Origin of the sequence: Shimia fortis (assembly GCF_040225985.1) — a bacterium.
GTDB lineage: Bacteria > Pseudomonadota > Alphaproteobacteria > Rhodobacterales > Rhodobacteraceae > Shimia.
The window spans coordinates 1-94923 of record NZ_JBBPEU010000013.1 but is presented as its reverse complement, the minus strand read 5'-3'; the positions used below and the strand labels follow the sequence as shown (position 1 = coordinate 94923).

Annotated in this window: 88 protein-coding genes, 3 tRNA genes and 3 pseudogenes; 43 read left to right on the top strand and 51 right to left on the bottom strand. The window is 61.4% G+C overall.

Translation table 11 applies throughout. The features are described from left to right. On the bottom strand, positions 1-1379 hold a 1379-nt coding region (locus WNE31_RS16745; protein WP_463407441.1), incomplete at its 3' end, for a calcium-binding protein. Between the two features lie 171 nt (positions 1380-1550). Here WNE31_RS16745 and metG point away from each other — a divergent pair. From metG to WNE31_RS16675, 14 genes and pseudogenes are all read left to right on the top strand, one after another. Further along, on the top strand, positions 1551-3263 hold the full coding sequence (gene metG, locus WNE31_RS16740; protein ID WP_349981094.1) for a methionine--tRNA ligase: 1713 nt from the start codon (positions 1551-1553) through the stop codon (positions 3261-3263). 54 nt (positions 3264-3317) lie between these two features. Beyond that, positions 3318-4115 carry a lipopolysaccharide kinase InaA family protein gene (locus WNE31_RS16735; protein WP_349981093.1) on the top strand — a complete coding sequence of 266 codons (798 nt, stop codon included), beginning with the start codon at positions 3318-3320 and terminating at the stop codon, positions 4113-4115. A 235-nt stretch (positions 4116-4350) separates the two neighbouring features. After that, entirely contained in the window at positions 4351-5004 is a 654-nt protein-coding gene (locus WNE31_RS16730; protein WP_349981092.1) for an SDR family oxidoreductase, read from the top strand. Between the two features lie 217 nt (positions 5005-5221). After that, positions 5222-5335: pseudogene (locus WNE31_RS16725) on the top strand (2-deoxy-D-gluconate 3-dehydrogenase); the annotation flags it as partial. Between the two features lie 58 nt (positions 5336-5393). Continuing rightward, entirely contained in the window at positions 5394-5645 is a 252-nt protein-coding gene (locus WNE31_RS16720; protein ID WP_349981098.1) for a hypothetical protein, read from the top strand. Then, a complete protein-coding gene (locus tag WNE31_RS16715) occupies positions 5612-5779 on the top strand; it encodes a hypothetical protein (protein ID WP_349981091.1) in 168 nt (55 codons plus the stop codon). Before WNE31_RS16720 ends, WNE31_RS16715 begins: the two co-directional genes overlap by 34 nt. 11 nt (positions 5780-5790) lie before the next feature. Then, positions 5791-6045 carry a hypothetical protein gene (locus tag WNE31_RS16710; protein WP_349981090.1) on the top strand — a complete coding sequence of 85 codons (255 nt, stop codon included), beginning with the start codon at positions 5791-5793 and terminating at the stop codon, positions 6043-6045. Between the two features lie 262 nt (positions 6046-6307). Further along, positions 6308-6874, top strand: a complete 567-nt coding sequence (locus WNE31_RS16705; protein ID WP_349981089.1) for a hypothetical protein — start codon at positions 6308-6310, stop codon at positions 6872-6874. Between the two features lie 253 nt (positions 6875-7127). Continuing rightward, entirely contained in the window at positions 7128-9053 is a 1926-nt protein-coding gene (locus WNE31_RS16700) for an acyl CoA:acetate/3-ketoacid CoA transferase (RefSeq protein ID WP_349981088.1), read from the top strand. A 340-nt stretch (positions 9054-9393) separates the two neighbouring features. Beyond that, positions 9394-10032: a hypothetical protein gene (locus WNE31_RS16695; protein WP_349981087.1), complete on the top strand. Its 639-nt coding sequence runs from the start codon at positions 9394-9396 to the stop codon at positions 10030-10032. Next, positions 10033-10602: a calcium-binding protein gene (locus tag WNE31_RS16690; protein ID WP_349981097.1), complete on the top strand. Its 570-nt coding sequence runs from the start codon at positions 10033-10035 to the stop codon at positions 10600-10602. Positions 10603-10614: 12 nt separating this feature from the next. Continuing rightward, a pseudogene (locus tag WNE31_RS16685) lies at positions 10615-10743 on the top strand (calcium-binding protein); the annotation flags it as partial. Positions 10744-10887: 144 nt separating this feature from the next. Further along, positions 10888-12432, top strand: a complete 1545-nt coding sequence (locus WNE31_RS16680) for a calcium-binding protein (RefSeq protein ID WP_349981096.1) — start codon at positions 10888-10890, stop codon at positions 12430-12432. Beyond that, a complete protein-coding gene (locus WNE31_RS16675) occupies positions 12426-12551 on the top strand; it encodes a hypothetical protein (RefSeq protein WP_349981086.1) in 126 nt (41 codons plus the stop codon). Before WNE31_RS16680 ends, WNE31_RS16675 begins: the two co-directional genes overlap by 7 nt. Positions 12552-12629: 78 nt before the next feature. On the opposite strand, the gene WNE31_RS16670 is transcribed toward WNE31_RS16675, so the two are convergent. From WNE31_RS16670 to WNE31_RS16660, 3 genes are all read right to left on the bottom strand, one after another. Then, a tRNA-Leu gene (locus WNE31_RS16670) sits at positions 12630-12716 on the bottom strand. 192 nt (positions 12717-12908) lie between these two features. Further along, the gene (locus tag WNE31_RS16665; RefSeq protein WP_349981085.1) at positions 12909-13460 is read right to left on the bottom strand and encodes a tetratricopeptide repeat protein; all 552 of its coding nucleotides are present in this window, start codon (positions 13458-13460) and stop codon (positions 12909-12911) included. 31 nt (positions 13461-13491) lie between these two features. Beyond that, complete coding sequence (locus tag WNE31_RS16660; protein WP_349981084.1) at positions 13492-13968, bottom strand: Lrp/AsnC family transcriptional regulator; 477 nt, start codon at positions 13966-13968, stop codon at positions 13492-13494. Positions 13969-14075: 107 nt separating this feature from the next. Between WNE31_RS16660 and putA the strand changes: the two genes are divergently transcribed. Genes putA through WNE31_RS16645 form a run of 3 tightly spaced genes read left to right on the top strand, consistent with a single transcriptional unit; the run spans position 14076 to position 18625 of the window. Next, positions 14076-17486 (top strand): bifunctional proline dehydrogenase/L-glutamate gamma-semialdehyde dehydrogenase PutA, encoded by a 3411-nt coding sequence (putA, locus tag WNE31_RS16655; protein ID WP_349981083.1) that lies wholly within the window; start codon positions 14076-14078, stop codon positions 17484-17486. 30 nt (positions 17487-17516) lie between these two features. Beyond that, complete coding sequence (locus tag WNE31_RS16650; RefSeq protein ID WP_349981082.1) at positions 17517-18266, top strand: rhomboid family intramembrane serine protease; 750 nt, start codon at positions 17517-17519, stop codon at positions 18264-18266. After that, on the top strand, positions 18263-18625 hold the full coding sequence (locus tag WNE31_RS16645) for a GFA family protein (protein ID WP_349981081.1): 363 nt from the start codon (positions 18263-18265) through the stop codon (positions 18623-18625). The genes WNE31_RS16650 and WNE31_RS16645 overlap by 4 nt, the downstream gene beginning before the upstream one ends. 101 nt (positions 18626-18726) lie before the next feature. On the opposite strand, the gene WNE31_RS16640 is transcribed toward WNE31_RS16645, so the two are convergent. Continuing rightward, positions 18727-19518: an inositol monophosphatase family protein gene (locus tag WNE31_RS16640; RefSeq protein ID WP_349981080.1), complete on the bottom strand. Its 792-nt coding sequence runs from the start codon at positions 19516-19518 to the stop codon at positions 18727-18729. A gap of 161 nt (positions 19519-19679) precedes the next feature. On the opposite strand from WNE31_RS16640, the gene WNE31_RS16635 reads away from it, so the two are divergent. Beyond that, positions 19680-20717 carry an NADP-dependent oxidoreductase gene (locus WNE31_RS16635; RefSeq protein WP_349981079.1) on the top strand — a complete coding sequence of 346 codons (1038 nt, stop codon included), beginning with the start codon at positions 19680-19682 and terminating at the stop codon, positions 20715-20717. A gap of 27 nt (positions 20718-20744) precedes the next feature. Here the strand turns inward: WNE31_RS16635 and WNE31_RS16630 are convergent, their stop codons facing one another. Continuing rightward, the gene (locus tag WNE31_RS16630; RefSeq protein ID WP_349981095.1) at positions 20745-21650 is read right to left on the bottom strand and encodes a LysR family transcriptional regulator; all 906 of its coding nucleotides are present in this window, start codon (positions 21648-21650) and stop codon (positions 20745-20747) included. Positions 21651-21747: 97 nt separating this feature from the next. Between WNE31_RS16630 and metF the strand changes: the two genes are divergently transcribed. The 5 genes from metF (at position 21748) to WNE31_RS16605 (ending at position 26141) form a co-directional block, all read left to right on the top strand. Continuing rightward, on the top strand, positions 21748-22614 hold the full coding sequence (metF, locus tag WNE31_RS16625) for a methylenetetrahydrofolate reductase [NAD(P)H] (RefSeq protein WP_349981078.1): 867 nt from the start codon (positions 21748-21750) through the stop codon (positions 22612-22614). Between the two features lie 72 nt (positions 22615-22686). Next, positions 22687-23181 (top strand): PaaI family thioesterase, encoded by a 495-nt coding sequence (locus tag WNE31_RS16620; RefSeq protein ID WP_349981077.1) that lies wholly within the window; start codon positions 22687-22689, stop codon positions 23179-23181. Positions 23182-23256: 75 nt separating this feature from the next. Further along, entirely contained in the window at positions 23257-24165 is a 909-nt protein-coding gene (locus tag WNE31_RS16615; protein WP_349981076.1) for a carbohydrate kinase family protein, read from the top strand. Continuing rightward, on the top strand, positions 24162-24599 hold the full coding sequence (dtd, locus tag WNE31_RS16610; RefSeq protein ID WP_349981075.1) for a D-aminoacyl-tRNA deacylase: 438 nt from the start codon (positions 24162-24164) through the stop codon (positions 24597-24599). Before WNE31_RS16615 ends, dtd begins: the two co-directional genes overlap by 4 nt. Before the next feature lie 111 nt (positions 24600-24710). Continuing rightward, positions 24711-26141, top strand: coding sequence for an aldehyde dehydrogenase family protein (locus WNE31_RS16605; protein ID WP_349981074.1), 1431 nt, complete (start codon positions 24711-24713; stop codon positions 26139-26141). A 12-nt stretch (positions 26142-26153) separates the two neighbouring features. Here WNE31_RS16605 and WNE31_RS16600 read toward each other — a convergent pair whose 3' ends face one another. After that, on the bottom strand, positions 26154-26672 hold the full coding sequence (locus WNE31_RS16600; protein WP_349981073.1) for an alkylphosphonate utilization protein: 519 nt from the start codon (positions 26670-26672) through the stop codon (positions 26154-26156). 118 nt (positions 26673-26790) lie between these two features. On the opposite strand from WNE31_RS16600, the gene WNE31_RS16595 reads away from it, so the two are divergent. Then, a complete protein-coding gene (locus WNE31_RS16595; protein WP_349981072.1) occupies positions 26791-27909 on the top strand; it encodes a glycerate kinase type-2 family protein in 1119 nt (372 codons plus the stop codon). Positions 27910-27924: 15 nt separating this feature from the next. Here the strand turns inward: WNE31_RS16595 and glpK are convergent, their stop codons facing one another. The 5 genes from glpK to WNE31_RS16570 all read right to left on the bottom strand — a co-directional run bounded on the left by glpK (position 27925) and on the right by WNE31_RS16570 (position 35455). Beyond that, entirely contained in the window at positions 27925-29409 is a 1485-nt protein-coding gene (glpK, locus tag WNE31_RS16590; protein ID WP_349981071.1) for a glycerol kinase GlpK, read from the bottom strand. Between the two features lie 60 nt (positions 29410-29469). Beyond that, positions 29470-31020 (bottom strand): glycerol-3-phosphate dehydrogenase, encoded by a 1551-nt coding sequence (gene glpD, locus WNE31_RS16585; protein WP_349981070.1) that lies wholly within the window; start codon positions 31018-31020, stop codon positions 29470-29472. A gap of 126 nt (positions 31021-31146) precedes the next feature. After that, the gene (locus tag WNE31_RS16580) at positions 31147-33033 is read right to left on the bottom strand and encodes an acyl-CoA synthetase (protein WP_349981069.1); all 1887 of its coding nucleotides are present in this window, start codon (positions 33031-33033) and stop codon (positions 31147-31149) included. 193 nt (positions 33034-33226) lie between these two features. Then, positions 33227-35026: an ABC transporter transmembrane domain-containing protein gene (locus tag WNE31_RS16575; RefSeq protein ID WP_349981068.1), complete on the bottom strand. Its 1800-nt coding sequence runs from the start codon at positions 35024-35026 to the stop codon at positions 33227-33229. Positions 35027-35381: 355 nt separating this feature from the next. After that, a tRNA-Gly gene (locus WNE31_RS16570) sits at positions 35382-35455 on the bottom strand. Between the two features lie 484 nt (positions 35456-35939). Here WNE31_RS16570 and WNE31_RS16565 point away from each other — a divergent pair. Beyond that, positions 35940-37679 (top strand): sugar phosphorylase, encoded by a 1740-nt coding sequence (locus WNE31_RS16565; RefSeq protein WP_349981067.1) that lies wholly within the window; start codon positions 35940-35942, stop codon positions 37677-37679. A 16-nt stretch (positions 37680-37695) separates the two neighbouring features. Here the strand turns inward: WNE31_RS16565 and WNE31_RS16560 are convergent, their stop codons facing one another. The 4 genes from WNE31_RS16560 to WNE31_RS16545 form a co-directional block, all read right to left on the bottom strand. After that, positions 37696-38916 carry a glycosyltransferase family protein gene (locus tag WNE31_RS16560; protein ID WP_349981066.1) on the bottom strand — a complete coding sequence of 407 codons (1221 nt, stop codon included), beginning with the start codon at positions 38914-38916 and terminating at the stop codon, positions 37696-37698. After that, entirely contained in the window at positions 38909-39706 is a 798-nt protein-coding gene (locus WNE31_RS16555) for an HAD-IIB family hydrolase (protein WP_349981065.1), read from the bottom strand. The genes WNE31_RS16560 and WNE31_RS16555 overlap by 8 nt, the downstream gene beginning before the upstream one ends. Positions 39707-40731: 1025 nt before the next feature. Continuing rightward, positions 40732-41622, bottom strand: coding sequence for a hypothetical protein (locus WNE31_RS16550; RefSeq protein WP_349981064.1), 891 nt, complete (start codon positions 41620-41622; stop codon positions 40732-40734). Continuing rightward, positions 41615-41989, bottom strand: a complete 375-nt coding sequence (locus WNE31_RS16545) for a winged helix-turn-helix transcriptional regulator (RefSeq protein ID WP_349981063.1) — start codon at positions 41987-41989, stop codon at positions 41615-41617. Before WNE31_RS16545 ends, WNE31_RS16550 begins: the two co-directional genes overlap by 8 nt. Before the next feature lie 131 nt (positions 41990-42120). Here WNE31_RS16545 and WNE31_RS16540 point away from each other — a divergent pair, with 131 nt between their 5' ends. After that, entirely contained in the window at positions 42121-42729 is a 609-nt protein-coding gene (locus tag WNE31_RS16540; protein WP_349981062.1) for an NAD(P)H-dependent oxidoreductase, read from the top strand. Further along, entirely contained in the window at positions 42716-43435 is a 720-nt protein-coding gene (locus WNE31_RS16535) for a glutathione S-transferase family protein (protein WP_349981061.1), read from the top strand. Before WNE31_RS16540 ends, WNE31_RS16535 begins: the two co-directional genes overlap by 14 nt. A 111-nt stretch (positions 43436-43546) precedes the next feature. On the opposite strand, the gene WNE31_RS16530 is transcribed toward WNE31_RS16535, so the two are convergent. Beyond that, positions 43547-45955, bottom strand: coding sequence for a YbcC family protein (locus WNE31_RS16530; protein ID WP_349981060.1), 2409 nt, complete (start codon positions 45953-45955; stop codon positions 43547-43549). Positions 45956-45968: 13 nt separating this feature from the next. Further along, entirely contained in the window at positions 45969-47519 is a 1551-nt protein-coding gene (locus WNE31_RS16525) for a proton-conducting transporter transmembrane domain-containing protein (RefSeq protein WP_349981059.1), read from the bottom strand. A gap of 112 nt (positions 47520-47631) precedes the next feature. On the opposite strand from WNE31_RS16525, the gene WNE31_RS16520 reads away from it, so the two are divergent. From WNE31_RS16520 to WNE31_RS16510, 3 genes are all read left to right on the top strand, one after another. Then, a complete protein-coding gene (locus WNE31_RS16520) occupies positions 47632-48522 on the top strand; it encodes a LysR family transcriptional regulator (RefSeq protein ID WP_349981058.1) in 891 nt (296 codons plus the stop codon). Between the two features lie 108 nt (positions 48523-48630). Continuing rightward, a complete protein-coding gene (locus WNE31_RS16515) occupies positions 48631-51273 on the top strand; it encodes an AsmA family protein (RefSeq protein WP_349981057.1) in 2643 nt (880 codons plus the stop codon). A 69-nt stretch (positions 51274-51342) separates the two neighbouring features. Next, positions 51343-52572, top strand: coding sequence for a lytic murein transglycosylase (locus tag WNE31_RS16510; protein WP_349981056.1), 1230 nt, complete (start codon positions 51343-51345; stop codon positions 52570-52572). Here WNE31_RS16510 and WNE31_RS16505 read toward each other — a convergent pair. The 6 genes from WNE31_RS16505 to WNE31_RS16480 form a co-directional block, all read right to left on the bottom strand. Then, complete coding sequence (locus tag WNE31_RS16505) at positions 52569-53609, bottom strand: diguanylate cyclase (protein ID WP_349981055.1); 1041 nt, start codon at positions 53607-53609, stop codon at positions 52569-52571. The two genes, WNE31_RS16510 and WNE31_RS16505, sit on opposite strands and share 4 nt — an antisense overlap. Before the next feature lie 3 nt (positions 53610-53612). After that, positions 53613-54206 carry a heme NO-binding domain-containing protein gene (locus WNE31_RS16500; RefSeq protein ID WP_349981054.1) on the bottom strand — a complete coding sequence of 198 codons (594 nt, stop codon included), beginning with the start codon at positions 54204-54206 and terminating at the stop codon, positions 53613-53615. A gap of 71 nt (positions 54207-54277) precedes the next feature. Continuing rightward, positions 54278-56032: a hypothetical protein gene (locus tag WNE31_RS16495; RefSeq protein ID WP_349981053.1), complete on the bottom strand. Its 1755-nt coding sequence runs from the start codon at positions 56030-56032 to the stop codon at positions 54278-54280. A 165-nt stretch (positions 56033-56197) separates the two neighbouring features. Then, a complete protein-coding gene (locus tag WNE31_RS16490; protein WP_349981052.1) occupies positions 56198-57760 on the bottom strand; it encodes a trimethylamine methyltransferase family protein in 1563 nt (520 codons plus the stop codon). Positions 57761-58012: 252 nt separating this feature from the next. Continuing rightward, on the bottom strand, positions 58013-58705 hold the full coding sequence (locus WNE31_RS16485) for an HAD family hydrolase (RefSeq protein WP_349981051.1): 693 nt from the start codon (positions 58703-58705) through the stop codon (positions 58013-58015). A gap of 82 nt (positions 58706-58787) precedes the next feature. Next, entirely contained in the window at positions 58788-59072 is a 285-nt protein-coding gene (locus tag WNE31_RS16480) for a DUF3572 domain-containing protein (RefSeq protein WP_349981050.1), read from the bottom strand. Positions 59073-59151: 79 nt separating this feature from the next. Between WNE31_RS16480 and WNE31_RS16475 the strand changes: the two genes are divergently transcribed. Beyond that, the gene (locus WNE31_RS16475; RefSeq protein WP_349981049.1) at positions 59152-60582 is read left to right on the top strand and encodes a diguanylate cyclase domain-containing protein; all 1431 of its coding nucleotides are present in this window, start codon (positions 59152-59154) and stop codon (positions 60580-60582) included. Positions 60583-60591: 9 nt separating this feature from the next. Here WNE31_RS16475 and WNE31_RS16470 read toward each other — a convergent pair. From WNE31_RS16470 to WNE31_RS16450, 5 genes and pseudogenes are all read right to left on the bottom strand, one after another. Further along, positions 60592-61350, bottom strand: a pseudogene (locus tag WNE31_RS16470) (IS5 family transposase). Positions 61351-61458: 108 nt separating this feature from the next. After that, on the bottom strand, positions 61459-61953 hold the full coding sequence (locus tag WNE31_RS16465; RefSeq protein WP_349981048.1) for a periplasmic heavy metal sensor: 495 nt from the start codon (positions 61951-61953) through the stop codon (positions 61459-61461). Position 61954: 1 nt separating this feature from the next. Continuing rightward, positions 61955-62332, bottom strand: coding sequence for a hypothetical protein (locus tag WNE31_RS16460; RefSeq protein WP_349981047.1), 378 nt, complete (start codon positions 62330-62332; stop codon positions 61955-61957). Further along, entirely contained in the window at positions 62325-62909 is a 585-nt protein-coding gene (locus tag WNE31_RS16455) for an RNA polymerase sigma factor (protein ID WP_349981046.1), read from the bottom strand. The genes WNE31_RS16460 and WNE31_RS16455 overlap by 8 nt, the downstream gene beginning before the upstream one ends. A gap of 68 nt (positions 62910-62977) precedes the next feature. Beyond that, positions 62978-63508, bottom strand: a complete 531-nt coding sequence (locus WNE31_RS16450) for an EF-hand domain-containing protein (RefSeq protein WP_349981045.1) — start codon at positions 63506-63508, stop codon at positions 62978-62980. Positions 63509-63752: 244 nt separating this feature from the next. On the opposite strand from WNE31_RS16450, the gene WNE31_RS16445 reads away from it, so the two are divergent. Together WNE31_RS16445 and WNE31_RS16440 are read left to right on the top strand one after the other, a co-directional pair. Continuing rightward, positions 63753-64133, top strand: coding sequence for a DUF983 domain-containing protein (locus tag WNE31_RS16445; protein WP_463407442.1), 381 nt, complete (start codon positions 63753-63755; stop codon positions 64131-64133). A 21-nt stretch (positions 64134-64154) separates the two neighbouring features. Next, entirely contained in the window at positions 64155-64871 is a 717-nt protein-coding gene (locus WNE31_RS16440; RefSeq protein ID WP_349981043.1) for an NUDIX hydrolase, read from the top strand. 94 nt (positions 64872-64965) lie between these two features. Here the strand turns inward: WNE31_RS16440 and WNE31_RS16435 are convergent, their stop codons facing one another. Continuing rightward, entirely contained in the window at positions 64966-65766 is an 801-nt protein-coding gene (locus WNE31_RS16435) for an ABC transporter permease (protein WP_349981042.1), read from the bottom strand. A 126-nt stretch (positions 65767-65892) separates the two neighbouring features. On the opposite strand from WNE31_RS16435, the gene WNE31_RS16430 reads away from it, so the two are divergent. Beyond that, on the top strand, positions 65893-66474 hold the full coding sequence (locus WNE31_RS16430) for a GcrA family cell cycle regulator (protein ID WP_349981041.1): 582 nt from the start codon (positions 65893-65895) through the stop codon (positions 66472-66474). A 115-nt stretch (positions 66475-66589) separates the two neighbouring features. Here WNE31_RS16430 and WNE31_RS16425 read toward each other — a convergent pair whose 3' ends face one another. From WNE31_RS16425 to WNE31_RS16410, 4 genes are all read right to left on the bottom strand, one after another. Then, positions 66590-67336 carry a prephenate dehydrogenase gene (locus WNE31_RS16425; protein ID WP_349981040.1) on the bottom strand — a complete coding sequence of 249 codons (747 nt, stop codon included), beginning with the start codon at positions 67334-67336 and terminating at the stop codon, positions 66590-66592. Between the two features lie 189 nt (positions 67337-67525). Next, positions 67526-68725 (bottom strand): multidrug effflux MFS transporter, encoded by a 1200-nt coding sequence (locus tag WNE31_RS16420; protein ID WP_349981039.1) that lies wholly within the window; start codon positions 68723-68725, stop codon positions 67526-67528. A gap of 22 nt (positions 68726-68747) precedes the next feature. After that, positions 68748-70679 (bottom strand): AsmA family protein, encoded by a 1932-nt coding sequence (locus WNE31_RS16415; protein ID WP_349981038.1) that lies wholly within the window; start codon positions 70677-70679, stop codon positions 68748-68750. A gap of 67 nt (positions 70680-70746) precedes the next feature. Further along, a complete protein-coding gene (locus WNE31_RS16410) occupies positions 70747-72174 on the bottom strand; it encodes a pentapeptide repeat-containing protein (protein ID WP_349981037.1) in 1428 nt (475 codons plus the stop codon). 95 nt (positions 72175-72269) lie between these two features. Between WNE31_RS16410 and rimO the strand changes: the two genes are divergently transcribed. Then, complete coding sequence (gene rimO / locus WNE31_RS16405; protein ID WP_349981036.1) at positions 72270-73673, top strand: 30S ribosomal protein S12 methylthiotransferase RimO; 1404 nt, start codon at positions 72270-72272, stop codon at positions 73671-73673. Positions 73674-73816: 143 nt separating this feature from the next. Then, positions 73817-74062 carry a CDGSH iron-sulfur domain-containing protein gene (locus WNE31_RS16400; protein ID WP_349981035.1) on the top strand — a complete coding sequence of 82 codons (246 nt, stop codon included), beginning with the start codon at positions 73817-73819 and terminating at the stop codon, positions 74060-74062. Positions 74063-74065: 3 nt separating this feature from the next. Here WNE31_RS16400 and WNE31_RS16395 read toward each other — a convergent pair whose 3' ends face one another. The 7 genes from WNE31_RS16395 to WNE31_RS16365 form a co-directional block, all read right to left on the bottom strand. After that, positions 74066-74422 carry a diacylglycerol kinase gene (locus WNE31_RS16395; RefSeq protein WP_349981034.1) on the bottom strand — a complete coding sequence of 119 codons (357 nt, stop codon included), beginning with the start codon at positions 74420-74422 and terminating at the stop codon, positions 74066-74068. Between the two features lie 71 nt (positions 74423-74493). After that, positions 74494-74748, bottom strand: coding sequence for a DUF6455 family protein (locus WNE31_RS16390; RefSeq protein ID WP_349981033.1), 255 nt, complete (start codon positions 74746-74748; stop codon positions 74494-74496). A gap of 22 nt (positions 74749-74770) precedes the next feature. Beyond that, positions 74771-75049, bottom strand: coding sequence for a DUF6455 family protein (locus WNE31_RS16385; protein ID WP_349981032.1), 279 nt, complete (start codon positions 75047-75049; stop codon positions 74771-74773). Beyond that, positions 75046-75321: a DUF6455 family protein gene (locus WNE31_RS16380; protein WP_349981031.1), complete on the bottom strand. Its 276-nt coding sequence runs from the start codon at positions 75319-75321 to the stop codon at positions 75046-75048. The genes WNE31_RS16385 and WNE31_RS16380 overlap by 4 nt, the downstream gene beginning before the upstream one ends. Beyond that, positions 75318-75581: a DUF6455 family protein gene (locus WNE31_RS16375; RefSeq protein ID WP_349981030.1), complete on the bottom strand. Its 264-nt coding sequence runs from the start codon at positions 75579-75581 to the stop codon at positions 75318-75320. Before WNE31_RS16375 ends, WNE31_RS16380 begins: the two co-directional genes overlap by 4 nt. Positions 75582-75689: 108 nt before the next feature. Then, on the bottom strand, positions 75690-76046 hold the full coding sequence (locus WNE31_RS16370) for a YigZ family protein (protein WP_349981029.1): 357 nt from the start codon (positions 76044-76046) through the stop codon (positions 75690-75692). Positions 76047-76054: 8 nt separating this feature from the next. Continuing rightward, positions 76055-76762, bottom strand: a complete 708-nt coding sequence (locus tag WNE31_RS16365; protein ID WP_349981028.1) for a M48 family metalloprotease — start codon at positions 76760-76762, stop codon at positions 76055-76057. Between the two features lie 108 nt (positions 76763-76870). Between WNE31_RS16365 and WNE31_RS16360 the strand changes: the two genes are divergently transcribed. After that, entirely contained in the window at positions 76871-77116 is a 246-nt protein-coding gene (locus WNE31_RS16360) for a hypothetical protein (protein ID WP_349981027.1), read from the top strand. On the opposite strand, the gene WNE31_RS16355 is transcribed toward WNE31_RS16360, so the two are convergent. Next, on the bottom strand, positions 77113-77364 hold the full coding sequence (locus WNE31_RS16355; RefSeq protein ID WP_349981026.1) for a DUF167 domain-containing protein: 252 nt from the start codon (positions 77362-77364) through the stop codon (positions 77113-77115). The genes WNE31_RS16360 and WNE31_RS16355 overlap by 4 nt on opposite strands. Positions 77365-77446: 82 nt before the next feature. On the opposite strand from WNE31_RS16355, the gene WNE31_RS16350 reads away from it, so the two are divergent. From WNE31_RS16350 to WNE31_RS16340, 3 genes are read left to right on the top strand one after another with little or no spacing between them, the layout of a single operon-like run. Then, positions 77447-78568 (top strand): class II histone deacetylase, encoded by a 1122-nt coding sequence (locus WNE31_RS16350; RefSeq protein ID WP_349981025.1) that lies wholly within the window; start codon positions 77447-77449, stop codon positions 78566-78568. Positions 78569-78621: 53 nt separating this feature from the next. After that, positions 78622-79200, top strand: coding sequence for a nitroreductase family protein (locus WNE31_RS16345; protein WP_349981024.1), 579 nt, complete (start codon positions 78622-78624; stop codon positions 79198-79200). Further along, entirely contained in the window at positions 79185-79898 is a 714-nt protein-coding gene (locus WNE31_RS16340; protein WP_349981023.1) for an EI24 domain-containing protein, read from the top strand. The genes WNE31_RS16345 and WNE31_RS16340 overlap by 16 nt, the downstream gene beginning before the upstream one ends. Here WNE31_RS16340 and WNE31_RS16335 read toward each other — a convergent pair. Together WNE31_RS16335 and mce are read right to left on the bottom strand one after the other, a co-directional pair. Continuing rightward, positions 79852-80148: a DUF1467 family protein gene (locus WNE31_RS16335; protein ID WP_349981022.1), complete on the bottom strand. Its 297-nt coding sequence runs from the start codon at positions 80146-80148 to the stop codon at positions 79852-79854. The two genes, WNE31_RS16340 and WNE31_RS16335, sit on opposite strands and share 47 nt — an antisense overlap. 73 nt (positions 80149-80221) lie before the next feature. Then, positions 80222-80626, bottom strand: coding sequence for a methylmalonyl-CoA epimerase (mce, locus tag WNE31_RS16330; RefSeq protein WP_010441821.1), 405 nt, complete (start codon positions 80624-80626; stop codon positions 80222-80224). Positions 80627-80803: 177 nt separating this feature from the next. Here mce and WNE31_RS16325 point away from each other — a divergent pair, with 177 nt between their 5' ends. Next, positions 80804-81511, top strand: coding sequence for a response regulator (locus WNE31_RS16325; RefSeq protein ID WP_349981021.1), 708 nt, complete (start codon positions 80804-80806; stop codon positions 81509-81511). A 7-nt stretch (positions 81512-81518) separates the two neighbouring features. Here the strand turns inward: WNE31_RS16325 and WNE31_RS16320 are convergent, their stop codons facing one another. From WNE31_RS16320 to WNE31_RS16295, 6 genes are all read right to left on the bottom strand, one after another. Then, a complete protein-coding gene (locus tag WNE31_RS16320; RefSeq protein ID WP_349981020.1) occupies positions 81519-82235 on the bottom strand; it encodes a GNAT family N-acetyltransferase in 717 nt (238 codons plus the stop codon). Positions 82236-82299: 64 nt separating this feature from the next. Further along, complete coding sequence (locus WNE31_RS16315; protein WP_349981019.1) at positions 82300-83529, bottom strand: DUF1501 domain-containing protein; 1230 nt, start codon at positions 83527-83529, stop codon at positions 82300-82302. 10 nt (positions 83530-83539) lie between these two features. Next, a complete protein-coding gene (locus WNE31_RS16310; protein WP_349981018.1) occupies positions 83540-84925 on the bottom strand; it encodes a DUF1800 domain-containing protein in 1386 nt (461 codons plus the stop codon). A gap of 164 nt (positions 84926-85089) precedes the next feature. Further along, positions 85090-86940 (bottom strand): aspartate--tRNA ligase, encoded by a 1851-nt coding sequence (aspS, locus tag WNE31_RS16305; RefSeq protein ID WP_349981017.1) that lies wholly within the window; start codon positions 86938-86940, stop codon positions 85090-85092. A 183-nt stretch (positions 86941-87123) separates the two neighbouring features. Then, a complete protein-coding gene (locus tag WNE31_RS16300) occupies positions 87124-87798 on the bottom strand; it encodes an aminotransferase class IV family protein (RefSeq protein WP_349981016.1) in 675 nt (224 codons plus the stop codon). Continuing rightward, the gene (locus WNE31_RS16295) at positions 87753-88877 is read right to left on the bottom strand and encodes an aminodeoxychorismate synthase component I (RefSeq protein WP_349981015.1); all 1125 of its coding nucleotides are present in this window, start codon (positions 88875-88877) and stop codon (positions 87753-87755) included. The genes WNE31_RS16300 and WNE31_RS16295 overlap by 46 nt, the downstream gene beginning before the upstream one ends. Positions 88878-89070: 193 nt before the next feature. Here WNE31_RS16295 and carB point away from each other — a divergent pair, with 193 nt between their 5' ends. After that, positions 89071-92403 (top strand): carbamoyl-phosphate synthase large subunit, encoded by a 3333-nt coding sequence (gene carB / locus WNE31_RS16290; protein WP_349981014.1) that lies wholly within the window; start codon positions 89071-89073, stop codon positions 92401-92403. Positions 92404-92753: 350 nt separating this feature from the next. On the opposite strand, the gene WNE31_RS16285 is transcribed toward carB, so the two are convergent. Beyond that, on the bottom strand, positions 92754-93983 hold the full coding sequence (locus WNE31_RS16285; protein WP_349981013.1) for an acyl-CoA dehydrogenase family protein: 1230 nt from the start codon (positions 93981-93983) through the stop codon (positions 92754-92756). 213 nt (positions 93984-94196) lie between these two features. Here WNE31_RS16285 and WNE31_RS16280 point away from each other — a divergent pair. After that, positions 94197-94271: transfer RNA gene (locus WNE31_RS16280), tRNA-Gln, on the top strand. Positions 94272-94923: the final 652 nt, after the last annotated feature.

The following is a 94923-nucleotide window of genomic DNA, read 5'->3' as shown; positions in this document are numbered from 1 at the left end:
TCGCCCGCGGCACCGGTCATGGTATCGACGCCGGTCCCGCCGATCAGCATATCATTCCCGGCCCCGCCATCCAGCGTGTCGCCAGAGGTGCCGGCTTCGAGCCGGTCATCCCCGCTGCGGCCATAGAAGGCCACCGAGTGTTGACCCGAGTTTACGAAATGGTTGTTGCCGATATTCCCATAGGCGGTTGATGGCCCCTGCAGGACGGATACACCAACGTCCAAAGCGCCGCGCGCATAGACAACCTCGACAGCATCGACAAAGACATCGTCATAAGCGTAGACATAATCGTCATCCGCACCGCCCGAGATCACGACACCATGCTGATCGACATAGGCCGTATCAAATCCCGAACCCAGATATACGGTGCCCGACGCAGTGCCGCCAAGGCCGTAATACTTGTCTGATGCCCCGCCCAGTGTCACCGATCCCTCGATGTGACCGGTATTGCGCACGACGACGGTGTACATCGACGTCGACCCCATATCGACATTGCCGTCGATACCGCCCCAGTTGATCAAGAGGTCACCGCCAGGCCCCATATAGATATCGCCCTGGATGGTGCCCGCGTTGAAAACATAGTCGCTGCCATTGTCCAGACGGACATCGCCAACGATGTCGCCATGGTTGAGAACCCGGTCGTTGCCGCTGTCCAGTTCGACCACTCCGACGATCATGCCGCGATTGATCACTTCATCATGGCCAAACCCGCCATAGACCACCTCAACCGCATCTGTTGTCTGGATCAGGCCAAGGTTGTTCAGGGACAGTGCAGGCTGCACCCCTTGTACGGCCGCCCGGATCATCACAACGGCGCGATCCTCGGACACCATCGTTCCTGTATTGACCACGTCCATGTTTTCATAGCGGCCCGACACAACGTTGCTGCCACCTTCCATGTGCCCGTGGTTCGTGACAAAGAACGTGTCGATGGTGGCGTCCAGTGCGTCGCCGAGGAACGAGAACGCATCATCATAGGCCGTGATGGTGCCCCGATTGACCAGAGACCCGGTATCCACACCAGAATAGAACAATATCGCAGAGGCCTCTGCCGCGGTGATCTCGCCGTTGTTTTCGAAGTCGACACCATTCCGTTGAATGGCAACAGTGTAGAAATTGTAGAACGAACGAATAATCCCGGTGTCTGCGACAATGATATTACTGGTGTAGCTTGCCGTATCATCGCCGTTGATGAGAAGCGGCGCCCAAGTTGCGTAAACAGATCCTTCGATATGGATACCGAAAGGGTCCGAATGAGGCACCGAAATGCCGTGACCGATATCCACGGCGATTACACCATCCCGGGTCACGATCAGCTCATCACCGGACGCAAGTGTGCGCGTGGTGCCTACAACAGAATTGACAACATTCAGGGCCATGGGATCCTCCTCAAATCCAAAACATTCAATGTAATAAATATAACAAAAATTTGATATCTCCTCAACGGAATTTGATTTTGACCCTACGTAAATCAGGATTCGCAAACTCTGCTGGAACAGCGGTGCCGGATGGTCTAGACGAGGCGCAACAGCAGACCAGAGGAACACATGATGGCGCGTCACCTGATCACTTCGGCCATTCCGTATATCAACGGCATCAAACACCTGGGCAATCTTGTCGGCTCGCAATTGCCCGCCGACCTGTTCGCGCGCTATCAGCGGGGGCGCGGCAACGAGGTTCTTTTCCTGTGTTCCACAGATGAACATGGTACACCTGCCGAGCTGGCTGCGGCCAAGGCGGGTCAGCCGGTTGCCGAATATTGCGCCGAAATGCACGAGGTTCAGGCCCGCATTGCCGAAGGGTTCCGCCTGTCCTTTGACCATTTCGGCCGGTCGTCCAGCCCGCAGAACCACAAGCTGACCCAGCATTTCGCGGGCAAACTGGCCGAGGCCGGGCTGATCCGCGAAGTCAGCGAAACCCAGATGTATTCCAAGGCGGATGGACGGTTTCTGCCCGATCGCTATATCGAAGGCACCTGCCCCAATTGTGGCTATGAAAGCGCGCGTGGCGACCAGTGTGACAACTGCACCAAACAGTTGGACCCGACCGACCTGATCAATCCCTATTCGACCATTTCCGGCTCGACCGATCTTGAGGAACGCGAGACCAAGCACCTCTATCTGTGCCAATCGCAGATGAAGGATCAATTGGATGCGTGGATCGACTCCAAGACCGACTGGCCGATCCTGACCACCTCGATTGCCAAGAAATGGCTGCATGACGGCGACGGGTTGCAGGACCGCGGCATCACCCGCGATCTGGACTGGGGCATTCCGGTCAAGAAGGGGGACGAGGACTGGCCCGGCATGGAAGGCAAGGTCTTCTATGTCTGGTTCGACGCCCCGATCGAATATATCGCCTGCGCGCAGGAATGGGTCGATGCGGGCAAGGGCGACGACTGGGAACGCTGGTGGCGCACCGACAAGGGCGCCGATGATGTGCGCTATACCCAGTTCATGGGCAAGGACAACGTGCCCTTCCACACCCTGTCTTTCCCGGCCACGATCCTGGGCTCGGGCGAACCGTGGAAGCTGGTCGATCACCTGAAATCCTTCAACTACCTGAACTATGACGGCGGCCAGTTCTCGACCTCGCGTGGACGTGGCGTGTTCATGGATCAGGCGCTGGAACTCCTGCCCGCCGATTACTGGCGTTGGTGGCTTCTGAGCCATGCCCCCGAAAGCAGCGATTCCGAATTCACCTGGGAAAACTTCCAGCAATCCGTGAACAAGGATCTGGCCGACGTGCTGGGCAATTTTGTCAGCCGCGTCACCAAGTTCTGCCGTTCGAAATTCGGCGAAGAGGTACCAGCAGGCGGCGCATTTGGCGCACAGGAACAGGCCCTGGTCGAGGAACTGGCCACGCGCATCCGCGCCTATGAAAGCCATATGGAGGCGATGGAGGTCCGTAAATCCGCGCAAGAGCTGCGCGCGATCTGGGTGGCAGGCAATGAATATCTGCAAAGCGCCGCGCCCTGGTCAACCTTCAAAGAAGACCCCGAGCAGGCCGCCGCCCAGATCCGTCTGGCGCTGAACCTGATCCGGCTTTACGCGGTGCTGTCGGCCCCGTTCATCCCAGACGCCAGCGCCACCCTTCTGGCTGCGATGCAAACCGGAGATGACAACTGGCCCGAGGACGTGCCCGCCGCGCTGGAAACCCTGAAAGAGGGCCACGCCTTTACCGTGCCTGACGTGACCTTCCGCAAGGTTTCGGACGACGAGCGCGAGGACTGGCAAAGCCGTTTCGCGGGCACGCGGGACTAAGCCGTCCCTGACCGCTGCCCAAGGTCCCCGGCGCCCAAAAAAAGCAGCTACGGAATGTTTACAATTCCCGTCAGGGCGCGCATTTTGCACGCTATGTCTGCGCCCGATACCCCCACGCCTTCCGACACCGAAGCCCAGCTTTTGCGCCTTGCCCAATCCGGGACTAAACGCATCGAAAAACTGAGTGTTGAGAACAGAACCTATTGGGTCAAGCGGCGCGAACAACTTTCGCTCAGCCTGCGCCTGCGCAAGGGGAACGCGGACCGCGCTTTTGAACGCGAACGCGCGGCGCTGAAAACCCTGTCGGCGGCGGGCCTTCCGGTGGCGGGCATTGTGGCGGAGGGGCCGGATTTCTTCGTGACGCCGGACAGCGGTGTACCCTTGTCCCGACTGCTTGCGCAAGGGACCCTTTCCGAAGACGCGCGCCAACGCATCATCGTCGAGGCTGCGCGCGGGCTGGCACAGTTCCACACCAAGGGTGTCAGCCACGGCCACCCTCGCATCAAGGACGTGTGCTGGAACGCCGCCGAGGATGCCGTCTGCTTTATCGACCTTGAACGGTTTGATGCCCACACCAACACCCCCAAGGGCCACGCCCGCGATATTGTCGTGTTCTTCTATAGCCTGATCCATGCCGGCGTTGCCCCGGCAAAGCTCGATGCCGCGAAACAGGCCTATCTCGCGCAGGACACTGCTGAAAACTGGGAGTTGGCCAAACGCTATTGCCGCAAACTAGTCCCGCTGGAATGGCTGACCCGCCCGCTGCAACATCTGCCCAAGGGCAAGGGGCGCGAGTTCAAGACAATCCCGCGCGTGATGGCGTTTTTTCTGGATCAGGCAGCGGGCGTTTGAACCCCTAAAAGGGCCGTTAAGCTGGTTCCTGCGTTTTGCTCTGCGAAACAATTTATCGCGTCTGCATTTTTTGTGGCTCGGCACCGAACCAAACCAAGTTCGTTCCTTCGTCAGAAAGTCAGGGAACGCTTATGTGGGATCAATCTCAGTTTCGCCTTGATGGCAAAACCGCCCTTGTGACGGGCGGGGGCGCCGGAATCGGGCGCCTTTTGTTGCGGGCGCGGGCGCGTCAGTCGTGGTCAGCGATCTAAACGCGAAAACGGCGCAGGCCGTGGCACAGGATATCGTGGATCACGGCGGCAAGGCCGTGTGTCTGGCCTGTGACGTCACTATGAAAGCCGACCTTGCAGCCGCCGTAGATCTGGAGCTGAGCACGTTTCGAAGCCTGTCCATTCTGGTCAACAATGCGGGCGATGGCGGCCCGAAGCCGTTTGATATGCCCACGGATGATTTCCGCTGGGCCTATGAGTTGAACATGTTCTCGCTGTTCCGGCTGACACAGCTTGCCGCGCCGCACATGGAAAAGGCGGGCGGCAGTGCCGTGCTCAATATCTCGTCCATGGCCGGGGAAAACAAGAACAAGCGCATGTCATCTTACGGGGCGTCCAAGGCGGCAGTGAACCACCTGACACGCAACGTGGCGTTTGATCTCGGGGCGATAGGCATCCGTGCCAACGCGATTGCGCCCGGCGCAATCAAGACCGACGCGCTCGCCTCGGTCCTGAATGACGGCATCGAAAAGGCGATGCTGAAACACACGCCCTTCGGGTGCTTGGGCGATCCCGAAGATATTGCCTATGCCACCCTGTTCCTGTGCAGCCCAGCCTCGGCCTGGATCAGCGGTGAGGTGCTGACCGTGTCGGGTGGCGGCGTGCAGGAACCCGACTGACGGCATTTTTTCATGGACAGAACACGACAATGAGCTTTGATGCATTTTCTGTATTCCGCATGGACAACGAACAGGTGCTGATCACGGGCAGTGCCCAGAATATCGGCGCCGGCATTGCCAGGAGGCCATCAGGCGCAGGGACCAAGGTGATGATTGCCAATCTGAACGGGGACATGGCTGCCGTAGCTTGGCCTGTGACGTGGCCGACAACGCGCAGATGGGAGCGGTGGTGGCAACCACGGCCGAGGCATTTGTCGGCATCTCGACGCTGGTCAACAACGTGGGCCGGGGCGGGCGCCAACCCGGTCCGGCGGCGATCCCCAAGGAAGAGTTTATCAATTCCGACAAGCTAAACACCATCAGCGCCTATCGCATGAGCATGGCCTGCCATGGCTGGAGAAGGCCGAGAATGGCTCGATCACCGATTCCGGCTCGTTTTCGTCGGCGGTACCTGCCATCACATCCTGCCCTATGGAACGGCCAAGGCAGCGCTGAACCAGGTGATAGTGTCGCTCGCGCATATGCTGAACAAACGCCTGCGGGTGACCTCGGTTCTGATCGGCACAGTGATGACGGGGGGTAATGGCGATGCGGCATCTCGCCCGAGATGCAGGAAAAACTGGCGCATCCCGACAACCTGACCGGTAGCCCCGACTGGCTGCAGGACATTGCCAACGCGATGCTGCTCCTCAGTTCGCCCGCGGCAAGCTGGGTCTGCGGCCAGACCTTCAACGTACATGGCGACGGCGGCATCGTTCGCCTGTTCGGCAGTTGAGAGCGTCGGGCATGACCTTTCTGGCAAGATCCGTTCGCGGGGCGGCCGCAACGACCACGCTGCCCCTTATGGCCTGTTTTGCCTCGGCCGAGCAACTCCCTGCCCCTGCATCTGCGCAGATGGTCACAACCGATCAGCTGTTCATGATGATATTCGCCGATCAGGGGGGCGCGGTCGGCTTTCAAAGAATCATGATGGCGATCCACTTGAAAACCGTGAAATCACAACTTGACCGCGACGCGGGCATTCTTGAACGCAACTTCTAACTTTACGAGCGCAACGCGATCTCGGAACTGGACCTGCAGGTTTCGCAACTGAAAGATGCGTGGAACAGGCTGTCGCTGGTTGTCGCGGAAAAGAACCTTGCCATGGCGGCGGCTAAGGTATCGGCCCTTGCCATGATCGGCGACCATTTCGCGGGCAAACTCGTGCCACTGGAAGATCTCTATGCCGCCTGTTGCCGGGGCTGGGATGCCGGATGTGACAAGGGCCCGTCGGAAGCAAGAGCAAACGCGGCATGGATGGCCTATGCGGAAAAAGACGTTGGAACGGGTACAAGCCTTGAATGCGCGCGGCAGCGCACTTCTTGCCAAGGTGCTTGAACGCGAGGCCGAACTGCGCATCGCCCGCGCAAATTACGAGAACCGTGCAATGAGGCTTGACCGGCGCCGAGAAGTGTTCTTCCCAAGCCTTGAAGACGTCGCTGCCGGCGGCGCCCCGTTTCGGCGTAAATGCCATGACCGCAGACACCGCCCCACCCCTGACATCGAACGCGACCCTGAAAGGGTCCCGGATCTCGGGCACAATCAGGCCACGTTGCCGCGAACGCTCGACTCGATCAGTAGGGGCCGCCACTTAGTTCCCGGGGCATCCGTTCTGTTGGCGGTGGCGCTGGCCATGATCCTGACCGCCGTCGTCCACAGCACGTTGAAAGGCCCGAAAACGCCGTTTTACCCGACCACCTTCTTGCTGATGCTGCGGCACGGTTTGATGGCCTTCGGGCGGATCGTCGCCTTTGCGGGCGCGGTGGCGGCTGCGGTCAACTATCTGACGATCATGGATATCACCGAAGGCGTAGATACCTCGCGACCATGACCCTAGCGCCACCCCAGCATGAGGCCGTGCGCGATCACGCTCAGCGTCGGCGCATAGAAGGCCAGCGCGGTAAAGATCAGATCGAATCCCATGCCTGTATCCTTTGCTGGTGGGGAACGCGCACTCCTACCCCTTGCAGCAATGGCATTCTTGGGCCCGGCGCTGCGGTTTTTTGCAATTCCCGACAAATGCAACCGCCCCACCCGTATTCCTGCTGGTTGACGGGTGCCGTTCTTGGCGGGAACATGGCCACATGAAAAGAAAAGTTGTCACGCCGCAAGACGCCGCTGCCCTGATACAGGATGGCGATACGCTCACCACTTCGGGATTTGTGGGCATCGGGGTACCGGATGAACTGCTGCGCGCGGTCGAAACCCGGTTTCTGGAAACCGGCCACCCGCGCGACCTGTCGCTGGTCTTTGCCGCTGGTCAGGGAGATGGCAGGGACCGGGGTCTCAACCGTCTTGGGCACGAGGGACTGTTGCAGCAGGTCATTGGCGGCCACTGGGGGTTGATCCCGCGCGTTGCCAAACTGGCCGTGGAAGGCAAGATCAAGGGCTGGAACCTGCCGCAGGGCTGTATCAGCCAGCTTTATCGCGACATCGCGGCGGGCAAGCCGGGCATGCTCAGCAAGGTCGGGCTGGAAACCTTTGTCGATCCGCGCAACGGCGGTGGCGCCATCAACGACCAGAGCACCGAGGCACAGGTTCAACTGATGGAGATTGGCGGCGAAGAGGTACTTTACTACCCTGCCCCCAAACTGACCGTCGCCCTGTTGCGCGGCACCACGGCGGACGAGGCCGGAAATATTACCATGGAACGCGAGGCGCTGGTGCTTGATAATCTGGCGCAGGCGATGGCGGTCAAAAATTCGGGCGGTGTCGTGATCGTGCAGGTCGAACGCCTTGCCCGTGCGCATACTCTGCCCGCGCGCGAGGTACAGATCCCAGGCATTCTTGTGGATGCGGTGGTCGTGTCGCGACCGGAAAACCATGTGCAAACCTATGCCACCCCGTTCAGCCATGGTTTTACCAACCGCATCCGTTCGCCCGAGGGGGAAATCCCGCCCATGCCGCTGGATCCGCGCAAGATCATCGCGCGGCGCTGTGCCTTTGAACTGCCCGTGAATGGCGTGGTGAATCTCGGGATAGGGATGCCCGAAGGTGTTGCGAATGTCGCCGCCGAAGAGGGCCTGCTGAGCCATGTCACCCTGACCGCCGAACCGGGCGTTGTGGGCGGGCAACCGGCCTCGGGGCTTGATTTCGGCGCAGCCATCAACACCGACGCTGTGATCCCGCAGAACAACCAGTTCGATTTCTACGATGGCGGTGGGCTGGACATGGCCTGTCTCGGGCTGGCGCAGGCCGATGCGGCGGGCAATGTGAACGTGTCCCGCTTTGGCCCCCGCCTTGCCGGGGCGGGCGGGTTCATAAACATCTCGCAGAATGCGACGCGGGTGGTGTTTGCGGGCACTTTCACGGCCAAGGGCCTCGACGTCGCCATTACGGACGGTCAGCTGCAGATCAAGCGCGAGGGCAGTTCGCAAAAGTTCCTGCCAGAGGTAGAACAGATCACCTTTTCCGGTGCCCGCGCCGCGCGGCTGGGCCAGCCGGTGCTTTATGTGACCGAACGCTGCGTGTTTGAACTGACCGACAAGGGGGTGGCCCTTGTCGAGATCGCGCCGGGCATCGACTTGCAACGCGACATTCTGGACCAGATGGAACAGCCCCCGATCATCAACGATTTGCACCTGATGGACGCCCGCATCTTTGCCCCCGGCGAAATGGGTCTGCGACGCGATCTGTTGCACCTCGACCTGCCCGAACGGATCGCCGTCGACGCCGACGAGCGCAGGCTCTACCTCAACTTCGAGAAAATGCGCGTCCGCAACCAGAGCGAAATCGACCGCGTGGCCCAGTTGGTCACCGAGGCCTGCACGCCCTTACCCGGCCCTGTGGATGTGATCGTGAACTATGACGGGTTCTTTATCGACGAAGCACTTGAGAAAAGCTGGGCCAACATGGTCGCAGACATGCATGCCCGGTTCTACCGCACCGTCTCGCGCTATTCCGGCTCGGCCTTCATGCGGATGAAACTGCAAGAGGTCTTTCCCGACGCCCGCACCCACATTTTCGAGACCAGCGAACAGGCGCGCAGCTTTCTGGATTCAAAGGCATGAAGTCTGGCCGGGTATCAGCGCATCTTGGGCTTGCGAAAAGCACTTCAGCAAACAGACACACCCGGTTATCGCGGCGGATTTCCGACGAGACAAAACCATTCGCACTGAAACCAAGTATGGCGCAAACGCATTTGTGCTTTGACAAAATCTGCCAGCACGTCCCACGATTGTCCGGAGCTAATTAATCGGGTCTGACATTTCCCGAAACTTGTTCTGGAGTGATCCACAGACTGTGCCGCTCAGGGACATTTAAGGGCCTCCTGTGGACACGACCCCGCAGGATGGCAACACCGAACGCGCGCAGAGCAGTGCATGTGGTACTGCCAGAAGGGGACAGACAATGGTAATCTTCGTAGGTTTCACACAGTCTTTCTTGGACTCTGCCGGTGATGATATCCTCGGCGCCCGAGAGTACGGCCCCGCTACGCCGGACACAATTACCGCAAGCGCCGGCAATGACCTGCTTTTCGGGGATGTCTTGGCTGGATATTTGTTCCGACACACCAATTACAATGGCTTCCTGAATGCCTTGGCGCTTGACTCAGGCCAGTCATGGTCGACCGGCCCCGAACCCGATGTTGGCGATGACACCGTTCCCCATACCCGCGTATTTTCGACCGGGCTCGACGACGATCAGTATTTTACTGTGACAGTGGGTGCCGGAGAGACAATCACTATCGACATCGACCATGCCTATTCTCCGATTGGTGGGGGATCTTTTGACAGCCGGGTCCACCTTTATGACGCCACGCAAACAGAAGTGGCCACCAACAATGACGCTCTGGCCACGTTGGGTGGGCTCGGATCCGAAGAGGTAAGCAACGGTCTCTCGCGTGATTCATACCTGACATACACCAACACCGGCGCAACGCAGCTTTTCTATGTCCGGGTCACAGATGTGACAGGATCCGGTGTCGCGTCGGGTGACACATATGTGATGAGCGTATCGGTCACCGGCCACGAGGCCTTGGCGACCTAAATTTCCGACGATGATTCCATTACTGGTGGGACGGGCACAGACTCGACCTATGGATGGGCCGGCAACGATACCCTGTGCGGCGAAGCTGGGGATGACACCCTGCTTGGCGGGCCCGGAGATGATTCGATTGATGCTGGTGCAGGCACGGATTTGATCTTTGGCGGCGCCGGGAATGACCTTGTGGTTATCGCGGCCCAAAACGACAATATAGGCGCCATCCTGGACGGTGGGGCCGATAGCGATTCTTTGCTGCTCGACATGGCTTCTGAATTTGGGAACCCAATCCGCACGAACGATCTTCGAACCCTGACCTTTACGAATTTCGAAACACTGGGCGCCATCGCCCCATACCAAGTGATACAGATGAACGCCGATCAGGTGACGTTCACATCGATGTTCGTTTCTCAAGACCTCTGGCGGAATGCCTTCGAGATCTTCATGGACACATCCCTTTCTTTCAGCCTTGCTGGCATGGGGTTTGGCGGATTCTCGGGTTTACAATTGCTGACCATCATCGGTGACGATGACGCCGAAAACATCGAGGCCGCCACTTACGGCACACGCATCTAAGGCAACGGCGGTGATGACACGCTGACCGGAGGGGCGGCCAACGACACCCTTTTGGGCGGGGCCGGCAATGACAGTCTGGCGGGCGGCGTGGGCGCGGATTCCATAGATGGCGGGGCCAACGATGACACCGTGCACCTCGTAGCCGGACATAACAATGCCAATGCCGTGTTGGACGGCGGGGCGGATACCGACACTCTGGCAATCGCCGCAGATGGCGCCAACACCACCTACGATCTGCGCACCCTAGCGCTTTCAAATTTCGAAACGCTTTATACCGGTTCGGCGATGGCTCTGGTGCAATTATTTGCCGACCAGGCCAGTTTAGATGCGTTGCATGTCGACGTGGCAAGCTCGACCGACTTCGAGCTTTTCATGGACACCGCCTTTGCCCTCGACCTGAGCGCGATGACCTTCGACAACTGGTCGTGCAGAAACGATATCACGATCGTTGGCGACGGGGATGGAGAGCATATCATTGCGGGCAATGTGGCCACGCGGATCGAAGGCAATGGCGGCGATGACACGCTGACCGGCGGGACGTCCAGCGACACGTTGCTGGGCGGGGACGGCAATGATGTTCTGACTGGAGGCGCTGGATTTGACTCGGTCGATAGCGGTGCGCACGACGACATCGTAACTCTTACAGCCGGCAACGAAAACAGCGATGCCATGCTGGATGGCGGGGCCGATACCGACATTCTGGCAATCGCAGCAAACGGAGCCCACACCACCTACGATCTGCGCAGCGTGACAATTGCCAATTTCGAAACGCTTTATGCTGGTACGGCAATCACGCAGGTTCAGTTATATGCCGACCAGTTGGAGTTTGATACGTTCCGTGTTGATGGGGCCAGCGGAACCGCGTTTCAGGTGTTCATGAGTACTTTCGCCACCCTCGACATGAGCAGCCTCGGCTTTGAAAACTGGTCGGCCACGAACGGGTTCACGATTGCAGGCGATTGGGATGCCGAGAACATCATGGCAGGTAATGTCGCCACCCGGATGGAAGGGCACGGAGGCAACGACACCCTAACCGGCGGAAACGGTGCTGACACGCTGATCGGGGGCGATGGCGATGACGACATGAACGGTGGCGCAGGGATTGATACCGTTCTGTTTGAAGGCGCCAACAATGTGGATGCTCGACTGGGCCACATGTACGCGACCTCTACGGCATTCGGGACCGACACGCTAGGCGATATCGAAAACGCGCAGACCGGTTCAGGCAATGACACCGTGATCGGCAGTGGCATCGAAAACCTGCTTGTGGCGGGTGATGGCAATGACCGCCTCTCTGGTTGGGGCGGTGACGATACCTTGCTCGGCGGGCTGGGACAGGACACGCTGATCGGGGGCGTCGGCGATGACAATCTTGACGGTGGCGACGGCATTGACGAGGTGTTTTTCACCGGAAGTTCCGATGTCAACGTTCAGCTCGGCACCGGCCTGGCGATGTCGGTCGTGTTCGGCAATGATACCCTGACCGATATCGAGAACGCCCGGACCAGAGGCGGCAACGACACTCTGACCGGCAGCACGGACAACAACGTTCTTCAGGCCGGGGCCGGAGACGATTTCCTGTCTGGATGGGGCGGCGCCGACTTCCTGTTGGGAGAACGGGGCAACGATACCCTGATGGGCGGCGGCGGGTCAGACACGCTGGCGGGTGGCACCGGCGCGGACAGTTTGATCGGCGGTACAGGCCGGGACGCCTTCGTGTTCCATGCAGGTGGCGGCGCGGACACGGTGGCGGATTTCGCAAACGATGTGGATAGGCTGCGGCTGGATCAGGATCTTTGGGGGGCGGGCTGTCGATTGCCGACTTGCTGACCACCTATGGCAGCGTGACCGGAGGGGTGGCCACACTCGACTTTGGCGGCGGCAATATCGTCACGGTCCACAACGTCACCGCCCTCACGGATCTGGAAAACGATATCGGATTGTTCTGATACTCAACAGCAACAAATTTTGGGAAAGAGTCCCTTACTTGGGTCGTTTCCTCACATTGCAACAAAGCCATGTTCCTCTGGTACCCGCGGCCGGATTCGAACCGGCACGGCCTGTTCGGCCTAGAGATTTTAAGTCTCCTGTGTCTACCATTCCACCACGCGGGCACGCTGGGATGTGACCTTGCGGTCAGGGCCGGGACAATAGCGTCTTTGAAAGGGGTGTAAAGGGTTCAAATCGCGCGCGTTCGAGGGGCGAAAGACGTGGGCCGGACCCTGACCGTGACCAGACCAGATGCAAGGTTTCCTTGTATTTTCAGCCCCCTACCCCTCACAGAGCCCAACAAGCAGCCGATGCCCTTAAAGATCATCCCCTTCCGGTTCCTGCACAGTTGGCGGCCGGTAGAGATCGCGTTCCGGTAGCCACGGGTTCAACTCCAGCGCGCGCGCCAGCATGTCCTGTGCTTCGGCGTCACGGCCCAAGCCGATAAACACAAGCGCCTTGCCCGAAAGCGCTCCGATATGGCGCGGCGACAGGGCCAGCGTCCGATCAAGATCAGGCAGAGCACCGGCATAGTCCTGATTCAGGAAACTCACGAAGGCGCGCTGGTTGTACCCCTCGGCATAGTCCGGGCAATAGGCGATCAGGGTGTTGAAATCCTCAAGCGCGCCCAACAGATTCCAGCCCGCCCGTTTGCGCATTCCGCGATCCAGAATTTCCTGCGCAACCTCATCCGGCGCATCGGCCCACAACTCCCACAGTTGGTTTGACAGGTCCTGTGCGGTGGCCGGATCGGGGGCAACCTGCACCTGCGCAATCAGAGCATCCTGCGCCTCGGCATGATCGGGCGGCGGGGGGCATTGCGACGCAACGACCGGCGTCGCAAACAATACAAAGGCAAGGTATTTCATGGCACCGATGGTGACACGCCCCGCCCTGCGATCAAGTCACATCCCCGAGAGCAGGTTCCTTGACCGCCTGCATCGCCACATAGGTCGAGGTGCTGGACACATAGGGCATGGTCGAGATTTTTTCCGCAAGAACAGAGCGATATGCGGCCATATTGCGTGTACGAACCTTGAGAAGATAGTCAAAATGCGAGGCAATCATATGGGCCTGCTCAATCTCGCCCACCAACACCACCGCCTCATTAAAGGCGCGCAGGGCCGCCTCTCGGGTGTCTGACAGCTTGACCTCGACAAAGGCCACGTGATCCAGACCAAGCCGGATTGGATCCACCAACGCGTGGTATCCGGCGATAACTCCCTCGGCCTCAAGCCGGCGCAACCGGGCCTGTGTCGGCGACTTTGACAGACCGATCCGTTTGGCAAGGTCGGTGATCGAGATGCGCCCGTCCGATCCCAGCACATTCAGAATCGCGTGGTCGAACCGATCCAGATCCACCTGATCACTTTGCATATCACTTTCCTCATTCAGCAATACAAATGGCAACTCTTTGGGCCAAAATCAGGAAAATTGACCTATGTCTGACTGATATACTGCGTGAAACAACCGGAGTCACCCTCATGTCTGCACGTTCGTTGATCGACACCACCACCTATGCCAACGAAGCCGCGCTTGTGGCCGCACTCAAGGACCAGACCGGCCTTGGCCCCGAAGACCGCGCGCGCATCGTGGAACAGGCCGCCGATCTGGTGCGCGCCATCCGCGAAGATACGCAGCCCGGCATGATGGAGGTCTTTCTGGCCGAATACGGGCTGTCGACGGATGAAGGCATCGCGCTGATGTGTCTGGCCGAGGCGCTGTTGCGGGTGCCCGACGCCGAAACCATCGACGCGCTGATCGAGGACAAGATCGCGCCGTCCGACTGGGGCCGCCATCTGGGCCGGTCGACCTCGTCGCTGGTCAATGCCTCGACCTGGGCACTATTGCTGACAGGCAAGGTGCTGGACGATCATGAACCGGGTCTGATCGGCACGCTGCGCGGTGCGGTGAAACGACTGGGGGAACCGGTGATCCGCACGGCAGTGGGTCGCGCCATGAAGGAAATGGGTCGCCAGTTCGTTCTGGGAGAGACCATCACCAACGCCATGAAACGCGCCGCCGACATGGAAAAGCGTGGCTATACCTACTCCTATGACATGCTGGGCGAAGCGGCCAAGACCGATGCCGACGCCATGCGCTATCACCTGGCCTATAGCCGCGCGATCACAGCGATTGCCGCCGCCTGCACCCATGACGACATTCGCAAGAATCCCGGCATCTCGGTCAAGCTGTCGGCGCTGCATCCGCGTTACGAGGTGGCCCAGCGCGCACGCGTGATGGATGAACTGGTGCCGCGCCTGCGCTCGCTTGCACTGCTGGCGAAATCTGCAGGCATGGGGCTCAATATCGATGCGGAAGAGGCCGACCGCCTGTCCCTGTCGATGGACGTGATCGAAACCGTTTTGGCCGAACCGGCGCTGGCGGGTTGGGACGGGTTCGGCGTGGTTGTGCAGGCCTATGGAAAACGCGCCGGCCCAACGCTGGATTTTCTCTATAACCTTGCTACGCGACTGGACCGCAGGCTGATGGTGCGGCTGGTCAAGGGCGCCTACTGGGATACCGAAATCAAAAACGCACAGGTTTTGGGCGTGGATGGCTTTCCCGTTTTCACCACCAAGCCTGCCACCGACATTTCTTACCTTGCCAATGCGCGCAAGCTTTTGGGGATGACCGACCGGATCTATCCGCAATTCGCCACGCATAACGCCCATACGGTTGCGGCCATTCTCGACATGGCAGACAACCCCGAAACTTACGAATTCCAGCGCCTGCATGGCATGGGCGAGGCCCTGCATGACATCGTGCTCAAGGCGCAGGGCACGCGCTGCCGCATCTACGCGCCGGTGGGCGCGCATCGCGACCTGTTGGCCTATCTGGTGCGTCGTCTTCTGGAAAACGGGGCGAATTCGTCTTTCGTGAACCAGATCGTCGACGAAGACGTGCCCGCCGCCGAGGTCGCGCGCGATCCGTTCGAGGCCTATGAAGACAGCCATGCGCCCCTGACCGCCGGCCCCGACCTGTTCGCGCCAGAGCGGCCCAACTCCAAGGGGTTCGACCTACGCGACCAGCCAACACTGGACGCGATCGAAAGTGCCCGTACGCCCTATTTGACCCATCACTGGGAGGCCACGCCGCTTTTGGCCGGACCCGCCGCGCCCAACACGCCCGAACAGGTTCAGAACCCCGCCCTGCCGCTGGACCAGCCCGGCACCGTTGCCACGGCCAGCGCGGCGGATGTTGATACGGCCCTGCGCGCCGCCACCCCGTGGCAGGCCAGCGCAGCAGAGCGTGGCGCCACCCTGGCAAGGGCCGCAGATCTTTACGAGGAAAACTTCGGGATGCTTTTTGCCCTGCTCGCGCGCGAAGCCGGCAAAACCCTTCTTGATGCAGTGGCCGAACTGCGCGAGGCCGTGGATTTCCTGCGCTACTATGGCGCCAACGCCCCGTCTGACCCGCCCGCGGGCCTGTTCACCTGTATCAGCCCGTGGAACTTCCCGCTGGCCATCTTTTCGGGTCAGGTGGCCGCCGCCCTTGCTGCGGGCAACGCGGTTCTGGCCAAACCTGCCGAACAGACGCCGCTGATCGCGTACGAGGCCGTGAAACTGCTGCATCAGGCAGGCGTGCCCCGCAGCGCGCTACAGCTTTTGCCGGGTGCGGGGGATGTGGGCACACTGCTGACGTCGGATGTCCGGGTGAATGGTGTCGCTTTTACCGGCTCGACCGAAACCGCGCTGAAAATCCGCGCCGCCATGGCTGAGAACCTTGCCCCCGGCGCACCGCTGATCGCGGAAACGGGCGGCCTGAACGCCATGATCGTGGATTCCACCGCCCTGCCCGAACAAGCCGTGACCGCCATCATCGAAAGTGCCTTCCAGTCGGCGGGCCAGCGCTGTTCGGCGCTGCGCTGCCTCTACGTGCAGGAAGACATCGCCGAGGGCCTACTGGAGATGCTGACCGGAGCGATGAAGGAACTGCATGTCGGCAACCCGTGGGAGTTGCGCACCGACAGCGGACCTGTCATCGATGTCGAGGCACAGGCCGGGATCGCCGCACATATTGCACAGGCCGGGGCCGAGGGACGTATCCTTTATCAACGCGACGTGCCCCAGACCGGCACCTTCATCGCGCCGACCCTGATCCGCGTGAACGGGATTTCCGATCTGGAACGCGAAGTGTTCGGCCCCGTCCTGCATGTTGCCACCTTCAAAGCCGACGCGCTGGACGCCGTAATTGCCGAGATCAACGCCACCGGATACGGGCTGACCTTCGGCTTGCAGACACGGATCGACGACCGTGTGCAGCATGTCAGCGACAGCGTGCATGCCGGCAACATTTATGTGAACCGGAACCAGATCGGCGCGATCGTCGGGTCGCAACCTTTTGGCGGCGAAGGCCTCTCGGGCACCGGCCCCAAGGCGGGCGGCCCCCACTACCTGGCCCGCTTTGCCGCACCCGTTGCGCAGGACGCAGGCACATGGGACGCCCCGATACCGATAGATGTGCTGCAACACCTAATCGACGCGGCCCCGGCCCGGATCGACACCCATTCCGTGTCGCTGCCCGGTCCGACCGGAGAGTCGAACCGCCTCACCACCTTTGCCCGCCCGCCGGTGCTGTGCCTCGGGCCAGGCAAGGAAACCGCCGCTACACAGGCCGACATCGTCGAAACGCTGGGCGGGCGCGCGGTCGAAGCAACAGGACTGGTCGCGCCAGCCGATCTCGAAATCCTGCGCGGGATGTCGGGCGTGCTCTGGTGGGGCGATCAGGACACGGCCCGTGCGATGGAACAGGCGCTGGCCCGGCGCAGCGGGCCCATCCTCTCCCTGATCACCGGCCTTCCCGACCGGGCCCGCGTGGTAGGAGAGCGGCACGTCTGTGTCGACACCACCGCAGCAGGCGGCAATGCCGCCCTTCTTGGCGGGGCGGCTTGACGCCCCCGTCATTTGCCGCACATTGGGCGCATGTTCCCGATCCGAGACCATAACCCCTCGGGGCGCGTGCCCTATGTCGTCTACGCACTGCTTGCGCTGAATATCGGGATTTTCCTGAGCTATGTGCCGATCCTGCACGATCCGTATAAAACCCAGCTGTTTTTCCTGTCTTGGGCGCTGATTCCCCAAGAGGTCACGCAGGGCGGCGGTCATGAACACCTCGTGACGTCGATGTTCCTGCATGGGGGCTGGTTGCACCTTGCGGGCAACATGCTGTTTTTGTGGATTTTCGGCGACAATCTCGAAGACACGCTGGGGCATCTGGGCTTTGCCATTTTCTATCTTCTGTGCGGGCTGGCCGCTGGCATGGTACAGGTGGTGTCGGCCCCCTATTCACAGGTGCCGGTGGTCGGGGCCTCTGGTGCGATTGCGGGCATTATGGGCGGATATCTTTTGCTGTTTCCCAAGGCCCGCGTCGATGTGATCCTGATTATCGTGATCCTGATCAAGATCCTGCCAATCCCCGCCTGGGCCGTGCTGGGCGCATGGTTCACGCTTCAGGTCATTGCCGGCATCATGACCGATGCGGCCAGCAGCGGCGTCGCCCACTGGGCCCATGCGGGGGGCTTCATTGCCGGGGCGGTCCTGATCGCGCCGGTCTGGCTGCTGAGGGGCGGCCCCGCCTTCTGGCGGCGCAACGAAGGGGTGCCCCCCTACCCCGAGGCGCGCTATGCTTTCAGCCAAAGCACCATTCCCGTAATCCGGAGGCGTCGCAAATGACCCTGACAACCTCGTGCCATTGCGGCGCGGTCGAACTGCGCATTGATCCGCCCAAAGGCATCACAACGGCGGCGCGTTGTGACTGCTCTTTTTGCCGGCGTCGCGGGGCGGCTGCGGTGACGGTGCCGCTGGACCGCCTGGAGATCGTGAAGGGCGCGGAGAACCTGACGCTTTATCAATGGAACACGAACACCGCGAAACACTATTTCTGCAAGACCTGCGGCATCTACACCCACCACCAGCGCCGTTCGAACCCGAATGAGTACGGCGTGAACCTTGGCACCATCAAGGGCGTGAACCCCCGCGATCTTGGCGAGATTGCTTGGGTCGACGGCGTGAACCACCCTTCCGACCGATAACAAAAAAGGGCGCCGCGGGGCGCCCTGTCTTCACCTTTCCGGAAATACTCTGGGGTGAATTGGCCCATCCGGGCCAAGAGGGGCAACGCCCCTTAGCCCCGTTACCGGTTGCGGATCACCTTGGCGAACTGGTCAAAGATCGGCTCGTTGGCGCAGATCACTTCACCATCCTCCAGGATATGCCCTTCCGGATTCAGCGGCTGGACGAACCCGCCCGCCTCTTTCACGATGACGATCCCGGCGGCCATGTCCCATGCGTTCAGACGACGCTCCCAGAAGCCTTCGTAACGTCCGGCAGCCACGTAAGCCATATCCAGTGCAGCCGACCCCATGCGCCGCACACCGGCGGTCGCGGGCAACAGGCGGCCCAAGTCTTTCAGGGTTGCCGGCAGGTCCGAACGCCCGCCAAAGGGCAGACCCGTGGCAAAGATCGATTCAATCATGCGGCCCCGACCCGACACGCGCAGACGTTTGCTGTCGTTCAGCCACGCGCCTTCGCCTTTTTCGGCCCAGAACAGTTCGTCCTTGGCTGCGTCATAGATCACGCCCGAGACGATCTCGCCCTTGTGTTCCAGCGCGATCGAAATCGCCCAGTGCGGCAGTCCATGCAGAAAGTTGGTGGTGCCATCCAGCGGATCGACGATCCAGCGGCGGGTCGGATCCTTGCCCGGCTCTTCACCGCCCTCTTCGGCCAGCCAGCCATAGGTGGGGCGCGCTTCCATCAACTCGGTCTTGAGGATTTCTTCCGCCCGCAGGTCGGCGCGGCTCACGAAGTCGCCCGCACCTTTCATCGAAACCTGCAGGTTCTCGACTTCCTGGAAGTCCTTGACCAAAGACCGGCCCGCCTTGCGCGCGGCCTTGATCATGATGTTCAGATTTGCGCTGCCCGGCATGGCATGGCTCCTTGCATATGTCAGGCCGCGCGTATACGCCGCAAAACCCCGTTTGCCAAGGCCCCAAGACCCGCCCCAACGTCACAAGCAGGGAAAGGGTGCAGGTTCTTGCCAAATGACCGGCTTTGACCGCAGGCTAACGGCAACCGAGGGAGGAACTCATGACAACACTGAAACGGATCGTACTGGCCAGCCGTCCGGACGGCACGCCCACCGAAGACAATTTTCGGCTGGAAGAGGTGGCAATGCCTGCACCCGCCGAGGGTGAGGTTCTGGTCAGGGTCGAATACATGTCGCTTGACCCCTACATGCGCGGGCGGATGGACGATACGAAATCCTATGCCGCGCCGGTGCCGGTCGGGGGCACCATGGAAGGTGGCGGCGTGGGCGAGGTGATTGCCAGCAATAGCGATATTCTGGCCGTCGGCGACAAGGTGTTCGGCATGCTGGGCTGGGCCAGCCACGCGATCCAACCCGCCAAGATGCTGCGCAAGCTTGACCCGTCCCATGGCCCCCTGACCGCCGCTCTGGGCGTACTGGGGATGCCGGGTTTCACCGGCTGGTACGGATTGACGGAACTGGGCCGTCCCAAGGCGGGAGAAACCCTTGTGGTGGCTGCGGCCACGGGGCCCGTGGGATCGATGGTCGGACAGCTTGCCAAACAGGCGGGGCTGCGCACTGTCGGCATCGCAGGCGGGCCGGAAAAATGCGCCATGGCCACCGAAACCTTCGGATTTGACGCCTGCCTCGATCACCGCGCCTATGACAGCGCCCGCAACCTGCGCGCCGCGTTGAAAGAGGTCTGCCCTGACGGGATCGACATCTATTACGAAAATGTCGGCGGCAAGGTGCTGGAAGCCGTGATGCCCCTGATGAACCCGCACGGCCGCATCCCGGTCTGCGGCATGATCAGCTGGTACAATGCCGGGGGCCTTGGCGCCGGGGCCACCAGCGAAACCCTGACCGCGCCTGCCCTCTGGCGCAATATTCTCGTGAAATTCCTGTCGGTAAACGGCTTCATTATCTCGAACCATTTCGACCGATATCCGGAGTTCCTGACCAACGTGGCGCCCCTGGTTGCCAAAGGCGAGATCGCCTTTGTTGAAGATATCGCCGAAGGACTGGAAAACGCACCGGCGGCGTTCCTGTCGATGCTGCGCGGGGGCAACAAGGGCAAGCAGATCGTCAAGGTCAGTTAAACCCTGCCGCGCATCTCTCGCACGCCGTCAGTTGTCCTGCAGGCGGCGTGCCTCTTCCCCTGCAAGGCGGATCAGGTCGCGCATATAGGGTTTTTCAAGATCTTCTTCGCGGGTCGCCGCGAACAATTGGCGTGTGATGCCGTCCTCTGTCAGCGGGCGGGTCACATAGTCAGACGAATACTTGACCTCGCGCACCACCCAATCCGGCAGAACCGAAATCCCCCTGTTCGATGCCACCAACAGAAGGATCACGGCGGTCAGTTCCGCCTGCCGCACGGCGGCGGGTTCGACCTTGGCCGGTGTCAGAAGTTGCGAGAAAATATCCAGCCGCGCCCGATCCACCGGATAGGTGATCAGGGTTTCACCCCGAAAATCCTCGGCGTCGACAAACGGTTTCTGCGCCAGCGGATGCTGCGACGAGGCCACGAAAACGGGAGCGTAATCAAACAGGTGGGAAAAGGCGACGCCGGGAAGGTTCTCGGGGTCCGAGGACACCACCAGATCGACCTCTTCCTTCTGCAATGCGGGCATCGCGTCAAATGCCAACCCGGGGCGGATATCGACATCCACATCGGGCCAGAGCTTGCGGAACTTTTCAAGCACGGGGAATAGCCATTCGAAACAGGCGTGACATTCAATTGCGATATGCAACCGCCCCGAACTGCCATCGCGCAGCCCGTTGAACTCGGCCTCCAGCGCCTCGATCTCGGGCAGAACTTTGTTGGCCAGCCGCAACAGGCGCATCCCCGCCGCCGACAGTTTCATCGGTTTCGAGCGGCGCACGAACAATTCCACCCCGGCCTGTTCTTCCAGACCCTTGATCTGATGGCTCAGCGCCGACTGGGTGATGTTCAATTGTTCGGCGGCCCGTGCCAGCCCGCCCGCTTCGTGAATGGCCCGCACAGTGCGCAGGTGGCGGAACTCGATATGCATCTTCATGTCAAACTCATGTTGATCTTGAGGATTATGAATTTGCCTTCAAATGCCATGGCTGTAAGTTGAGTGCAACCTCAAGATAGGACCCGAGAACATGACTGCGCCTACAATTTCTTTCGAATTCTTCCCGCCGCAAAATCTCGAAGCGTCGTTCCGCCTCTGGGACACGGTTCAGACGCTTGCGCCGATGGATCCGCGCTTTGTCTCGGTAACCTACGGGGCCGGCGGCACCACCCGTGACCTGACGCGCGATGCCGTGGCCACCCTGCACAAATCCAGTGGCCTGAACGTCGCCGCACACCTGACCTGCGTCGACGCGACCAAATCCGAAACGCTGGCCATCGCCGAGGATTTCGCCCGCGCCGGCGTGACCGAAATCGTCGCCCTGCGCGGGGATCCGCCCAAAGGCACGGACGGGTTCGCTCCCCACCCGGACGGGTTTGCAAACTCGGTCGAACTGATCGAGGCGCTGGCGGCAACGGGCAAATTCACCATTCGTGTCGGAGCCTATCCCGACAAGCACCCCGAAGCGGCGAACGCCCGGGCCGATATCGACTGGCTCAAGCGCAAGATCGACGCGGGCGCGTCCGAGGCGATCACCCAGTTCTTCTTCGAGGCCGAAACCTTCCTGCGCTTCCGCGACAACTGTGCCAAGGCGGGGATCGACGCGCCCATCATTCCCGGCATTCTGCCGATCGAGAACTGGAAAGGCGCGCGCAACTTTGCCAAACGCTGCGGCACCGAGATCCCGGCGTGGCTGGATGATGCCTTCGCCAAGGCCGAACGCGACGACCGGACCGATCTTCTGGCCACCGCGATCTGCACCGAGCTGTGCTCGGATCTGATGGACGAAGGCGTGGACGCGCTGCATTTCTATACGCTGAACCGCCCCGAACTGACCCGCGATGTGTGCCATGCCCTCGGGATCACGCCGCGCGTCGCGCTCGAGAACGTGGCGTAATTTGTTCGCACGGTTGCAAGACCGTGCGCCATGCGGCCTCTTGTAGAGGAGGAGAACAGGAGGCCGCCCCCGATGCAACGCAGATTCTTTGCCCAATCCCCGTCCGAGTTGCCACAACTGCCCGACGTCCTGAAGATGACGGGTCTCGAACTGATGCAGGGCATCGTGAACGGCGACATTGCCGGTCCGCCCATCGGCGAAACGCTGGGCTTCTGGCCGGTCGAGGCGGTGGATGGCAAGGTCGTTTTCGAGGGCACGCCGGAATTCAAAACCCTGAACCCGCTCGGGACGGTGCATGGCGGCTGGTACGGCACCGTTCTGGACAGTTGCATGGCCTGTGCCGTGCAGACCAAGCTCAAGGCAGGGCAGATTTACACCACGCTGGAATTCAAGGTGAACATCATCCGCCCGATACCGATTGGCACCACGGTGCACGCCGTCGGCACGGTGCATCATGCGGGCCGTTCCACCGGGATTGCCGATGGCGAGATCATCGGCGTTGAAGACGGACGCCTTTACGCCACCGGATCGACCACCTGCATCATCATGAACGGGCCGAAAGCCTGACCCAATGCCCCCCGCAGGAATGCCGGTTGTCATTTCGCGACAGGTCGCGCAGTGTCACCGGACGGGAACCAAGGGGTGAAACGGACCATGATCCTCTGCTGCGGCGAAGCGGTAATCGACCTTATTGAAAACGAGGCCGGACAGGTCACGCCGGTCACCGGCGGGGCAGCCGTGAACACCGCCATTGCGCTCGCTCGGCTGGGCCAGAGCGCAGGGTTTTTCGGGGGCCTCTCCTTGGACGCTTATGGTCAGAAAATTCGCACCGCACTGGATGCTGAAGGCGTTGATGTTTCGCACGCCCCCACATTCGACGCGCCGACCACGCAGGCGCTGGTGCATCTTAAGGACGGTGCGCCCCAGTTCGAATTTCGCGACGAAAACAGCGCAGGCCGCGCACTTTCGGTTCTGAACCTGCCGCCGCTTGACGGGGTTACGGCCCTTGTGCTCGGCGGACTCAGCCTGATCCACCGCCCGGCGGCAGGCGTGTTCGAAACGCTGATGCAGATGGCGGCCGAAACGCGGCTGACCCTGCTGGATGCCAATATCCGTCCCGCCCTGATCGGCGCGGAAGGGGACAGTTACCGCCAGCGCCTCGACCGCATGATGCGCATCGCTGATATCCTCAAATTCTCGGACGAGGACATCGCGTGGCTGCGTCCCGACCCGCCCGAGCAATACCTGATGGGCCGGGCGTCACTGGTCATCCACACCCACGGGGCCGATGGCGCCACGATCCACAGCCGCCACGGCGCCCAACACCTGCCCACCGCCCCCGTCAAGCCCCGCGATACGGTTGGCGCGGGCGATACGTTCAACGCGGGCCTGCTTGCCGATCTGGCCGATCAGAACCTTCTCGCCCCCGCCGCCCTTGCCCGTGCCGACCATGGCGCGCTGTTGCGGGCCGCGGCTTATGGCCTGCGCGCGGCCACCTATTCCGTCACCCGCACCGGCGCCAATCCCCCCACAAAAAAGGACCTGCAATGAAAGCTATTTTGCAACGTGTCACAGAAGCCAGCGTCACTGTCGACGGCAAGATCGTCGGTGAAATCGGCGCGGGCCTTCTTGTCCTTGTCTGTGCCATGCAGGGCGATACAGAGGCACAGGCCGACAAGCTTGCCGCGAAGGTCGCCAAGATGCGCATCTTTCAGGACGACGCGGGAAAGATGAACCGCTCGGTCGTCGATATCGGGGGCAGCGTTCTGGTGGTTTCGCAATTCACGCTGGCCGCCGACACGCGCAGCGGCAACCGCCCCGGCTTTTCCACGGCGGCACCGCCGGCCGACGGCGAACGCCTCTACACCTATTTTGCCGATCAACTGGCCGGCCTGGGCCTGCCGGTCGCGCGGGGCCGGTTCGGGGCGGATATGAAGGTCCGGCTGTTGAACGACGGCCCTGTCACCATCCCGATCGAGGTCTGACCCCCCGCCGACCTACCCATTGGCCACACAGTTTTGCTTGCGCCGACTCATCCCTTTGCGGCTAGGATGGCCGCACCCGCGAGACCCTGACACTTTGAAAAGGTGCACACGATGACCTATGCCCACACCGACGTATTTTACATTAACGGCGCATGGGTGGCCCCGCAGGCCCCGGCCAGCATCGACGTGATCAACCCCGCCACCGAACAACCCTTTGCCACACTCGCCATGGGCAGTGCATCGGACGTAGACACCGCAGTCGCCGCAGCCAAGGCCGCCCTTCCCGCGTGGTCGCAAACTTCGCGCGAAGACCGGCTTGCCCTGATCACGCGCATTCTCGAAATCTACAAACGCCGTTACGAAGAGTTCGCCCTTGCCATCTCGACCGAGATGGGCGCCCCGATCTGTTTTTCCCGCGACGAACAGGCAGCTGTCGGGGTGAGCCATCTCGAGGCCGTTGCGGACGCGCTGAAAGAGATCAGGTTCGAGGAGACACTGTCCAACGGAGACACGCTGATGCGCGGGCCGGTGGGCGTCTGCGGTCTGATCACGCCGTGGAACTGGCCGATCAACCAAATCGTGCTCAAGGTCATTCCCGCGCTCGCGGCGGGCTGCACTATGGTGTTGAAACCCTCGGAACTGACCCCCCTCTCGGCGATCCTCTATACCGAGGTGCTGGACGAGGCCGGGGTGCCGCCCGGTGTGTTTAACATGGTCCATGGTGAAGGCCCCATTGTCGGCGCCGCCCTGTCGCGCCACCCGGATGTTGCGATGATGTCCTTTACCGGCTCGACACGGGGCGGTGTCGCCGTGACACAGGACAGCGCACCCTTCGTGAAAAAGATCGCGCTGGAACTCGGGGGCAAATCCCCCAACCTGATCTTTGCCGATGCCGATCTTGAAACCGCCGTGACCGGCGGCGTGCAGTTCTGCATGGGCAATACCGGCCAGAGCTGCGATGCCCCGACCCGGATGCTGGTCGAGCGGTCGGTCTATGACCGAGCGGTCGAAATTGCCGCCCGCGCCTGCAACGCCGTGACCGTGGGCGCGCCGGATGTCGAAGGTGACCATATCGGCCCCCTGACCAGCCAGATGCAATTCGACAAGGTGCAGGCCATGATCCGAATGGCGATGGATGAAGGCGCACGTCTTGTGGCGGGCGGTCCGGGGCGCCCCGAGGGGTTCGAGACAGGATATTATACCCGCCCCACTGTTTTTGCCGATGTCACCAACGACATGCGCATCGCCCGTGAAGAGGTGTTCGGCCCGGTGTTGGTCATGATCCCCTTCGACACCGAGGAAGAGGCGATCGCCCTTGCCAACGACACCGACTATGGGCTGTCCTCCTATCTGTCGTCCGGTGATCCCGCGCGCATCCGCCGTGTCGCCTTGCGGCTTGAGGCAGGCAACGTGAACGTCAATGGCGGATACATCGCTGCGGGCAGCCCCTTTGGTGGCTACAAACAGTCCGGCATCGGCCGCGAAGGCGGCCTTTTGGGACTTGAGGAATTCCTGGAAACCAAGGCGATTTCGGCTTATTGACCGCCGCGTACCCTAGCTCTTCTTGACGAACTTCGTCAGGATCACGATCCTCTGGCCCTCGACCCGACCCTCGATCTGGTCGGGATTATCTTGCACAAGGGAAATTCCCCGCACCGAAGTGCCGCGCTTGGCCGTGAACCCCGCGCCCTTGACCGGCAGGTCCTTGATCAGGACAACGGTATCGCCTTGGGCCAAAACCGTTCCGTTGCTGTCGCGATGCGCGACCGCATCCGGATCGGCCAGCCCCGCCTTGGCCCAGGCCAAAACCTCGGGTTCCAGATAGGCAATATCCAGAAGATCACGCGCCCAGGGGGCCATGGTCAGCCCTTGCAACAGACGATAGGCCACCACCTGCACCGCGGGATCTGTGCTCCAGATCGCGTCATGCAGGCATTGCCAGTGCGGCCCATCCTGAACCGGCCCGTCCACCCCTGCCTGACAGGTCTGGCACAGGGCGATCTCGGCGCGTTCGGGCGCCACGACATAGGGGATGGCGGCAGGTGCGGCGCACAGGGCACAAGGCTGGGACATGGTGTTCTCCTGAAATTGCCTGCCCCTTATGAACCGCGCGTGCGGAGCCGTCCACCCGCGTTGCCTTCCCGAGGAATTTGCGACACTGTCTGCGCAACGTACGCAAAGGACATCGCCCATGCTGGATGAAACGGCCAAATCCCATATCGAAGATATCTGGTGGGCCGGTGTGCACGCGGTGCGCGGGGCCGAGTCGGTTGCGCGGGCGCTGACAGAACAGCAGGTCGCGCGCCCTGACCAGATTATCGCCGTGGGCAAGGCCGCCGCCTCGATGGCCGAGGCCGCGCTGTCCCGGTTTCCGGGCACCCCCACGCTGGTCGTGACCAAATACGGCCATGGCGCGCCTCTGCCCGCCCCCGCCCGCACGGTCGAGGCGGCCCATCCGGTGCCCGATCAAAACACCCTCATCGCGGGGCACGAGGTATTTCACACCGTGCGCAGGATGCCCGAGGGCAGCCACCTGCTGATGCTTGTGTCCGGCGGCGCCTCCTCGTTGGCCGAACTGCCCGTCGAGGGCATGACACTGGCCGGGCTTATGAAAGCCAACACCGACATGCTGGCGCAGGGGCTGGACATCCACGCCATGAACGCCCGCCGCAAGGATCTCTCGCAGATCAAAGGCGGCAAACTTCTGGCGCAGTTCCGGGGCGAGTTGGTCACGACCCTCGCGATTTCCGATGTCGAAGGCGACGCCCTTTCGGTGATCGGCTCGGGCATCGGCGACGCGCCCGAGTTTTACCGTTTCAGCTTTGATCCTTTCATCGTCGCCTCGAACGCCTTCGCCCGCCATGCCTGCGCCCGCGCGGCCACGGCACTCGGATTGAATGTACTGACCGACAGCGAAACGCTTTATGCCAATGTCTATGACCTTGCCCGCGACATCGGGCAAAAGCTGCGCCATGCGCCGCCAGGAGTGCATATCTGGGGCGGAGAGCCGACAATCAAACTGCCCCCCGACCCCGGTCAGGGCGGGCGTAATCAGGCGCTTGCCCTTGCGCTTGCACGCGAAATCTCGGGCATGATCGGTCTTACGGTGCTGGTGGCTGGCACCGATGGCACCGACGGACCGACAGATGCCGCGGGCGGGATCATCAGCGGTGCAACATGGAGTGAAGAGGCTGACCGGTTCCTGCGGCAAGCCGATGCAGGACGTTACCTTGAACAGGGTGGCAACCTGTTCAAATCCGGACCGACCGGCACCAATGTGATGGACCTTCTGATCGCGCTCAAAACCTGATCCGCGCCCGGTGACTCAGAACGCCAGGGTCGCGGCAACCGCGCGCTTCCACGCGGCGTAACGCGCCTCGCGCTGGTCGTCCGTCATGCAGGGCTCGAAGCGCCGTTCCTGTGCCCAGGTGGCGGCAAATTCCTGCATCCCCGGATAGATGCCGGCCTTCATACCCGCCAGCCACGCCGCCCCCGTGGCCGTGCTTTCCAACACGGCGGGGCGGTCCACCGGGGCTGCCAGGATGTCGGACAGGAACTGCATGGTCCAGTCGCTTGCCGTCATGCCACCATCCACCCGCAACACGGTGTCGCCGGCATCCCCCATATCGGCCTGCATGGCCTCGATCAGGTCCCGTGTCTGGAACCCGACACTTTCCAAAGCCGCGCGCGCCAGTTCGGCAGGCCCCGAATTGCGCGTCAGCCCAAAAATCGCACCCCGGCTTTCCGGCGACCAATAGGGCGCGCCCAACCCCGTGAAGGCGGGGACAAGGATCACTTCCTGTGTAGCATCAGCTTTGCCCGCCAAAGTCATGGTTTCATGTGCATTTTCAATGATGCCGATCCCGTCGCGCAACCACTGCACCACAGCGCCTGCAACAAAGATCGCCCCTTCCAGCGCATAGGTCGGCTTGCCATCGAACTGATAGGCAATCGTGGTCAGCAACCGGTTGGACGAGGTCACCGCAACATCGCCGGTGTTCAAGAGGGCGAAACACCCTGTGCCATAGGTTGATTTCATCATGCCCGGTTCGAAACAGGCTTGTCCGATCGTAGCCGCCTGCTGATCGCCCGCCACGCCCAGAATGGGGATTTCGCCGCCCAGCAGGTCCGCGTCGGTTGTGCCGAATTCTGCTGCACAATCATATACCTGCGGCAACATCTTGATGGGCACACCCAGCATCTCGCACATGTCGGGGCTCCAGTCGCCCTTGTGAATGTCATATAGTAGCGTGCGCGAGGCATTGGTGGCATCGGTGGCATGCACCCGTCCTCCGGTCAGCTTCCAGATGAGAAAACTCTCAACGGTACCAAACAACAAATCGCCCGCCTCGGCCCGTGCACGCGCGCCGTCGACATTGTCCATAATCCAGCGCAGTTTCGTGCCCGAGAAATAGGGATCCAGCAACAGGCCCGTGGTCTGGGTCACGTTCGCTTCATGGCCTTGTGCCTTGAGATCACGACAGAATTCAGCCGTGCGCCGGTCCTGCCATACAATGGCGTTGTGCACCGGCTTGCCAGTCTGCCGGTCCCAGACCAGCGTGGTTTCCCGCTGGTTGGTGATGCCGATCCCCGCAATGTCGGCCGCACTCACCCCCGCCTTGGCCATTGCATCGCGGCAGGTTGCCAGTGTGGTCGACCAGAGATCCTCTGGATCATGCTCGACCCATCCCGAGGCCGGGAAATGCTGGGGAAATTCCTGCTGCGCAATCGCCACCACCTTCAAGGCGTCGTCAAACAGGATGGCGCGGGACGATGTCGTGCCCTGATCTATGGAAAGGATATAAGTCATCTCGGGATCCGTTGGCGAACAATACCCCAGCAGCATGCCCCGAAATGCCGACCGCGCCAATCAGTTTTGCGCTTGGAACCAGTCCTCTACGGTGCGGCGTTGATCTTGACCCATATGCAAGCCCAGCTTCGAGCGACGCCACAGCGCATCTTCGGCAGAGCGCGCAAATTCCCTGTCACGCATCCAGCGCAGTTCGGCCTCGGTCAGGGTGGCGCCGAAGTCCTGACCAAGATCGGCCCTCTCCCGCGCCCCTGACAGGATGTGCCACGCATCGCGGCCATATTGCCGGATCAGGCGCGCGGCCCAGTCTTCGGACAGGAACGGGAACCGCAGCTGCAGATCCACTTCAAGCGCCGGTTTCTCGTGTACCTTGAAATCCCCGCCGGGCAAGGGCACGCCGGCCGTCCATGCCCGGCCCGCATCGGGAAAGAACGGTGCAAGTTTGGCCAGCGCGCCTTCGGCCAGACGGCGATAGGTGGTGATCTTGCCGCCAAAGACATTCAACAGCGGCGGTCCTTCCGCATCCAGTGTCAGCACATAATCCCGCGTCGCCGCCGTGGCCGAACTGGCCCCGTCATCATAAAGCGGCCGCACCCCGGAATAGGTCCAGACCACATCTTCGGCCCCAAGCGGCGCCGCCAGATAGCGGTTCGCAAAGGCCAGCAGGTAATCCCGCTCTTCCGCGCTGCAGACGGGGGCGGCATCTGCCGCCTCGTGGGGCACGTCTGTAGTGCCAATCAGCGTGAAATCCTGCTCATAGGGGATCAGGAAAATGATCCGCCCGTCCGGCCCCTGCAGGAAATAGGCGCGGTCGTGGTCGGCAATGCGAGGCACGATGATATGGCTGCCCCGCACCAGCACTACGCCTTCACGGCTTTTGGTCGACAGCACGCCCTTGACCACATCGCCCACCCAAGGCCCCGCCGCATTGACCAGCGCACGGGCGGTGACGGTGCGCTCACCTTTGTCGTTGCGCAGGGTGATCTGCCACAGATCCCCTGCCCGCTCGGCCTGGATCACCTCGTGTCCGACCAGCACATGCGTCCCCCGCGCCGCTGCATCGCGTGCATTCAGCACGACGAGGCGCGCATCATCGACCCAGCAATCGGAGTATTCGAACGCCTTGGTCAGGTGTGGCTGCAACGGCTTGCCAGCCGGATCACTGCGCAAGTCCCGCATACACGTGCCCGGCAGAATCTTGCGCCCGCCCATGTGGTCATAAAGGAACAGCCCCGCCCGGATCAGCCAGTCGGGCCGCCGCCCCCGCAACCACGGCATGGTCCAGCGCAGCAGGCGCGAGGTGGGAGTATCACCTTCAAACCGCATCTCGGAATGCAGCGGCAGGACAAACCGCATCGGCCAGCTGATATGCGGCATCGCCCTTAACAGAACCTCGCGTTCAATCAGGCTCTCGCGGACGAGGCGAAACTTGAAATATTCGAGATACCGCAACCCGCCATGGAACAGCTTGGTCGACCCCGATGAGGTGGCCGAGGCCAGATCGCCCTTTTCGGCCAGCATAACGGACAGGCCCCGCCCTGCCGCATCGCGCGCGATACCGGTGCCGTTCACACCGCCCCCGATGATAAAAAGATCAACTGCGTCCGTCATGACCCCTGCCCTGCGCTGTCAGGAAAAGAGCTAGCGCCCCGCGCGGCGGAATGAAAGCCGGAACAGAAAAACGGACGGCAGGTCACCCTGCCATCCGTCCAGATTTCACAAAACTGTTGCCTGCGTTCAGGCCCCCGGCTGTGCGCGTTCCCACGGGCGGGTGAAATCGCCCAGCACCGCGCCGATATCGGCATCATTGGCGCCACCCGACACTTCGGCGATCAGACCGCGTTTCTTGTCGTCCAGAACGCTGACCACGCTGGCGTCCACGCCAGCCTTGTCCAGCGCCTTGTTATAGATGCGGGTGATCGCGGCCTTGCGCAGGTCGGGTTTGAAAATCTTGCCAACTGCAGTTTTCGGCAGTTCGGGCATGACCTCGACATGTTTGGGCAGGGCTGCACGTTCGTGGATATGCACCTTGGCGTGCTTTTCCAGTTCCTCAATGGTGACGGTCGCGCCTTCGACCAGTTCGACATAGACGCAAGGCACCTCGCCTGCATAGGCGTCGGGCTGTCCGATGGCTCCGGCAAAGGCCACGTCCTGATGCGCCAGCATGGCTTCTTCAATCTCGGCAGGGTCGATGTTGTGACCTCCCCGGATGATCAGATCCTTGGCCCGGCCGGTAATCCAGAGATACCCGTCCTCGTCGATACGACCCAGATCGCCAGTGCGCAGATAATCGGTGTGGTGATAGAGATCGGCGTTCTTGTCGTCCTCGGTATAAGTGTTGCCCGAGAACACGCCGGGGTTCGCCACGCAGATTTCGCCCACCTCGTCGGTGGCGCATTCCACGGGGCCTTCATCGGTTTCCTTGTAGATACGCACATCCGTATAGGGCAGCGGCAAGCCGACAGAGCCGACCTTTTTGGCGCCGGTGGGCGGGTTACAGGACACAAGGCAGGTGGCCTCGGTCAGACCATAGCCTTCGACGATGTCCACGCCACAGGTGCTCTCGAACCGTTTGAACAGTTCCATCGGCATCGGCGCCGAGCCCGAAAAGGCGGTTTTCACTGTGGAAATATCCGCATCCACCGGGCGCTGCATCAGGGCTGCGACGGCGGTTGGCACGGTGATAATGAACGAAATTTTCCAGCGTTCGATCAGTTTCCAGAAATTATCGAACACGCCGTCGCCACGATAGCCCTGCGGCGTCGGGAACACGACCTGCGCGCCCGAAGCAATCGAGGCTTGCATGATGACATGCACGGCAAAGACGTGGAACAGCGGCAACGGGCACATGATGTTGTCGGTTTCGTCGAACAACAGCGTGCCGCCGAGCCAGCCATTATAGATCATGCCCGAATATTTGTGCTGGGCCACCTTGGGCATGCCGGTTGTGCCGCCGGTGTGGAAATAGGCTCCGACGCGATCGACCTTGGTATCCTCAAAGTCCAGCGTCGTGTTCTGCTTCGCCACTTCCTTGTTGAAGTTCTTGTAATCGGCGTGCGGCTTGCCCTCGTTCTTGGGGCGGATCAGCGGCACGATCCAGGATTTCGGCGGGGTCAGATACCGGTTCAGGTCGATTTCAAGGATGGTGTGCACATGCGGGGCATGGCGCACGGCCTCGGCAACTTTCTGGGCCACATCGGTTTTCGGGAACGCCTTGAGCGTCACCACGACCTTGGCATCGGTTTCCCGCAGGATCGCGCCGATCTGTTCTGGTTCCAGCAGCGGGTTGATCGGGTTCACGATGCCCGCAACCATACCGCCCAGCAGGGTGATGAGGGTTTCGGTACAGTTTGGCAGCACATAGGCGACGGTGTCGGTTTCACCCACCCCCAGATCGCGAAACAGGTTCGCGGCTTGCGTGACCTTGCTGTGCAGTTCAGACCAGGTCAGGGTTTCGGCCTTGTCCGTGGCCCCCGACATCAACTGGTAGCTGGACGCAGGACGGTTCGGAAACCGGTCCTTGGTACTTGTCAGGAACTCGTAAATCGTCGTGGGCAGCTCGCGCTGTTCCCAAGGCATTTCCTGTTCGATTTTTTTCAGGTCTTCGACCGACGCAAACGTCATGTTCCTTCTCCTCCCGTTTCCCTGCTCCCTCGGCAGGTGTCTTGCCGTCCAGATGTGCTCTAAGACACCAAGTCACATGGGAATGAAAACAGGGGACGCAAGGTAAAGCAATCGCGAAACGTAGCGTTATATTGCACAAGTGTTCAAAACCGGGGTCCGGACCCCGGAAAAACGGTCCTGAAACGGCGCGGGATCAGCCCAGATCGGCCCCGTCCGTGAATTGCAGCTTGGCCAGTTTGGCATATAGCCCGCCCTCGGCGACCAGCGCATCATGGGTGCCCTGCGCAACGATCCGGCCCTGTTCCATGACCAAAATCCGGTCGGCCTTTTTCACGGTGGCCAGACGGTGCGCGACAATAATGGTCGTGCGTTCTCGCGACATTTCCTCGACCGCCTGCTGCACCAGACGTTCGCTTTCAGCATCCAGTGCCGAGGTGGCCTCGTCCAAGAGCAGAACCGGCGCATCCCGCAAAATTGCGCGCGCAATGGCGATCCGCTGTTTCTGCCCACCCGACAGCATCACACCACGCTCTCCGACAAACGAGTCATAGCCCTCGGGCAAAGCACTGATAAAGTCATGTGCGGCAGCGGCCTCAGCGGCGGCTTCGACCTCGGCATCGGTGGCATCGAGGCGCCCGAAACGGATGTTTTCCCGCGCGGTGTCGGCAAAGATCACGGGATCCTGCGGCACCAGCGCAAGATGCGCCCGGAAATCGCTGCGGTTCATTGCGTCAAGCGCCACGCCGTCCAGACGCACCGCGCCCTGATCGGGGTCATAAAAGCGCTGGATCAACTGGACAATCGTGGTCTTGCCCGCACCCGACGGCCCGACCAGCGCCACTGTTTCCCCGGGCTGGATGGTCACGCTCACGTCATCCAGCGCCTGAATGCCCGGGCGTGCGGGATAGGCGAACGAGACATTTTCAAAGGCGATTTCACCGCGCACCGGTGTCGGCAGCGTCACAGGCTGGACCGGATCCTGTACGCTGTCCTCGGCCCGCAGCAATTCGACCAGCCGTTCGGTTGCCCCTGCTGCACGCTGCAACTCTCCCCAGATTTCCGACAGCGCCCCGACAGACCCCGCCACCATCACCGAATAGATCACGAACTGGACCAATGCGCCGACGCTCATGCCCCCGGCGCGCACATCCCGCGCGCCGATCCAAAGTACCCCAACCACGCCCGAAAAGATCAGGAAAATCACGATCATGGTCATGACAGAGCGCGTGTTGATGCGCCGGTTCGCGGCGTTCAGCGACAGGTTGGTGATGTCCGCAAAGCTTTTGCGGGCGCGCGTTTCGTTGGTGAAGGCCTGCACTGTCTGCACCGACAACAGCGCCTCGGACGCATTGCCCGAGCTTTCCGCAATCCAGTCCTGGTTCTCGCGGCTGAGCTTGCGCAGACGCCGCCCCAGCACAAGGATCGGCACGATCACCGCAGGCACGATCAGCAACACCATGCCCGTTAACTTGGCCGAAGTGAACAACATCAATGTCAACCCGCCAATGAACAACAGGATATTGCGCAGGGCGATTGACACCGAGGACCCGATCACCGACTGGATCACGGTGGTGTCAGTGGTGATGCGGCTCAGAACTTCGCCGGTCAGGATCTTTTCGAAATAGGCCGGGCTCATCGCCATGACGCGGTCGAAGACCGCTTTGCGGATGTCGGCCACGACGTATTCCCCTAACCGCGTGACCAGCAGATACCGTAGCGCGGTTCCCACCGCCAGAAGCGAGGCAAACCCCATCGCGGCGAGGAAATACTTATCAAGAAGGGCGTCGCTTTCAGTGCCGAAATTATCAACCACACGGCGCACCGCCATCGGCAGAAGAAGCGAAACACAAGCGGTCAGCGTGAGCGCACAAAGCGCCAGCATTGCCAAGACACGGTAGGGCGCAACAAAGGGCGCCAGTTCGCGCAGCGCGCCAACATGTTTCGACTTTTCCCGATCCTGCTCGTTCGGCTGCGCGGTGGGTTTTCTCGCCATGAAGATCCTCTTGGGTCGCGGTTTCAGCCTTAGTGACGCCGCCCGCAGGCAGGGTCAAGACATAGCCACACCAAACGCACAATCGCGGCGCAGGGTGCGTCTTGGGGAACATGGCAACATGCCACGCCAGAACACGCGGAAAGGCCAGCTTTCAAAATATGTTAGGGAACGTTTCTCACGCAAAACCCGAAGTCGTGTGGAGATCGAAATTCTTAAAGCGCGTAGCGGGAATCGAACCCGCACCTTAAGCCCAGCAGACTGAGATCCAAATGGACAAAATCAAATTTAAAAAACAACTACTTAAACCATCAAGGATGGCTGTTTCTCAGGAAATTCGTGGGAAGGCGTTTTTCCTTGGAGCGGGTAGCGGGAATCGAACCCGCACCTTAAGCTTGGAAGGCTCTTATGATACCATTTCACCATACCCGCCAAGGAATGCCGCTTACTAAATCAGCAAAAAAACAACGTCAACACCGTAGGTGAAAAAAGGGCGTGACCTCGACGGGGGCAGGTCACAAAAAGTCCAAGAAGGACCCAAAGGGGGCTTCCACCTCCGGTCGAACAAGCCAGATTGGGCATTATCCAGACGCTCATTCAAGCTGCGCACCGACAGGTCCACGTAGATGTAGGCAAATATCCAAATTGCATGGCATCGAAAATCCCATGGCACCGTCGCAAGTCTTTCGGAGCCAAAATTGAACCAAAGAGCATCCAGCAGAGCGCGTTGCAGCTTACATGAACAGTAGTTGCTCAAATAGGCCTGAAACCACAAACGCGTGAAATCTGTGCAGAGAAACAGTGATATGGATCGCTATGTTCTCCGATTGCAGACTTTGATGGAAGGTCTAAAGCCCTTCTCGTATACTGCTTCTCAAGCATAAAGAACCGCTTTGGCCTTCTCGAATCCAACCTCATGTCCAATCTTTTCAATACACGCCTGACCGAATTGATCCGCCAAGTTTATCCCGATCTCGAAGTCGATATTCTGGCGTCGCAGGTGATTGATGCCTTCTGGCCCGAGGGCAGCCACCGCCGCAAGCGGTCGCGCGTGCCGAGCAACCGGCTGTGGTCGGAACATGACGCGGTTCTTATCACCTATGGCGACACGATCCGCGACGGCAAGCACAAGCCCTTGGACGTTCTGGACGACTTCCTGACGCGTAACATTGCAGGGGTGGTCAATGGCGTGCATATCCTGCCGTTCTTCCCGTTCAGCTCGGACGATGGCTTTGCGGTTATGGATTACCGGGCCGTCAATCCGCAGTTAGGCGACTGGCAGGATATCAACCGCATCGCCCAAAGGTTTCACCTGATGTCCGACCTGGTGCTGAACCATGTCTCGTCTCAAGGCCAGTGGTTCAATGATTACCGACAGGGCAAGGCGCCTTACGATCGGTTCTTCTTCGAGGCCAGCCCTGAAGACGACCTTTCGCAGGTCGTGCGGCCGCGCACCACGCCGCTTTTGCAAGAAGTCGAGACCCGCGACGGTCCGCGCCATGTCTGGTGCACATTCAGCCACGATCAAGTGGACCTCGATTTCTCGAACCCCGAGGTGCTGCTGGAAATCCTGCGGATTATCCGGCTGCACATTGACAGCGGCGTGCGCATCCTGCGGCTGGATGCTGTGGCCTTTTTGTGGAAGGAACCCGGGACAAACTGCATTCACCTGCCACAGACCCATGCCATCGTGCAATTGCTGCGGTTGCTTTGCGATTACGCCACAGAAACCGTCGTCCTGCTGACAGAAACGAACGTACCGCGCAGCGAGAACCTGAGCTATTTCGGCAATCGTAACGAGGCGCATGCGATCTATAACTTCCCGCTGCCGCCGCTGATCTTGCATGCGATGCAATCGGGGCGGGCGACTTTTCTGCACCGTTGGCAGTCGGCCATGCCGCCGGCACAGATGGGTTGTGCGTATCTCAATTTTACTGCCAGCCATGATGGGATAGGGCTGCGCCCTGCCGAAGGGGTTCTGCCGCCAGAGGAAAAGGCGCGGATGATAGAGACGGTGCAGGCTGCGGGCGGGCTGGTGTCGATGCGGGCGTTGCCCGATGGCCGGGAGGAACCTTACGAACTGAACTGTTCGCTTTTCGATGCCATGGGGCAGACCTTCGAGGGTGAGGATAGTTTCCACCTGCAGCGTTTCCTGTGTTCGCAAACCATCGTGATGTCGCTGGAAGGCATTCCAGCCTTCTACATTCATTCCTTTCTTGCCACCCCGAACGATCATGAAGCTGTTGCGCGACGCGGCATGAACCGGGCTATCAACCGACATCGCTGGCACTATCCCGATCTTCTAGACCGGCTCGCAGATCCGGCTTCGGATCAAACACGCGTCATGCATGGGCTGTCCGAGCGGTTGCGCCTCAGGGCACGGCAGCCCGCCTTTCATCCCAACGCCACGCAATTCACGCTGGCAATGGAACCACGGCTGTTCGGCGTCTGGCGGCAGAGCCTGGACCGGCATCAGTCAATATTCGCCATACACAATGTCAGTCGCGATACGGTTCTCGTGAGCCCCTCGACGATCAACCTGATAGAAGGCGATCACTGGACCGACCTTCTGAGCGGAGAAGACATCCACCCCGTTGGACCCGAGATTCCGTTTGCACCCTATCAGTGTCGCTGGATTTCAAACCGGGGTCAGTAAGGCGGGACAGAGCGCGTCAACAAAATTCCTTGGCGTCATCAGCCGCGGCGCGACGCAGATCGAACAGAAAATCAGGATCTGCCGCGTGAACCCGGTTCCAGGTAGGAATGAACGGGCTCTCGTTGGGATTTTCCAGAAATACCTGCCCGGCCAGCATGATGTTCTCGGCAAACAATTCGACCGATTTCTCCTCGGTGTGACGGTCGATGGTCAGGCCGTTCATCTTGGCATCATTGTAATAGCTTTCGAGAAGATCAAGCGCGATGCGGTAATAGGTGGCCTTCAGCGTGCGGAACAGATTAGGGGTGAAAACCGTGCCATCGGCCGCCAGCTTGCGGAAGACCGCCTTGCAGATGTCGGTGGACATTCGACTGAGGCCCTTCGAGGCATCTTCGGGCGATAGCGCCTGGTGCTTGTGGTCGTAGGCGTCGGACAGCTCCACCTGGCAGACAGATTGCGGGGCAAGGTTGCGCCAGGCCTCGGACAGGACGCCGATCTCCAGCCCCCAATCTGATGGAATCCGCAGGTCCGGTAGGATCGGCGTGCGCAGGGCAAACTCGCCTGATAAAGGATAGCGAAAGCTACGCAGGTAATCGAGATAGTCGCGGTCACCCACCACCCGTTTCAGTGCGATCAGAAGGGGGCTGACCAGAAGCCGGGTGACGCGGCCGTTCAGCTTGCTGTTGTCTATCCGGGGGTAAAACCCCTTTGCCATCTGGTAGGGAAAGGTTGGGTTTGCCAGCGGATAGACCAGCCGCGCCAGCATTTCTCGGTCGTAAGTCACGATATCACAATCATGAAGCGCCATCACCGCACTGTCGGCGCAGGCAATGAGATATCCGATACAGCTCCAGACGTTCTTGCCCTTGCCGGGTTCTTGCGGAGCAAGGCCGATCGCATCCAACCGGGCGCCAAGGGCCTTCATCCTAGGACTGTCGTTCCAAATGACGATGTGCTCTTGCGGGAGGCGGGCGAAATACTGCTGGGCATGGCGGAATTCGGCTTCGTCGGCCTGGTCGAGACCGATGATGATGCGGTGCAGATAAGGCACCTGGCAAAGCTCATCGACGATATGAACCAGCGCATCGCCTTCCAGTTCGGAATAAAGCGAAGGCAGGATCAGGCTGATCCTGCGCTTTTCGGCAAAGGCCTGTAGTTCATATGTCAGGTCATCCAGGGACCGCACTCGCAGGTTATGCAGAGTCGTGATGTTTCCGTTCTGGTGAAAATCAGCCATTTGTCTTTCCGTATTCGGTGGGGGCGTATTGGTCCAGAAACGCCGTGACAGCCCTGGCCCAACCAGCGGGCCCTGCAAGGCAGGTGCGGGTGATGTGCCCGCTCGCCTCGCCGGGCAGCGGCGGCAGGTCGGGAGTGACATCATTGGCGACGATAACGCCATGATCGGCCTTTTCCAGCATCTCAATGTCGTTGGGGGCATCGCCCAGGGCCAAGACAAGCCGTGGCCGGAAACGCTTGATCAGCACTTCCATTTGATCGGCCTTAGTCGCACCTAATGACACTGTCAGGAACCTCCCGCCGTGGCGTAAAGAAAGCCCGGCCAGCTTGGCCGAGCGTTCGAAGGCCGATAAGCCCTCGGGCTGGCCCGTCCAGAGGCCCGGCTCTGAGAAGGCGCGCTGTTTCGCACGTCTGGCCGCTGCAAGGGAAAGCCCGGTAACCTTGGCGACCTCATGTTCGGTCATGTCGCCAAAGCCGACAAAACCTTTCGGCAAACCGCGCAAACGAGCCCTGATATCAGCGTAGAGAGTGCGTTGCACGGGACCGCCCGCCAGATCGGATTCCAGAAGGCCGCCGCCGTTTTCCACGATTGCCGGCCAGTCGGCAAAACCGAGATCGGCGCGAATCGAGGCGACTTCGGCTTGGGTCTTGGAGGAGGCCAGGATCAGACCGACCCGGTCTTTCCTGATACGGGCGAGAGCCTCCTCTGCCGGGGTCCAAGAATAGGTGTGATGATCCAAAAGGGTGCCGTCGAGATCGCTAAAAACCAGAATGTCGGGAAACCGCTTCATGCCACGATGCTAAAGCAACCGATCCACAGACACGAGGGGTAGAGATGCGAAAACCCAACTTCGACAGACAGCTTTGCATCAATGCCTTGAAGATAGGCGCTTGGATGTACGCAGCCGCGATACTGTGAATAAACTAACAGGAACATCACCTAGCCGAACGGTGACGCCGCCACCTCACTTTCGACAAAGGTGTGATCAATGAAACGCTACCGTAGAAAAACTCGATTCGATTCGAACTTGGGTTCTTGTTCATTCCAATGCGAAAACCAAAACGGGCCTTGACGTTCGAATGCGCGCGGCAGCTATTTTCGCGCACGCGTCGAAAGCCCTGTCTTACGAACCGCAACGCCGCGGAAATCGTTTAAAGTGACGGGAAGCTGTGGGTCGAAAACGCGCCTCAGCGTCCTTTTTTAAACCTGTCCGTTCAAGCCCGAGAACTTTAAAAAGAGTTTCCCGTCAGCCGCTGAGAAGAAAACTTCATTCGCACCCATTTGGGCATAAACTATTTTCCAAGTCTTCTGCCGTGAGAAGCATCAGCTCCTGTAGCCAAATCCTTCGTTCTCGAACGCCTGTGCAACGTGAAACGCCAAATTTGGGGCTTTTCTCAGGATTTTCCTTTTTCATTTATTGTCTTTTATGGTCTCGGGTGAAGTGCGTTTCACGTTGGAACGGAAACACACTTCAGGAGTCGCGGTAGTAAGGTTCAGGCCTGTCCTCCGTCCCGAGCGCCGCATGAGTTGGGCCAAACGAACAGCTTGCCCCAAGTCCCCTGTAGAAAAGATCAAAAAATGGTCGCACACGTGACCTGTGATGCGAAAGTGCTTGATGGCACATCGCTTTTCCAACTCCTTGAAAACACGGGAACACTCGACTCACCGAAACCAGTTTCTTGGGCTAAAGGCAAAGTCTTGACCCAAATTCTGGATCGCCCAAAGAGTTTATTGTCGCGCTGATCTCCCCGGGTTGAGCGCTGAATGGGCCAAGCGCCGTTTGCACTTGGAGAGACAGACCTCTCACAAGATGTATCAGGAGGTCAGGACGCCCGCCCCGACAAGCTGTTGCCGCAAAAACCCGACATTCACCGCCAGCCCCGGCAAAAGCCATTGGAACAGGCGCACCACGGACAGCACCTCGTTCGGGGATGCGTCTCGCCTTGCGGCCGCGGTCAACAGATCCGGCGACAACCCGGTCGGGTTGGGCAGATCACGGGCCAGCGCCACCGCCGCATCATGAACGCGCGTCACCGCCGGTTCATAGGCGCGTGACTGAATGGCAGGTTTCAACCCCTGCCAGCCCAATAAGAAGTAACTCGGCCAGCGGGCGAAGGCGCGGTAATCCGTGTTTACAAAGGGCAGACCCAGCGTGTCTCGCAAATCCGCAAACAACGCCGCCAGATCGGGCGAGGCATGATGCGCTTCCATCAAGGTTGGCTTGGTCCTATCGCCTTGCGCGGGGAGGACGGGGTCAATGCCCCCCTGCCCGTCCCAGTCATGTCCCTCCAACAACAGCCGCGCCAACGTCGCCATCAGCACATAAGCCATGTTGCCAGCGGAAAAGACCTCGTTACAGGCGCGGATCTCGGCAATCTCCTCTGCGCCATAGCCCTGCCCCCGCAAGGCCTCCAACACCGACAGCGGCCCCAGCGCGTTCGCTTCCCGCTCGGCCACGGCACGCAGTTCCTCACAAGCCGCCGCAAAGGCTTTGGTCCCGACAATAGGTTCCAACCCGCTCCAAAGTGTCTCGTAGAAGGTGGGATACTGCGCAAAGGCCATCGCCACGACGCCCATCCACGGCACGCCCAGCCCCCGTTTTGTCCGCTCATAGACCGCCGCCAGTTCCCCCAGCGCGGCATGTTCCGGCACCGGATGGATTGCGGGGATCGGGTCGGGCTTCAGGCGTGACAGAACCTCAACCATCGTTGTGAATCTCTTGCGGAAGGCTTTCGCTCCACTTGCGCAGTTCGTCCAGAAACCCCAGCGCCGTGCGGCCAAACGCGGTGATCTCGTATTGCACCGACACTGGCGCCGTATCCATCACCTCGCGCCGCACCAACCCTTGGGTTTCGAGCTGGCGCAACCGTTCCGTGATCATCTTCTTGCTGGCCCCGCCCACCATGCGCGCCAGATCGTTGAACCTGACCGGCCCGTCCTTGAGGTGCCACAGGATCGACCCCGTCCATTTACCGCCAATGATCCGCATGCCCTTTTCGATGGCACAGGGCTCCAGACAGGCATCATGAACCTGTCGCCGCCCCTTGGCGTCTTCCTCGACCCTTGCGTGCATGGGAGGCCTCCGTTGCAAATACATTAGGTTACAAAAAGTATACTGGTTGATTTTGGTTCCCAGAGATTTCAAATGCACCTTAAACAGGCCGCGAGTCAAGCCGGTCTCGTTCGAAACCAAAGGAACCAATGATGAGCAACATCCTGATTCTCAACGGGGCACAGCCCTATGAATTCGCCCCCGGCGCATTGAACGCCGCATTTGTCGGCCGGGCGCGCCGCTTTTTCGAAACACAGGGGCATGACGTGCGTGTGACCACCGTGGCCGAGGGCTATGACGCCAATGCCGAGGTGGAAAACCACGTTTGGGCCGATGTTGTGGTCATGCAATTCCCTGTCAACTGGATGGGCGTGCCGTGGTCGTTAAAGAAATACATGGACGATGTGTACACCGCCGGAATGGACGGCCGCCTTTGCGCCGGCGATGGCCGCACCGCCGAGGCTCCCACTGCCAACTACGGCATGGGTGGTACGCTCACCGGCACGAAGTACATGCTGTCGGTCACCTTCAACGCCCCGAAACAAGCGTTCGACGACCCGTCCGAGCCGTTCTTCGCGGGGGACAATGTCGATGACCTTTTGCGTCCCGTCCACTTGAACGCTCGGTTCTTCGACATGACCGCCCTGCCCACATTCGCCGCCTTTGACGTGATGAAAAACCCGCAGATCGAGGCTGATTTCGCCCGTTTTGACGCGCATCTGACCCAGTATTTCGGAGACCAAGCCCATGTCGCAGCCTGATATCCACCTTTACACCGCCGCCACGATGAACGGCTACAAGCCGGTCATCTTTCTCGAAGAAGCCGGCGTCCCCTATGATCTGACCGCCATCGATTTTGCCAAGTCCGAGCAAAAAGCGCCGGACTATGTCCAGAACATCAATCCCAACGGCAAGATCCCCTCGATCTATGACCGTGCCGAGGGTCGCGCGATCTTCGAATCCGGCGCGATCCTCTGGCATCTGGCCGAAAAATACGGGGCTTTCCTGTCTGACGATCCGGTGATCCGCTCGGAAACCCTGCAATGGATGTTCTTTCAGGTCGGCCACGTCGGCCCCATGATGGGACAGGCCATGTATTTCCAGCGCATCGCCGCCCCCAATGGCGAGGACAATCCCTTTGCCATCAAACGCTATGTCGACGAAAGCCGCCGCCTGATGGAAGTGCTGAACACCCGCCTCGACGGGCGCGACTATATCGTCGGAGAGTATTCCATCGCTGACATGATGATCTACCCCTGGGCGCGCGCCTTCCCTTGGGCCAATGTCGATGTCTCGGACCTGCCGCACCTCAAGGCATGGTTTGACCGGATCGATACCCGCCCCGCCGTGCAAAAGGCGCTGACCATCCCCGTCGCCCGCCCGCAATTCTGGGACGATCAAGCCGACGCCGCCGCCTTCCTCGCCGAAAACGCTGCGCGCTTTGCCTCCGATGTGAAAAAGGACTGACCCCACGGTCAGCCCCTTCACCTTTTACACCTGCCTGTACCGCGGCGTGGAAAAACCCGCCCGTGTCTATCCCAAGGAGCGTTGGCCCCGCCCGCAAGCGGGGCCGCGCATTTATTCAGCCGCGATAGCGGTGTTCTCATCTGCCGCGCCGTCGAACGGGGTCCAGGTCAGGTCCCCATCATAGCGCCACGCCATCTTGCCCTCGTCATCCATGGCAATCAGGTGCAGCCACCTGTTGTCGAACAGGGCGCGCACGCCGGGGTGACGTTCAAGGATGGCGCTCATGGCTTCGCGCGGGGCCTCGACCACGACCGACAGGCGCAGCGGTTCGTGCTGGAACTTTTCGCCGTCATGCACCGACTGCCACGGCAGACCGGGGCGCGGCGCACCGTTGTTGCCTTCCAGCACGCCAATGCCGCCCACAACGTTGTGCAACAGCTTGTTGCCGCCGCCGAACAGGTTTGGCGCCACGGTCGAGCCGTAATATTGCAGGCTGATCCAGCTTGCCACGACGACCGGCGCGGTCAGGATCAGTTCAAGCACGCCGAAACCGTCATCCTTGCGCCAGTTGTAATTGTGCAGGAATGCCTGCCCTGCCAGATCAGAGCCGTGCGTCCGCTGACGGGGGGCCGCCACAAAGGCCCGACAGCCCGCCAGACCCCATTCGGGACGTGTCTCGGCCCAGTCCTGCGCCCGCGCCTGGATGTCCGAGGCCGCATTGGCCCGCGGCAAACGTGCCTTGCGTTCAGTTCTCGCCAGATTTCCCGCGGCCTCGAGCCACTCTTTGACCTTGGCAACCCGCGCCGCCCAGTTGCCGGCGGGTAGATCCTGCTCATAAAGGGTGACGGCATCAGTGGTGGTGGAGTGCATCGCGGGCAGGAACACCGTATCAGCGGGGATATAGATGCCCTCGGCGCTAAGCGCGCGACGCAGGTCGGGCGCATTCAGCAGACCGGCCAGAAGACGCGCATTCACGTCACCGGCAAAGCCCCCGCACGCCCCGCATTGAAGCGCGCTTTCATGCGGGTTGTTGGTGACATGCGCCCCGTGTCCGGCCAACAGCACGACCGGTGCGAAATTGTCGGTCAGGGACATCGCCGTCAGGATACCCTTGGCCATACCAACACGGGTCTCGAGATCAACCTCTGGCCCGAATTGCGGTGCGGGCTCGGCCTTGGATTTGCCCCCGACACCCAATCCATCGCGCAGCAGCTTGCCCGCATAGAGAGGCCCCGTCGCCTCGACAAAGGCAAAAGACGACACTGCGGCCAACTTGAACCGGCCCCAGGCCCGTTTCGCCCGCGCGGCATAGCGGCGGTTGAGGTCGTCCTTTTCCGGTTCGGCCGCGTGCGAACACACACCGGGGTTCAACAGCACGGGACCGCGCAATTCCTGCACGTCCGAGCCAGCCGCCCGATGGGCGCTGGCCAGACCAAAGAAGCCTGCAAAGCCGATGGTTTCGATGCCCGCATCCTGCGCTTCAAGCGCGCGGCGGAACACTTCTGAGCGCACGTCGATACAGAAAGCGGCCTGCAATTCGGGGCGGTCGGCCTTGGCGGCGATCTTGCCGCCAACAAAGCTGTCAGCCATGCGGCGCTGTTCGGCACGATCCGCCGCGTCCTGCAACACCGCGTCGATCACCAGATCGCGGTTCGGCGTAACCGGCGCTTCGTGCGCGGCGATCACATCGGCCCAGCGATCGGAAATCTGGTCGCGGTAAAGATCAAACAACGCCTCGTCAAAGACCATGCGGATTGCCAGAAGTTCGGTCACGGTGTCGTCCTGCCCGCCTTCCAACTCGGCCTGCCACAGGATGTAGCGCCCGTATTGACCCCAGCCGCCCAGCGTGCTCAACCAGCGGTGGAACGCGGTGCCCGCGGCGTCGGTGCTGACGCCAAGGTTTTCGCAGGCCCGGCCAATTGCACGCCAGTGGGACCGGTTGGTGTCCGACACGAAGGCACCAAACCCCTTCAGTCCATGGATTTCCGGCGTCAGATCACGGGTGGCAAAGTCGCGCCACGCACTGAAGGTGCCGCCGGTGCGGGATTGCTGCCACAGGGCCTGACCCTGATCGAAATGGCTCGCGGCCCAAGCGCCGATACGGTCCTCGATCAGACCGGGCCAGTCGATGCCCGACACGTCCGCCGCCAGTTCGGCGACCGTTGGCAGGGCCTCGGGCTGTTCGGCCTCGTGGGTGAGAGCCGCCTTGACGTCTGCCAAGGTGGGAATGCTGAAATGTCCGGGCACCGCCGCCAGTGCATCGTCAAGATCCACCTCGGTGATCTCGCCCGAGGCAAGTTTTTCGGCCCAGTGGGTGCGCGACGGGGTGATCCGCGTCCCCGCCACCCGCGCAAGCCGCGCGGCGGTCACCGCAAGGGGTTCTTCGGCCTGCCCGAGAAACGGGTTCACGGCGACATTCGACGAAAGCGGGAACAATGGCGGGATAGCTTTGGCAGCAGTATTGGCCTGTGTGATCAGTTCAAGCAGAGCGGCGGGGTAAGCTTCGAGTTTTGCAAACATGGGTGAGTTCCTTTCACGCAACCGACCTCTTGGACCAACCGTCCAGAAGCTTGTCGAAGATGGCATTGGCATAAAGTCCGTTGGACAGGTGCACGCGGATCCCGGCGGCGGCGGGGTGCGACGCCCAGAGCGGGAAGGTCGCCTGTGCCACCGCGATCACGCCAAAGCTGAGCAGGGCCAGCACGATGAGCGCCCATTCAAGCGGACCCGGTGCGGGGGTCGCCGGCAGGGTGCCTGCGGTCAGGGACTGGGCCGCGAGTTGTAGCGCGAAATAGCTGACCGAGGTGAGCAGCGCGTAGATCACCGTACGCCGGGTCAGTTCACGCGGGGCGGTGTCAGCAAAGCCCTGCGCCAGCAGATAGGCCACACCGAAGATCAGGATCACGCCAAGCGCGATGGCCTGCACCGATTTGCCGTCAAACCCAAGTAAGAAGCCAACCGTAGCATAAATCGCGATAGCGATGACGAAGGACTGGACCACCTTGGCCGCGCTGGGCACGGCGACGGGGCCGGGCCGGCGGATGGCGGCGATGTTCTTGATCGCCTCGCCCGAGCTGAGGAAGGCATGTGCCTTGTAGAGCGAGTGGGCCACGATGTGTAGCAACGCCAGAGGGAACAGCGCCAGACCACATTGCATGATCATGAACGCCATCTGCGCGATGGTCGACCACGCCAGCGACGTCTTGACCGCCGGTTGGGTCAGCATCACGAGCCCGCCGAACAGGGCCGTGAACCCGCCCAGCATCACCAACAGTGCCATGACACCGGGCGCCGCCAGCATCACGTCGGCAAAGCGGATCAGCAGGAAGCCCCCGGCATTGATGACACCCGCGTGCAGCAGAGCCGAAACCGGCGTCGGGGCCTCCATGACCTCGGTCAGCCAGCCATGAACTGGGAACTGGGCCGAGGCCAGAACCGCCGCCAGCGCGATCAGAATTGCGGCAGAGACTGACATCCAGCCGGGTTCAACGCCCGAGAGAATGGTCTTGATATCGGTGGTACCCGTGGCCGACACGAGCAGGATAACCGCGCCAGCCAGCGCCAGTTCGCTCAGCCGCGCAACAACCGCTTTCTTGCGGGCGGCGCGCTGCGCGGTGGCGCGTTCGGGGTAGAACAACAGCAATTGGTGCAACGACAGGCTGGTCACTGTCCAGGCGACGAGCAGTTGCACAAGGTTGCCAGAGGTCACCAACAGCATGACCGAGGCCAACGTGACAGACATCCACGCCATGAAGCGGCCCTGTTTGGCCTCTCCGTCCATATACGTCGCGGAATAGCGCAGCACGATCCAGCCGATGAAGCTGACCAACATCAGCATGATCGCGCTGACCGCATCCAGCCGGACCGACAGGCCGATCCCGAAGGCCCCGATCAAAGCCGAGGTGCCCGACCCGTTCAGGATCAGAAGGCCCGCAGACAGTGCCGCGACAGCAAAGGCCGCAATCGCCGCGATTTCGGTGACGCGCGGCACGGGACCGGGGCGCAATCCGGGGTGGCGGGCAGCATAGGCCGCAGCCAGCAACAGGATCAGCGGGCTGAGCAATGGAAGGAAGAGATAGACCATAAGAAATGTCCCTTGTTCTTGGCGGGTTGAACCTTGGACTCGCTAGTTAAGACAGTATTTATGTCATTAAAAATACATTGTTCTTCTGATATCGTTTCATTAAATAGAACGTATGCCGCTCAACTATCATCACCTCCGGTATTTCTGGGCCGTCGCACATGACGGGAACCTCACCCGTACGGCGCAGCGCCTGAATCTGTCACAATCCGCGCTGTCGGTGCAGATCAAACAGCTTGAGGAACGGCTTGGACATGACCTGTTCGAACGGCGCGGACGGCAGTTGTACCTGACCGAAGCGGGCCGGATCGCGCTGGACCATGCGGATGCGATTTTTTCGACAGGACAGGAACTTGTCGCAACGCTGACCGAGACCGTCCAGACCCGCAAGGCGCTGCGCGTGGGCGCGCTGTCCACCCTGTCACGCAACTTTCAGATCGGTTTTCTGAGGCCGATCCTGTCGCGCCTTGATGTCGAGGTGATCCTGCGCTCGGGCAGTCCGACAGAGTTGCTGGAAGGGCTTGAGGCGCTCAATCTGGATCTGGTGCTGATGAACCGCCCGCCCCCGGATGACAGCCTGACTCCGTACGAAACTCATCAGGTCGCGGAGCAGGCAGTGAGCATCGTTGGCACGCCCGACCGGCTGGACCCCGAACGCCCCGTGCGCGACCTGTTGACCGAGCAGCCCTTTATCCTGCCCACCACAGACAACAGCGTGCGCACCGCCTTTGACGCTATGGCCAGCCGCCTGTCGGTGCGTCCCCAGATCGCTGCTGAAGTCGATGACATGGCGATGATGCGGCTGATGGCGCGCGAGGATATCGGGCTGGCGCTGGTGGCACCCATCGTCGTGAAGGACGAACTGACCTCGGGCCGACTGGTCGAGGCGCGCGAGCATCCCCGCATCCGCGAGACCTTTTATGCCGTGACGCTGCGCCGCCGCTTTCCTAACCCGCTGGTTCAGGAATTGCTCTCGCACGAATTTGGCGCCGCCGTTCTGCCCTGATCGCCGCTCCTGCCTCGCAAACGCATTGCCGCGGGCAAGTAAGAGTCGACAAAGGGGCGCAGGATCGGGTGTTCTGGATCTGAGCGAGTCAGATCAGAGGTGCATTAGGTGTCGTGGATTACAAAAACCCTACTCGGACTTGTCGCGCTGGCGGGCGTCCTCCTGATCGCGGGCTGGATGCTGCTGAGTTCCGCGCTGTTCTCTGACCTGCGCCGCACCCTTGTGGCGGATGTTCTGTCTGACCAATTGGGGCGGGATGTCGTCGTGGCGGGGGATGTGCAGGTCGTGCCGGGACGCATCCTGAAACTGTCGGCCAAGGGGCTGACCCTGCCCAGTGCGACGGTGGCGGATGTGACCCTGGCCGAGGTCGACCGGATCAGCTTTGACCTGCCCCTGAACAGCCTTTGGAACAAACAGCCACAGATCGGCAATCTGGCCATTTCAGGCACGACACTTGTTCTGGTGCAGGAAGACGATGGCAGCGCCTCTTGGCAAAACCCGACGCCCAAGGCCCCTGCACCGGACAAAGGGCAGAAACTGGCCCCTAAACAGTCGATTGCAAATGTGTTCACCGACCGGATCTTGCGACTTGAGGACACGACCCTTGTCTATCAAAGCGCGATCAACGGGCTGGATCTTGAGATGAAGCTGGAACAGATCGCGCTGGACCGGGGCGATGGCACGGTCCCGCCAACCCTGACCGGTGCGGGCCTACTGAACGGAGAATCCCTGACGCTTTCGGGGCGCTTCCCAAACGATGCGCCTTTCACGACGGCGCTCACCTTTGATGGCGTGACACTCTCATTCGACGGAACGCCCGCGCCAGACGGCTATGCCGCAGGGGTCGAGGTCGCCATGGCTGCAGATGTGGTCTCGATCGGACAGCTGCTCGACATTTTGAAACTGGAACGCGCGCTGGAAGGCACCGGCAAGGTTTCTGCGGTTCTGAAACACAGCCCCGACACGACGCGGATCGACGATCTGGACGTGCAGGTGGCGCTGGACGGCGGACAAAGCGTGGTGGTCACGGGACAGGTTGGCGAGCTGGGAAACCCCGAAGACGTGTCCCTGTTCACGGGCATCCGCCTTTACCCCGAAGACGCCGAACCGCCGGTCACCAAGGTGCGCCGTGATCTCAAGCTGATCTCGGTCGACATGGAAATCAAAAGCGAGCCGGGCAAGGTCGCCCAGCGCAGGATGGTGATTGAAACCAACGGCTTCGTCATGGACACGTCGGGCGAAGGCCCGCCGCCGATCTCGGTCTCGCAGGTGTTGCGCACGCCCGAGGGCAAGCTGCGGCTGGGGAATGTGAACCTGCGCCTCGGCCCACCTGCCGCGCCGTTCGTCATTCTGGACGGGGCCGTGGCCGACGCGCTGAACCTCGAGGGCATTTCCGCCGATGGCACCATCAGCGTGCGCGCAGACTCCCTTCTGAAACCCGAAGGCTTTCGCGGCGGCGAGTCGCTGGGCACCTTTGGGGGTGACTTTCATCTTGAAGGCAATATCGACAAGCTGAGCCTCACCAGCCTCGCGGCCAAAACGCACGGCACCGATTTGTGGGATCTAACAGTAACGGGAGCGGTGCATAACGTGCTGCGGTTCGAAGATGTGGCCCTTGAAGTGAAGGCCGATGTGCCTTCAGGGGCCGATCTGCTGGCGGCCATGTCGCTCAAACCCATCGACACCGGCGAGGCGGTGGTCAACATCGCCCTGACGAGCGAAGGCCCTGACTGGAACGCGGACATGCACATCGCCCTGGGCGAGTCGGTGCTGGATGTGGCGGTCGATCTGGACGACGCGGTGTCTGACCCCGTGGTGATCGGCAAGGTCGAAAGCGACATGATCCGTATGCAACAACTGCGCAATGTCTTCTCCGCCGCGATCCAGCTGCGCAATATTGACGACACGCCCCCCATGGACGACGCGCCGCAGGCCTTGCGCGATGTCACGCTCACGCCGCTGGGGCGCGCGGTTCTTCTGGCGGTCTCAGATCTCGAAATTGCGTTGGACCTGCGCCATATCGAGGGGGCCAAGGGCATTAGCACGCTACAAAGCGAAGTCACGCTCAAGGACCGTCTGCTAACAGCCGGGCCGCTGAAATTTGAATATGGCGGGGGTCATTTCGATGTGAGCGGCTCGATGGATCTCAAAGACACCAAACACCCGCTTGAGGTGAAGGGAAAAGCTGGCGGCTGGAAGCTCGGCCACCTGCTGGAAGAACTGAACTTCAAGAAAGGGGCCAGCGGGACGCTTTATGCGGATTTCGACGTGGTCGGCCCGACTGCCTCGGTGCAGGCGTTCCTCGGGGCCTTGTCCGGACAGGGCACCGTGACGATGCAGGACGGGACGATCGAGACCCAACTTCTGGATCTTGCGGGCCTGGGCGTTTTGCCTTGGCTGTTCTCGCCCCACAAAAAAAAGGTGGCGCCGATTGTCTGTTTGCGGGCGCCGATTGTGCTGACCAATGGCAAGATAACAACCAAAACCACGGTGGTGGAAACGGATCAGGTCCAGATCGTCGCCTATGGGGATGTCGATATTCCGGCGAAATCCATCAACCTGCACCTGCAGCCCCGCAAGATCGGCGAACCCTTGTCGCGCAGCCCGTGGCCGGTTAGCCTGACCGGTGCGCTGGCCAAGCCCAAGATCAAGGTCAAGGACGGGCCCAAACGTCTCAAGCGATCAGACGGCGCCGACACCATGCCCGCCCAACGCAAACGCTGTGTGCCGGACATCCTGCAATTGCAATAGAGGGTGTTCAGGCCTGCCGCATCGGCGCTAGGATCGGGAAATCCGTAGTTCTACCAAGAAGGCCCTTCCATGCTGCGATTGTTGCTATTGCTCTGCCTGTTGACTGCCCCGCCCGCCCTGGCCCAATCCAAGGCCGCAGTAGAAAAACAATTTCGCCAGTGGCTGGAGCAGGATTTGTGGCCTGCGGCGCGGGCTGCCGGTGTCTCGCGCCAGACTTTCAACGCAGCCTTTGACGAGGTGTCCCTGAACTGGAAGCTGCCTGATCTGGTGCCGCCCGGCAGTTCAGGCGGAGTCGAGCGCCAGCAACGTCAGGCGGAGTTCGGATCGCCCGCCAAGTATTTCTCGGCAGGCGCGATCCAGGGGGCGACCCGCATCGGCAAGGACATGGCCCGCCGTCACGCCAAGGCGCTGGCGCGTACAGAACGCAAGACCGGCGTGCCGGGGCGGATCATTCTGGGCATCTGGGGTCGCGAGAGCGGCTATGGTCGTGCGAAGATCCCGCATGATGCGTTCGAGGTGCTGGGCACCAAGGCGTTCATGAGCACGCGCGCACCCTATTTCACCGAACAGACGCTGGCCGCGCTGCAAATGTCCCAGCGCCGCATGGGCCCGCCGGGCCGGTTGAAAAGCAGCTGGGCCGGAGCACTGGGCCAGCCGCAATTCATGCCGTCCAACGTGCTGGCCTTTGCTGTGGATGGCGATGGCGACGGACGCGCCGATATCTGGAATTCAGAGGCGGATACCATCGCATCAATTGGCAATTACCTTACGCGGCACGGCTGGGAACGCGGGCGCGACTGGGGGTTCGAGGTCATGGTGCCTGCGGCGGTGTCCTGTACGCTGGAAGGGCCCGATCAGGGCCGCCGCATCTCGCAATGGGCGGCAATGGGCGTAACCCGGGTTTCTGGCAAACCCTTCCCGAAGGCCGAACGCAACAAGCAGGGGTTCCTCTTGATGCCGGCGGGACGTGGCGGACCAGCCTTTATCGTCACCCAGAATTTCTATGTCCTGAAGGAATACAACAAGAGCGACCTTTACGCCCTGTTCGTCGGCCATGTCGGGGACCGGATCCAGTATAATATGGGCAATTTCTCGCGCGGTTGGGATCCGGTCGGGGGGCTGTACCGGTCAGACGTGGCCCGGATGCAGCGGGCTTTGGAACGGAAAGGCCATGATGTAGGGGGCGCGGATGGTTTGCCCGGGTTCAAGACGCGCCGCTCGATCGGGCGCTGGCAGGAAAGCCGCAGCAACGCAGCCACCTGTTTCCCAACCAAGGCCATGAAAGCGGCGCTACGCTAGGGTGGAAGCGGCGGCGCGGGGCCTCCTGACGGCTTGTTTTCCTGAGGCAGGACCAGCGACATTTTGGGTGCATAGACCTTGTGCTGTGCCCGCCCCTGCCGCTTGGCCGCGTAGAGCGCCGCATCGGCCTGTTCCAACAGGTCTTCGGCGCTGGGATCATCGGCGACGGAAGAACGCGTGAACCCGAGGGATGTTGAAATGCGACAGGCCTCGCCCTTGAAGGGGATCGGCGCCTCGATGCGGGAAATGAGGCGTGCGGCAAAGCTGGCCATCTTCTCAGGCGCCATGCGCCCGGCCAGCAAAAGGACAAATTCATCTCCGCCAACGCGCGCCACGCAGTCTTCGTCGCGGGTTTCCTCGACAAGGATGCGCGCGACAGTCTGCAAGACATGATCCCCCGCCGCGTGGCCCAGCCGGTCATTCACCGATTTGAAAAAGTCGAGGTCCATCTGAACAAGGGTCAGTGCACGCCCCGCTTGCAACCACCGCGCCAGGATCGTGTCCAGCGCCCGACGGTTCTTGAGGCCCGTCAGCGTGTCGGTAAAGGCCTGCTCCTCGGCCGCGATCTTAGCCCCCTGAAGGCGCAGGTTCAGCTTGCGCGAGGCCTCCATCGCGGCAGATTTGGCCTCGACCAGATACAACATCTCAATGGTCAGGTCGGTCGCGGCGAAATCAGCGCTGGTCAGGGCATAGTCACGCACCGCATCCAACACCGAGAACCCGAACGACAGGTTGATGACCGATATCCGCCCGTTTTCAAAGCTGTACAAAACCCCTTTGAGGATCGTGCGCGGCGTGCCTTGTTTGCGCAGGCGCAGGCGTTTGCCCGCCTCGGCCCTGAGCGCCGTCATACTGGTAAAGGCGCGCGGGCGCAGGATTTCAAACTGGTCAAAGAAACTGTACCCGACAAGCGCGGTGCCCGGCAGCAATTTGCGCAGCGTGTCCCCCGCGTGCAGGACCCTGCCCTCGTGGTCCAGCACGACATGCATCGGACAGAACAGGTCCAGAAGTTCGTATAGCTCGTGGGGGTGCGACATGGCCTAGCCCGCGACGGCCCCCAGATCGAAACTGCGCCCCTCGGCAAAGGCGCTTTCGAACAGGGTGATATCCACCGTTTCAAACGGCTGATCCGACGGCTGATCACGGCATTCCAGAAACACCAGCGCCCCGTAATCATCGGCCAGCGCGCGCAAAACTCCCATCATCACATGCCCGAACCCCGGCTGGGACCCGCGACAGACAAGGCTGAACCGGTTGAGGCTGTGTTCTCGCAACTCCATCCCCGGCAACCTGAGATCCTCGACAGCCAGCCGCGCCCGGTCCGGCAATTCATCCAGCGAATGCAGAAATTCTACAAAGGTTTCCCCCCCAAAGCGCAACAGCCGCCGGAGCGCCTCGACATTGGGGTGCGAGACAAGATAAGTCCCGATATCTTCGAGAATGGTTTCGCGCGGCACCCCGAGCACCTGTGCACAGGCATCCAGCACCGCATCGGTCAGCGCGTCGTCATACTGCAGCATCGCCTCGAAATTGATGAAATCGAGACCGGCCAATCGGGTGACCTCGACCCATCTGTCCCGCCCATAGGTATCGCGCACAAAAGACTGGATCGCCCTGTTCATCAGACCATGCATTGTATCGTTCCATTGATTGATGGACCGACTATGCGCGCGGGCAGTTTAAGAATTTCCCAATAATTTCAATTTTAAGGAAGTAGTTCGAGGTCTCCGATCCACAGCGCCCGGCGCCGGCTGGGGGCCAGTTCGAAATCTCCGTCCACCACGCGCTGCACCTGCGCACGCGACAGGCGCCGCACCGCCCCCGTGGCCGGATCGCGCAGATGCGCGCCCGGCTCGAGTTGGCCAAACCGCATCGCCACGCTGATCGCCTCGTACCCCTCGTCATAGCTGGGCAGGAATATCATGCCTTCCAACCCCTCGGATGTCGGATCAAAGTCTTCCAGCACCAGAATGCAACCCGGATCAGTCGCGCGCCCGCATGAAACCAACCAGTCCTGCAGGCGGAAATCCGGCAGGTTCGACAGCATCTCATGGGTCAGGGTCGTGCCCTCTGACACAAGAGTGATCTGGGCGACCAGTCGCGCCACGTGATCGCCGCGTAGCACGTCCTCGCTCTTGCGTTCAAAGATATAGCGTTGCCCGGTCGAGGTCGCGAACCCGATCGCCTCGCGCAGTTCGCCGTGGGCCTCGCCCTCGAGCGCGCGCAATTGGGCCGCGCCCGCCGAACCCGCCCGGCCCCAGTCATGCACCATTTCCCAGACCGGCACGTCCTCGACCGACACCCCGCCGTCAAGATACCGCGCGACTTGGCTGTCGGTCGACAATTTCTGCGCATTAAGAACCGGCGACAGCCACAATAGCGCCGCTGCCATCATCGCCAGCGCGATCACCACATTCGCCTTGCGAATGCGCGCCATCCAGTTCTTGCGACGCAACACCGCGGCTGCGTAAAACAGGCTATAGGATACGGCGAACACTGCCAGCACCGCCGCTGCAAGCCGCGTGGGCGTCCAGCCGTGCTGCGTCACGCGCAGCCAGACGGCATAGACAATCAGACCGGCCAGAATGGGCAACAGGATCGCCAGCCCCTCGGTGGCAAGGCGCATCGCCCTGTTGCGCACCGCTTCGTCATCGGTCTTGTCAATTGCCACACTGATCAGCGACACGGCCCCGGCCACCACCGCCAGGAGTGTGCCCGCCGGGGACAGCCCCCCGAATAGCGTGGTCGGGTCCTGAAACGGCAGGGCCGCGACAAACACCACGACCACGATCAGCATCCCCGGCACCAAGAGGCGCAACAGGTGCAACACCATGAACGGCGACAGGTAATCGCGCATCTCGTAGCCGACCATAAGGGCCAGCCCCAGAACCGCCCCCGTGAGCACGTAAGGCACAGGGGTATAGTCCAGAAGCTGTTCAATCACCGTAATGCCCACGATCGACAAAAGCGCATCGGACAGGAACAGCAGCAGCCAGAACGCCCCCACGAACATCCACGCCGCCGTATAACGCACGACAATCGCCCAGGCATAATCGAACAGCTTTTCGTAATTGCGCCAATCGGCATGGCGCCGGATCCAGGCCGCCACAAAAGGCGTGCCGAGAAACAGATAGATCGCCCAGGCCTGTATCAGAAGACTATCTTCCCAGAGCTTGTCCGGCGTGTCAAAGCGCAGGCTGGCCCAGCCGAGCATCAGTGCCGCCGGCCCCGCCAGAAGCGCTGCGCCCATGGCCGCACGGCCCAAGTGGAGCGGCCCGAGAATGGCCATCATCACTGCCGCGAACCCGCAGCCCGCCGCCAGAACAGCCACCAGAAGATGCGGATTGGTCAACAGGTCGGGCAACACATCGAACATGGCCCAGATCGCCAGTCCGGTCATCCCGCCCACAACCGCCATCACCGCGCGGCCGCTTGTCACTTGTGTGTCTTCGGCTTTCATTGCATTCCCCGCCTTCCCCAAGGGGCGCGGCGCGGGGTCGGATCACACAACCCTGCGCCGCGCCTTTTGGGAATGTAGGCAGAAAGCCTCCGGGATTACAGGGGGAACTGCGCCTGAAGTGCCCCTGCATGGCCCTGTTGTTGGCACGGCGGCGTTTATCCCACCCTAGAAATCGGTGGGTGCGCCCCCTTCGGCTTTGCGCCGCGCGACGAAATCAGCCAATTCTTCGCGGATCGCCTCATCCATGGGGGGCGCTTCAAAACTGGCAATGATCTCTTTATAAAGATGATGCGCGCGTTCCGGCGTCCAGACACTTCCCGCGGCCTCCCAGGCTTCGTAGTTGCGCCAGTCCGACACGAAGGGTTGATAAAAGGCGGTTGTATAGCGGTCCTGCGTGTGCTGGATGCCAAAGAAATGGCCCGCATTGCCCACATCCTTGATGGCGTCCAGTGCAATCTCGTCGGGGCCGGTCTCGGTGATGACCGGTTCCATGTAGCGCTGAATCATCTGGATCACCTCGCAATCCATGACGAATTTCTCGGGGCTGGCAATCAGCCCCCCTTCCAGCCATCCCGCCGCGTGGTAAACCATGTTCGCACCGGCCTGCACCGCAGACCAGAGACTGTTCGAGGTCTCCCACATCGCCTGCCCGTCGGGCACGTTGGCCGCACAGACCCCGCTGGCGCGCATCGGCAAACCATAGAACCGCGCCATCTGGCCGGTCATCTGGGTGGCACGCATATATTCGGGCGTGCCAAAGGCGGGCGCACCGGATTTCATATCCACGTTCGATGTGAACGTGCCGATCGCACAGGCCGCACCGGGGCGGATATACTGGGCCAGTGCCACCGCGCACAGCGCCTCGGCCAGAGATTGCGCCACCGCGCCCGCCATTGTCACCGGCGCCATCGCGCCCGCCAGCGTGAATGGCGTGACCACCAACCCCTGATTGCGCCGCGCAAGGCGCATCCAGCCATCCATCATCGGCTCGTCATGCTTGAGCGGCGAGGTTGAGTTGATGTTGGTATACATTTTCGGGCTGGCTTCGAACTCTTCGTCCGTCCAGCCGCCCGAAATACGCACCATCTCCATCACGTCCTCGACCCGTTCCTTGCCAAGGCTATAGGTATGCGCCACCTTGTCAGTCAGGGTCAGTTTATCATAAAGCACGTCCAGATGGCGGATGCTGGCGTGGATATCCTGCGGTTCCACCGGATAGCCGCCGACAAAATGGATACAGTTGAAATACTGGCTTAACTTGAACAGGTTTGCACACATCTCGCGCGTGCCGGGCACCTTGCGCCCGATCTCCATGTCCCAGTAATTCGGCGGCGACGAGACATTGCCGAACAGGATGTGGTTCTCGCCCATCACCAGTTGGCGGTCCGGGTTGCGTGGGGTCAGGGTCCAGCTTGACGGGGCCTTGCCGACCATTTCCATGACGAAATCGCGGCCCATGCGCACATTGTCGCCGTCCACGGTGCAGCCAGCCTCCTTCAGGATGTTGCGCGCTTCGTCGTTGTAGAATTCGATCCCGATCTCTTCGAGGATCCGCATCGCGCCGTCATGCACGGCCGCCACGCCCTCTTCGCTCAGGGGTTCAGTCGGCCTGTCCAGATTGACGGGCAACCGCCACGGCATCTGCTCGATCACGCCGGCACTGCTGCGCCGCGCCGAATTACCCGCGCGCCCGCCACCGCGCCGCCTGCGTCCACCAGTCTCGCTCATGCCGATCTCCTCTACGGTCCTGTGATCCCAACAAACACCAGCGCCGGAGCGATGAATTGACACTATGCGACAAACCCGGTCGCTTTTGGGCATCCCACAGCCAACACACGGGCTCTCCGCAGTTCAAAAACAAAAACGGCGCCCCCAATGGCGCGCACCAGTCTTTTTTCTTGGGGAAAATACCTCGGGGGAGTCGGTCTGGTCCCAAAGGGATCAGACCGGCGGGGGCAGCGCCCCCAACCCGACCTGCTGTCAGAGCGCGGCAACCCAGTCGGAAATAAGCCCGATATGGTCAAACACCACATCCGCGTGCGGCGCGAGATCCTCGGCCGTGGCCATGCCAGTCAGCACGGCAATGGTCTGCATCCCCGCCGCGCGCCCCGCCACAAGGTCATGCGTACTGTCGCCCACCATGGCCACGCGCGCCGGATCCAGTTGCATTCGGTCGGCAAAGGCCAGCAGGGGTTTCGGGCTGGGCTTGGCCCCGAACCCGCTGTCGAACCCGGCGATGAAATCGAATTTTTCCACCACGCCCGCATTGTCGAGATGCGCCCGCGCGGCATATTCGGTGTCATTGGTCATCACGCCCAAACGCAGCCCGCGCCCAGCAAGGTCATCCAGATAGGGCGCCAGTGGCACCGCTGGCACCAGCGGCGCCTCAGACGCCGCCCGCATCAGCTGAACTTCCAGTGCGGCCACATCCGCCCCGGGCAACGCCCGTGCCACCGCTTCTGCGGCGTCGCGGTTGGTACCGGCAATGATGATGCTGTGCGGCAGAAACGTGCCCCGGTCGAGGTCATAGTCCATCTCGCGGGCAATGGCTGCGGCCAGCGCCGCATCTCCGCCCGCCTGCGCCCGGATCATGTCCGCCGCCCAAGCGTTCCAGGTCGCCCCGAAATCAAAAAGTGTTCCGTCCTTGTCGAACAGCAACCCGTCTATGCGCATGGTGATTGTCCTGATCCCAGAGCCTCGTCACCGGCACAGTGCCGGTTTGCCCGGTCAGGCACAAGGGGCACGCGCCTCCAATTCAGGTCCAGTGGCGTCCAGCCTCGCCGTTCAACACCTGCTGCGCGACCATCGGCGCGGTGTAGTCTTCACCCACCGTATCGCAAAAGGCCACCACCCAGGCATCATCCATGGTCAGGAAGCCAAGGACAGAGGCCAGAAATTCCGGCTCGCCCGCGCGCGCCTTGAGGTCGTCGGCCGAGGCACCCGTAGCACCCATGAAAACCGGCATCAACTCGTCGTGATTGACAAGCCAGGCCAGCGCCTTGAGGGCGAGCGTTTCGGCGGCATCTTGCGATAGCGACATTTTTCACCACTTTCGAAATCTTTTCTTAACCAATGCGCATACAAATTGAGTCAACCTATTTGCAAGCGCCGTGAACGCCATGCCCGGAAAGATCTTGATCCTCGACAACGTGCCGACCAACCGGATCGTGCTCAAGGTCAAGCTGTCCAGTGCCTTCTATCATGTCTCGCAGGCAGCCACTCTGAATGACGCCATCACCCAGATCCGCCGCGATCCGCCCGACCTGATCCTTGTCAGCGCCGAGAACAGCACCGATGGCGGGGGCATCGAACAGTGCCGCACGCTGGTGCGCATCCGGCCCAGTCTGCCGATCCCTGTGGTGCTGCTGACCTCGGAGATGACCCGCGGCCTGCGCATTTCCGCGCTCTCTGCGGGGGCCGAGGATATTCTGGAAAAACCGGTCTCCGACCCTGAATTTTTTGCCCGCCTGCGTGCCATTCTTCGGGTGCGCGAGGCTGCCGAGGACATGCGCCTGCGCGCCCGCACAACACGGGCGCTGGGGTTTTCCGAGGCCGCCGCCGCTCAGTTCGACCGGCAGGCGACCCTTGTCATTGCCACGCAGGATCCCGCGCTCGGGCTGCGCTGGCGGACCCTGCTGAAACCTCTGGTGCCCTATGCCTTATGCATGACATCGCCCGCACAGGCCCTGCGGCGCGCCCATCGGGGTGCTGCGCCGGATGCCTTTGTCATCGGGGTTGATCCGCGCCACCCCGAAGAGGGCCTGCGCCTGCTGGCCGAAATCCGCGCCCGCAGCGCCAGCCGCCATTGTGCCGTGCTCGTGGTCATAGAGCGCCCTTGCGACCAGTCTACGGTCGACGCGTTCGACCTTGGGGCCAGCGCCGTCATGACCCACGGGTTCGACCCCGAGGAAATGGCGCTGCGCCTTGCCGCAATTATCCAGCAGAAACGCCTGCGCGACCGGCTGGACCGGTCAGTGCGCGACGGACTGGAGGCGGCGGTCACGGACCCGCTGACCGGGCTTTTCAACCGTCGCTATGCCCTGCCCCAGTTGCGCAGGATGTTGGCGCGGGCAGGCCGCGACCAGCGCGACATGGCGGTGATGGTGGCCGATCTGGACCATTTCAAACAGGTCAATGACCGCTACGGCCATGCGGGCGGAGACGAGGTGCTGAAACAGGTCGCACACCGGATGCGCACGGTGCTGCGCCCGCATGACCTTCTGGCGCGGATCGGGGGCGAGGAATTCCTGATCGCCCTGCCCGGTGTGGCCACCTCCGAGGCGCGGCGCACCGCCGAAACCCTGTGCGATGTCATCCGGCGTGACCCCCTGCCGCTAAAGGGTCAGGACAGGCAGGTGTCGGTCACGCTCAGTATTGGGCTTGGCATGGTCAGCGACCTGCCGCGCCACCTTCTGGAGGATGTCGAGGTCGACGCAGCCGACCTGTTGCTCAAAGCGGCGGACCGTGCGCTTTATGGCGCCAAGGAAACGGGGCGCGATCAGGTGACATTCCGACAGTCCGCCTCACGCGCGGCCAGCGGCCTGAACTAGGGCCGGGACTCAATTGGTCCGCCATACGAAAGCGGCGGCGAGGAAGACTGCCGACAAAAAGATATCGTCGCGCCCGTCGTAACATATTGCTATTCTGCGGAAATCCTTGAGGTGGCAAACATCCGCTCGACCACATTGCGCCCGCCATACCCGGTCTTATCGCAGGAATGGGGATGCTTGCAGGTTGGGTTCGAAGGGATGACAGCCTCGCAGCCACGCTCCGCCAACCAATCGTGTAACCGTCGCGCGTCATAGGCCCGGTCCGCGAGCAGTTGGCGCGGGGTTGGAATGCGTGTCAGCAGCTCGGCCGCACCGGTCAATTCACGCGCCTGGCCTGGCGTCAGACCAAGCGCGACCGGACGGCCGATCTCATCGGTCAGGGCGTGAATCTTGGTCGCCCGTCCGCCGCGTGATCTGCCGGCGGCTTGGGCGAACTCCCCCCTTTTTCGCTCGAAGCCGAGCGGTGTGCATTGATCGATGATCTGTCCGCGCTGGTCGTGCCAGTCACACCATAAGACCCGGATAAGACGTAAAAATATCTTCACAGACACCTTGTTTGGGCCACCGGTTGAAGCGATTGTAGATCGTCGTGTAGCGGCCATAGTCGACTGGACAATCCCGCCAATGCGCACCGGTCCTGAGCATGTGAAGAATGCCGGAGATCACCCGCCGGTCATCCACCCGGCGCGCGCCGCGACACCCAGTGGGTAGATGCGGCTGGATCGCCGCCCACTCATCATCATTGAGCCAATAAAGGTTCTTTGCCATGAGAAACGCCCGCCTGCTTCGTGCGGTAGTGAATCAGATCAGAAACAAAAACGGAATCCGTTTACTAAGTACGAACGGCAAGGCGCGGACAGCACCCGCCTGCCGTGATCAGTTCTTGTCCCGTTCGGGGCCTTTGTCCATAATCGCCTGCATCCGGTCGGCATAGGCGCTGCGCTCTTCCGGCGGCATTTCTGCAACGAAGGCCAGCCATGTCTCAAACGCCGCTGCGCGCCGTCCTGCGGTACGGGCGTCCAGATCCTGACGCACCGCGCGCAAGGACTCGGGATCAAACGGGTCGGCCCGGACGGCAGCAACCAGACGGGTCAACAAAGCATGATCTTCGGCACGCCCCGCCCCGGCCTCGCGGTAAGACCGGCGGATTTCCTTGCCAAGCGCGCGTTTGTCGTCGAACTCAAGCGCCCGGATATAGACCGCACCCGGCCCGTATGTCGCGGCATGATGCCGGTCGCCGCCATGCCGGTGAAAACCGATAAAGGCGCCGACCACCACGCACAGCACAAGAATGTTCAGCCCCAGCGACAGGATCAGCAAAATCCGCCGGCCACGCCCCTTGCGCTTTTCTGCCCCGCTCTTGTCCGACATCTCATTCACCTTCCGTCAGGTTGAAGTAGGCCTCATCCAGATAGGCCAGATAATAGGACGTATCGCCCGCGACCAGTGTGGTGACATCCTGTGCCCCGACCACCTGCACAAGCGTGAACCCGATCAACAGCCCGACCGCCGCCGTCGTGGCGAGCCCCGCCATAGGCCGCCAGCCGCCCAGTGTCTGCGCCAGCCGTTGCCACAGCCCCGCCTGCGCCACGCGGGGACGCGTCGGCAACAACTCGGGCTGCGGCTGCAGGGCTTCGGCGTCCTCCAGCACACGCGCCAACAGCTCAGGTGACGGCGTCGCCTTCGGGTCCGTGGTGGCCGCCCCGAACAAATCGTCCAGCATCCGGTTGTTCCGTTCCGTATCAGTCATCACGATACCCCAATTCTGCGCGCCGCCCCGACAGGGCCTTGGCCAGCGCCCGTTTCCCACGTGCCGTGAGGCTTTCGACCGCCTCGACACCGATTTCCATGATCTCGCCGATCTCGGGATTGCTCATCCCCTCGATATGACGCAGCACCACCGCCTGTCGCTGCCGCGCGGGCAACCCATTGAGCGCCTCTTGCAGCGCATCGACCCGCGCCTTGTCCTGCAGCGCCTCGGCGGGTCCGCTACTGTCATCTTCGGGCTCGGGGATGCTATCGAGATTGACGCCCCGCCCCTTGCGCAGCCGGTCCGTGCACAGGTTCGCCACGACGCGATACAGCCACGTCGTCACCTTGGCCTCGCCCTGTCGCCAGTCCGGCGCGATCTTCCACAGCCGCAACAACGCCTCTTGCGTGACGTCCTCGGCCTCGGCCCGGTCCCCCAACATACGCAGGGCATGGCCGAACAGGCGGGGCGTCAGACGCAGCGTCAGCACACGTGCAGCCGCGCGGTCGCCGTTGGCATAGAGAACCAGCAACGCGTCGTCCGACAAGTCATCCTGTGCATCATATGGCATCTGCATGATCCGCCCGCACTAGCCCGTTTGGGTGGGTCGGACAATCCCGATGGACGCCCGACCCGCCCCCCTGATCAGTCTTCGGCCTTCATGGCGTCCCTGTCACAACCGCCTTTTTTGCCGTGCTTGCCGTGGCGCTCGGCCATCTTGGCCTTGGCCGCCTCGAATTCTTCCTTGGACACGGCACCGTCCTTGTCAGCATCCATTTTTTCGATCATGCGCGCGCGTTTGTCATCCCGCTTAGCCGACATCTCTTCAAAGCTCAGTTGCCCGTCACCATTGGCATCCTTGCGGGCCATCATCATGGCGCTGCGGTCCTTGGCGCGCTGTTTCATCATCTCTTCAACCTGCGCCTGCATCTCGTCCGTGCTAAGCAGGCCGTCGCCATTGGTGTCGGCCTTGTCGAACCGCGCCTGGGCAAAGGCATCCATCTCGTCCTGGGTGATCTTGCCATCTTTGTTGGCGTCGATCTCGTCGAAATTCATCATCATGGCCGGGCCGTGATGTCCTTTCATCCCGTGGCCATGCCCCTTGGCCGAGGCGCCCACTGCTGTCACTGCAAGGGCTGCGGCCACGATACCGGTGATAAAGACTGCACGTTTCATTTCTTGTCTCCTGTCATTGTCAAAGCCGGTCTCAACCGCCTTTCAATCTTCCAAACGGGCCACACACGGGTTTCCGTCGAAAAGACGCGCAAGAAATTTTCCGGTCCTGCTCTGGACACGCAAAAACCCGCCGAAACCCCTTAATTTGCGACATCGGGACGCGGCGCGGTTCTGTCCTCTTTCCAATATGCGCCTTCGTTCCGCATCATCAGAGGCGGAGATGCGAGGAAAAATGACAGAAACCATGACAGCGGATGTACATCGCCCGCTAGGCCGGGCTTTGTTGCACGGGTGGCGGTGCAAATGCCCCAATTGCGGCAGCGGACCTTTGTTGAAAGGCTATTTGCAGGTGCGAAAAACCTGTTCCGTGTGCCGAGAAGATTTTACCCCCCAGCGGGCGGATGACGGCCCGGCCTACCTGACACTTTTGATCGTCGGGCACCTGATGGCGCCCCTATTGCACATCGTGTTCGTGACGTGGCGCCCCGAGCCCCTGATCATGTTCACGATTTTTGCGGTTGGCTCGGTCGCCCTGTCGCTCTACCTTCTGCCCAGACTGAAGGGGGTCGTGATCGCGTTCCAATGGGCGCGTCGCCTGCACGGGTTTGCACTAGGCAACACCTGACCCCCGCGCGACGGAGGGACAATGAGCATAGACAAGACAGCCATCCGCAATGCGGCCACCGTGATCGTGTTACGCGACCGCGAGACGGATCCGCATATCCTGATGGGACAACGCGGCGCCAAGGCGGCTTTCATGCCGAACAAGTTTGTCTTTCCCGGCGGAGCCGTAGATGCGGCGGATGCCGAGATCCCGCTGGCAACGCAAATGCCCGCCCTGTGCCGCGAACGTCTGAACGAACATGCTGACCCCGCGCTGGTGCACCCTCTGGGGGTGGCGGCGATCCGCGAACTTTGGGAAGAAACCGGCCTGATCCTTGGCCAGCCCGGCACATGGGACATGACCCCGCCCCCCGACTGGACCACCTTTGCCGATACCGGCCATCTGCCAGCGGCGCACCCCTTGCAATTCGTCTTTCGCGCCATCACCCCACCCGGTCGCCCGCGCCGCTTTGATGCGCGGTTCTTCCTGCTGGACGCGGCCGAAATCGCCAGCGACATCGACGATTTCAGTCATGCCTGTGACGAGCTTTCGCATCTTCAATGGATTCCGATGAAGAAGGCGCGGGAATTCGACCTGCCCTTCATCACCGAGGTCGTTCTGGCCGAGGTCGAAGCGCGCCTGCACGACCGGTCTCCACCCGCCGACGTGCCGTTTTTCCGCAATGATGACGAGGAAAGCCTGTTCCTGAAACTCAAAGGCGAGATGCCCGAATGGCGGGAAAAATGGCGTCACGAGTAGGGTGATCGGGGTCTCCCGCCCCGTTCGGCCGGGCCGCGCGATGCGCGGCAAAGGTATATAACCCAAGAAAAAGCCGGAAGGTGCGGCAGTACTGTCAGCTTTTGAGCCGGTATCCGGTGCGGATCATCGTCCAGGCCAGCCAGACAAGAACAAGCGTGGTCAAGCCCACCACCAGAATGCCGGTTTGCGGCGCGCTGTCCGAGACGCCGATAAAGCCATAGCGCGCGCCGTCGATCAGATAGAACACCGGATTGGCCCGTGACACCGCCTCGAGCACCGGCGGCAGGGCGGTGACTGAATAGAACGTGCCCGACAGGAAGGCGAGCGGCGTCACAATGAAATTCGTGATTGCCGCCATCTGGTCGAACTTATTGGCAAAGATGCCAGCAATAATACCCACCGCCCCAAGGAACGCGCCGCCCAGAAGGGTGAAGGCAAAAAGAATGCCCGGATGCGCCACCCCCAACCCCAGGAACAGCACGAGCCCCGCCGTGATCGCACAGGCCACGAAAACGCCCCGCGCCATGCCACCCGCAAGATAGCCCAGTACAATCTCGAGCGGGGACAGGGGCGGCATCAGCGTATCAACGATATTGCCCTGCACCTTCGAGATCACAAGCGAGGACGAGGTGTTGGCAAAGCTGTTCTGGATCACCGTCATCATCAGGATGCCCGGTGCCAGGAAATGCGTGAAAGGCACGCCCATCACGTCGCCCCGCCCCGGCCCGATGGCAATGGTAAAGATCATCAGGAACAATCCCGCCGTTACCAGCGGCGCCAAAAGAGTCTGCGTCCAGACCACGACAAAGCGCAGGATCTCGCGCTTGGCCAGCGTATACAGCCCAAGCCAGTTGACCCGACCAAAGCGGCGCACCCCCATTTCCGGCTGATTCATCTGTTCAAGGCTCCCATTCGCTGATTCTCGGCCTTGTAACTCGGACAGGGGTGATTAGAATAGGCCCCTGACCATGAAATGAGAGGCGATCCCGCAAGGATCGCTTTTATCTATAGGAAATGCCGAATGTCGTGGACTGACGAGCGCGTAGAACTTCTGAAAAAAATGTGGGGCGAGGGCCAGTCGGCCAGCCAGATCGCCAAGGAACTGGGGGGTGTGACCCGCAACGCCGTGATCGGCAAGGTGCACCGCCTCGGCCTGTCGAACCGCAACACGACCAAGGCCGACGCCAAACCCAAGGCAGATCCGAAACCCAAGGCCGCGGCCAAGCCGAAACCGGCGCCCAAGCCCGCGCCGGCCCCCGAGGCCAAGCCCGAGCCGAAGACCGAACCCGCGGTCGCCCGCCAGCCCGCCACCACCCCTGCGCGCAAGGCGATCATTCCCGCCGGACAACCCCTGCCGCCGCAGCCTTCGGCCAACGAGATCAGCCCCGAGGCGCTGGCCAAGGTGAACGAGGTTGAAAAATCGGCCAAGAAACTGTCGCTGATGGAACTGACCGAACGCACCTGCAAATGGCCCGTGGGCGACCCCGCGACCGAGGATTTCTGGTTCTGCGGCCTGCCCGTGCAACAGGGCAAACCCTATTGCGAGGCCCATGTCGGCGTCGCCTTCCAGCCGATGTCGTCGCGCCGCGACCGCAAACGCTGATACCGCCCACCCCGAGCGCCCCTGATTTTTTCTTGGGTAAAATACCTCGGGGTGAATTGGCCCCATCGGGGCCAAGAGGGGCAGCGCCCCTCGCCTTGCCCCCGCCCGCCCTGCGCTATGTCTCGAACCGCGCCCTGACATCTGCGGCGCGGTCGAAAAATGCCTCGCGCAGATCGGCCGCAAACGGGTTGGCCGCCTCGATCGCGTGCAGCACCGTCGGCGGGTCGTTTTCTACCATCCCGACGGCACGGCGCAGCAGGTCGAAACTTGCCGTGGTCATGCGGTCCGGCAGCGGCCCCATCTCGGCCAGCACTTTGGCGATCAGGTGGGTCATGCCCTGCACCATCGCCATATCGCGGTCATGTGCTTCGGGGGTTTCGATGATCACCTCAAGGCCAAGCCAGCGGCAAAACGCGGCCACACGGCGATGCGCCGTGCCACGCACGGGGCACAGCACGATCTTGTGCCCGGCCAGCCCCTGGGCAGCGCTTTGAGGCCCGAACAAAGGATGCGTGCCCACGATCCCGACATGGTCCGGCAACAGCTCTTGCATGGCCGCGACCGGCGCCAGCTTGACCGACCCCACATCCAGAACCAGCGCACCGGGGCGCAGCATTGGGGCAATCACCTCGCAAAGGTGGCGCATGCGGGCCACCGGCACTGCCAGAACCACCACATCGCAAGAGGCCGCTTCTTGCATGGACCCAAGCGCCAGCAGGCGGCCATCGTCCAGCCGCGCCTCGGCCCGCGCAGGGTCGCAGACCCGAATGTCGAAATGTGCGGCAAAGGCCGAGGCCACAAGCCGCCCGAAGGCCCCGAACCCAATCAGGCCAAGTGTCGTTTGTCTGTGTTGAACCTCCATGGACAGGTTCCCTTTCTTACAAGGGCCGCGCTGCCGGTGGGATGAGATGCCTCTTATCGTTCAACCTCCGGCGTCGCGGCGGTTGAACATGATAAAGACCCCGCCACTTATGTGGTCAGGGCATAATAGACTGTGGTGATGAGGCATGTCCGTGTCATGGCATTCCCCTCGCATCTGGCACCGCCCCTGTCAAGCCGGGACGCCTTCGCGCAGGTCAATGCGATGCACGTAAAGCGCGGCCCATAGCCCCGCCGCCGCCGAGGCCAGCATGATCGCCAGCAACAGCCAAGCGCCGTTTTCCGGCGAGATGAGCGCGCTGGTCAGCGATGTCAGCACCGCCCCGCCCGCCACCATCAGCGCCCCCGACAGGCCTGAGGCGCTGCCGGCCAGTTCGGGGCGCACCGACATGGATCCCGCCGCCGCCGCTGGCAGGGTCAATCCGTTGCCCAGCCCCACGAACACCACGCAGCCGAAATAGGTCCAGACCGTCACGACATCATTCAGCACCAGCAAAAGGCCCACAACCAGCCCCGCGCAGGCCGAGATGCGTCCAAAGATCATCAGCATGGCCAGGCTATGCCGTTTGGCAATCCGGCCCGAGATGAAGTTGCCCACGGCAAAACCGCCGGTGATCGACCCGATCCCAATGCCAACCTCAGCCGGTGAAAGATCGAACTCGATCCCGGCCACCAGCGCCGCACCGCCCAGAAACGAATAAAACGCCCCTACCGAAAAGGCCGAACACAGGGAATAGCCCCAGAACCGGCGCGAGCGGATCAGTTCGGGATAGGTGCGGAACTGGGCCCCGAACGTGGCGGACGGGGTTTTGTTGGTTTCACCCAGATCGGTCCATGTCAGGACAAACAGGCCGATCCCCAAGAGGGTGAATACCACGAAAGACGCACGCCACCCAAAGAGTTGGTCCAGTAGCCCGCCAAAACTGGGGCCCAGCATGGGGGCCAGTGCCATCACCATGCCGATATGGCCCAGCATCGCCGCCGCCTCTTGGGCGGGCACCATGTCGCGCACCACTGCGCGCGACAAGGCCGCGCCCGCAATCACCGCCGATTGTAGCAGGCGAAACCCGAGGAACACCCAGATATTCCCGGCCAGCAGACAGCCAAGCGAGGCCACCGCAAACACCGCAAGCCCCGCCAACAGGACCGGCCTGCGCCCGAAGCGATCAGAAAGCGGCCCGAGGATCAATTGCAACACTGCCGTCACAACGAGGTATCCGCCGACCGACAGGCTGACCAGCGCGTAATCCACGTCGAATTCCAGAGCCATGTTCTGCAGCGAAGGCAGGAACATGTTCAGGGTCAGAACCGAGACTGCGGTCAACAGGATCAGGGTTGCCAGACGGGGCGGCGTGCGCGCGCCCGCCATCATCGGCGCATCGGATCAACGCACATCAATCGCCCCCTAAAAGCCGCAAAAGCTCGTTCTTGGCCTTTTCCTCCAGCTTGTCTTTCAGGGCATCTTCGGCCGATTGCCCCTCTTCGGGCTGAACCCCCAGACGGTCGTTCACCTCTTGCAAGGCGCGGGCCTCGGCCTCGTCCTTCAGGCGCTCTTTCTCGGCCTCGACGTCGACCCCCAGTGCCTTGTCCAACTGGGGCCGGATCTTGGGATCATCCCAAGACCCTTTGATACGCACCGGCACCGCCAGCCCCTGATTGTCCGCGCGCTTGATCTGCGGCGTGAACAGATAGTCGATCCGGCGCTGCCCAAGGTCCACCGTGCCTTCCCCGCGCGCCTCGATGCTGGGCAGGTCCAGCACCAGGTCGTCATTCGCCAGAACCCCATTTTCAATCTGGAACGTGCCGCCCAGGCTGTCGAACACGGTGGTTCCGCCGCCGGCGATGCCGCCCCGCAGGATACGGTCCAGATCAATCCCCGAGATCGTGCCCCGCCCGACCTCGACCGCGCCATCGCCTTTGAGCGAGGTCATGATCGCCTGCACCGATTGCCCGACACCGAGAAACGACACCGAGACATTGGCCGCGCCCGTGAACCGGCTAAGCGCCATGGCATCGGTCAACAGCCCCTTCATGCCCACCTCGCGCGCGGTCATCTTGCCCCCGACCGACAGCCCGTTGCGGTTGTTGGCGACAAATTCACCGGTGATCATCCCGTCATAGGCGTTGACCTCGTTCAACGTAAACACCGCGCGGGAACGGTCCACGGCAATTGTCATACGCGACGCGCCCAGTGTCAGGTTGCCAAGGTCGATACCCTGCGCGGCAAAGGCGATTGTTCCGTCAAACGCGGCCAGCCCCGAGGCGTCGATCGGTGCGGTGGACCAGCCCGCCGTGGCCCCGCCCCCATGCTGCGCTGCGTCGCCATCACCTTGGGTGAACGACGACAGGTCCAGCTGTTCTGCCACGATCTGGGCCGTGATCTTGGGACGGTCGCCGGTCTGGACCACATCGGCCTGCACCTTGAAGGCATTGCCAAGCGCACTTACCTGCCCGTCACGCAAAGAAAACTGTCCCGTGCTGGTCAGGGTCATCTTACCGCTCAGCCCCAACGGCCCCGCCTGACCGGTCGGCGCCTGCCCCAGCGCAGCCATCAACGCATCGGGATCGGGCACCGTCGCCTTTATTTGCCCCGCCGCCTGCGGATCCAGAGCCGCACGCCCGTCAAAGGCAATCTTTGCGCCGGCGGCCGCCAGATCAGCCGTGACCGGCGTCACCGCACCCGCCAGCAGCCCCGGCAAATCTGCCAGCACCGCATCAACGCGCAGGTCCTGCCCCGCCGGTCGCAACACCAGCGCAACCTCGGCCGGGGCCTCGGGCGCGGGCCAGTCCAGGCGGATATCGGCCTGCGCGGTCTCGAAAACCACCCGCCCCTCTTCGACATAGCGGAGGCGGGAATCGGTAATGTTCAGCTTTTCAAGGAAAAAGGTCGCGCCTTGTGCGGTCTCGCCTGCGTCCGCGCCTTCGGACGGAGCGGCGCCCGCCGGCATCAGGGCCCAGTTCGCCAATCCGCCTTCAGTCACCTCAAGCAGCACATCCGGCCTGACCGCCTGAACCCGCTTGATGCGGAGTTCACCCCCGATCAGCGCCATCAGGTCGACCCCGATATCCACGCTGTCCGCCCGGAACATCGGCCCCCGATCGGACCAGTCGGCATTGGCCAGCGTCACCGGCCCGGTCGAGACCCCCAGCACCGGAAACCAGCTGATGCTGACGCCACCCTCAAACGTCAGTTCTCGCCCCGTCTGCGCCTTGACCTGATCGGCGGCGAGCTTGGCAATCTTCTCGCCCGGCAACACGGCCACCAGCACCACAAGGCCAATGACCAAAGCCACGACCACCATTAACAGAACACGGATCAAACGCATGGGCACCTCAACAACTGCTCTTTCGGGTGAGCCTAGGCGTGCCTCAGAGCGTCTGCAACGGGGAAGATCAGCGAAGGCGGAACCGTTGACGCAAGCCGAGGCCGAGGAAGAAGAGAAAGACAAAGCCCAACACGGTCTGGGTCCCCGCCAGAAAATGAAGCCATGGGCCGGCCTCTTGAAAAAACTTGCCAAAGTGAAGGCGTTGCAAACCGAAGAATTTGAAAGTGTTGGCAAAGCTTAGACCAAGCCCTGCCCAGATCTCGCGAAAGAAATCCAGCAGCCCCGCGCCATGCCCCGCCGTCCCGAGCTTTGCGGCAAAGACCCCCGAAGGCATCACAACGGTCGTGACCAAAGATTTCGCAGGCCGTTCAATCGAGTGCCCATAGTCCGAGACCAAACCAAAGGCGCGATATGGCAGACGCTGCAACCAGGACCCGATCTGACCGGCAAACTGCATTTCGCGCCGGAAAAAGAAATGCTCGTCTTCTGGCAGGCCCTGTTTGGCGATCGCGTGACGGATGGTGGCGCAAGAGTCTTTTGACGCCTCGGCCCATATCTGCTCTTCATCGCGATCTTTATACGGGCGTTGCGCTTTGTCAGGCCAATAACCTTCTTTGGCCGTGAATGTCGTGTTGTCATGCAGAACTGCCCCGGAAAGGTCGGGGTAATTTTTCAGAAATACTGCCTCGCGAAAACTGGTGGGCTTGTCGAACTGACAATCTCGGAAAGATGTTCGGTCAATCCTTGAGTCCCCTGTGTCATCAAATTTGGTATTAACAAAGTTGGTTAACCCACCAAACCGCGCCAGCTGAAAGTTGGCAACTTCGTAAAAATGCGCGTCACGAAAATAGACGATATCTTGAAAGAATGCCGAAACGAAGTTTGCCAGACCTTTAAATTGTGCTCCACCAAAATAGTTTGGTGCTCCAAACGACGCTGAATAGAAGTTTGTAATTCTGGCAATCTCCACCTCACGAAAATCGATGCCAAATGCAAAATCCGCTTCGCGAAAGAATGCATTTGAATTAAATTTCGCGCCCTGAAAACTGCTTTGAGCAAAAAAACTTACCAACTTAAACTGTCCATCTGCTTTGAAATTTGCATTTTGAAAAGTGACGTCGGTCGGAAACGCGAAATCGTTGCAAATGACAGGAAGTCCAAAGATCAGATCGCTGAAATCAAAACTTTTCCTCGGAGACGGCAAACCTTCATAAACAAAGCTTTGGTCATTGCGCTTCACCATCTGTTCTTGGTGCAGGCATTTAACCTCATCCGCTAGTGTCCGCCACGCCGTCAACTCTGCTTGGCTCACGCTACAAACATTGGTCGCTTCGAAAAGTTTACCTGTGTCGGCGAGATCCTTTCCCGCCCAGGCATTCCAAGCCCGACGGTTCTTTTCGTGTAATTCCCAATCAATTCCATCCCCCGTCTGCTCGCCATATAGAGTCGCCAACACATACCAAGGGTTCTCGTTCGCAGGTTTCAACTCGGCCATAAGTCTCTCGTCATGCAAAATGCCTTGCTCCAACCCTAGCCCAATCGCGCATTTCCACAATTCCCAAACGCCGCCCAATCCCCTATATCCCCCGCATGACCAGCAATCCGCCAGAGCTTCGCCCCGACCTCGCCAATGCCCGTGTGGCACAGGAAACCACCCGTCCCGGCCAGCCGACCATCGGTATGGTCTCGCTTGGCTGTCCCAAGGCGTTGGTCGACAGTGAGCGTATCCTGACCCGTCTGCGCGCCGAGGGCTATGGCATCTCGCCCGACTATTCGGGTGCGGATGCGGTGATCGTGAATACCTGCGGCTTCCTCGACAGTGCCAAGGCCGAAAGCCTGGAAGCGATCGGCGAGGCCATCCAGGAAAACGGCAAGGTGATCGTGACGGGCTGTCTGGGGGCCGAGCCGGAATATATTACCGGCACCCATCCCAAGGTTCTGGCCGTGACCGGCCCGCATCAATATGAACAGGTGCTGGACGCGGTGCATGGCGTGGTGCCGCCCGATCCCGACCCTTTTGTGGATCTCTTGCCTGCGACGGGCGTCAGCCTCACTCCGCGCCACTTCAGTTATCTCAAGATTTCAGAAGGTTGCAATCACAAGTGCAAGTTCTGCATCATCCCCGACATGCGCGGCAAGCTGGCCAGCCGTCCGGTGCACGCCATCCTGCGCGAGGCCGAGAAACTGGTCGAAAACGGTGTGCGCGAACTGTTGGTGATTTCGCAGGACACCTCGGCCTATGGGCTGGACCGGAAATATGACACCCATCCCTGGAAGGGCGAAGAGGTGCGCAGCCACATCCTTGATCTGTCGCGGGAACTGGGGCGGTTGGCCGACCCCAAGGACCTGTGGGTGCGGCTGCATTATGTCTACCCTTATCCGCATGTCCGCGATCTTATTCCGCTGATGGCCGATCCGGACAATGCACTGCTGCCCTATCTGGATATCCCGTTCCAGCATTCCCACCCCGATGTGCTGCGGCGCATGGCCCGCCCCGCCGCTGGGGCCAAGACGCTGGACGAGATCGCCAACTGGCGCGCGACCTGTCCCGATATCACGCTGCGCTCGACCTTTATTGTCGGATATCCCGGCGAGACCGAGGCCGAGTTCCAGCATCTGCTGGACTGGATGGACGCCGCACAACTGGACCGTGTCGGCTGTTTCAAATACGAAAACGTCGACGGTGCGCGCTCAAACGCCCTGCCCGATCACGTGCCCGAAGAGGTCAAGCAGGACCGCTGGGAGCGCTTCATGGAAAAGGCGCAGGCAATTTCGGAAGCCAAGCTGGAGGCCAAGGTTGGTCAGGTCATGGACGTGATCGTCGACGACATCGACGAAGACGGCATCGCCACCTGCCGCACCAAATCCGACGCCCCCGAGATTGACGGGAACCTTTTCATTGACGAAGGCACCGAGGGGCTGGCCGTCGGGGATATCGTCACGGTCGAGGTCGACGAGGCCGGGGAGTATGATTTGTGGGGAATGCGCACCTAGTTCGACGGGGGTGGTTCGGACGCGGTCATTGTTGCATGGGCAACCATGAGAGTGAGAGGAAGGTTTATCCCACCACCAAAGCTTGACGCGCCCCCCAAACGCACCAGCTTTCCTGTCACTGCCAGCCATAGAGGAGAGCCAGCATGTCGGACGCGCCCATAATTGTTCAGAAAACCCCGTATCCCGTCGAGGTCGAGGAAGGGAAAACCTATTTCTGGTGTTCATGCGGGCAGTCATCGAAACAGCCGTTTTGTGACGGATCGCATAAAGGCACGGCGTTCAACCCGGTGAAATACACGGCCGGATCGACCAAGAAGGCGTTCTTTTGCGGGTGCAAGCATTCGGTAAACCAGCCGCTCTGCGATGGCAGCCACGCCAAGCTGGACTAGGCGTCAGACCAGCCCCCACAGCACCACCAGCCATGCCACGCCGGCGGCGATGGCGGTCAGGGCGACCGCGGCGCTGCCAGCGTCTTTGGCTTGTCCCGCAAGGGGATGATGATCTTCGGAAATATAGTCTACGGCGCGTTCGATGGCGGTGTTGACCAGTTCGGCGGCCAATACCAGCACCCCAAGCGCAAGGATCAGCGCGCGTTCGCCGGTCTCGAGCGGTAGCCACAAGGCCAGCGTGGCAGATACAAGATTGGCCCAGACCCATGTGCGGAAAGAGTGTTCCTCTTTCCATGCAAGCCGGGCGCCAGCCCAGCTCCAGATCACCCGCAGGCGCAACCGTTTGAGAAAATAAATCATGCCCCCTCCGTCAGCGATGATGGACCGGAGGAGACATGTTTTTCAAGGTGTGAGACCCGGATCAGCCCGGATCAGTCGGACGCCAGCTGCGCCAGCAGATCCTTGTTCAGGCAATAGTCCGGCGCGGCGTCGGCGCTGTCATGCGTGGCCTGCCAGCCCTTGCATTCCCCCACGCTCTGACATTGGGTGCAGGTCATTACCGCGCTGCGGTATTTCTGCGCCAGTTCGGGATGCTCGGCCAGTTTCTCGGACCAGTCGACCCCGACCTTGCCCGACATCTTGCCCATCAAATCCGAATGGTCGTCCAGTTTCTTGAAAATGCCCATGGTGTAATTCTCCGTATGGTCTTCAGGCCCGACGGGCCTCTTGTCTCAGCCTTGCAAACAGGTCTGCGTGCACGCATCCTTCGGGGGCGCAGTCCGCGCCCGCCGCCTGACCGCCCAGCCAGGACTGGCAATGGTCCACCAGCGCGCATTTGCGGCAGTTGGTGACAAGGTCGGCATATTGTTTTTCAGACAGCGCGCCTTCGGCCATGGCGTCGCTGAGCGATACCCCCATCGACCGCGCCACGCTGCGGGTTAACCAGAAATGCCGGGCGGGATCGCCCAGATGTGCAAGTGAGTTCATGCTTCCAGCCCCTCCAAAGCAGATTTGAGTGCCTCGAACCGGTCCTTGTTGCGACAGGGCTCGGGGGCTTGGTCGGCAGCGCCTTCCTGACGCCCCAGCCAACGCTTGCAACCCGCGGTCCAGTCGCAATGACGGCAGTCCTGCACCATTTCGGCCCAGTCCGCGTTGGTCAGGTTTGCACGCTCCATCGCCGCGACGAGATCGGTCTCGGTCGCCTTGGCCATTTTTTGAACCAGCCACAGATGCGTGTTCTGGTCGCCCAGCGGTTTCATTTCACATTCTCCTGCAACGCGGTGATGACCTCGTGGTTGGCGCAATATCCCGGCAAGGTGTCCCCTACCTCTGCCGGTTCCGACAACCAGACCTGACACGCCTCGGGCAAGGCGCATTTCGAGCAGCGCAGCACCGAGTCGGCTATGTCGTCAAAGGCCAGCCGACCGGACAGCGCGGCTTCCTGCAAATCCACACCCACGCGAGTGGCGGCACGATCCAAAAGATCTGCATGATGTTTGAGTGCGGCGATATCAGGCATTGGGCCCTCCGGTCTGGCAATGACCTGACCCTAACACGCTGCGACACGACGGCCCTTGACCTGCATCAATCAGGTAATGTGGAAGGAACGTTTCGGGTGTGCGTCGACCTAGGCTGACCTGTCGTCCAGATAGGCGCGCACGCAATCCTGCACCCGACGAAACCTGTCTCCACCCAGCTTTACGCCGCCATACCAACGGGTTACGACGATGATGTGATCGGTCAGCCCTTCGCGTTCGAGCATGCGCAAGATCACCATGCCCGCGCCGCTTTCGCCATCATCGCCTTTCAGAGGGGTGCCATCGGACAAAAGCGCGGCCCATGTATTATGGGTCGCCTTGGCGAATTTACGGGCGCGTTTCAGGTCTTTGAGAAAGGCATCTACATCCTTGCGCCCGGTCACGGGCCCGCCCGACACGGCGTATTTTGAGCCGCGATCCGTGACCACGTTCAGTATCTGGTGCATGGCGTGGATTACATCTTGGCCGCGGTCTGGCGCACGACCTGGATGCGCTGGTTGTTGGGCGGGTGGGTGCCAAGGAACATGTTGCCCGGGTCTGCGATGCGCGTGAAATACTGTGCGCCGTTGACAGGATCATAACCCGATTTCTTGGTGATGACCGTGCCAAGGCGGTCAGCCTCAAGCTCGTACGCCTTGGAATAAGCGCGCGAGCCCACCATCGCGCCGGCATCCATCGCCGCGTCCAGCGTGGCGGCATTGGCTCCGGCGGCCGAAGCCAGAATCCCGACAATGATCGCTCCGGCCATGGCATCGGCCTGCTGGCGGTTCAGGTGGCCCATGATGTGATGCGCCGCCTCGTGGCCCATCACAAAGGCCAGTTCGTCCGAGTTGCGCGCATCCGACACAAGGGCCGCGGTAAAGGTGATTTGGGGGCGCCCGTTCCGGTCGACCGACTGAAAGGCGTTCGGAGGCAGATTGGCGCGCTGATCCACCGAGATGTGGAAGTCACAATTCGTACCCTTGGTGCGGGCGCGGCATTCGCGCTCGGCGATTGGCTCCATCCGGCGTTTGATCGGAGCAAGGCGCGAGGTCGCTTGCGCCACGCTCAGCCGTGTGACGGTGCCGCCATTCTGGGGCGCGGTGGGTTTCGGGGCCGGTTGAGGGGGGGCACCACAAGCCGCAACCACACTCATTGCAACCACAAGAGCAATCCAGCGCATGTCTCTGCTCCTACAAAATCATGACAGACCCTAAGCTTAGTGCGCGCTTCCGCCGGTTTCCAGTCTCATTCTGCTTGCCATCGTCGTGACAGGCGTTACGCTGACCTCATGTTCAGTATTGAGCACGAATTTGACGCCACGGTTGTGACCCTTGTTGACGAGGGATCCACCCACCTGTCCGAAGATATCACCATCAACCTGTTCGAAGATGTGGTGACGGTCGAACAATATGATCCCCGCACGGACAGCGTGCAGAAGGTCAGTTTTTCCATGCACCAGATTCAGGAACTGGCCGCTGCGCTGGATCTGCCCGAAGGGGTGTATAAGCTTCAGCTCGACGGCAAACCCGGCTAGGGCGTTACGCGGAACACCTTGTCCCGCGCGGTCTGTCCCCGGATCAGGGTCAGGCGCGACTTGGCGACTCCCATTTCTTTGGCCAAGAGTTTCTGCACCATTGCGTTGGCTTTGCCGCCTTCTGGAACCGTGGTGACATAAACGCGGATCTGGCCGTTTTCCTGTTTCACGAGGTTGCGCGATGCCTTGGGCGTGACGCGGACCGCGATCTCGGCATTGTCGGTGGCAAGATGCGCCAGGCTTGGCATGGGAAATCTCTTTCATGTGGACGGGTGCATCCTAAACCGGCAAGACTGTGCCCGATAGGTGTATTGCGACAAGAGGGCGACCATGGCGACGGGGTTTTTCTGGGATGAAAGGTGTTTCTGGCAGTCTGGCGGGAACTATGCGCTGACCCTGCCAGTGGGCGATTTCGTGCAACCGCTTGCTGCGGGCGGCCTGCCTGAAAGCCCCGAAACCAAGCGACGCCTGAAAAACCTTCTGGATGTCAGCGGGCTGTCGCGCGAGTTGCACATGACCAGCGCCCCAGCCGCCAGTCGCGAAGATCTGGAGAGAGTGCACCCGGCAACTTATCTGGAGCAGTTCAAGGCCATGTCGGATGCGGGCGGCGGCGAACTGGGCCTGCGAACCCCGTTCGGCAAAGGCGGGTACGAGGCAGCCGCCCTGTCAGCCGGTCTGGCGAAAGAGGCCGTGCTGGCAGTTCTGCGAGGCGAGTTGGAGAATGCCTATACCCTGTCACGCCCGCCGGGGCATCACTGTCTGCCCGACTGGCCGAACGGGTTTTGCCTGTTGGCCAGCATCGCGATTGCCATCGAGGCCGCAAAGGCGGCAGGGCTGGCCGACCGCGTGGCGGTGATTGACTGGGACGTTCATCATGGCAACGGCACCGAGGCAATTTTCCTGTCGCGGGACGACGTGCTGACCATCTCGCTGCATCAGGACCGGAACTATCCGCTGGACACCGGCGCGTTCGACGTGCGCGGCGAAGGCGATGGGGCGGGATACAATATCAACATCCCCCTGCCCCCGGGTGCAGGCCATGCCAGTTACCTTGACACGATGGAGCGGATCGTGCTGCCTGCGCTGGATCGCTATCGCCCTGACCTCATTATCGTGGCCTGTGGCTATGATGCGGCGGCGTTTGATCCCCTTTCGCGGATGCTGGCCACGGCCGAGACCTTTCGCGAAATGACGAGGCAGGTCATGGGCGCCGCGGATACATGGTGCGACGGTAAACTGGTTCTGGTGCATGAAGGCGGCTATTCCGAGGCCTATGTGCCCTTCTGCGGGCACGCCGTGCTGGAAGAACTGTCCGGCAGCGACATTTCCGTGCCCGACCCCATGGCCGAAACGCTGAGAATCCGCCAGCCCGACGCCCGGTTCGAGGCGTTTGTGGCCGAACAGATCGGGGAACTTGCGGATTTCTTTGCAAAACCCGCGAAAAGCGGTTGAAACCCCGCCCTGGCCTGACGACATAAGGTCCGACCAATAAGAGGGAAGCATACATGCCCCAACCGAATCCGCAGGCGCTGGAGTTTCTGCTCACGCGCCGGTCCCGCCCAGCCAAGACACTGACCCTGCCCGTGCCCACACGCGACGAGTTGACGCCGATCCTCATGGCGGCGCTGCGTACGCCTGACCATGGCAAGCTGGAACCGTGGCGCCTGATGGTGCTGGAACGGGCCGCGCTAGCCCGCCTTGGCGACCTTGCTGGTGAACGCGGGGCCGCGCTGGGGCTGGAGGAAGACCAGATTGCCAAGGGCCGCAACCAGTTTGACACCGGCAATCTGGCCGTCGTCGTGATCGAAAGCCCGGTTCTGTCGGAAAAGGTGCCCACGGTCGAACAGACGTATTCGGCGGGGGCCGTGTGCCTTGCGCTTTTGAATGCGGCGCTGGCCGCCGGTTGGGGCGCAAACTGGCTGTCGGGCTGGATCAGCCATGATCGCGGTTTCGTGGAACAGGCCTTTGGGCTGGCCCCGCAGGAACGCGTCGCCGGGATCATCCATATCGGCACCGAGAAAGCTGCCCCGCCCGAACGTCCCCGTCCCGATCTTGAGAGCAAGGTGACATGGGTGTCCAACTGATCCTGACTTCGTTTTTCAAGGCGCTGGGGCAGTTGGGGGACCGGCGGTTCCGCAAGGTGTTCTTCACCGGTATCGCTCTGGCGCTGATCTTGCTGATCGGGGCAAGTGTCGGCCTTGTCAAAGTGCTGGATTTCTTCGTGGCCGAGGAAATCACCCTACCTTGGATTGGTGCGGTCACATGGGTGGATGATGTGCTGAACTGGTCGCTGGTGCTGCTGGTGCCGGTGGCTTCGATCTTCCTGATGGTGCCGGTGGCCTCGGCCATGACGGGGCTTTTCCTTGATCAGGTGGCCGACGCGGTCGAGGACCGCCATTACCCCGGCCTGCCGGCAGTGCCGGACCTGCCGATCTCGGAAACGCTGAAGGATACGGTTGGGTTTCTGGGGGTCATGATCGGCGCCAATATCGTGGCGCTGATTCTCTACGTGGTCTTTTCGCCGCTGGCGCTTTTCATCTTCTGGGCGCTGAACGGGTTCCTGCTCGGGCGGGAATACTACCAGATGGCCGCCATGCGCCGCGTCGGACGCGAAGGTGCCCGCGCTCTGCGGCGACGCAATATGGGGACGATCTGGCTGGCGGGTGTTCTGATGGCGGTGCCGCTGTCAGTGCCGCTGGTAAACCTGCTGATCCCGATCATGGGGGCGGCGGTCTTTACTCACCTGTTCCATCTAACACAGGCGCAGGCCCCATCACGTTGAACCAGTCGAAATCGCGCACGGTGATGACGCCTGTAGTGATAATCCAGTACAGGATCGCCCACATCACGGCGGCGGCCAGCGTGGTCCATTTGGCCTTGGTGCGCAGCTGGTGATGCTCGGGGGCACCGGCATGGGTGCCCGGCACGACCTCGCCCACGTCGCCCTGTGTCTGCAGGCGGATCGGGATCGCGATCAGGAAGGTCAGGAACCACAAGACCGCATAAAGGACGAGCGCTGAGGTGATGGCCATGGCGGGGTTCTCTTTCCGTGTTCAAAGACAATACGGGCGGGATATAACCCGCCCGCCCGTGAATTCAATGGGATCAGACCTGTTCAAGCTCGACCAGGCAGCCGTTGAAATCCTTGGGGTGCAGGAACAACACGGGTTTGCCGTGAGCGCCGATCTTGGGCTCGCCCGAGCCCAGCACACGCGCACCGGTTTCCTTGAGATGGTCGCGCGCCGCGATGATGTCTTCAACCTCGTAGCAGACATGGTGGATGCCGCCCGAGGGGTTCTTTTCAAGGAAGCCGTTGATCGGGCTATTTTCGCCCAAGGGATACAGCAGTTCGATCTTGGTGTTGGGCAGCTCGATGAACACCACGGTCACGCCGTGATCGGGTTCGTCCTGCGGCGCGCCGACCTTGGCCCCAAGAGCGTTGCGGTATTGCGCCGAGGCCGCTTCGAGATCCGGCACGGCAATGGCGACGTGGTTCAGACGTCCGATCATGTCGATGTTCCTTTCAGGTTTCTCAAGTTTGAAAACGTTATGGGCAAGCCGCGCCCCCGTTGCAAGCGACAGGGGGTCGCGCGCCGCAACGTTCTGCCCCCGCGCCATTAACGGCGCATTTACCAACCCTGCCCTAGCCTCTGAGTCGTTTCACACCGTTGCCACAAGGAGACCCCCATGGATGACCTGACGCCGCTTTCGATGATGTCTGCCCCGACGGCCCGCCGTCCGCTGTTGGGATTGACGGTGCTTGTCGTCGAGGACAGCAAGTTCGCCTGCGATGCGCTGCGCCTGATGTGCCTGCGCAGCGGGGCGCGTATCCGCCGCGCCGATTGCCTCGCCTCGGCGCGCCGTCACCTGCAGGTCTATCGCCCCAGCGTGGCGATCATTGATATGGGCCTGCCCGACGGATCGGGGGCCGAACTGATCGAAGAACTGAGCCGCGGCACCCCCCGGATCGACGTCGTGCTGGGCACCTCGGGGGACAGTTTCACCGAAGAGGTGGCGCGTGCTGCCGGGGCGGACGGTTTTCTGGCCAAACCCCTTGAAAGCCTCGCCGCCTTCCAGGAGGCGATCCTGTCGCGCCTGCCAGTCGACCGTCGCCCCTGTGGCCCCCGCAAACTGCCAGTGGACACGATCAAGCCCGACCCTGTCGCCTATCGCGATGACCTGTGCCACGCGGCCGAGGCGCTGCAAGGCAATACTTCGCTGGACTACGTCGCACGCTTCCTGTCTGGCATCGCGCTGAGCGCCCATGACCTTGCCCTGCAACGCGCCGCCGACAGCGTGACGCGCGGGCGCGCCGAGGGCAAACTGCTGAATGCTGACGTGGTCCGCCTGCGCCAGCTGGTCGATGCGCGCATCGCGCGGGAACCGGCAATCTGAAGGCTGGCTAACCCAGCGCAGGGTCGTCATTGGCCCGCACGAGACGGGTCAGGTCGCTCAGCCGTTCGCGCTGGTTGCCCTCGGCGTCGAAGTTCGAAGGGTTGAGCCAGACCTCGAACGCCTCGGACAGCGCGGGCCATTCGCTGTCGATCACCGAGAACCACGCCGTGTCGCGGTTGCGCCCCTTGACCACGGTGTGCTGGCGATGGACGCCTTCGAAACTCATCCCCAGACGCTGGGCCGCGCGCCGCGAGGGCAGGTTCAGCGCATCGCATTTCCATTCATAGCGGCGAAACCCCGCCGCGAAGGCCCAGCGCATCATCAGCACCATCGCCTCGGTCGCCGCGCGGGTGCCTTGCAGCGCGGGAGCCAGATTGATATGCCCAACCTCGATCGACCCGGAGGGCGGATTGATCCGAAGATAGCTGGCCACCCCGCCCCAACTTTGGCGGACCTTGTCCTTTATCGCGTAAAACAGGGGATCCGGCCCGCCGGTGATGCCCTTGACCCAGCGGTGATAGGCCGCCGCGGAATGGAATGGCCCATAGGGCAGATAATCCCAAACCGGATCGTGATCCTGATAGGCACGGAACAACAGCGCCGCATGACGGTCGGCCTGCAAGGGTTCCAAACGTGCATAATGCCCCTCAAGCACCTCGCCCGAAGGTGGCGCAGGCGGGGTCCAGTTCTTGATGACCGCTCCAAGGGGTCTTGGGTCTTGCATGGCACGGCTCCTGTCTCTTGGCATTACCTTGCACCAGCCGTGCAAGGCTGCCAAGCCCCTGACATCACAGAAGCATCCGAGGATCATCCCCCATCTCAAGACCTGGAAAGACCGTGTGTTCCAGATGGCTGCGCTCCAATCCGAAACTGCCGCGAATGGCCCAGGCGGCATAGCGGCGCACATCGTCCAGCGGCATCAGGTCCCGCCGCGCATAGAGATCGGCCTCGGCCAGTCCCGGCCAGGCGCCAAAGACCTTCCCGCCGCGCAACGCCCCCCCCGAGAGGATCATCGCGCCGCCGGTCCCATGATCCGTGCCCCTGGTGCCGTTTTCCCGCACGGTGCGGCCGAACTCAGTCATGGCCACCACGGTCGTGCGCCCCCAGACCACCTGACCACATCCCTCTTTCAGGCGCAACAGCACCTTGGCAAGGCGATCCAGCGGCTGTTTCAGGCGGTTGTCCTGCCGTGCATGGGTGTCCCAGCCCCCCAGTGAGAACGAGACAACCCGCGTGTCGCCGACCAGTTGACGGGCAGCAAAGTCGGCAATGCGAAGGTGACTTTTGCCGGCAGCGCGCGGTTTCATATCCTGTTGCAACATGGACATCATGTCGTCATCCGACCCTTCCACGACTACCGCGTCACCATCGTTTTCGGCCAGAACCAGCGCCTGCGCCATCGCAGCCCCCAGTGCAGGGTCACTGCGCATGGTCATTTCCAGCAGGCGCACGCCCTGCGCGCTGAGCGTAATATCCACATCGGGCGACCAGTTCGACACCGGTGCCGCGCCTTTGGTCAGCAGCATGGTTTCGGACCCGATTGCATAGGCCGTTTCCGTCTGAACGCCGGGCGTGGTCTGTAGCATCCGGTTCAGCCATCCGTCACGAATACCATCTCCAAGCGACGGTAGCCCCGCCTCGAGCAAATCCTGACCGTCGAAATGGCTGCGTTTGTCGCGATAGGGTTGCGAAACGGCATGAACAAAGCCCAGTTCTCCGGCCTGCCAGAGCGGCATCAACGGGGCCAAGGCTGGATGCAGACCAAAGAACCCGTTCAGGTCCAGCCCGTCCGGGCGCCTCTGGGCAAGGCGCGGACGCGCGGCGGCAAAGTCCGGATCGCCCCACGGACGCACGGCATCCAGCCCGTCCAGCCCGCCGCGCAGGATGATCACCACCAGCCTGTTATCCCAAGGCCCCGCAGCCAGACTGACCGGGGTCAACAAAGGACTGGCCGCTGCGGAACAACCCAAGGCCGCCGCGCGCGCCAGAAACCCACGTCTTGAAAGCGATTTGGTCATGCGGTCCTCCTTACCGGCGTTGAAAGGCCGGAGACATCAGCACCAGCGCCACGCCTTCGCGCCGGTTTTCGGCGGCTTCGGCGGCAAAGGCCACATCCTGCGGTGCATCGGGCCCAAGGCAGGCCCTGACAAACTCTCGCGGGTCCGGTGGGGCGCCCAGAACGCCGGACGGAAAGGTCAGCGCCCATTGCAGCCGCGCGGCCATGCCCTGTGGTGAAATCCACGCCTCATCTTGTTCCGGCCAGCCATCGGGACCACCCGGCGCATCCCACGGCTGCCCCATCCGGTGCAGAGGGGTGACGACAAGACGTTGCTGCCCCTTGTGGCCAAGCGCGGTATAGATGCTGCCTGTCACGCCAAGTCCCCGCATCGCCGAGGCCATGAAATCCTGCGGTGGCTTGATATTCGCAAGCACCGGATCCCAGGCCCCGGGCGCCTCGAGAAGAGCTTGATATACGGCCAGCAGATCACCCTGTGTGTCGAGGTATACACCGGTCAAACGTTCCACCAAAGCCGGGTCCGGCGTATCCGACAGGAAATGCACGGCCAACTTGCCCGCGATATGCCGCGCCGTCGCCGGGTGCCGCGCCAGATCACGCAGGGCGGCCTCGATATCCTGCAACCGCCCGTTTCGCTGCCCATAGCTTTGCCCGAGGATGGTCTCTGGCCCCGGTTCGGCCCGGTTCGGCAAATATCGAAATCCGGTCTTGAGCCAAAAGGCAAGTCCGGTAAGCAACTCGGCAAGTTCGCGCACGTCGGCCTGCGTATAGGGTCCATCCACCCCAAGCGTGTGCAGTTCAAGTACTTCCCGCGCGAGGTTTTCGTTAAGCCCCTGCGCCTTGTTTTTCTGGCGTGCAAAGGCGCTGTTGGGACCAATCGACTGGGTCTGATCGAGGTACATCAGCATCATGGGATGCATCACCACCGCAATCAGCATCTCTTCAAATCGGCCCGCCACGAAGGGGCGGATAGCCTCGTCGACATACGAACCCACGAGCGCCTGAAAATTCACAGATTTGCCCCTGACCGTGAAATGGTCTTTCCAGAAACTGACAAGGCGTTCGCGAAACGCGGTCGGGCTGTTCACCTGTCGCATCAGGGTCTGACCAGTGATCCTGACTCGCTGCCGATAAAAGTCGCGGCCCAGTGACTTGGTGATCTTGGACGCCTCTTCTGCCTCGGCCTTGTCCGTGGATTTGCGCACCGTCCTGTTTGCCGCGCGATATGCCAGCAGATCTTCACGGAAACTATCCATCGAAGGGATCGGGAAGCGGGTGATTATGTCGTCCGGTCCGATGAGCCCGGCCAACATCTCGGCAACGCCTGACGGCGGAGTCAGATCGGGCGACAGGCCGTATCCGAAACGAATTTCCGCAAGTACCGGATCAAAACGCATCTCTTGTGGTCCTCAGGCAAATCAACCGGTTTTTCCCTGATAACATAAGCACCTTTGCGTTGAATACAGCCTACCGGGCGCGCAGCGCGCGTGGACAGGCAAGAACCCGCACAAAAAAGGCCCCCGGACGGGAGGCCTGTTTCCGTTGACATTGCTGCGCGGGATCACTCCTGCGGGATCACCCGCAGGCCCAGTTCCATCAACTGATCGCTGGTCGGATCGCTCGGCGCGTTCATCATCAGGTCTTCGGCGCGCTGGTTCATCGGGAACATTACCACTTCGCGGATGTTTTGCTGATCCGCCAAAAGCATCACGATGCGGTCGACGCCAGCAGCACAGCCACCGTGCGGCGGGGCACCGTATTTGAACGCGTTGACCATGCCGCCAAACCGCTTGCGCACCTCGTCTTCGCCATAGCCCGCGATTTCAAACGCCTTGAACATGATCTCGGGCTTGTGGTTCCGGATCGCACCCGACACCAGCTCATAGCCATTACAGGCAAGGTCATACTGGAAGCCGGTCGCCGAAAGCGGATCGGTTTCGAGGATTTCCATCCCCCCCTGCGGCATCGAGAACGGGTTGTGATCGAAATCAACCTCGCCGGTCTCGTCGTCTTTCTGGAAGATCGGGAAGTCCACAATCCATGCGAATGCAAAACGATCCTCGTCCAGAAGGCCCAGTTCTTTCCCGATCACGTCGCGCGCGCGCCCCGCCACCGCTTCGAACGCCTTGGGTTTGCCGCCAAGGAAGAAGGCCGCATCCCCAATGCCCAGACCCAGCTGCTGGCGGATCGCCTCGGTGCGCTCGGGGCCGATGTTCTTGGCCAGCGGACCAGCCGCTTCCATGCCGCCCTCGACCTCGCCGGATTTCAGCATGGCCTGCGCTTCCTTGACCTTGATGCCAAGCTCCTGCGCCACGCTGTCGGCGGTTTTTTCGCGCCAGAAGATATAGCCCATCCCGGGCAGACCCTGTTCCTGCGCGAACTTGTTCATGCGGTCACAGAACTTGCGTCCGCCACCGGTCGGCGCCGGAATGGCGCGCACTTCGGTGCCTTCCTGCTCCAGCAGTTTGGCAAAGATCGCGAAACCGGAGCCGCGGAAATGCTCGCTGACGTCCTGCATCTTGATCGGGTTGCGCAGGTCGGGCTTGTCGGTGCCATACCATTTGGCGGCATCGGCATAGGAAATCTGCGGCCAGTCCTGATCGACTTTGCGCCCGCCCCCGAACTCTTCGAAAATGCCTTGCAAAACAGGCTGAATGGTGTCGAACACGTCCTGCTGGGTGACAAAGCTCATTTCCATGTCGAGCTGGTAGAAATCGGTCGGCGAGCGGTCGGCGCGCGGGTCTTCGTCGCGGAAACAGGGTGCGATCTGGAAGTATTTGTCAAAGCCCGCAACCATCATCAGCTGTTTGAACTGCTGCGGCGCCTGCGGCAACGCATAGAACTTGCCCGGATGCAGACGCGACGGCACCAGGAAGTCGCGCGCGCCTTCAGGCGACGACGCGGTGATGATCGGCGTCTGATATTCGCGGAAGCCCTGATCCCACATGCGCTTGCGCATCGACATGACCACGTCCGAGCGCAGCTTCATGTTCTCCTGCATCACGTCGCGGCGCAGGTCGAGGAAGCGGTATTTAAGACGGGTCTCTTCGGGATATTCCTGATCGCCAAACACCATCAGCGGCAACTCATCCGCCGCGCCCAGCACTTCAAGATCGCGCACGAACACTTCGATCTCACCGGTCGGCAGTTTCGGGTTCACCAGCTCGGGGTCACGCGCTTTGACGTTGCCGTCAATGCGGATACACCATTCCGAACGCACCTTTTCCATCTCGGCAAAAACCGGGCTGTCAGGGTCGCACAGAACCTGCGTCACGCCGTAATGGTCGCGCAGGTCGATGAACAGGATGCCGCCGTGGTCACGAACACGGTGAACCCAGCCCGACAGGCGGACGGTTTCACCGACATTGGATTTGTTCAGGTCGGCGCAGGTATGGCTGCGAAAGGCGTGCATGGTCGCTCCCTCTGACGGGTGAATAGTGAAGTCGCGCCGATACACCTTTTCGCGCGGGTAAAGTCAAGGGAACAGCGGCGGAATTGCCCTAAAATCGCCGTTGCGCCCTGCCGGAACTGTGCGAGAGGTCAAATCCCGCCGAAACACGGCCGATCTGGCGCGCTCCGCCAGAGGGTCCCGAAGCTACTCCGGCGGGCGATGCACCGGACAGGACGCATCCCACATAGCCTGCAACTGCCCGCGCAGGGCATTGGTCAGAACGATCTGCCGGGCAGCGCGCAGGTCGGCCAGCGTGAGGACGGCTTCACGCCAATGGCCTGCGTCCAACATGGTTTGCCGGTACACCCCCGGCAAGCAGCCGCACGCGACCGGCGGAGTGAACCAGTCACCCTTTGAGGTCTCGAAGGCGATATTGGTGATGCTGCCTTCGCATACCTCGCCCCGCGTGTTCAGGAACACCCATTCCTGCACCCCATCCGGCAATTCTGTCCGCGCCCGGTCATAAAGCGCACGGCGGGTGGTTTTATGGCGCAGGAACGGATCATTCGGATCAAGGTGGCTCGGGTGGATGCGAAAGGACCACGGGCCTTGCGATGCAGGTGGCAACGGGGCGGTCGAGATCGCCACCCTGCCCGGCCGGTCCAGCGTCAGGCGACACCGCAAAGGGGCCTCACCGGAAAGCGACGCAACCGCGGCCTGCACATCATGCGGGTCCAGCGCAAACCCCAGCGCCGCCGCAGACCGGGTCAGGCGCGCGAGATGCAGGTCAAGATGCGCCACGGGCGCGCCGGGCACCCATGCAAAGGTTTCGATCAGGCATGTTCCATCTGGAACCGGGTCGCGAAACGGGCTTTCCATAGGGCCTCCTCATATTCCGACGCGGCGGTGCTGTCCCAGACCACGCCCCCCCCGACATTCAGAATTGCCGCGCGCCCTTCGACCATCAGCGTGCGGATCGCCACGTTAAAATCGCTGCGCCCGTCGGGGGCGGCCCAGCCGATCGTGCCGCAATAGATATCTCGGGCGTCCGGTTCGAGATCGTTCAGGATCTCCATCGCGCGCAGCTTGGGCGCGCCGGTGATCGACCCACAGGGAAACAGGGCACGCAGAATATCGCCCAGACCTGTTCCGTCCTGCAAATCGGCGGTCACAAGAGACACCATCTGGTGCACGGTCGCATAGCTTTCGACCTTGAACAGGTCCGGCACATGCACGCTGCCCGGTTTGGCCACGCGACTTATGTCGTTGCGCCGAAGGTCAACGATCATCAGGTTTTCCGCGCGGTTCTTTTCGTCTTGCGCCAGCCACAGTTTGCGCCGCCGATCCTCGGCCGGATCACTGCTGCGCGGCTGGGTGCCCTTCATCGGGCGCGTTTCGATCCGCCCGTTTGCACTCGTGCGAAAAAACAGTTCCGGTGAGCGGCTGAGGATCGTCGGCAGCCCGTCCTGTTCGATCAGTGCGCCGTGGCCCACGGGTTGATGCGCAGCCAGCGCGGCATAAAGCGCGGCGGGGGTGCCGCCCGTCTGTGCCTTGATCGGAAAGGTCAGATTGGCCTGATAAATGTCACCGTCCCCGATTAAGCCGCGCACCACGTCGAAGGCGCGTTGATACCGGGCCCTGTCCCAAAGCGGGCGGACCCCAACCAGCGTGGCAGGACCTTGGGGCAAAGGTGCGGCGGCGGTCGGCGCGTCGTACACCCCGAATTGCAAAAGCGGCAGCCGACGGCGCGCCGGCATCCGCGCCCGCAACCGGGGCTCCAGCGCATAGCCCAGTTCATAGCTTGCATATCCCGCGAGCCATTTTCCCTGCGCGCGGGCAGCGTCCAGATCATCCAGTGCCTGCATCACCTCGTCAGGTCTCATGGCCACGATCAGGCGTTCAGGACCGGCAAAACATGCCGCCCGCGCCTCTGGCCCGCGATCAAAGCGAATCTTCACAGCCTGCCCCACATTGGTTCACCGGCTGGGTATACGGCTACGCGCCGGAAAGAACAGGCTGGAAAGCGGCAGTTTGATGCAATTTCCCGATCCCCCTTGCACCTTGCCCGCCGATAGTTATAACCCACGACAATTTGCGCATTCGGGCGACTCCTGCCACTCCTCCCTGTCGCCCCAACATCCGAGGTCTGCCATGCCCAAAAGAACCGACATCTCCTCGATCATGATCATCGGGGCCGGCCCCATTGTGATTGGCCAGGCCTGTGAATTTGACTACTCCGGCGCCCAAGCCTGTAAGGCCCTGCGCGAGGAAGGCTATCGCGTGATCCTCGTGAACTCGAACCCCGCGACAATCATGACCGACCCCGGACTGGCCGACGCGACGTATATCGAACCGATCACCCCCGAAGTGGTCGCCAAGATCATCGAGAAAGAACGCCCCGACGCGCTGTTGCCGACCATGGGCGGTCAAACCGGCCTCAACACCTCGCTCGCGCTCGAGGAAATGGGCGTGCTCGACAAGTTTAACGTGGAAATGATCGGGGCCGACCGCAAAGCGATCGAGATGGCCGAGGACCGCAAGCTGTTCCGCGAAGCGATGGATCGGCTGGGCATTGAAAACCCGCGCGCCTCGATCGTGACCGCGCCCAAGAAGGAAAACGGCGATGCCGACCTTGAAGAAGGCATCCGCCTGGCGCTGATCGAACTGGAAGACATCGGCCTGCCCGCGATCATCCGCCCCGCCTTTACCATGGGCGGCACCGGCGGAGGCGTCGCCTATAACCGCGAGGATTACATCCATTTCTGCCGCACCGGCATGGATGCCAGCCCCGTGAACCAGATCCTGGTCGATGAATCGCTTTTGGGCTGGAAAGAATACGAGATGGAGGTTGTGCGCGACAAAGCCGACAACGCGATCATCGTCTGCTCGATTGAAAACGTCGATCCGATGGGCGTGCATACCGGTGACTCGATCACCGTGGCCCCTGCCCTGACCCTGACCGACAAGGAATACCAGATCATGCGCACGCACTCGATCAACGTGCTGCGTGAAATCGGCGTGGAAACCGGCGGATCGAACGTGCAATGGGCGGTGAACCCCGAAGATGGCCGCATGGTCGTGATCGAGATGAACCCGCGTGTATCGCGTTCGTCGGCGCTGGCGTCCAAGGCGACCGGCTTCCCGATTGCAAAAATCGCCGCGAAACTGGCCGTCGGCTTCACGCTGGACGAACTGGACAACGACATCACCAAGGTCACCCCGGCGAGCTTTGAGCCGACCATCGACTATGTCGTGACAAAGATCCCGAAATTCGCGTTTGAGAAATTCCCGGGCTCCGAGCCCTATCTGACCACAGCAATGAAATCCGTGGGCGAGGCCATGTCGATCGGCCGCACCATCCATGAATCGCTGCAAAAGGCGCTGGCCTCAATGGAATCCGGCCTGACCGGCTTTGACGAGGTGGACATCCCCGGCGCGCCCGACAAGGCCGCGGTCATCAAGGCAATCAGCCAGACGACCCCGGACCGGATGCGCACCATCGCCCAAGCCATGCGCCTTGGTCTCAGCAATGACGAAATCCACAACGTCACAAAATTCGACCCGTGGTTCCTCGACCGCATCCGCGAGATCATCGAGGCGGAAGAAGACGTGCGCGCAAATGGCTTGCCCGGCGACGAAGCCGGCCTGCGCAAGCTCAAGATGATGGGCTTCACCGATGCGCGCCTTGCCAAGCTGACCGGCTATAGCGAACGCGACATCCGCAACAAGCGCGTGAATGCGGGCGTCACCGCCGTGTTCAAACGCATCGACACCTGCGCCGCCGAGTTCGAGGCGCAGACCCCGTACATGTATTCGACCTATGAGGCCCCGATGATGGGCGACGTTGAATGCGAGGCCCGCCCGAGCGACCGCAAGAAAGTGGTCATTTTGGGCGGTGGCCCGAACCGGATCGGTCAGGGGATCGAGTTCGACTATTGCTGCTGTCATGCCTGTTACGCGCTGACTGATGCAGGGTACGAGACCATTATGGTCAACTGTAACCCCGAAACCGTGTCGACCGACTATGACACCTCGGATCGTCTGTATTTCGAACCGCTGACCTTTGAACACGTGATGGAAATCCTGCGTGTGGAACAGGAAAACGGCACCCTGCACGGCGTGATCGTCCAGTTCGGTGGCCAGACCCCGCTGAAACTTGCCAACGCGCTGCATGACGAAGGCATCCCGATCCTTGGCACTACGCCAGACGCGATCGACCTTGCCGAAGACCGCGAACGGTTCCAGGCACTGGTGAACGAGCTGAACCTGAAACAGCCGCTGAACGGCATTGCCTCGACCGACGCCGAAGCGCTCAAGATCGCCGAAGACATCGGTTTCCCGCTGGTGATCCGCCCGTCCTATGTTCTGGGGGGGCGCGCGATGGAAATCGTACGCGACATGGCCCAGCTCGAACGCTATATCGCCGAGGCCGTGGTGGTGTCCGGCGACAGCCCGGTCCTGCTTGACAGCTATCTCTCGGGGGCCGTGGAGCTGGACGTGGACGCGCTCTGTGACGGCGAAAACGTGCATATCGCGGGCATCATGCAGCACATCGAAGAGGCCGGCGTGCACTCGGGCGACAGCGCCTGTTCGCTACCGCCCTATTCGCTTGACGCCGAGGTAATCGCCGAGATCAAGCGCCAGACCGTGGCGCTGGCCAAGGCGCTGAACGTGGTGGGCCTGATGAACGTGCAATTCGCGGTCAAGGACGGCGAAATTTACCTGATCGAGGTCAACCCGCGCGCTTCGCGTACCGTGCCCTTCGTTGCCAAGGCCACCGACAGCGCCATCGCGTCGATCGCAGCCCGTCTGATGGCCGGTGAGCCGCTCTCGAACTTCCCCGAGCGTCCGCCCTATGAAGAAGGCGCCGATATCTCGACCCCGCAGCCGATCGCCGACCAGATGACCCTGGCCGATCCGAACATGCCGTGGTTCTCGGTGAAAGAGGCCGTGATGCCCTTCAACCGCTTCCCTGGTGTCGACACGATCCTGGGCCCGGAAATGCGCTCGACCGGTGAAGTCATGGGTTGGGACCGCTCCTTTGCGCGCGCCTTCCTCAAGGCACAGCTGGGCGCGGGGATGATCCTGCCGACCGAGGGCAAGGCCTTCATATCGATCAAGGATGAAGACAAGACTGCCCAAATGGTCGAAACCGCCCAGATCCTGATCGAACTTGGCTTTGGCATTGTCGCCACCGCGGGCACGCAAAGCTGGCTGGCCGAACAGGGCGTGGCCTGTGACCGCGTGAACAAGGTCTATGAAGGCCGCCCGAACATCGTTGACCTGCTCAAGAACGGAGATATCTCTCTGGTCATGAACACCACCGAGGGCGCGCAGGCGGTCAATGACAGCCGCGAAATCCGCTCGGTCACGCTGATGGACAAGATCCCGTACTTCACGACGGCTGCGGCCAGCCACGCTGCGGCCCGCGCCATGAAGGCGCGTGAAGAAGGCGATATCGAGGTGCGCAGCCTGCAAGGCTAACCCCCCTGATCTCATGAAAAAAGGCGCCAGAGACAGTCTCTGGCGCCTTTTTTGTTTCCCGAAGGCCACGTTCTTGGTTTTCTGCCGCGTTTGTAGATTGACCAGCGGCTGTGCCAGCAGCGAGGGTTGGAAAAAATCACCGAGCAGCCCAAGGACCAAACATATGCGCTTTTTCATCGCCCTCGCCGCCCTCCTCACCCTCAGCGCCTGCGGCGGTATCCCGCTGGTGCCGTTGATCTGAGGCGACGTGCCCCCCTTTTCACCTTCGTAAAATACTCCCGCCGGAGGCGTCTCGCAGGCCCGCAAAGGGCCTGCAAAACCTGCGCGCGCCGCTGGCGCGCACAATCAGGTCAGACTTTCTGCTGCGTGTACTGGCGCAATTCCTTGCGGGCCACCTGACGACGGTGCACTGCGTCCGGCCCGTCCGCCAATCGCAGGGTCCGCACCTGTGTCCACGCAATCGCAAGCGGCGTATCCTGTGACACACCTGTTCCGCCATGCATCTGCACCGCTTCGTCAATCACCCGCAGCGCCACGTTCGGGGCCACGACCTTGATCTGGCTGATCCACGGCGCGGCAGCACGGGCATCGCCCTGGTCCATCATCCAAGCGGTTTTCAGACACAACAGACGCGCCTGTTCGATCTCCATCCGGCAATTTGCGATGATGTCATAATTCGCTCCGAGATGCGCCAGCGGCTTGCCAAAGGCCTCTCGGTCCAGCGCGCGCTTGCACATCCGCTCGAGCGCGGCCTCGGCCTGACCGATAGCGCGCATGCAGTGATGGATGCGCCCCGGCCCCAGACGCCCCTGCGCAATTTCAAACCCGCGCCCTTCGCCGAGCAGGATATTTTCCGCTGGCACCCGCACGTCAGTGAACCGGATATGCATGTGCCCGTGCGGCGCATCGTCGTGACCATACACCATCATCGGACGCAGCACCTCGATCCCGGGCGTGTCCGCAGGCACCACAATCATGGACTGGCGGTTGTGCACGGGCATGTCATCGCCACCGGTTTTCACCATCACGATATAGACCTTGCAGCGCGGGTCGCCCGCGCCCGAAGACCAGTATTTCTCGCCATTCAGCACATAGTCATCGCCGTCCCGTACGCAGGACATCGAAATGTTCGTGGCATCCGAACTGGCCACGTCCGGCTCGGTCATGAGGTACGCCGACCGGATTTCACCCTCAAGCAAGGGCGCGAGCCAGTTCTCTTTCATGGCGTCGGTGCCATAGCGTTCGAACACTTCCATATTGCCGGTATCGGGCGCAGAGCAGTTGAACACCTCGGCGCCAAGCGGCGTCTTGCCCATTTCCTCGGCGAAGAAGGCATATTCCACCGTGGTCAGGCCAAAGCCTTTGTCGCTATCGGTCAGCCAGAAATTCCACAGACCGCGTTCCTTGGCCTTGGCCTTCAAACCCTCAAGGATTTCGGCCTGCCGTTCGGTATAGGTCCAGCGGTCCCCCTTGCCGATCTCGGCATGGTATTCATCTTCCAGCGGCATGATGTCGTTGCGGATCATGTCCCTGACCTGATCCAACAGCTTTTCGTTCTCGGGGCGCATACCCAGATTCATGGTTGTTCTCCCTTAGTGCTCCACTTGTGGACAGGGTGACATACCCGCGGGTATGTTGTCTATCACCCCGCCTGCAAGTGACGCAGGGTCGCAAATTGTGACGTGTGCGTCGGGGCACAAATCAGCAATCGAAAAAATTTCCGGTTTCGCCAAAAAAATCCCCCTCCCCCTCTTGCGCCCACCCCCAAGCCACAGTAATTAGCCGCTCACCGTTGGGGTGTAGCCAAGTGGTAAGGCAGCGGTTTTTGGTACCGTGTATCGTAGGTTCGAATCCTACCACCCCAGCCATTCAATCCGAGACGACGAAAAGCTTTATCCTGTATCGAACAGGAAGGCTCGGAGTCCGCTACTGCTCCCCGGAAATGCCCCAGAAGTTGCCCCAGTCGGGTGTAACGGGTCTAGCGTGGTCCCGAAGCCAAGGTAACGTCTCGTGTAAGAGGTCGAGAGAGCACCCGGGGCACCCGTTAGGGGTGCTCAGGGTGGGATGGAATGCGCTCTGAGGCGCGGTGAGGGCCCATGCCACAGTGATAGGAGGCGACGGTCCACACCCTTCGCCCAGTAGTCCCAGTCGTCTCGCTTGTTATCCGCCAAGACCCCCTCGATCAGGTGCTTCGGACGACAGCACAGCGGATTATGACAGCGATGGCGAACCACCGTCCCGCAGTCCAGCACCGCCCAGTTAAAGGTATAGTAGGCTAGGCGCGACCGGTTCTACCCGGCGAAAACGCCAAGAGCAGATCGACACTTCATTCCTTAAGCTCTTTTGCTTGTTTCTTCATTTGGAAACGAAAAAGAGCATTGTTGGAGAGAAGGCTTAGGCCAACAGGTCGAAGACGTCCCCGCCAATCTGCAGGTTAATCGACGTTTGTGCATCGCCGTCCACCAAGGCCCACATGATCTGGCCAGTGGGACGATAAATCACGAAGCTCTCGCTGATGCC

Excerpts from the sequence above, each read along its gene's own strand:
- WNE31_RS16450 (WP_349981045.1), bottom strand. The coding sequence starts at position 63,508 with ATGAAACGTGCAGTCTTTATCACCGGTATCGTGGCCGCAGCCCTTGCA.
- WNE31_RS16490 (WP_349981052.1), bottom strand. The coding sequence starts at position 57,760 with ATGAGCGAGACTGGTGGACGCAGGCGGCGCGGTGGCGGGCGCGCGGGT.
- metG (WP_349981094.1), top strand. The coding sequence starts at position 1,551 with ATGGCGCGTCACCTGATCACTTCGGCCATTCCGTATATCAACGGCATC.
- WNE31_RS16380 (WP_349981031.1), bottom strand. The coding sequence starts at position 75,321 with ATGAAACCGCTGGGCGACCAGAACACGCATCTGTGGCTGGTTCAAAAA.
- WNE31_RS16475 (WP_349981049.1), top strand. The coding sequence starts at position 59,152 with ATGCCCGGAAAGATCTTGATCCTCGACAACGTGCCGACCAACCGGATC.
- WNE31_RS16440 (WP_349981043.1), top strand. The coding sequence starts at position 64,155 with ATGAGCATAGACAAGACAGCCATCCGCAATGCGGCCACCGTGATCGTG.
- WNE31_RS16505 (WP_349981055.1), bottom strand. The coding sequence starts at position 53,609 with ATGTCGCACCCCCACGAGCTATACGAACTTCTGGACCTGTTCTGTCCG.
- WNE31_RS16355 (WP_349981026.1), bottom strand. The coding sequence starts at position 77,364 with ATGCCAAGCCTGGCGCATCTTGCCACCGACAATGCCGAGATCGCGGTC.
- WNE31_RS16425 (WP_349981040.1), bottom strand. The coding sequence starts at position 67,336 with ATGGAGGTTCAACACAGACAAACGACACTTGGCCTGATTGGGTTCGGG.
- WNE31_RS16340 (WP_349981023.1), top strand. The coding sequence starts at position 79,185 with ATGGGTGTCCAACTGATCCTGACTTCGTTTTTCAAGGCGCTGGGGCAG.
- dtd (WP_349981075.1), top strand. The coding sequence starts at position 24,162 with ATGAAAGCTATTTTGCAACGTGTCACAGAAGCCAGCGTCACTGTCGAC.
- WNE31_RS16535 (WP_349981061.1), top strand. The coding sequence starts at position 42,716 with ATGTCGCAGCCTGATATCCACCTTTACACCGCCGCCACGATGAACGGC.
- WNE31_RS16600 (WP_349981073.1), bottom strand. The coding sequence starts at position 26,672 with ATGTCCCAGCCTTGTGCCCTGTGCGCCGCACCTGCCGCCATCCCCTAT.
- WNE31_RS16520 (WP_349981058.1), top strand. The coding sequence starts at position 47,632 with ATGCCGCTCAACTATCATCACCTCCGGTATTTCTGGGCCGTCGCACAT.
- WNE31_RS16540 (WP_349981062.1), top strand. The coding sequence starts at position 42,121 with ATGAGCAACATCCTGATTCTCAACGGGGCACAGCCCTATGAATTCGCC.
- WNE31_RS16665 (WP_349981085.1), bottom strand. The coding sequence starts at position 13,460 with ATGAAATACCTTGCCTTTGTATTGTTTGCGACGCCGGTCGTTGCGTCG.
- WNE31_RS16430 (WP_349981041.1), top strand. The coding sequence starts at position 65,893 with ATGTCGTGGACTGACGAGCGCGTAGAACTTCTGAAAAAAATGTGGGGC.
- WNE31_RS16420 (WP_349981039.1), bottom strand. The coding sequence starts at position 68,725 with ATGATGGCGGGCGCGCGCACGCCGCCCCGTCTGGCAACCCTGATCCTG.
- aspS (WP_349981017.1), bottom strand. The coding sequence starts at position 86,940 with ATGCACGCCTTTCGCAGCCATACCTGCGCCGACCTGAACAAATCCAAT.
- WNE31_RS16410 (WP_349981037.1), bottom strand. The coding sequence starts at position 72,174 with ATGGCCGAGTTGAAACCTGCGAACGAGAACCCTTGGTATGTGTTGGCG.
- WNE31_RS16680 (WP_349981096.1), top strand. The coding sequence starts at position 10,888 with ATGGCTCTGGTGCAATTATTTGCCGACCAGGCCAGTTTAGATGCGTTG.
- WNE31_RS16445 (WP_463407442.1), top strand. The coding sequence starts at position 63,753 with ATGACAGCGGATGTACATCGCCCGCTAGGCCGGGCTTTGTTGCACGGG.
- WNE31_RS16455 (WP_349981046.1), bottom strand. The coding sequence starts at position 62,909 with ATGCAGATGCCATATGATGCACAGGATGACTTGTCGGACGACGCGTTG.
- WNE31_RS16605 (WP_349981074.1), top strand. The coding sequence starts at position 24,711 with ATGACCTATGCCCACACCGACGTATTTTACATTAACGGCGCATGGGTG.
- WNE31_RS16695 (WP_349981087.1), top strand. The coding sequence starts at position 9,394 with ATGGTAATCTTCGTAGGTTTCACACAGTCTTTCTTGGACTCTGCCGGT.
- WNE31_RS16345 (WP_349981024.1), top strand. The coding sequence starts at position 78,622 with ATGCCCCAACCGAATCCGCAGGCGCTGGAGTTTCTGCTCACGCGCCGG.
- WNE31_RS16710 (WP_349981090.1), top strand. The coding sequence starts at position 5,791 with ATGACCTTTCTGGCAAGATCCGTTCGCGGGGCGGCCGCAACGACCACG.
- WNE31_RS16705 (WP_349981089.1), top strand. The coding sequence starts at position 6,308 with ATGCGGAAAAAGACGTTGGAACGGGTACAAGCCTTGAATGCGCGCGGC.
- WNE31_RS16645 (WP_349981081.1), top strand. The coding sequence starts at position 18,263 with ATGACCCTGACAACCTCGTGCCATTGCGGCGCGGTCGAACTGCGCATT.
- WNE31_RS16660 (WP_349981084.1), bottom strand. The coding sequence starts at position 13,968 with ATGCAAAGTGATCAGGTGGATCTGGATCGGTTCGACCACGCGATTCTG.
- WNE31_RS16720 (WP_349981098.1), top strand. The coding sequence starts at position 5,394 with ATGGCTGGAGAAGGCCGAGAATGGCTCGATCACCGATTCCGGCTCGTT.
- WNE31_RS16285 (WP_349981013.1), bottom strand. The coding sequence starts at position 93,983 with ATGAATCTGGGTATGCGCCCCGAGAACGAAAAGCTGTTGGATCAGGTC.
- WNE31_RS16510 (WP_349981056.1), top strand. The coding sequence starts at position 51,343 with ATGCTGCGATTGTTGCTATTGCTCTGCCTGTTGACTGCCCCGCCCGCC.
- WNE31_RS16465 (WP_349981048.1), bottom strand. The coding sequence starts at position 61,953 with ATGTCGGACAAGAGCGGGGCAGAAAAGCGCAAGGGGCGTGGCCGGCGG.
- putA (WP_349981083.1), top strand. The coding sequence starts at position 14,076 with ATGTCTGCACGTTCGTTGATCGACACCACCACCTATGCCAACGAAGCC.
- WNE31_RS16555 (WP_349981065.1), bottom strand. The coding sequence starts at position 39,706 with ATGAAGCGGTTTCCCGACATTCTGGTTTTTAGCGATCTCGACGGCACC.
- WNE31_RS16485 (WP_349981051.1), bottom strand. The coding sequence starts at position 58,705 with ATGCGCATAGACGGGTTGCTGTTCGACAAGGACGGAACACTTTTTGAT.
- WNE31_RS16495 (WP_349981053.1), bottom strand. The coding sequence starts at position 56,032 with ATGAAAGCCGAAGACACACAAGTGACAAGCGGCCGCGCGGTGATGGCG.
- WNE31_RS16360 (WP_349981027.1), top strand. The coding sequence starts at position 76,871 with ATGTTCAGTATTGAGCACGAATTTGACGCCACGGTTGTGACCCTTGTT.
- WNE31_RS16365 (WP_349981028.1), bottom strand. The coding sequence starts at position 76,762 with ATGCGCTGGATTGCTCTTGTGGTTGCAATGAGTGTGGTTGCGGCTTGT.
- WNE31_RS16460 (WP_349981047.1), bottom strand. The coding sequence starts at position 62,332 with ATGACTGATACGGAACGGAACAACCGGATGCTGGACGATTTGTTCGGG.
- WNE31_RS16370 (WP_349981029.1), bottom strand. The coding sequence starts at position 76,046 with ATGCACCAGATACTGAACGTGGTCACGGATCGCGGCTCAAAATACGCC.
- WNE31_RS16310 (WP_349981018.1), bottom strand. The coding sequence starts at position 84,925 with ATGCGTTTTGATCCGGTACTTGCGGAAATTCGTTTCGGATACGGCCTG.
- WNE31_RS16480 (WP_349981050.1), bottom strand. The coding sequence starts at position 59,072 with ATGTCGCTATCGCAAGATGCCGCCGAAACGCTCGCCCTCAAGGCGCTG.
- WNE31_RS16375 (WP_349981030.1), bottom strand. The coding sequence starts at position 75,581 with ATGCCTGATATCGCCGCACTCAAACATCATGCAGATCTTTTGGATCGT.
- carB (WP_349981014.1), top strand. The coding sequence starts at position 89,071 with ATGCCCAAAAGAACCGACATCTCCTCGATCATGATCATCGGGGCCGGC.
- WNE31_RS16630 (WP_349981095.1), bottom strand. The coding sequence starts at position 21,650 with ATGCATATCGAGTTCCGCCACCTGCGCACTGTGCGGGCCATTCACGAA.
- mce (WP_010441821.1), bottom strand. The coding sequence starts at position 80,626 with ATGATCGGACGTCTGAACCACGTCGCCATTGCCGTGCCGGATCTCGAA.
- WNE31_RS16700 (WP_349981088.1), top strand. The coding sequence starts at position 7,128 with ATGAAAAGAAAAGTTGTCACGCCGCAAGACGCCGCTGCCCTGATACAG.
- WNE31_RS16435 (WP_349981042.1), bottom strand. The coding sequence starts at position 65,766 with ATGAATCAGCCGGAAATGGGGGTGCGCCGCTTTGGTCGGGTCAACTGG.
- WNE31_RS16390 (WP_349981033.1), bottom strand. The coding sequence starts at position 74,748 with ATGGGCATTTTCAAGAAACTGGACGACCATTCGGATTTGATGGGCAAG.
- metF (WP_349981078.1), top strand. The coding sequence starts at position 21,748 with ATGACTGCGCCTACAATTTCTTTCGAATTCTTCCCGCCGCAAAATCTC.
- WNE31_RS16545 (WP_349981063.1), bottom strand. The coding sequence starts at position 41,989 with ATGCACGCAAGGGTCGAGGAAGACGCCAAGGGGCGGCGACAGGTTCAT.
- glpK (WP_349981071.1), bottom strand. The coding sequence starts at position 29,409 with ATGACTTATATCCTTTCCATAGATCAGGGCACGACATCGTCCCGCGCC.
- WNE31_RS16385 (WP_349981032.1), bottom strand. The coding sequence starts at position 75,049 with ATGAACTCACTTGCACATCTGGGCGATCCCGCCCGGCATTTCTGGTTA.
- WNE31_RS16525 (WP_349981059.1), bottom strand. The coding sequence starts at position 47,519 with ATGGTCTATCTCTTCCTTCCATTGCTCAGCCCGCTGATCCTGTTGCTG.
- WNE31_RS16635 (WP_349981079.1), top strand. The coding sequence starts at position 19,680 with ATGACAACACTGAAACGGATCGTACTGGCCAGCCGTCCGGACGGCACG.
- WNE31_RS16325 (WP_349981021.1), top strand. The coding sequence starts at position 80,804 with ATGGATGACCTGACGCCGCTTTCGATGATGTCTGCCCCGACGGCCCGC.
- WNE31_RS16580 (WP_349981069.1), bottom strand. The coding sequence starts at position 33,033 with ATGACGTTTGCGTCGGTCGAAGACCTGAAAAAAATCGAACAGGAAATG.
- WNE31_RS16735 (WP_349981093.1), top strand. The coding sequence starts at position 3,318 with ATGTTTACAATTCCCGTCAGGGCGCGCATTTTGCACGCTATGTCTGCG.
- glpD (WP_349981070.1), bottom strand. The coding sequence starts at position 31,020 with ATGACGGACGCAGTTGATCTTTTTATCATCGGGGGCGGTGTGAACGGC.
- WNE31_RS16550 (WP_349981064.1), bottom strand. The coding sequence starts at position 41,622 with ATGGTTGAGGTTCTGTCACGCCTGAAGCCCGACCCGATCCCCGCAATC.
- WNE31_RS16500 (WP_349981054.1), bottom strand. The coding sequence starts at position 54,206 with ATGCATGGTCTGATGAACAGGGCGATCCAGTCTTTTGTGCGCGATACC.
- WNE31_RS16575 (WP_349981068.1), bottom strand. The coding sequence starts at position 35,026 with ATGGCGAGAAAACCCACCGCGCAGCCGAACGAGCAGGATCGGGAAAAG.
- rimO (WP_349981036.1), top strand. The coding sequence starts at position 72,270 with ATGACCAGCAATCCGCCAGAGCTTCGCCCCGACCTCGCCAATGCCCGT.
- WNE31_RS16640 (WP_349981080.1), bottom strand. The coding sequence starts at position 19,518 with ATGCCGGGCAGCGCAAATCTGAACATCATGATCAAGGCCGCGCGCAAG.
- WNE31_RS16400 (WP_349981035.1), top strand. The coding sequence starts at position 73,817 with ATGTCGGACGCGCCCATAATTGTTCAGAAAACCCCGTATCCCGTCGAG.
- WNE31_RS16565 (WP_349981067.1), top strand. The coding sequence starts at position 35,940 with ATGTCCAATCTTTTCAATACACGCCTGACCGAATTGATCCGCCAAGTT.
- WNE31_RS16350 (WP_349981025.1), top strand. The coding sequence starts at position 77,447 with ATGGCGACGGGGTTTTTCTGGGATGAAAGGTGTTTCTGGCAGTCTGGC.
- WNE31_RS16530 (WP_349981060.1), bottom strand. The coding sequence starts at position 45,955 with ATGTTTGCAAAACTCGAAGCTTACCCCGCCGCTCTGCTTGAACTGATC.
- WNE31_RS16560 (WP_349981066.1), bottom strand. The coding sequence starts at position 38,916 with ATGGCTGATTTTCACCAGAACGGAAACATCACGACTCTGCATAACCTG.
- WNE31_RS16415 (WP_349981038.1), bottom strand. The coding sequence starts at position 70,679 with ATGCGTTTGATCCGTGTTCTGTTAATGGTGGTCGTGGCTTTGGTCATT.
- WNE31_RS16315 (WP_349981019.1), bottom strand. The coding sequence starts at position 83,529 with ATGACCAAATCGCTTTCAAGACGTGGGTTTCTGGCGCGCGCGGCGGCC.
- WNE31_RS16320 (WP_349981020.1), bottom strand. The coding sequence starts at position 82,235 with ATGCAAGACCCAAGACCCCTTGGAGCGGTCATCAAGAACTGGACCCCG.
- WNE31_RS16395 (WP_349981034.1), bottom strand. The coding sequence starts at position 74,422 with ATGATTTATTTTCTCAAACGGTTGCGCCTGCGGGTGATCTGGAGCTGG.
- WNE31_RS16620 (WP_349981077.1), top strand. The coding sequence starts at position 22,687 with ATGCAACGCAGATTCTTTGCCCAATCCCCGTCCGAGTTGCCACAACTG.
- WNE31_RS16335 (WP_349981022.1), bottom strand. The coding sequence starts at position 80,148 with ATGGCCATCACCTCAGCGCTCGTCCTTTATGCGGTCTTGTGGTTCCTG.
- WNE31_RS16595 (WP_349981072.1), top strand. The coding sequence starts at position 26,791 with ATGCTGGATGAAACGGCCAAATCCCATATCGAAGATATCTGGTGGGCC.
- WNE31_RS16715 (WP_349981091.1), top strand. The coding sequence starts at position 5,612 with ATGCAGGAAAAACTGGCGCATCCCGACAACCTGACCGGTAGCCCCGAC.
- WNE31_RS16650 (WP_349981082.1), top strand. The coding sequence starts at position 17,517 with ATGTTCCCGATCCGAGACCATAACCCCTCGGGGCGCGTGCCCTATGTC.
- WNE31_RS16300 (WP_349981016.1), bottom strand. The coding sequence starts at position 87,798 with ATGGAAAGCCCGTTTCGCGACCCGGTTCCAGATGGAACATGCCTGATC.